Source organism: Bacteroides sp. 1_1_14, assembly GCF_000162515.1.
Classification (GTDB): domain Bacteria; phylum Bacteroidota; class Bacteroidia; order Bacteroidales; family Bacteroidaceae; genus Bacteroides; species Bacteroides thetaiotaomicron.
Genome location: NZ_GG774707.1, coordinates 329,765 through 417,497, shown reverse-complemented (window position 1 = coordinate 417,497; position 87,733 = coordinate 329,765). Strand labels below are relative to the sequence as shown.

78 protein-coding genes, 2 tRNA genes and 7 pseudogenes are annotated in these 87,733 nt (G+C 42.8%); 19 read left to right on the top strand and 68 right to left on the bottom strand.

Annotation, left to right across the window (positions count from 1 at the left end; all coding sequences use genetic code 11):
* Positions 1 to 86: 86 nt before the first annotated feature.
* The 8 genes from HMPREF9007_RS08375 to dnaN form a co-directional block, all read right to left on the bottom strand.
* Positions 87 to 494, bottom strand: a complete 408-nt coding sequence (locus HMPREF9007_RS08375) for a UpxZ family transcription anti-terminator antagonist (RefSeq protein WP_032850541.1) — start codon at positions 492 to 494, stop codon at positions 87 to 89.
* Between the two features lie 45 nt (positions 495 to 539).
* Complete coding sequence (locus tag HMPREF9007_RS08380) at positions 540 to 1,112, bottom strand: UpxY family transcription antiterminator (RefSeq protein WP_008762418.1); 573 nt, start codon at positions 1,110 to 1,112, stop codon at positions 540 to 542.
* Positions 1,113 to 1,662: 550 nt separating this feature from the next.
* Positions 1,663 to 3,369 carry a serine protease gene (locus HMPREF9007_RS08385; protein ID WP_008762417.1) on the bottom strand — a complete coding sequence of 569 codons (1,707 nt, stop codon included), beginning with the start codon at positions 3,367 to 3,369 and terminating at the stop codon, positions 1,663 to 1,665.
* Between the two features lies 1 nt (position 3,370).
* Positions 3,371 to 4,114 carry a 23S rRNA (guanosine(2251)-2'-O)-methyltransferase RlmB gene (gene rlmB, locus HMPREF9007_RS08390; RefSeq protein WP_008762416.1) on the bottom strand — a complete coding sequence of 248 codons (744 nt, stop codon included), beginning with the start codon at positions 4,112 to 4,114 and terminating at the stop codon, positions 3,371 to 3,373.
* Positions 4,115 to 4,147: 33 nt separating this feature from the next.
* Positions 4,148 to 5,815, bottom strand: a complete 1,668-nt coding sequence (recN, locus tag HMPREF9007_RS08395; protein WP_008762415.1) for a DNA repair protein RecN — start codon at positions 5,813 to 5,815, stop codon at positions 4,148 to 4,150.
* 37 nt (positions 5,816 to 5,852) lie between these two features.
* Positions 5,853 to 7,055 carry a bifunctional phosphopantothenoylcysteine decarboxylase/phosphopantothenate--cysteine ligase CoaBC gene (coaBC, locus tag HMPREF9007_RS08400; RefSeq protein WP_008762414.1) on the bottom strand — a complete coding sequence of 401 codons (1,203 nt, stop codon included), beginning with the start codon at positions 7,053 to 7,055 and terminating at the stop codon, positions 5,853 to 5,855.
* Positions 7,055 to 7,834 (bottom strand): 3'-5' exonuclease, encoded by a 780-nt coding sequence (locus HMPREF9007_RS08405; protein WP_008762413.1) that lies wholly within the window; start codon positions 7,832 to 7,834, stop codon positions 7,055 to 7,057. Before HMPREF9007_RS08405 ends, coaBC begins: the two co-directional genes overlap by 1 nt.
* A 129-nt stretch (positions 7,835 to 7,963) precedes the next feature.
* Positions 7,964 to 9,088 carry a DNA polymerase III subunit beta gene (gene dnaN, locus HMPREF9007_RS08410; protein ID WP_008762412.1) on the bottom strand — a complete coding sequence of 375 codons (1,125 nt, stop codon included), beginning with the start codon at positions 9,086 to 9,088 and terminating at the stop codon, positions 7,964 to 7,966.
* A 152-nt stretch (positions 9,089 to 9,240) separates the two neighbouring features.
* Between dnaN and HMPREF9007_RS08415 the strand changes: the two genes are divergently transcribed.
* Positions 9,241 to 9,615: a DUF3127 domain-containing protein gene (locus HMPREF9007_RS08415; RefSeq protein WP_008762411.1), complete on the top strand. Its 375-nt coding sequence runs from the start codon at positions 9,241 to 9,243 to the stop codon at positions 9,613 to 9,615.
* 686 nt (positions 9,616 to 10,301) lie between these two features.
* On the opposite strand, the gene HMPREF9007_RS08420 is transcribed toward HMPREF9007_RS08415, so the two are convergent.
* The 5 genes and pseudogenes from HMPREF9007_RS08420 to HMPREF9007_RS08440 form a co-directional block, all read right to left on the bottom strand.
* Positions 10,302 to 11,879: a DUF3352 domain-containing protein gene (locus HMPREF9007_RS08420; protein ID WP_008762410.1), complete on the bottom strand. Its 1,578-nt coding sequence runs from the start codon at positions 11,877 to 11,879 to the stop codon at positions 10,302 to 10,304.
* Between the two features lie 83 nt (positions 11,880 to 11,962).
* A pseudogene (locus HMPREF9007_RS08425) lies at positions 11,963 to 12,722 on the bottom strand (MBL fold metallo-hydrolase).
* Positions 12,719 to 13,714: a UDP-N-acetylmuramate dehydrogenase gene (gene murB, locus HMPREF9007_RS08430; protein WP_008762408.1), complete on the bottom strand. Its 996-nt coding sequence runs from the start codon at positions 13,712 to 13,714 to the stop codon at positions 12,719 to 12,721. Before murB ends, HMPREF9007_RS08425 begins: the two are co-directional and overlap by 4 nt.
* A 19-nt stretch (positions 13,715 to 13,733) precedes the next feature.
* On the bottom strand, positions 13,734 to 14,582 hold the full coding sequence (locus HMPREF9007_RS08435; protein WP_008762407.1) for a DUF4348 domain-containing protein: 849 nt from the start codon (positions 14,580 to 14,582) through the stop codon (positions 13,734 to 13,736).
* A complete protein-coding gene (locus HMPREF9007_RS08440) occupies positions 14,579 to 15,535 on the bottom strand; it encodes an NAD-dependent epimerase/dehydratase family protein (protein ID WP_008762406.1) in 957 nt (318 codons plus the stop codon). The genes HMPREF9007_RS08435 and HMPREF9007_RS08440 overlap by 4 nt, the downstream gene beginning before the upstream one ends.
* 137 nt (positions 15,536 to 15,672) lie before the next feature.
* Between HMPREF9007_RS08440 and kbl the strand changes: the two genes are divergently transcribed.
* Both kbl and HMPREF9007_RS08450 read left to right on the top strand, forming a co-directional pair.
* Positions 15,673 to 16,860 carry a glycine C-acetyltransferase gene (kbl, locus tag HMPREF9007_RS08445; RefSeq protein WP_008762405.1) on the top strand — a complete coding sequence of 396 codons (1,188 nt, stop codon included), beginning with the start codon at positions 15,673 to 15,675 and terminating at the stop codon, positions 16,858 to 16,860.
* A 120-nt stretch (positions 16,861 to 16,980) separates the two neighbouring features.
* Positions 16,981 to 17,388: a DUF2721 domain-containing protein gene (locus HMPREF9007_RS08450; protein ID WP_008762404.1), complete on the top strand. Its 408-nt coding sequence runs from the start codon at positions 16,981 to 16,983 to the stop codon at positions 17,386 to 17,388.
* Positions 17,389 to 17,486: 98 nt separating this feature from the next.
* Here the strand turns inward: HMPREF9007_RS08450 and HMPREF9007_RS08455 are convergent, their stop codons facing one another.
* The 9 genes from HMPREF9007_RS08455 to purU form a co-directional block, all read right to left on the bottom strand.
* The gene (locus tag HMPREF9007_RS08455) at positions 17,487 to 17,966 is read right to left on the bottom strand and encodes a ferritin (protein ID WP_008762403.1); all 480 of its coding nucleotides are present in this window, start codon (positions 17,964 to 17,966) and stop codon (positions 17,487 to 17,489) included.
* A 121-nt stretch (positions 17,967 to 18,087) separates the two neighbouring features.
* Positions 18,088 to 19,248 (bottom strand): diaminopimelate decarboxylase, encoded by a 1,161-nt coding sequence (gene lysA / locus HMPREF9007_RS08460; protein ID WP_008762402.1) that lies wholly within the window; start codon positions 19,246 to 19,248, stop codon positions 18,088 to 18,090.
* 78 nt (positions 19,249 to 19,326) lie between these two features.
* Positions 19,327 to 20,646 carry an aspartate kinase gene (locus tag HMPREF9007_RS08465; RefSeq protein WP_008762401.1) on the bottom strand — a complete coding sequence of 440 codons (1,320 nt, stop codon included), beginning with the start codon at positions 20,644 to 20,646 and terminating at the stop codon, positions 19,327 to 19,329.
* Between the two features lie 13 nt (positions 20,647 to 20,659).
* Positions 20,660 to 21,385 (bottom strand): ATP-binding cassette domain-containing protein, encoded by a 726-nt coding sequence (locus tag HMPREF9007_RS08470; protein WP_008762400.1) that lies wholly within the window; start codon positions 21,383 to 21,385, stop codon positions 20,660 to 20,662.
* Entirely contained in the window at positions 21,370 to 21,981 is a 612-nt protein-coding gene (hisIE, locus tag HMPREF9007_RS08475) for a bifunctional phosphoribosyl-AMP cyclohydrolase/phosphoribosyl-ATP diphosphatase HisIE (RefSeq protein ID WP_008762399.1), read from the bottom strand. The genes HMPREF9007_RS08470 and hisIE overlap by 16 nt, the downstream gene beginning before the upstream one ends.
* A 62-nt stretch (positions 21,982 to 22,043) precedes the next feature.
* A complete protein-coding gene (gene hisF, locus HMPREF9007_RS08480; protein ID WP_008762398.1) occupies positions 22,044 to 22,799 on the bottom strand; it encodes an imidazole glycerol phosphate synthase subunit HisF in 756 nt (251 codons plus the stop codon).
* A 107-nt stretch (positions 22,800 to 22,906) separates the two neighbouring features.
* Entirely contained in the window at positions 22,907 to 23,626 is a 720-nt protein-coding gene (gene hisA / locus HMPREF9007_RS08485) for a 1-(5-phosphoribosyl)-5-[(5-phosphoribosylamino)methylideneamino]imidazole-4-carboxamide isomerase (RefSeq protein ID WP_008762397.1), read from the bottom strand.
* A gap of 171 nt (positions 23,627 to 23,797) precedes the next feature.
* The gene (gene hisH / locus HMPREF9007_RS08490) at positions 23,798 to 24,388 is read right to left on the bottom strand and encodes an imidazole glycerol phosphate synthase subunit HisH (protein WP_008762396.1); all 591 of its coding nucleotides are present in this window, start codon (positions 24,386 to 24,388) and stop codon (positions 23,798 to 23,800) included.
* Positions 24,388 to 25,245: a formyltetrahydrofolate deformylase gene (gene purU, locus HMPREF9007_RS08495; RefSeq protein WP_008762395.1), complete on the bottom strand. Its 858-nt coding sequence runs from the start codon at positions 25,243 to 25,245 to the stop codon at positions 24,388 to 24,390. The genes hisH and purU overlap by 1 nt, the downstream gene beginning before the upstream one ends.
* A 444-nt stretch (positions 25,246 to 25,689) precedes the next feature.
* Here purU and HMPREF9007_RS08500 point away from each other — a divergent pair.
* The 3 genes from HMPREF9007_RS08500 to HMPREF9007_RS08510 all read left to right on the top strand — a co-directional run bounded on the left by HMPREF9007_RS08500 (position 25,690) and on the right by HMPREF9007_RS08510 (position 26,738).
* A tRNA-Asp gene (locus tag HMPREF9007_RS08500) sits at positions 25,690 to 25,763 on the top strand.
* Positions 25,764 to 25,817: 54 nt separating this feature from the next.
* Positions 25,818 to 25,891: transfer RNA gene (locus HMPREF9007_RS08505), tRNA-Asp, on the top strand.
* A 253-nt stretch (positions 25,892 to 26,144) separates the two neighbouring features.
* Positions 26,145 to 26,738: a type 1 glutamine amidotransferase family protein gene (locus tag HMPREF9007_RS08510; RefSeq protein WP_008762394.1), complete on the top strand. Its 594-nt coding sequence runs from the start codon at positions 26,145 to 26,147 to the stop codon at positions 26,736 to 26,738.
* Between the two features lie 206 nt (positions 26,739 to 26,944).
* Here the strand turns inward: HMPREF9007_RS08510 and HMPREF9007_RS08515 are convergent.
* The 9 genes and pseudogenes from HMPREF9007_RS08515 to HMPREF9007_RS08555 all read right to left on the bottom strand — a co-directional run bounded on the left by HMPREF9007_RS08515 (position 26,945) and on the right by HMPREF9007_RS08555 (position 34,424).
* Positions 26,945 to 27,781 (bottom strand): annotated as a pseudogene (locus tag HMPREF9007_RS08515) (aldo/keto reductase).
* A gap of 151 nt (positions 27,782 to 27,932) precedes the next feature.
* Positions 27,933 to 28,352 (bottom strand): pyridoxamine 5'-phosphate oxidase family protein, encoded by a 420-nt coding sequence (locus HMPREF9007_RS08520; protein WP_008762393.1) that lies wholly within the window; start codon positions 28,350 to 28,352, stop codon positions 27,933 to 27,935.
* A 93-nt stretch (positions 28,353 to 28,445) separates the two neighbouring features.
* Positions 28,446 to 29,324, bottom strand: coding sequence for an AraC family transcriptional regulator (locus HMPREF9007_RS08525; RefSeq protein ID WP_008762392.1), 879 nt, complete (start codon positions 29,322 to 29,324; stop codon positions 28,446 to 28,448).
* Positions 29,325 to 29,447: 123 nt separating this feature from the next.
* Positions 29,448 to 29,996 (bottom strand): cyclic nucleotide-binding domain-containing protein, encoded by a 549-nt coding sequence (locus HMPREF9007_RS08530; RefSeq protein WP_008762391.1) that lies wholly within the window; start codon positions 29,994 to 29,996, stop codon positions 29,448 to 29,450.
* Positions 29,997 to 30,033: 37 nt separating this feature from the next.
* Positions 30,034 to 31,398 (bottom strand): MATE family efflux transporter, encoded by a 1,365-nt coding sequence (locus tag HMPREF9007_RS08535; protein ID WP_008762390.1) that lies wholly within the window; start codon positions 31,396 to 31,398, stop codon positions 30,034 to 30,036.
* Positions 31,399 to 31,628: 230 nt separating this feature from the next.
* Positions 31,629 to 31,956, bottom strand: a pseudogene (locus tag HMPREF9007_RS08540) (multidrug efflux SMR transporter).
* A 90-nt stretch (positions 31,957 to 32,046) separates the two neighbouring features.
* The gene (locus HMPREF9007_RS08545; protein ID WP_008762388.1) at positions 32,047 to 32,610 is read right to left on the bottom strand and encodes a Crp/Fnr family transcriptional regulator; all 564 of its coding nucleotides are present in this window, start codon (positions 32,608 to 32,610) and stop codon (positions 32,047 to 32,049) included.
* A gap of 8 nt (positions 32,611 to 32,618) precedes the next feature.
* Positions 32,619 to 33,079 (bottom strand): annotated as a pseudogene (locus HMPREF9007_RS08550) (DUF2867 domain-containing protein).
* Between the two features lie 211 nt (positions 33,080 to 33,290).
* Positions 33,291 to 34,424, bottom strand: a complete 1,134-nt coding sequence (locus HMPREF9007_RS08555) for an OmpA family protein (protein ID WP_170848625.1) — start codon at positions 34,422 to 34,424, stop codon at positions 33,291 to 33,293.
* 254 nt (positions 34,425 to 34,678) lie between these two features.
* On the opposite strand from HMPREF9007_RS08555, the gene HMPREF9007_RS08560 reads away from it, so the two are divergent.
* Positions 34,679 to 35,611 (top strand): YihY/virulence factor BrkB family protein, encoded by a 933-nt coding sequence (locus tag HMPREF9007_RS08560; RefSeq protein ID WP_008762385.1) that lies wholly within the window; start codon positions 34,679 to 34,681, stop codon positions 35,609 to 35,611.
* A 70-nt stretch (positions 35,612 to 35,681) separates the two neighbouring features.
* Here the strand turns inward: HMPREF9007_RS08560 and HMPREF9007_RS26395 are convergent, their stop codons facing one another.
* The 8 genes from HMPREF9007_RS26395 to HMPREF9007_RS08600 all read right to left on the bottom strand — a co-directional run bounded on the left by HMPREF9007_RS26395 (position 35,682) and on the right by HMPREF9007_RS08600 (position 43,388).
* A complete protein-coding gene (locus HMPREF9007_RS26395; RefSeq protein WP_008762384.1) occupies positions 35,682 to 35,870 on the bottom strand; it encodes a hypothetical protein in 189 nt (62 codons plus the stop codon).
* A gap of 90 nt (positions 35,871 to 35,960) precedes the next feature.
* Positions 35,961 to 36,296, bottom strand: coding sequence for a YtxH domain-containing protein (locus tag HMPREF9007_RS08565; protein ID WP_032850568.1), 336 nt, complete (start codon positions 36,294 to 36,296; stop codon positions 35,961 to 35,963).
* Between the two features lie 40 nt (positions 36,297 to 36,336).
* A complete protein-coding gene (locus tag HMPREF9007_RS08570; protein WP_008762382.1) occupies positions 36,337 to 36,591 on the bottom strand; it encodes a GlsB/YeaQ/YmgE family stress response membrane protein in 255 nt (84 codons plus the stop codon).
* An 886-nt stretch (positions 36,592 to 37,477) separates the two neighbouring features.
* The gene (locus HMPREF9007_RS08580; RefSeq protein ID WP_008762380.1) at positions 37,478 to 38,446 is read right to left on the bottom strand and encodes a manganese catalase family protein; all 969 of its coding nucleotides are present in this window, start codon (positions 38,444 to 38,446) and stop codon (positions 37,478 to 37,480) included.
* Positions 38,447 to 38,548: 102 nt separating this feature from the next.
* Positions 38,549 to 39,064: an outer membrane beta-barrel protein gene (locus tag HMPREF9007_RS08585; protein WP_008762379.1), complete on the bottom strand. Its 516-nt coding sequence runs from the start codon at positions 39,062 to 39,064 to the stop codon at positions 38,549 to 38,551.
* Positions 39,065 to 39,118: 54 nt separating this feature from the next.
* Positions 39,119 to 40,243 (bottom strand): OmpA family protein, encoded by a 1,125-nt coding sequence (locus HMPREF9007_RS08590; protein ID WP_008762378.1) that lies wholly within the window; start codon positions 40,241 to 40,243, stop codon positions 39,119 to 39,121.
* Between the two features lie 717 nt (positions 40,244 to 40,960).
* Positions 40,961 to 42,169, bottom strand: a complete 1,209-nt coding sequence (locus HMPREF9007_RS08595; RefSeq protein ID WP_008762377.1) for a carboxymuconolactone decarboxylase family protein — start codon at positions 42,167 to 42,169, stop codon at positions 40,961 to 40,963.
* Positions 42,170 to 42,341: 172 nt separating this feature from the next.
* Positions 42,342 to 43,388, bottom strand: a complete 1,047-nt coding sequence (locus HMPREF9007_RS08600; RefSeq protein ID WP_032850539.1) for a cyclophilin-like fold protein — start codon at positions 43,386 to 43,388, stop codon at positions 42,342 to 42,344.
* Between the two features lie 174 nt (positions 43,389 to 43,562).
* Here HMPREF9007_RS08600 and HMPREF9007_RS08605 point away from each other — a divergent pair, with 174 nt between their 5' ends.
* Positions 43,563 to 44,471: an AraC family transcriptional regulator gene (locus tag HMPREF9007_RS08605; protein WP_008762375.1), complete on the top strand. Its 909-nt coding sequence runs from the start codon at positions 43,563 to 43,565 to the stop codon at positions 44,469 to 44,471.
* A gap of 13 nt (positions 44,472 to 44,484) precedes the next feature.
* On the opposite strand, the gene HMPREF9007_RS08610 is transcribed toward HMPREF9007_RS08605, so the two are convergent.
* The 3 genes from HMPREF9007_RS08610 to HMPREF9007_RS08620 are packed head-to-tail and all read right to left on the bottom strand — an operon-like array spanning position 44,485 to position 47,613.
* Positions 44,485 to 45,663 (bottom strand): MalY/PatB family protein, encoded by a 1,179-nt coding sequence (locus HMPREF9007_RS08610; protein WP_008762374.1) that lies wholly within the window; start codon positions 45,661 to 45,663, stop codon positions 44,485 to 44,487.
* Positions 45,664 to 45,668: 5 nt separating this feature from the next.
* The gene (locus HMPREF9007_RS08615; RefSeq protein ID WP_008762373.1) at positions 45,669 to 46,532 is read right to left on the bottom strand and encodes a DUF3737 family protein; all 864 of its coding nucleotides are present in this window, start codon (positions 46,530 to 46,532) and stop codon (positions 45,669 to 45,671) included.
* A 49-nt stretch (positions 46,533 to 46,581) separates the two neighbouring features.
* A complete protein-coding gene (locus tag HMPREF9007_RS08620) occupies positions 46,582 to 47,613 on the bottom strand; it encodes an alpha/beta hydrolase (RefSeq protein ID WP_008762372.1) in 1,032 nt (343 codons plus the stop codon).
* Positions 47,614 to 48,019: 406 nt separating this feature from the next.
* Between HMPREF9007_RS08620 and HMPREF9007_RS08630 the strand changes: the two are divergent.
* Positions 48,020 to 49,778, top strand: a pseudogene (locus HMPREF9007_RS08630) (1-deoxy-D-xylulose-5-phosphate synthase).
* Between the two features lie 86 nt (positions 49,779 to 49,864).
* Here HMPREF9007_RS08630 and HMPREF9007_RS08635 read toward each other — a convergent pair.
* Positions 49,865 to 50,755, bottom strand: coding sequence for an AraC family transcriptional regulator (locus HMPREF9007_RS08635; RefSeq protein ID WP_008762368.1), 891 nt, complete (start codon positions 50,753 to 50,755; stop codon positions 49,865 to 49,867).
* A gap of 157 nt (positions 50,756 to 50,912) precedes the next feature.
* Here HMPREF9007_RS08635 and HMPREF9007_RS08640 point away from each other — a divergent pair, with 157 nt between their 5' ends.
* Positions 50,913 to 51,584, top strand: coding sequence for a DUF6198 family protein (locus HMPREF9007_RS08640; RefSeq protein ID WP_008762367.1), 672 nt, complete (start codon positions 50,913 to 50,915; stop codon positions 51,582 to 51,584).
* A gap of 525 nt (positions 51,585 to 52,109) precedes the next feature.
* On the opposite strand, the pseudogene HMPREF9007_RS28085 reads toward HMPREF9007_RS08640, so the two are convergent.
* Positions 52,110 to 55,416, bottom strand: a pseudogene (locus tag HMPREF9007_RS28085) (S41 family peptidase).
* Positions 55,417 to 55,440: 24 nt separating this feature from the next.
* Positions 55,441 to 56,256, bottom strand: a complete 816-nt coding sequence (locus HMPREF9007_RS08650) for an MBL fold metallo-hydrolase (RefSeq protein WP_008762366.1) — start codon at positions 56,254 to 56,256, stop codon at positions 55,441 to 55,443.
* 213 nt (positions 56,257 to 56,469) lie between these two features.
* On the opposite strand from HMPREF9007_RS08650, the gene HMPREF9007_RS08655 reads away from it, so the two are divergent.
* Positions 56,470 to 57,015: a methylated-DNA--[protein]-cysteine S-methyltransferase gene (locus tag HMPREF9007_RS08655; protein WP_008762365.1), complete on the top strand. Its 546-nt coding sequence runs from the start codon at positions 56,470 to 56,472 to the stop codon at positions 57,013 to 57,015.
* 195 nt (positions 57,016 to 57,210) lie between these two features.
* Here the strand turns inward: HMPREF9007_RS08655 and HMPREF9007_RS08660 are convergent, their stop codons facing one another.
* The gene (locus tag HMPREF9007_RS08660; protein ID WP_008762364.1) at positions 57,211 to 57,750 is read right to left on the bottom strand and encodes a flavodoxin family protein; all 540 of its coding nucleotides are present in this window, start codon (positions 57,748 to 57,750) and stop codon (positions 57,211 to 57,213) included.
* Positions 57,751 to 58,016: 266 nt separating this feature from the next.
* Here HMPREF9007_RS08660 and HMPREF9007_RS08665 point away from each other — a divergent pair, with 266 nt between their 5' ends.
* Positions 58,017 to 58,706 (top strand): Crp/Fnr family transcriptional regulator, encoded by a 690-nt coding sequence (locus tag HMPREF9007_RS08665; RefSeq protein ID WP_008762363.1) that lies wholly within the window; start codon positions 58,017 to 58,019, stop codon positions 58,704 to 58,706.
* An 89-nt stretch (positions 58,707 to 58,795) separates the two neighbouring features.
* Here the strand turns inward: HMPREF9007_RS08665 and HMPREF9007_RS08670 are convergent, their stop codons facing one another.
* The 8 genes from HMPREF9007_RS08670 to HMPREF9007_RS08705 form a co-directional block, all read right to left on the bottom strand.
* On the bottom strand, positions 58,796 to 60,082 hold the full coding sequence (locus HMPREF9007_RS08670; protein WP_008762362.1) for an alginate export family protein: 1,287 nt from the start codon (positions 60,080 to 60,082) through the stop codon (positions 58,796 to 58,798).
* 7 nt (positions 60,083 to 60,089) lie between these two features.
* Positions 60,090 to 60,827: a cytochrome c biogenesis protein CcsA gene (gene ccsA, locus HMPREF9007_RS08675; protein WP_008762361.1), complete on the bottom strand. Its 738-nt coding sequence runs from the start codon at positions 60,825 to 60,827 to the stop codon at positions 60,090 to 60,092.
* Between the two features lie 51 nt (positions 60,828 to 60,878).
* Complete coding sequence (locus tag HMPREF9007_RS08680) at positions 60,879 to 62,114, bottom strand: cytochrome c biogenesis protein ResB (protein ID WP_008762360.1); 1,236 nt, start codon at positions 62,112 to 62,114, stop codon at positions 60,879 to 60,881.
* An 11-nt stretch (positions 62,115 to 62,125) separates the two neighbouring features.
* Complete coding sequence (gene nrfA / locus HMPREF9007_RS08685; protein WP_008762359.1) at positions 62,126 to 63,607, bottom strand: ammonia-forming cytochrome c nitrite reductase; 1,482 nt, start codon at positions 63,605 to 63,607, stop codon at positions 62,126 to 62,128.
* 43 nt (positions 63,608 to 63,650) lie between these two features.
* On the bottom strand, positions 63,651 to 64,247 hold the full coding sequence (gene nrfH / locus HMPREF9007_RS08690) for a cytochrome c nitrite reductase small subunit (RefSeq protein WP_008762358.1): 597 nt from the start codon (positions 64,245 to 64,247) through the stop codon (positions 63,651 to 63,653).
* A 156-nt stretch (positions 64,248 to 64,403) separates the two neighbouring features.
* The gene (locus HMPREF9007_RS08695) at positions 64,404 to 64,898 is read right to left on the bottom strand and encodes a DUF4625 domain-containing protein (RefSeq protein ID WP_008762357.1); all 495 of its coding nucleotides are present in this window, start codon (positions 64,896 to 64,898) and stop codon (positions 64,404 to 64,406) included.
* Entirely contained in the window at positions 64,898 to 67,054 is a 2,157-nt protein-coding gene (locus HMPREF9007_RS08700; protein ID WP_008762356.1) for a TonB-dependent receptor, read from the bottom strand. The genes HMPREF9007_RS08695 and HMPREF9007_RS08700 overlap by 1 nt, the downstream gene beginning before the upstream one ends.
* Positions 67,055 to 67,140: 86 nt before the next feature.
* Positions 67,141 to 67,455: a hypothetical protein gene (locus HMPREF9007_RS08705; RefSeq protein WP_008762355.1), complete on the bottom strand. Its 315-nt coding sequence runs from the start codon at positions 67,453 to 67,455 to the stop codon at positions 67,141 to 67,143.
* Between the two features lie 196 nt (positions 67,456 to 67,651).
* Between HMPREF9007_RS08705 and HMPREF9007_RS08710 the strand changes: the two genes are divergently transcribed.
* The gene (locus HMPREF9007_RS08710) at positions 67,652 to 67,996 is read left to right on the top strand and encodes a DsrE family protein (RefSeq protein WP_008762354.1); all 345 of its coding nucleotides are present in this window, start codon (positions 67,652 to 67,654) and stop codon (positions 67,994 to 67,996) included.
* Positions 67,997 to 67,998: 2 nt separating this feature from the next.
* Positions 67,999 to 68,385 (top strand): ASCH domain-containing protein, encoded by a 387-nt coding sequence (locus HMPREF9007_RS08715; RefSeq protein ID WP_008762353.1) that lies wholly within the window; start codon positions 67,999 to 68,001, stop codon positions 68,383 to 68,385.
* A gap of 25 nt (positions 68,386 to 68,410) precedes the next feature.
* On the opposite strand, the gene HMPREF9007_RS08720 is transcribed toward HMPREF9007_RS08715, so the two are convergent.
* From HMPREF9007_RS08720 to HMPREF9007_RS08735, 4 genes are all read right to left on the bottom strand, one after another.
* Entirely contained in the window at positions 68,411 to 69,028 is a 618-nt protein-coding gene (locus HMPREF9007_RS08720) for an HU family DNA-binding protein (protein ID WP_008762352.1), read from the bottom strand.
* Positions 69,029 to 69,281: 253 nt separating this feature from the next.
* On the bottom strand, positions 69,282 to 69,980 hold the full coding sequence (locus HMPREF9007_RS08725) for an SIMPL domain-containing protein (protein ID WP_008762351.1): 699 nt from the start codon (positions 69,978 to 69,980) through the stop codon (positions 69,282 to 69,284).
* Between the two features lie 72 nt (positions 69,981 to 70,052).
* Positions 70,053 to 70,691, bottom strand: coding sequence for a DUF1062 domain-containing protein (locus HMPREF9007_RS08730; protein ID WP_032850537.1), 639 nt, complete (start codon positions 70,689 to 70,691; stop codon positions 70,053 to 70,055).
* Positions 70,692 to 70,753: 62 nt separating this feature from the next.
* A complete protein-coding gene (locus HMPREF9007_RS08735; protein ID WP_008762349.1) occupies positions 70,754 to 71,593 on the bottom strand; it encodes an RteC domain-containing protein in 840 nt (279 codons plus the stop codon).
* A 395-nt stretch (positions 71,594 to 71,988) separates the two neighbouring features.
* Between HMPREF9007_RS08735 and HMPREF9007_RS08740 the strand changes: the two genes are divergently transcribed.
* Positions 71,989 to 72,264, top strand: a complete 276-nt coding sequence (locus HMPREF9007_RS08740; protein WP_008762348.1) for an antibiotic biosynthesis monooxygenase — start codon at positions 71,989 to 71,991, stop codon at positions 72,262 to 72,264.
* A 142-nt stretch (positions 72,265 to 72,406) separates the two neighbouring features.
* Here the strand turns inward: HMPREF9007_RS08740 and HMPREF9007_RS08745 are convergent, their stop codons facing one another.
* The gene (locus tag HMPREF9007_RS08745) at positions 72,407 to 72,823 is read right to left on the bottom strand and encodes a pyridoxamine 5'-phosphate oxidase family protein (protein WP_008762347.1); all 417 of its coding nucleotides are present in this window, start codon (positions 72,821 to 72,823) and stop codon (positions 72,407 to 72,409) included.
* 90 nt (positions 72,824 to 72,913) lie between these two features.
* Complete coding sequence (locus HMPREF9007_RS08750) at positions 72,914 to 73,732, bottom strand: DUF6597 domain-containing transcriptional factor (protein WP_008762346.1); 819 nt, start codon at positions 73,730 to 73,732, stop codon at positions 72,914 to 72,916.
* Between the two features lie 99 nt (positions 73,733 to 73,831).
* Between HMPREF9007_RS08750 and HMPREF9007_RS08755 the strand changes: the two genes are divergently transcribed.
* Positions 73,832 to 74,374 carry an exonuclease domain-containing protein gene (locus HMPREF9007_RS08755; RefSeq protein ID WP_008762345.1) on the top strand — a complete coding sequence of 181 codons (543 nt, stop codon included), beginning with the start codon at positions 73,832 to 73,834 and terminating at the stop codon, positions 74,372 to 74,374.
* Between the two features lie 104 nt (positions 74,375 to 74,478).
* On the opposite strand, the gene uxuA is transcribed toward HMPREF9007_RS08755, so the two are convergent.
* The 6 genes from uxuA to HMPREF9007_RS08785 all read right to left on the bottom strand — a co-directional run bounded on the left by uxuA (position 74,479) and on the right by HMPREF9007_RS08785 (position 79,826).
* The gene (uxuA, locus tag HMPREF9007_RS08760) at positions 74,479 to 75,648 is read right to left on the bottom strand and encodes a mannonate dehydratase (protein WP_008762344.1); all 1,170 of its coding nucleotides are present in this window, start codon (positions 75,646 to 75,648) and stop codon (positions 74,479 to 74,481) included.
* Positions 75,649 to 75,689: 41 nt separating this feature from the next.
* Positions 75,690 to 76,502, bottom strand: coding sequence for an SDR family oxidoreductase (locus HMPREF9007_RS08765; RefSeq protein WP_008762343.1), 813 nt, complete (start codon positions 76,500 to 76,502; stop codon positions 75,690 to 75,692).
* 22 nt (positions 76,503 to 76,524) lie between these two features.
* Positions 76,525 to 77,595, bottom strand: coding sequence for a substrate-binding domain-containing protein (locus HMPREF9007_RS08770; RefSeq protein WP_008762342.1), 1,071 nt, complete (start codon positions 77,593 to 77,595; stop codon positions 76,525 to 76,527).
* A 427-nt stretch (positions 77,596 to 78,022) separates the two neighbouring features.
* Positions 78,023 to 78,310 carry a YtxH domain-containing protein gene (locus HMPREF9007_RS08775; protein WP_008762341.1) on the bottom strand — a complete coding sequence of 96 codons (288 nt, stop codon included), beginning with the start codon at positions 78,308 to 78,310 and terminating at the stop codon, positions 78,023 to 78,025.
* A 44-nt stretch (positions 78,311 to 78,354) separates the two neighbouring features.
* Positions 78,355 to 78,600, bottom strand: a complete 246-nt coding sequence (locus HMPREF9007_RS08780) for a GlsB/YeaQ/YmgE family stress response membrane protein (RefSeq protein WP_008764857.1) — start codon at positions 78,598 to 78,600, stop codon at positions 78,355 to 78,357.
* 92 nt (positions 78,601 to 78,692) lie between these two features.
* Positions 78,693 to 79,826 (bottom strand): glycerate kinase, encoded by a 1,134-nt coding sequence (locus HMPREF9007_RS08785; protein WP_008762339.1) that lies wholly within the window; start codon positions 79,824 to 79,826, stop codon positions 78,693 to 78,695.
* Positions 79,827 to 79,923: 97 nt separating this feature from the next.
* On the opposite strand from HMPREF9007_RS08785, the gene HMPREF9007_RS08790 reads away from it, so the two are divergent.
* Positions 79,924 to 81,132: an MFS transporter gene (locus HMPREF9007_RS08790; protein ID WP_008762338.1), complete on the top strand. Its 1,209-nt coding sequence runs from the start codon at positions 79,924 to 79,926 to the stop codon at positions 81,130 to 81,132.
* Between the two features lie 84 nt (positions 81,133 to 81,216).
* Here HMPREF9007_RS08790 and HMPREF9007_RS08795 read toward each other — a convergent pair whose 3' ends face one another.
* Positions 81,217 to 82,698 carry a RagB/SusD family nutrient uptake outer membrane protein gene (locus tag HMPREF9007_RS08795; protein ID WP_008762337.1) on the bottom strand — a complete coding sequence of 494 codons (1,482 nt, stop codon included), beginning with the start codon at positions 82,696 to 82,698 and terminating at the stop codon, positions 81,217 to 81,219.
* Positions 82,699 to 82,711: 13 nt separating this feature from the next.
* The gene (locus HMPREF9007_RS08800; RefSeq protein ID WP_008762336.1) at positions 82,712 to 85,840 is read right to left on the bottom strand and encodes a TonB-dependent receptor; all 3,129 of its coding nucleotides are present in this window, start codon (positions 85,838 to 85,840) and stop codon (positions 82,712 to 82,714) included.
* 163 nt (positions 85,841 to 86,003) lie between these two features.
* On the opposite strand from HMPREF9007_RS08800, the gene HMPREF9007_RS08805 reads away from it, so the two are divergent.
* Complete coding sequence (locus HMPREF9007_RS08805; protein ID WP_011107781.1) at positions 86,004 to 87,116, top strand: DUF4421 domain-containing protein; 1,113 nt, start codon at positions 86,004 to 86,006, stop codon at positions 87,114 to 87,116.
* A gap of 121 nt (positions 87,117 to 87,237) precedes the next feature.
* A pseudogene (locus HMPREF9007_RS0125245) lies at positions 87,238 to 87,733 on the top strand (biotin biosynthesis bifunctional protein BioAB); the annotation flags it as partial.

The window sequence follows — 87,733 nt, the reverse complement described above, 5'->3', positions numbered from 1 at the left end:
CCTTTACATATTCCAGTACCTGTGAGTCACTCATGGACTGGGCCATAAGCGAGCCACTTCCCAGCATAGAACAAAAAAGTAGAATGCTAAAAAGTCGTTGTATTTTCATTGACAAATAAAAAAGTTAAGTTGGTTTCACACAGTTCCTGCATACCGTGACAGACGGCAGACAACTGTTGTTTAAGAAGAGAAGGGGGAAGAGCATCAAGAAGGGTCAGAGAACGCTGCAAGACAGACCGTTTTCTATCCTCGTCTTCCGGATTGGCGTACATCGACACATTATATCCCTGAAGGATGGCCAAACACAGGGTAGCATCCTGTTCCGGTGTCTTCCCCCGTTGTGAATATAAATCGTTTATCTTTTCGTGGATTGATTGTTGTAATGCAGAAAGGTCATCGGCGTATACATACCCATTTTTATCACCGATGTGAAGTAAATGATCTGCCAGATGTTGCAGTTCATCAATATTTTCTTGTAGTAAAAAACTCACCATACCCCTTTTATTCACTTAATGCTTGTTTCACTTATATTTAAACCCTTATTTCTCCAGAGGCTCTACACACCCTACTGGTATATCTACAAAAGCACATCCCAACATAGTTAGCCGGACTGCTACTTTCGATTTTCCATTTACTGTAACCAATTCTCCCTGAAGTCCGGATAATGGCCCTTTGATAACCTTAATCTTGGTTCCTGGTGACAAGGGAGTCGTACTCATATTAATCGCCTCGTCCGAATAGTCTAGCATAAATTTAAAGCGGTGCATCTGTTCATCCGGAATGACAGCAGGAGTACTTTCTCCACGCAATACCATATATCGGCTGATAGAGCCCAATGTCAAAACTTCTTTCTGCTCATAAATATCGACATGGACAAATATCATCATCGGAAGAAGAACACGCTCGACTACCTTTCGACGATCACTCCATTGATGCACTTCTTGCTGAACAGGAAGGAAGTTTTCAATCCCCATTTTAGATAGTCGCTCACTCGTTTTCTTCTCATGAGAAATACGTACTAAAGCCACTAACCAACGTTTATGGTGCGCTACGCTCCTGCCAGTCACATCTGCCGGCAGAACTTCTTGTATGCTTTTTTTGCTATAAATCATCTATTTTACCCCACACTTATTCGTCATTCTTTAACAAACAGAAACGAATAACGGTGCAAAGATGACCATATTTACCAATATACGCAAATAAAAAACAATAATATTTTCGTTAAACGACCATAATAAGAGAGAAATATCTGCTTATTTCATTTTCCACACCTATTATTATATCATTTACGAACAATGAAATATTCGATATTTTCATTAACCAGCTCCTAAAAAAGAATTAAAAGCCCCACCTCAAACAGAAGATTTTACCAGGAAAAGAAAAAAAGTAACTATTCTGAGAAAAAAATAAAGAACAGATGCAGTATTCCATAAACTGCTGCATTTAACTTATAAACGGAACAAAAAAGAATCAAACCTATATATCATATTAAGACCTGAAACCTGAACTTGACAAGTGGGGAGAAATTAGAGAGAGAGAGTATTTTACAAACGTCCCCAAAAACGAGAACCCCTGCCGACTGTAGAAGCCGGCAGGGGTTCATTTTTACTACTAAGGAGTCCGAAAAGAAAGTAAGACGTAATTCTTTCCGAGTGCCTCCGCTTATTTACAATATTTCTTTATAAGTTCATCCACATTCGGATCACCCAGTTCTTTCGCTTTATTGAAGTTTCCGCAAGCTTCGTCCGTCTTCTTCAACTGTATCTGACAAAGGCCCAACAACCGGTATGCTTCCCCATATTTCGGCTCGTCTTTCAGAATTTCATTCAGTATCTTCATGGATTCTTCGTAACGTCCTACACGCAGATTAACCACTGCATGTTCTGCCCGATAAGTCAAATCTTTGGGGCTCAATTCAACCGCTTTCACGATATCATCCAATGCACGCTGATATTGACGGGCTTTCAGCGCAGCCTGCTCACGATAATAATAGAAAAGGTCATTGACCTGTCCGTTCACAGCCTTATAATAAGCATCATAATCGAGCATTGCATTTCTTGCCTGATCGTTGTTCATATATATCTGTGCACGTTCCAGCAGATAAGGAGCAAAATTTGCCGTGACAGGCTGCGGACAACGAGCAATGCAACTGTCCATCAATGCCAACACTTCTTTGGCATCTGCCTTCAGCAATTCTTTCGTCTTGGCGGCACTAAAGAATGAGGCTGCTGAAGCCAGATTGCTGGCATTCACCTTCTCATAAGCGGCCAAAGCGCCTGCATAGTCCTGCTGTGCAAAAAGTATATCTCCTTCCAACTGCGTATAAACGGGCAAAGGATCGATAGCCATCGCCTGACGGAGATTTTTCAAAGCCGTATCATACGTCCAGTCTTTATAAGTCGTTTCCGGTTTTGAAAGCTGATAACCGTATATCAGCTTGGCGATATTATAATACACATCATCCTTTTTAGCCGCCACCTTCAAGGCTTGATTAAAGTCGGCTACAGCCTTGTCAAAATAAGACTGGTCATCCTTACCTTTTGCTACGTAATAGTTGGCACGACGGATATATCCATCGGTACTGCTGGGGAACTGGCGAATGAAATCGTCCAGCAATTTCTCATATTCATCAGCCGACATCTGCGTGGAAGCCATAAACAGATACACCAATGCCTGATCCTCCGCTTCGGGCAATCCTTTCCGGATACCGATATTCTTCAGAGCAACGTCTCCCAAAGACAGAGCACTAATCTTCTGCGACATTGCAAAAGCTGCCCCTGCCGCATAACAAGTCGTTACCGTATCCGCACCGGAGGACTTCTGTGAAATACCGAACACCTGGCCTTCCGCATTCATCACCGGACAACTCACCATCTTGTCTTTCATCTGCATACTCAAGGTATAGTAATGGTATTCTCCAGCAATCTTCGATACATCCTTCACTTTACCCGAAACGCAGGCAATGCTCTTCTGCGTAGAATAAGGAAGCATCCATGCGTCAGCGCCTGTAGCCGGAGCAGTAGTCGCCACTACCAGTGACGGCACTTTCTTTTCGGTGATGGCCACACGGAACTTGATCACATCGTACATATCATTTGCTCCCAAAATCAGGCTGACCGGCATTTGCTTGCCTTCGGCTGTAATAACCACCGCACGCTCAGCCCCTTTGAAAAGACTGTAGTCGGACAGAGCCAGTCCGTCTTCGGATACGAAAAATCCGTTTCCGGTATTCAGCATCTTGTCATTCTTGTCATAAGTCACTACTGAGAAAACAGCACGTTTCGCCTTCTCCACCCATTTCGGGGTTTGCGCCAGACCGCTCTGTACCAAGAGGAAAAGCGCTAAAGGTAAGATTAAAAGTTTCTTCATATCAGTCGTTGTTTCTTTGTTTCACAGCTTCATAAATCAAAATACCGGCAGCTACGGAAACATTCAGAGATTCGATAGTTCCCAGCATCGGTATCTTCACCCATTCGTCACAGAGAGCCAGATGATCATATGATACACCGGTGTCCTCCGCTCCCATGATGATACACATCGGTCCCGTATAATCGGCTTTCGTATAGTCATAATCTCCTTTCTCGGTAGCGGCAACGATACGGAAACCGCTGTCCTTGAGATACTGCAAAGTCGCACGCAGATTCTGTTCGCGGCAGACAGGCAATGTATGCAACGCACCTGCGGAAGTCTTCATGGCATCGGCATTCACCGATACGCTGCCACGCGCAGGAATAATCACCGCATCCACCGCGGCACATTCGCAGGTACGGGCTATCGCACCAAAGTTACGCACATCCGTTATGCCATCCAGCATCACAAAAAACGGATTCTTGCCTTGCTCGAATAAGAAAGGAACGAGGTCTTCCGTCTTCTGATAGGTCACAGAGGAAATGAAGGCAACCACACCCTGATGATTCTTCCGTGTGATGCGGTTGATACGTTCCACCGGCACACGCTGAACAGGAATCAGCAATCCTTTCAATGCTGCGAAAAGCTCTTTGGAAAGATCACTTTGAATGTCTTTCTTAACGAGGATCTTATCAATTTCTTTTCCAGCCTGAATGGCCTCTATGACGGCACGGACGCCGAAAATCATTTCACTTTTATCGGTCATTGTAATTTTGAATTATAAATTTTGAATTATGGATTATGAAGTACGGGCCAACAGGGCCTTCGCATTGCTGAGGGCAGCCTCGGTCAATGTGGCTCCGCTCAGCATGTGAGCGATCTCCTCTACCCGTTCTTCATCGGTGAGACGGCGGATATGGCTGTTCGTTTCCGTATCGCTGTCCTTCTTATATACCTTATAATGAGCGCGCCCGCGAGCTGCGATCTGAGGCAGATGTGTGATACTGATCACCTGACGGTTGCAGTCACCCATTTCCTGCATCATATCCGCCATACGGTCGGCTATTTCACCGGAAACTCCGGTATCGATCTCATCAAATACAATCGTAGGCAGTTTCACCGCACCGGCGATCATCGCTTTGATAGAAAGCATCACACGCGCAATTTCACCTCCGGAAGCAACGGAAGATATGCTTTGCAACGTTCCGTTCTTGTTGGCGGAGAACAGGAAGTTGACAGTATCCTCCCCCTGTATGCCCGGTTCTTTCTTCAACCCCATTTCCACTTGGAAGCGGACGTTGGGCATACCCAGCGGGACCAGCCGTTCAGCCAGTTGTTTCTCCACTTCACGGGCGGCTGCCGCACGGGCTTTTGTCAGCACGGCAGCTTGCTTCTTCACCCGTTCATACTGGGCTTCCTTGCGGGCAGTCAGTTCGGCTATGCGATCATCATAAGAGGTGATCTCGGACAACTTAGTGCGATATTGGTCTGCCAAAGCCATCAATTCTTCAAGCGTCTGCACCCGATGCTTCTGTTGCAGGGAGTAAATCAGATTCAGACGATCGTTCACTTCGTCCAGACGGGTAGGATTAAACTCGATGGATTCTCCCTGCGCTGAGACTTCCTGCGAAATATCTTTCAGTTCGATGTAGGCACTTTCCATGCGGTCGCTCAGTTCTCCGGCAGGCTGATACACCTTTTTCAGATTATTCAGCGTATTCAGATTATCTTTCAGGAAAGAAAGCAGTCCGCCTTCGTCCGAGAAAAAAGACTGTTCGATGCGGTAAAGCCCTGCTTTGATCTCCTCAGCATGACTCAGAGTTTCCGCCTCTTGCTCCAGTTCACTCTGCTCCCCTTCCACCAGATGAGCTTCCTCCAGTTGTTCCAGCTGGAAACGAAGATAGTCCTCATCCGTCCGGCTTTGCTCGGCAAGTGCCGTCAGCTCGGACAATTCACGGTCGAGCAGCTTCCATTCATTATACAGTAAATGATACTTCTCCAGCGCATCATCGTTATGAGCCAGAATATCGAGTACATTCAGCTGGAAACCTTCTTTATTGAGCAAAAGATTCTGATGCTGCGAATGTACATCGATCAGTTGTTCGCCCAATTCCTTCACCTGTGCCAGCGAAGCAGGCGTATCATTAATGAATGCGCGGCTTTTGCCGGACGCCTGCACTTCGCGCCGCAGGATACATTCCTCGTCGTCGTATTCCAGTTCGTTCTCTTCAAAAAACGGGCGCATACCGTAAGCCGAGATATCAAAACGTGCTTCGATAATACATTTAGAAGCTCCACGACGAATCGCTTTCACATCGGCACGCTGTCCGAGCAGCAGACCGATGGCTCCCAGAATAATCGATTTTCCAGCCCCCGTCTCGCCTGTGATGACCGAGAAGCCTGTTTCAAAACCGATATCCAGTTTTTCTATCAATGCGTAATTCTGAATATAAAGTGAACGTAACACCTTCTGTAAATTAAAAATTAAACCTAAAAAATAAAGATCAGTGAGTCAAGACGGCAACCAGATGGTTGATGATGTCTTGCGCTACTTCCTGTTTGGGCTTCAGAGGATAATCCTCGCGACCTTTGCGATCAATAATGCTAATCTTGTTTGTATCGTGACGGAAGCCGGCTCCCGCATCATTCAGAGAGTTGAGGACGATAAAGTCAAAGTTTTTACGTTCGAGCTTTCCTTCGGCATTCTGCTGTTCGTTATTTGTTTCGAGGGCAAACCCCACTAACAGTTGATTGTCTTCTTTGATCTTTCCCAGACTTGCAGCAATGTCCTGCGTAGCCTGAAGATGCAAGGTCAGTTCTTCTTCCTTCTCCCGTTTGATCTTTTTGCCGGCCACCGTTTCCGGGCGGAAATCGGCGACTGCCGCACAAAGAATCCCCACGTCGGAAGTCGAGAAACAGGTTTGCGCTGCCTCATACATTTCCTGAGCAGATTCCACATCTATCCGGTGGATACGCGAATGCTGCGTTTTCAGTTGCACCGGTCCGGCGATCAACGTCACCTCTGCCCCACGACGGGCACATTCTTCCGCCAAAGCAAATCCCATCTTACCGGAAGAATAATTGCCGATAAAACGGACCGGATCGATCTTTTCGTAAGTCGGTCCGGCAGTTATCATAATTTTCCTTCCCTGAAGTTCGGCACTCGCAGAGAAAAACTCGTCCAGCACTCGGATAATGTTTTCTGGTTCTTCCATACGTCCTTTGCCGACCAGATGGCTGGCAAGTTCACCCGTTGCGGGCTCAATGATGCGGTTGCCATAGGAACGCAATATATCCAGATTCTTCTGTGTAGAAGGATGTGCATACATATCGAGGTCCATAGCCGGTGCAATGAATACCGGAGCTTTGGCCGAAAGATAAGTGGTTATCAGCATATTGTCTGCTATCCCGTTCGCCATCTTTCCGATGGTGGAGGCGGTAGCGGGTGCGATCAGCATGGCATCCGCCCACAGACCCAAGTCCACATGGCTGTTCCACGTACCGTCCCGTTGGGCAAAAAACTCGCTGATGACCGGCTTACTGGTCAAAGCCGAAAGAGTGATGGGAGTAATAAATTCTTTTCCCGCCGGAGTAATGACCACCTGCACTTCCGCTCCCTGCTTTATCAGTCCGCGGATAATGTAACAAGCCTTATAAGCAGCGATGCTACCGGTTATTCCAAGAATTATCTTTTTTCCTTTTAGCATTATTTTGTAATCAAATTACTCATTTCACGCAGACGGATTTTAGTCAGCACCGCCTTGGTATTCAACGTGAAATCACTGTTTAAAATCCAGCTGTAGTATCCGGGGTCTTTCTTCAGTACCTCGGCTACAGACATTCCTTTATATTTTCCGAAATTAAATACTTCCACACCATTGTCGTCATACACCATCCGTCCGGCAAAGTCCACATTCTTAGTGAAACTTGAATATTCTGCCAGGAAGGCGATGTCGTTCTGAAGATCCGGATAGCGGTCGAGCTGTGCTTTCAGCACCTCATAAGTGGCACGTGTATCGGCCTCGGCCGTATGGGCGTCTTCCAGACTCTTTTCGCAATAGAACTTATAGGCAGCCGAAAGGGTACGTTGCTCCATCTTGTGGAAAATCACCTGTACATCGACAAACTTGCGCTTCGTCATATCGATATCTACACCGGCACGAAGAAATTCCTCTGCCAATACCGGAATATCGAAGCGATTAGAGTTGAATCCAGCCAAATCGCAGCCTTCAATGTCACGGGCCACATTCTTTGCCACCTCCTTGAAAGTCGGACAGTCCGCTACATCGGCATCATAAATGCCATGTACGGCAGAAGAAGCTTCAGGAATATGCATTTCGGGATTGATACGCATTGTTTTCGTTTCCTCATTCCCGTTAGGATATACTTTCAGATAGCAAATTTCAACGATCCGGTCTGTGTTGATATTGGTTCCCGTTGTCTCCAGATCGAAGAACACAATCGGGTTTTTCAAATTTAATTTCATTTCTTTCTTTAATGGATAATGGATTATGGAGAATTGATAATGGATTGGAAACATAAAAAATGGATAACTCCTGAACACTGACAGCGCAGCTCATTATCCATTATCCATTTTCAATTTTCCATTAAATAACTAATCGTTCAGCATCATCGGCATCAGCAGCATCAGCAAGTCTTCATTTTCTTCCTGTTCTACCGGCACAATGACTCCGGCACGCGACGGATCGGCAAGTTCGATTACCACTTCATCGGCCGAAATATTGTTCAGGATATCGATGAGGAAAGTAGATTTGAATCCGATGCTCATAGCGGCACCCGAATATTGGCAAACTTGTGTTTCTTCGGCAGAAGTGGAGAAATCGATGTCCTGTGCGGAAATCACAATCTGATTCTCCTGCATACGCAGCTTGATCAAACTGCTTGCCTGTGAAGAAAAGATAGACACGCGGCGCAAAGCTCCGATCAGTTGCTGACGGTCTACAGTCACTTTATGAGGGTTGTTCTGCGGAATTACCGAGTTGTAGTTCGGATAGCGTCCTTCGATCAGACGGCAGACCATGCGGTAGCTTTCCAGCATAAACACAGCGTTGCGTTCGTCAAATTCGATGGTTACTGTTCCCTGTTCTTTCGGAAGCAGGTTTTTCAGCAATGTAGCGGGCTTCTTCGGAAGGATGAACGCGGCACGTTCGTTTCCTTTGGCAGCCAGCGTTTTGCAACGTACCAGCTTATGACCGTCCGATGCCACCATCGTGATGTCTTCTGTTGTAATATCGAAATATATACCGTTCATTACCGGACGGAGTTCGTCGTCGGCAGTTGCGAATACCGAACGGTTGATGCCACCCAGCAGTACACCTGCTTCCATCTCCACGCGGACTGCATTTTCGCCCAGCACAGCCGACTGCGGAAATTCGTCAGCATTCTGTCCCATCAGACTATATTTTCCGTTCTGATACTGCACGGTGATTTCATAATTGTCCGTGTTGACGTAGAATGTCAACGGTTGTTCCGGAATTTCTTTCAGTGCATCAAGCAATGTTTTCGCTACTACGGCAAAACGCCCGTTTGTATCGCTTTCATTTACCTCAACGGTTGTCACCATAGTCGTTTCACTGTCAGAAACAGTCACAGACAATGTTCCGTCTTCCAATTCGAAGAGAAAACAATCGAGAATAGGCAGCGCATTCTTTGAGTTAATTACACGACTGATAGCCTGTAAATGGCTGGAAAGAGCAGTACTTGAAACGATAAATTTCATATATTTTCGAGTATTTAAGTTTTGAATTATATATCGCACAAAGTTACGAAAAAAGATTCGTGCTGCCCAAGAAAACGAAAGAAAAAACAAGCTTTGTGTGAGGGATATTCCTAAAAAATTGTAACTTCGCCGCAGAATTAAAAATTATCGCAATGGAATTTACAGGAAAAATCATCGCTATCCTCCCTCCGAGAGGTGGAGTCTCAAAGACTAGCGGCAACGAGTGGAAATCACAAGAGTTCGTAATCGAAAACCATGACCAATATCCGCGCAAAATGTGTTTCGACGTATTTGGCGCCGACAAAATCGAACAGTTCAACATTCAGATGGGCGAAGAACTGACCGTATCATTCGACGTTGACGCCCGTCAATGGAACGACCGTTGGTTCAACAGTATCCGTGCATGGAAAGTTGAACGTGTAGGCGCAGGTGCTCCTATGACTCCGGGTGCCCCCGTTCCTCCCCCGGCTCCGTCTGCTACTCCGGATTTCACTATGGGTGACGCAAAAGACGACCTGCCGTTCTAAGAATTAAAAACAATCTGCATAAAAAACTCCCGATGGAACTATTTCTGTCGGGAGTTTTTTTATGACTGTCCCATGTAGTAACCAGACACCGGACTGAAGTGAATTCACCTCGGGGCCAACGCAGATTCAGCAGCGAGCTGAAAAGGACTGAGCAGCGAGGCGAAAGGAATTGAGCAGCGAGCTGAAGGAGATTGGACAGCGAGACGGAAAAGCCCCCATGAAGGTATGCCAAAAGTCAATAGTAACTAAACTCTCCTCCTTCAGGAAGGAGGAGTACCCGTAGGGGGAGGTGGTAGGTGAATACATAATCCTATCATTTACAAAGAAATAGAAATAAACATTATTTCTCCTACCACCTCGGTCTGCGACCATTCCTCCTTCCCGAAGGAGGAGAATAGAGATAGAATCGATTTTTTAGCCCCCACTTTAGCTCTTTTGACACCCCTTCATGAATTCTCTTAAAGGTATCTTACGGAATGGAATAAAAAGTGAATCAGCGGCGGCAAAATTCTCTATCTTTTTTCTTATTAATTCTATTTCTTTAGAATAGAATTATATACTCTTCTCTACTCTACTGGTTTCCATTCGGTTTTCGCGCCCTGCCAGAAGGCGTTTCAGAGCTTTTAGTTTCGCAAATTAAGCGCTATTTTTCCCCTCTATTTTTCGCCAGTTTTTTTCTTCGAATTCTATTCGGATTTATACTTCAAAACAATGTTGGGATAGACCATCCCGTCCGCACAAGTAAACTGCGCAAAAAGAATGAAATTACGGAAAAATTCGGAGTTGCGGAGAAAGAATTCCGGCACGTAATGAACCTGATGTCCGGACTGTTCGAGCACGTGCCCAAAGTCCGCCATCAACATGAAATGATACGAATCGGACAATCCGTCCGTCCCCGCCCGATAAGCCAAAGCGCCGTCAAGCACTTCGCCATTATCCAGCTGGCGGATATATCGTGACAAACTATCTTCATCGGGGGCAAGCAGCAAACGCCCGCCATAAAATGTAGCGAAAACATGCAAGGACGGCTCTACAAAACTGGTTAGTTGCGTAAACAACGTTGTTTGAGGCAACCTGTACACAGGATACGCTTTAGCAGGGGTATAACAAAAAGTTATACGTGAATTTCGGTCTGTTCCTTCCTCTGCCGGAGCCGTCTTTACCAAAGAGCGCAACATCCTTTCCGCCTCGGTCACATCCATCACCGAGAGGCTTAAAACAGCCGCAGGCCCCATCAGAGAGTCTTCCCGCTGGAAAAGACAAGCCACCAAATCCTGCCCCGTATTCTCTGCCAGATAACGTGACAATTCCCGATCCCGATTCAGCACTTCACTCGTTCTGCCTGCCGTTGCATATTCCTGCGTATCGCCATAGGAAAGCAGGGATGCCCAGTCCGTAATGCCCTGTTTACTGAAATAAAATGCAGTGGAGGGCAGTGTTTCGCCCGGAAATCCTTTGACAGATTCCTGCTGGCGGATTACATTTATAAAGTTAAAACAAGTATCTACATAATGGCTGACTCCGGAGAAATAAATGAAATCATCCTTTAGCTTCATATCAAACTCCGTCCATCCCATCATCCCTGCCAAACGAGTGTAGACGGTAGCAACAGTCGGACTTTTCTTCGGCGCCCGCACTTCTTTAAAAACAGGGTCGGTAGCCAGCGACTTGCCGGTTTTGCGGATATCTATCACCTCCTCTATCAGCTTTTTCTGACAACTGAGCACCAGAAAGTCTTCCGTCAGATAGCAGGCGAGAAAATCACCGTCCGCCATCGGATAAATAATGATATCTTCACCCTTATAATCGAATGTTTTCGGAGGATAGCCCGACGAAACATATTTCTGCACAAAACGGTCGATCAGCGCACGGTCTCCATTCCCCAACCGGCAGTAAAGCACCTGATTACGATCATTGTCCGGCTCATGAAAACTGATCAGCATCTGATTCATTTGCCTACTCAGACCGTGAGGAGCATCTTCGAGAAGAGAATAAAGATATTGTTTCAGATAAGAAAAGAGTTTGGAAACATAAAGATACTGGTGATCCCGACTACAGGTCAGCTCATCCACTTCCATTACAAATTCGGCTACATCTTCCGTCGCAAACACTGCTGAAACAGAGGACGGAACCAAGGTATAGAGATCAAAATCCTTCTGATCTTCGGCAGCCGACAACCTAAAAAAAGAGTACAACGCAAAACCTGAGCACAAAAGTACAACAGAAGAAGTGATCGCTATTTTCACTATCGTACGAAGTTTCATAATATTTGCTGTTTATCGGCTAGGGGCAAAAATAATAATTTCTACAAAGAAAACAAAACTTTTGCTAAAAAAATCACCAATAATCAGAAAATGATTTCCATTCCGTCATATGTAAGGTGAATATTTTCAGGAAGCTCCTTCTCTACCTTCTTGTGCAGCCCCATATCATGACTCATGTGGATGAAGTATGTCTCCTTTGCCCGAATACGTTCTGCCACCTTCAATGCCTCCTCCAGATTCTGGTGGGTGGGATGAGGAGCGATACGAAGCGCATTCATTATCAGAACATCTATCCCTTCTAATTGTTCATACGATTCTTCGGGCATGGTGAGCATATCCGTGATATACCCCAGCCTGCCGATACGGTAGCCCAGAATCGGCAGCCGACCGTGCATCACCCGCAAAGGCACCACTTCCGTATGGTGGATGGAAAAGGCGTGCCCGACCTCAATTTCCTGCAAGGGAATATCAGGAACACCGGGATAACGGTGATCGACAAAACAATAAGGCATCCGCAAACGCAATGCGCGTGCCACATATTCTTCGGCATAGATAGGAACCGCCCCGAAACGGCAGAACGGACGCAAATCATCCAATCCACCCACGTGATCATAATGTTCGTGCGTAATGAGCACACCGTCTATCTTCTCAAAAGGAAGGTGCAACACCTGCGCCCGAAAATCGGGTCCGCAGTCTATAAGTATCCGCGCATCTTCCGTCTCAACGATTGCAGACGCACGCAGACGATTATCCTTCGGATCGGCAGAAGTGCAGACCGGACAGGGTGCATCCAATCTGAGGAACTCCCGTCGATGTTCCGCTTCCAAGTATTCTTACTTTCATTTCCCAACCAAATTTACTTCCGGATGAATGTCTATGCCGAATTTCGCACGAACAGAAGCCCGTACCGCATCCGAAAGCGCAAGGATGTCACTGCCTTTCGCTCCGCCCCGATTGACGAGCACCAAGGCCTGCTTGTCATGCACTGCCGCCGGACCTAATGCTTTTCCTTTCCAGCCACACTGATCAATCATCCATCCTGCCGGAATCTTCACTCGTCCGTCATTCAGTTCGTAGAAGGGGATTCGGGGAAATTCCTGCTGCAAGGCTTCCAGTTTTTCGCGCGGAACGATGGGATTCATAAAGAAACTGCCGGCATTTCCCATCACTTTCGGGTCGGGCAATTTGCTTTCACGGATATCGATAATCACTTTCCGGAGTACCGGCAAGGTCAGTTCGGGATACTGTTCGAGTTCCTGACGGATGGTGCCGTAATCTAATGTATAACGTTCTTCCTTGCTGAGCCGGAAGCAGACATAGGTCACAAATACGGATTTATTCTCCGGACGTTTGAAAATGCTGTCGCGGTAGGCATAGCCACATTCATCTACAGCATAAACACGCTCCTCACCGTGAATGTTCACTGTTTCGACAGAGGTGATCAGGTCTTTCACTTCCACACCATAGGCACCGATATTCTGCACGGCACTCGCTCCCACTTCACCGGGAATAAGGGAGAGATTTTCCGTTCCATACCAGCCATGCTCTACACAATATCCTACAAAATCATCCCAGACCACGCCTGCTCCTACCCGCACGGCTACACTCCGTTCATCCTCTTCCGTCACCTCGATCCCTTCGATGCGGGAATGTAAGACCAGCCCTTCATAGTCTTTGACAAAAAGCAGGTTGCTTCCGCCGCCTATATGCAAAAAAGGTGTCGTAAGGGCACCTTGAGCTATCAATGTCTTCAGTTCTTCTACCGAAGCATATTCCTGAAACCGTTCGGCATAGACATCAATGCCGAACGTATTGTGTGATAAAAGAGAATACATATCTTCCGTTTTTTCGTTGCTAAATACTGGTATCTTCAAACTTATACAGTTGCCATTCGCCTGCTTTCCGCCTGAAATATAGAATATTAGAGAAGCCGTTTCCGATTCCCTTCAAGGCGAGAATCTTTGTCGGTGAGTTATCATCATTCCGCTGTCCGTAATTGATATTCGAAAGGCGGTCTGTAGGCAATGCCGGCTTGAAAGCAAACCACTGGTTCAAATCAAGAGAAGTCTCCAGAATAGAGAAGTCATCGTCCGGATCTGAGGTGACAAAAGCCAGAGGCTCCTGCACACGCCGGCTTTGAAAAAGGCTGTCGGCAGCAAAATGACTGAAAAACTCCACAAAGTCTTCATTTTCATTCCGCTCAACAGGGCGCAGATTGATAGCCTCCAGTATCCATGCCCCTTTGATACGCTCAAAATAATACTTTTTCACCATTCGGGTTTTCACGAATATCCATTCCACCTGAACGGAGGTCAGTGAGGTGTCCCCCACCAAATCCATGTCTTCTTCTTTATCAAACAGGAGCGTATAATAATGCTGTTTGGTAAATAAGTCATCATGCTTCCAGTTGCGTTCTTCGATATTGGTTTTCTCATCTCCCTTGTAATAGGGCAACGGAAACTTGACACGCTGACGCTGCAAGGCATCATCGGAAGCAAAATTATAGATAAAATCGTCGAAAGATTCGTCCGCTTCTGTCGGTTTGGGCTCTTCCGGCAATTCCTCCTGATGGATCGAATCGGCTTTGTGCCGGATAGAATCCACCTCTTGAGTGATAGATGCAAAGGGGTCGATGTTCGTTTTCTTGTTTCCACAGGAACCAAGGATAGTGAGCACCAGAACCCCCGCAATTAGTTTTTTCATTTTTTCAGTTTCTCTCTTAGCTTTTCAAGCATATCCACCGTCATGCTTTCCAGATCGTAAGCCGGCTTCCACCCCCACTCCTCGCGGGCGCAAGTGTCATCCAGACTATCGGGCCAGCTGTCGGCTATGCGCTGCTTCAAAGGATCTACATCATAGATCATCTCGAACGCGGGCACATGCTTCTTGATGGCATGGAAAATCGTCTCAGGGTCGAAACTCATAGAGGCGATATTGAAAGCGTTGCGGTGTATCAGCTTGGTCGGATCTGCTTCCATCAGCATGATTGCTGCGTTCAGCGCGTCCGGCATATACATCATATCCATTAAAGTGCCTTCTTTGATAGGGCACACAAATTTTTCTCCTCTTACTGCCGAATAATAAATATCGACAGCATAATCGGTGGTTCCTCCTCCCGGAGGGGTCACGTTCGAAATGATGCCCGGGAAACGGACAGCACGTGTGTCAACACCGTATTTGTTAAAATAGTAGTCACTCAGCAACTCTGTCGTTACCTTGGTGACTCCATACATAGTACGGGGACGCTGGATAGTATCCTGTGGTGTCTGTGTATGAGGCGTGCTTGCACCGAACGATCCGATAGAACTGGGGGTAAATACCGCACATCCCTGCTCACGCGCCACTTCCAAAACATTCCACAGTCCGTCAATACCAATTTTCCAGGCTAGCTTCGGCTTGGACTCAGCCACCACCGATAGCAGTGCAGCCAAATTATATATGGTATCAATGTGGTATTCCTTCACCACCGATTCAATCATTTCACCATTCGTTACATCGACAACTGCCGACGGTCCCGACTCTTTTAACTCTCCTTTGGGCTCTGCACCCTGGATGTAACCTGCTACTACGTTTGTGTTTCCATAACGCCTGCGTAACTCCATCGTCAACTCGGATCCTATTTGTCCGGTGGCTCCAATAATCAAAATGTGTTTCATTTTTCCTTTTAAATAAAAGTGTTAAGCTAAATAGTGCGCAAAGTAAGCACTTTTTTTTCAGATTTAAATCAAAAAGATATTGTTTATTCCAAGAAAAATCGTGTCCTTTGCACCATTAACTTAATCACTCAAACATTATGTACGGTAAAATGAAAGAACACCTCAGCCAGACACTGGCTGAAATTAAGGAAGCCGGACTTTACAAAGAAGAACGACTGATCGAAAGTGCGCAGCAAGCTGCCATCACTGTAAAAGGAAAAGAAGTGCTGAATTTCTGCGCCAACAACTATCTGGGACTGTCCAATCACCCCCGTCTGATTAAAGCTTCTCAAGAAATGATGGAGCGCCGTGGATTTGGTATGTCATCTGTCCGCTTCATCTGCGGAACGCAAGATATACATAAGGAACTGGAAGCTGCTATCTCGGATTATTTCCAGACAGAAGACACCATTCTGTATGCAGCCTGTTTCGATGCCAACGGAGGTGTGTTCGAACCGCTTTTCAGCGAAGAAGACGCCATCATCTCGGACTCTCTGAACCATGCTTCTATCATCGACGGCGTACGTCTTTGCAAAGCGAAACGCTATCGCTATGCCAACGCGGATATGAAGGATCTGGAAAGATGCTTGCAAGAAGCTCAGGCACAACGTTTCCGTATCGTTGTTACCGACGGTGTATTCTCTATGGACGGAAATGTAGCACCTATGGATCAGATCTGTGACCTGGCCGAGAAATATGATGCACTCGTAATGGTGGACGAATCGCACTCTGCAGGTGTGGTTGGCGCTACGGGCCACGGCGTCAGCGAACTGTACAAGACTTACGGACGCGTAGACATCTATACGGGAACACTGGGCAAGGCTTTCGGAGGCGCATTGGGAGGATTTACCACCGGCCGCAAGGAGATCATCGACTTACTGCGTCAGCGCAGCCGTCCTTATCTGTTCTCCAACTCGTTGGCTCCGGGTATCATCGGTGCAAGTCTCGAAGTATTCAAGATGCTGAAAGAAAGCAATGCGCTGCATGACAAGCTGGTAGAGAATGTAAACTATTTCCGTGACCAAATGACAGCTGCCGGATTTGACATCAAACCGACACAAAGTGCCATCTGCGCCGTTATGTTGTATGATGCCAAACTCTCTCAGATTTATGCCGCACGCATGCAGGAAGAAGGCATTTATGTGACGGGATTCTATTATCCGGTCGTTCCGAAAGAACAGGCACGTATCCGTGTACAAATCTCTGCCGGACACGAGAAAGCACACCTCGACAAATGTATCGCTGCTTTTATTAAGGTTGGCAAAGAACTGGGAACCTTGAAATAAGTAATAAGTAATAGGTAATAGGTAATAATCGTAGCTGCCGGTAGCTTTACCCGCATGACCTATTACTTATTACCTATTACTTATTACCTATTATTTATTACCTATTACCTATTTTTCAAGATGGAAGAACTTACGCTCACTACTCCTGCTTTGCTTTTTTCGGCTGTTTCGCTGATTTTGCTGGCTTATACCAATCGTTTTTTATCGTATGCGCAGCTGGTGCGACAGTTGCGGGACCGCTATATGGAAAATCCTACGGATATCACGGTAGCACAAATCGAGAATTTGAGGAAACGGTTGAATCTGACACGCACGATGCAGGGACTGGGGATAGCAAGCCTCTTTTTCTGTGTAGTCAGTATGTTTCTTATTTACATCGGACTGCAGTTGTTATCGGTTTATGTATTCGGACTGGCATTGATACTGTTAATCGCTTCTTTGGGTGTATCCTTCCGCGAAATACAGATTTCTACCCGCTCGCTGGAGATTTATCTGGGGGCTATGGAAAAAGGAAAGATAAAGAAATAGCCCGGCAGGGAAGTTGATAAGTAAGATAAAAAAAGAAGCTGTCTGAATATAAACCCAAACAGCTTCTCTTATATAATTTTCTATTTTTCAGATCATTATCAGCGTTGTCCCAGTTGTGAATCAACAAAGAAAATACCGGTATCACCAGCTTTCTTGATTTTATCCACAATTCCCTGTGCAGTAGCTTCTTCTTCTACCTGTTCGCGGACAAATCCCCACAAGAAATCCTGAGTAGCTTTATCTTTTTCAGCAGCAGCCACATCTACCAGCTTGTCTACCAATGCAGATACATGGCATTCGTGTTTGTAAACGTGTTCAAACACTTCCAGCGGAGTACCCCAGCCATTGGGAACCACATCAATCTTGTCAACTATAGCAGTTCCGCCACGTTTGATGATGTAATCGGCCATTGCATAAGCATGTCCCATTTCTTCCTGAGATTGTTTCTTCATCCAATGTGCAAAGCCACTGAAACCTTCTTTCTCAAAGTAGAAAGACATTGCCAGATACAGGTTAGAAGACCACATTTCAGCAGTGATCTGCTCATTGATTGCTTTCTGTAATTTTTCTGAAATCATAATCGTATATTTTTATTAAGTTGTTAATGTAGTTTTCTTTTGAACTCATTACAAAAATAACAAGATTTCAGTTAAAATTGTTCCAAGCTCCCTGCATTTTTAAACTACATTCACATTTTATTTACACCAGCTCGTCCGAAGTGTATCCTTTCGGCAGTTCACGACAGTTGTATCCGGATGCCATAATCTCACCATAGGCACCTGCGGAACGAAGTGCAATCAGGTCTCCCCGCTTCACTTTGTTCAGGTCAATCGCTTTACCGAAAACGTCTGATGATTCACAGATCGGACCTACTACGTCATAAGCCTCTACAGGTTCTTCTGAAGTGATGTTTTCCATCTTGTGGTAAGCCTGATACAAAGCCGGACGAATCAAGTCTGTCATACCTGCATCGAGGATGGCAAATTTCTTCTTCGTTCCCTGCTTTACATACAGCACTTTCGATATCAGAGAGCCGCACTGTCCTACCACCGCACGTCCCAATTCAAAGTGCAATGTCTGATAAGGACGCAGTTTCAGCTGTCCGGCATAGGTAGCAAAATAGCTTTTGAAGTCCGGAACGGACTGGCGGTTAGGATGACCGTAGTCAATGCCCAGACCACCACCGACATTGATATGCTCTACCAGAATACGGCGGGCTTCGAGCTTGTCCTGCAATTCATTCACCCGGTTACAAAGAGCGATGAAATCGCCCATATCCAATATCTGCGAACCGATATGGAAGTGCAGACCGATGAATTTTACATTCTTCATTTCCAAAGCCACATCGATCACCCTGTCCATGTCCTGCATACTGATACCGAATTTGTTTTCAGCCAGACCGGTGGTGATATTGGCGTGCGTATGCGCCCCGACATCCGGATTGATACGGAAAGCGACATTAGCGATCTTATTTTGAGCGGCAGCCAGTTCGTTGATGACTTCCAGTTCGGGGATAGACTCTACATTGAAACAGAAGATGCCATATTCCAGTCCGAGGTTGATCTCCCAATCCGCTTTCCCGACTCCGGCAAAAACGATTTTATTGGCAGGGAATCCGGCACGGACAGCGGCACGGATTTCTCCGCCACTCACGCAGTCTGCTCCCATTCCGCTTTCACGGATAATGGTAAGTACTTTCGGATTGGCATTCGCCTTCACGGCATAATGTACGGAATAGCTAGGATATTTGGCAACCTCTTGGTTAATAGCCGACAATGTATCACGCAGCACTTTCGTATCATAATAATAGAAAGGTGTCTGCAAAGTACGGAATTTATCGATTGGAAATATTCCTTTCATAATTCAAGAAACTTGTTTAGTTAGTTAAAAAGAGCGCTTTTATCAGTATCAATAAAAGCGCTCGTATTATTTGTGGAATTATTTGTTGTTGAAAAGCATATCGCTCAGCGACTGCAACGCCGTCTTCTTATCGCAATCCCGGATAAGGAAGGAAATGTTGTAGTTACTTCCTCCGAAGGAAATCATTCGCACAGGTATATCCCGCATCGCATCAAGCGCTTTAGCTTCGAAACCGACATTCTCCCATTCCAGATCACCTACTACACAGATAATACACATATCCTTGTCAACAGTGACAGTACCGTATTTTTTCAGGTCGTCCAGAATCTCGTTCAGATGCTTGGTGTTGTCTATTGTAACAGATACACCGACCTCTGAGGTACAGATCATGTCAATAGAAGTCTGATAGCTTTCAAAGATCTCGAATACTTTACGCAGGAAACCATGAGCAAGCAACATACGGCTTGATTTGATCTTGATAGCTGTAATATTGTTTTTGGCAGCTACGGCTTTAATCTTACCTTTCTCCGTGTCATTAGAAATCAGTGTTCCGGGAGCATCCGGGTCCATTGTATTCAGCAGACGTACAGGTATATTGGCATATTTAGCAGGCTGGATGCAAGTCGGGTGCAGGATTTTTGCACCGAAGTAAGCCAGCTCGGCTGCTTCTTCGAAATGCAGCTGACGAACCGGCGCTGTCTTGTCCACAATGCGCGGGTCGTTATTGTGCATACCGTCGATGTCCGTCCATATCTGGATTTCGGAAGCCTTTACGGCAGCACCGATCAGGGATGCGGTGTAATCGCTGCCACCACGCTGCAGGTTGTCTATCTCACCGTAAGCATTGCGGCAGATGAAACCTTGTGTGATGTAAATCTCCATATCCGGATACAGTTCCAGCTGTGCCTGCAGTTTCTCCTTAATATATACAGGGTCCGGTTCCGCGTTCTTGTCAGTACGCATGAATTCCAAAGCCGGAAGCAATACGGACTTCACACCGCATTCCTGCAGGTAGAAGTTGACCATAGCCGTAGAAATAAGCTCTCCCTGTGCCAAAACCACTTTCTCTTCGAACAAAGTGAAAAGGTCTTTAGTATAGGAGCGGATGTAGTCGAAGTGAGACTTGATGACTTCCAGACCTTTCTGTTTATATTCCTGAGTTGCAAAAAGCTCATCAACGTGCTGTTTATATTTTGATTCCAGCTTATTGATAATCTCGTTGGCACCCTCCGGATTCTTCTTATACAGATAGTCCGAAATTTCCACCAATGTATTTGTTGTTCCTGACATTGCAGAAAGGACAACAATCTTCTGTTCACCATCGGTAATCAATTTGGCTACTTCCTTCATCCGCTGAGCAGAACCCACGGAAGTTCCTCCAAACTTTAAAACTTTCATTTTCGTTACTGTTTTAGTTATCTATATTTAAATCTATTTCTATTGTTCTCTGTCTGGGCATGTATTCGTCTGTCACATCCGTTATACGATGTTCGGAACAGCGGTATACACTGCCGGGATATTCTTTCAGCAATTGCAGATTGTGCGTTGTCATCACTACCGACGAACCGGATTCGCAGATGTTGTGCAACAATTCAACGATGGACTTGCCTGTTTCCACATCCAGATTTCCGGTCGGCTCGTCTGCCAGGATAATAGCCGGAGAATTGAGCACGGCACGTGCGATCACGATGCGTTGCTGTTCGCCGCCGGAAAGCTCGTTGGGGAGTTTATAGCCTTTGTTGGACATTCCCACGAGGTCGAGCACTTCCTCTATTCTTTCCTGAATTTCCCGTTTGTTCTTCCAGCCGGTGGCACGAAGCACAAATTCCAGATTGTTGTAAACGGTACGGTCCGTCAGCAGCTGAAAGTCCTGAAACACAATTCCCAGCTTTCTTCTCAACTGAGGGATATGCTTGCGTTTGATTGAACGCATATTATAACCCAGCACTTCCGCTTCGCCGTCGATTACGTCCAGTTCGCCGTAAAAGGTTTTGAGCAGGCTCGTTTTTCCCGAACCTACCTTCCCGATCAGATAGACGAACTCTCCTTTGTGCAATTCCAGATTGACATCGCTCAGCACACAGAGTTCCTGTTGATGGATTTCTACGTTTTTATATTGAATTAATGCTTCTTCCATGTACTGCTATGTCTTTCCTGCAATTCGCGTGCAAGGTCTTCGATCCGATAGCCTTTTGAAGTTAATAATACAATCATGTGATAAATCAGGTCGGCTCCTTCATAGATCAGACGTTCGTTTGTTCCATTCGTAGCTTCGATCACTGTTTCGACAGCTTCCTCACCTACTTTCTGAGCGATCTTGTTGATTCCGGATTCGAACAGGCTGGTGGTGTAAGAGCCCTGGGGCATTTCTTCGTGACGTTTGTCAATGAAATCCTGCAATGCTTTCAGGAACATAACCGGTTCTTCGTTTTTCTCACCCCAGCAAGTATCTGTGCCTGTATGACAAACAGGACCTGCCGGATCTGCCTGGATCAACAGGGTATCGTTGTCACAATCCGCTTTGATAGATACCACATGAAGGAAGTTGCCGCTTTCTTCTCCTTTCGTCCAAAGACGATTTTTGGTACGGCTGAAGAAAGTTACTTTTCCGGTTTCCACCGTTTTATCATAGGCTTCCTTATTCATAAAGCCCAGCATCAAGACTTTGCGTGTCTCGTTGTCCTGTATGATAGCCGGAACAAGTCCGTTCATCTTATCGAAATCCAATTCCATCTTATATTAAGTTCTAATTACTATTTCAATTTACTATACCGTTTGTGTGAGCCCATGCCGCCTCACCCTCTGATGGTTATTCCTTCGCCGCAAAGATACGATTTTAATTCGGGAATTTTAATTTCTCCGAAATGAAAAACGCTGGCAGCCAACGCCGCATCTGCTTTTCCTACTAAAAAAGCATCACGGAAGTGTTCTTTCAGCCCTGCCCCACCCGAAGCGATCACGGGAATAGAGAGTTGATCGGCCAAGGAAGCAAGCGCTTCGTTCGCATAACCGGTCTTCACCCCATCATGGTTCATGCTCGTAAACAGGATTTCGCCTGCTCCACGCTCCTGAGCCTCTTTGGTCCATGCCAGTAATTCTTTATCGGTTTCGATACGCCCGCCGTTCAGATAACACTTCCAGCCGTTTTCTGTTTGCTTGGCATCTACTGCCAGAACACAAACCTGAGAACCGAAGTTCTTGGCAATGTCATCAATCAGCTGAGGGTTGCGAATGGCGGAAGAATTGATCGAGATCTTATCCGCTCCGGCATTCAGCAGGCGATCTACATCGCTCAATTCATTGATGCCACCGCCCACGGTAAACGGGATATTGATATTGGCAGCAATCCGCTTTACCAATTCCGTGAAAGTCTTACGTCCTTCATGACTTGCGGTAATATCCAGAAACACAAGTTCATCTGCTCCTTGTTCGCTGTAAGCCCGCCCCAGCTCTACCGGATCACCGGCCTGGCGCAAATTGACAAAGTTCGTTCCTTTTACGGTCTGTCCGTCTTTTATATCCAGACAGGGTATGATTCTTTTTGCTAACACAATTCTATCTTATTTACTATTTGACAATTTAGATTCTACTAATCCGAGAACCTGCTTCCTTATTTTTCATTATAACAGGGTGCTTCCTTCCATTTTAGCACTCCTGATTATAAAAATATACGCAAATCTTTCAATGTTATATGCCCTTCGTACAATGCTTTACCGAAGATGACTCCGGGAACTCCGGCTTCATTCAAGGCGATTATGTCATCCACATTGCTCACTCCGCCACTAGCCATCAGGTAGAGATTCGGAAACTTCTCCAGCATTTCTTTATACAAATCGATAGAAGGACCTTTCAGCATTCCATCACAACTAATATCAGTGCAAATGACTTTCTGAATACCTTTATTTATATAGTCTTCGAGAAATGGGAAAAGCTCGCAGGCGCTTTCGTCTTTCCAGCCGTTTACGGCAATCCTATGTTCCTTGACGTCTGCTCCGAGGATTATTTTCTCACTGCCATATACTTCCAACCAATGGCAGAACAGCTCCGGATCTTTCACGGCAACGCTTCCGCCTGTCACCATCTGAGCACCGCTTTCAAAAGCTATTTTCAAATCTTCGTCACTCTTTACTCCACCACCGAAATCTACTATTAAAGAGGTACACGTAGCAATCTGCTCCAATACCCGATGATTGACTACGTGGTGAGAAGCGGCTCCGTCCAGATCTACCACATGAAGCCTGCGAACCCCGTTCGCTTCAAACTCCCTGGCTACTTCCACCGGATTTTCGTTATAGACCTTCTTACTATCGTAATCTCCCTGAGAAAGGCGTACACATTTCCCGTCAATAATATCAATGGCTGGAATAATTTCTATCATCTGTTTATATACAATTTGATCATTTACGATTTACTATTTTAGCTGTTCACTCCATCTTCTTATACCTGTCCTTTTCTTCTTCTCCGAAAAGCCGGAAATAGTTTATTATAAACGATGACCGAGTTTATTATAAACTATAGCGGAGTTTATTATAAACTGTTGCAACGTTTATTAGAGATCCAGAAAGTTCCTCAGAATCCTTTCACCTGTCTTCCCGCTTTTCTCCGGATGGAACTGGGTGGCATAAAAGTTATCTTTATGCAATGCCGCGCTGAACGGATGGATATAATCGGTTTCAGCAGCAGTAAAGTCACAAACCGGCACATAGAAACTGTGTACAAAGTAGACAAACTCTTCTTCGGTGAATCCTTCGAACAGTTTGCTGTTTGTCTTACCAATCGTATTCCAGCCCATATGCGGCACTTTATCTTCATGCTTCTGCGGAACAAAACGTTTCACGTCTACATCAAAGATATTCAGGCAGTCCACCCCACCTTCTTCAGAATGCCGGCACATCAGCTGCATACCGAGGCAAATTCCGAACACAGGCTGACGCAGATTCTTGATCAGCTCGTCGAGCCCTGTTGCTTTCAGGTGATTCATGGTAGTTCCCGCCTCTCCTACTCCGGGGAAAATCACTTTATCGGCAGATTGAAGTATTTCTTTATCGGCAGTAATCACTGCTTCTACTCCCAACCGCTTCAGAGCATAGTCCACAGAACGGATATTCCCGGCATTGTATTTTACAACTGCTACTTTCATCAGCTAAATATTACTGTTTTATTTTTATAAGCCAAAATCTTACGTTCGATATGCTTTTGTACCGCACGCGAAAGAACAATTTTTTCCAGGTCCTTTCCTTTATTTACAAGATCTTCTATAGAGTCCTTATGTGTAATGCGTACTACATCCTGCTCGATGATCGGACCTGCATCCAGCTCAGTCGTTACATAATGGCTGGTCGCACCGATAATTTTCACTCCACGCTGGAATGCGGCATGATAAGGTTTTGCCCCCACAAATGCCGGTAGGAAGGAATGATGGATATTGATAATCTTATTTGGATACGCATTGATCATCTGTTCGGAAATCACTTGCATATAACGTGCCAACACGATGAATGTAATTTTATGTTTGGCAAGCAATTCCATTTCTTTGCGTTCCTGTTCTTCTTTGGTCTCCTTGGTGATGGGGAACAAATAGAAAGGAATACCGAAACGCTCTGCCACGTGCTGCAAGTCCGGATGGTTGCTTATAATAAGAGGTATCTCCACATTCCACTCTCCTGCCGTGTAGCGAGCCAACATATCGAACAGGCAATGAGACATTTTAGAAACGAATATAGCCATACGCGGTTTCACATCCGAGAAATAAAGACGGAAATCCATTTCATACTTCTGCCCATATAGCGTTCTGAAATAATCTTCAATCTTTTCCTGCGGAACCAGAAAATCTTTCAATTCCCATTCTATACGCATGAAGAAGATGTTCTCCACATGGTCTACATACTGATCCAGATAGATAATATTTCCTTTGTTTACCGTAATAAAGTCTGTCACTTCCGCGAGGATTCCCGGTTTGTCGGGACAGTGCAATAACAGTTTGGCTGTAGTCATCATTCTTTTTACTAATTTACTATTCCGGGCGGAAATTCTTCCACCTATCTAATTTTAGTGCGCAAAAATAACGATTTATTGCAAAACTACGAATTATTCAAGCAGAAAGTTGATATAAAAACGGTGATTTCTTACAGATAGAAAGATATCCAAGACTATTTCCAAAGAAGAAGATGACAAACTTCAGGATAGTGACACTATCGCCTCCGGATAATGACACTATCCCATCGTGATAGTGTCACTATGACGACCGGATAGTGTCACCATCCTGACTGAAGAAAAAACTAATATTTTTTTTTCATTATAAAAGTACTCAAAATGAGACACTAAGCTTTTTTCTTGCTTTTTATTGGAAAAAAGTTTCATCAAAACATTTGCAGATTTACAAAAAACAACTACCTTTGCACCCGCAATCGAGAGAGATGCAGATTAACAAAATGAAATTCTGGTTCGGTAGTTCAGTTGGTTAGAATACATGCCTGTCACGCATGGGGTCGCGGGTTCGAGTCCCGTCCGGACCGCTTCTTTTAAGTAAGAAGCAAAGAGAAATAAAATGAATTAGTCTATTAATATTTGGTGCGTTAGTTCAGTTGGTTAGAATACATGCCTGTCACGCATGGGGTCACGGGTTCGAGTCCCGTACGCACCGCTTCTTAAGAAAGTAAAAAAGTCTTTGATTACATTGATAATCAAAGACTTTTTTTTATGCATTACACGAAACCAAGATCGCTAACAGCTACAGTCTACGACTAAGACTGACGGATATCTTAAACATTCTGTTACCCGCCATCGGACATCAGACCTATAAAGTCATATATAAAAAAGATAATAATTCACTGCATCATCTGGGTTATTCAATTTTAAATAGCACCTTTGCATACATAAAGAAAATAGAATGATATATGAAAGAAGTAATTTTTGTATTATTAAATGAGTTCGCCGACTGGGAAGGCGCATTTATAGCTGCCTGCCTGAATCAGGGTGTTATGCCCGGAAGTCCTGTTCCTTATAAAGTGAAAACCTTGTCTATAACCAAAGAGCCTGTCTCTTCAATAGGGGGATTCAGAGTATTGCCTGATTATGATTTGAAAGATATACCGGAAGATTATGCAGGTCTGATATTAATTGGCGGCATGAGCTGGTTTTCACCAGAAGCTGAATTAATAGTCCCGCTAATAGAAAAAGCTATCAAAGATAAGAAAGTGGTTGGCGGAATATGCAATGCTTCCGTTTTCCTTGCTATGCATGGATTTCTCAATAACGTAAAGCATACGAGTAATACAATCGATTATCTGAAACAACATGTCGGAGAGAGATATACAGGTGATTCGAACTACGTTGATCAGCAAGCTGTAAGAGATGGAAAGATCATAACCGCTAACGGAACCGGACAACTGGAATTTTGCAGGGAAATACTATATGCATTAGAAGCTGATACAGCCGAAGCAATAGAAAAAAGTTATCTGTTTTATAAAAACGGATTCTGTCCGGAGTAATAAAAGCAAGGTTAAGTTTAACAATTACCGGATAACTAACATTAGATATAAAAATAGCCTCATACCCAAATAGACAAAACATACGGAGAACATTGGGATAATAAAGTTCCATTTTTCGCTACGTTCCAATATTCCGAATCGTCAGAAGAGATCAATCTTTCCTGACGATTCTTTTCTAAACATCTTCCGCCTACATATTCCCTCTATTATAAATTAATCAGAAAGTTAACCATTTCAGGGTCATAATGGGAGAAGAACAGACTTTCTTTTTTATCGAGTCCGGCAATCTCTTCCATATCCTTTGCAGACAAGGTGAAGTCAAATACATCGAAGTTTTCTATCATGCGTTCCTTGCGAGTCGATTTCGGGATAACGATGATATCACGCTGAATAAGAAAGCGCAGAGCTACCTGTGCAACCGATTTTCCATACCGTTCTCCAATTGCTTTCAATACTTCATTAGAGAAAAAATTATTGCGTCCTTCCGCAAATGGTCCCCATGACATGACCTTCGTACCATATTTCTTCATAATCTCCTGCGGTTTCACTTGCTGGTTGAAGACGTGTGTTTCAACTTAATTCACCGCCGGTTTAATCTCACAAAATTCCGCCAGGTCGATAAAACGGTCCGGATAGAAATTGCTGACGCCAATGGCACGAGCTTTTCCGTCCTTGTAAGCCTCTTCCATGGCACGGTATGTACCATAGTAATCATTGAAAGGCTGATGAATAAGCAGCAAATCAACATAATCACTTTGGAGCTTACGCAAGGATTCGTCAATAGAAACTTTTGCTTTTTCGTATCCACCGTTCGAAATCCATACTTTCGTGGTGATAAACAGTTCTTCACGTGGTACCCCGCATTTCCTGACTGCATTCCCCACTCCTTCTTCATTATAATATGCCTGTGCTGTATCAATAGAACGATAACCAACACTAATAGCATCCAGCACACAGCGCTCACACTCTTCAGGAGTCACCTGATATACACCATAGCCTAAAATCGGCATTTCAACACTGTTGTTCAATCTTATTGTTTCCATAAATGTACTTTTAGTTATTATATTCAATACCTATATACCTATCAATAACAAGATCGATAGTCGAATTGATCTTATTGCAGTACAAAATTAAGGAAGAAACATACATCTGACAGTAGATAAATTACGGGTTGTTCAACCATTATTACTGATTCTATTCAACAGTGAAACTTTCCGACTTAAAGTTACTGTAAAACCTTCCGGAAATCGCTGTAAATTTTAAAACACAATAATCGGGGTCTGTCACTCCTTCGGGATAATACATCGTATCCCCTTCCTGCCATATCATCTCCTTACTGGCAGGATCAGTCAGCACTTCCATAGTACCGCGCAGCATCACCCCTCTAAAGAACCGCGTATCACAAAAATAAATACAGGCATGATTGTTCTCACGATATTGGACCACACGCATTGACGAAGTATTTGTAGTCAGATAAATCGTCTTTATCCCTTCCCTCTTTCGGGGTTGTAACATAGCTTTCATATTAGGAAATCCTTCACTGTCTATGGAACCGATAAAGGCCGTTTTCAGCTTATCAATCATGTTCCCTACTGTTTTTTCCGCATCTCTCATCGTTCAATAATTTTAATTGGTTATTATCTGATGCGAAAGTAGGGATATAGAAGACAATCAGTGCAACAGAAAGAAAGGGAGAAATATCACTTTTTACGGTTTATGCGTTCTTCGATAAAGTAATGGCGTTGTTCCAGTATATTGCCGGAAGCTACGGATAAAATAAGAGACGGTTGAGAAATGAAGTTCAAACGCAATATCCGATATAGGGAAATCTGTATAAGTAAGCAGTCTCTGAGCCTCATCCATTACTTTATTCCGGATATATTGCTTCGCACTAATCCCTTTTGTTGAGGTTACAATCTCATTCAGATAATTCGGGGTAATACAAAGTTTATCCGCATAATATTGAACAGAATGCTGCTCTTTCAGATGGCTCTCAACCAACTTCATAAATTTGTCAATATGGATATTACCAACCTCTTTGGATGTAGTTTCTTCTTCCATATTCACTTTCTTATATTCCCGGTCCAACAACATCAAGACTTCATAAAGTAATGCCCTTAATACATACACATCATTCTGTCTGTACGAATCAATCTCCGTTTTAATATTGTGCAATATCTGAAGGATACGCATATAAAGTTCATCCGGCAACTGTAATTTGGATGATGTCTTTCCCGACTGAAAGAATGAAAGATGCTGCACAAAGAGAGAATCCTTAAAAAGAGAAGATAAAAACTCATCTTCAAAGATCAAAGCATAACCATTGACTATGTGGCGGGTATCCCAGTTCCGAATCTCTCCCGGTTTAGAGAAAAACACATCACGGGAAGCCGCCTCGTTAGTCTGATTATCTATCGAAAACTTGCCCTCCCCTTCTGTGACAAACGTGATATCATAGTAAGTCAGCGTGTGGACAGAACTCTGAGAGAGGAACTTCTTTACGTATTTCAGTTCGACGACATCTATCAAAAGTTCACTTCCATACTTATTCTTATAGAAAGTATATCGGGGAATCAGATTTTTCATTTCAATTACAAAAATAATATTCCTTATCAAATAATACAAAGACTTTCCGGTTTTGAGAAGCACCGGGGTAAGAATAGACTATTTAATAAGGAATATCTTCAAATATAGAGAATGAGACATTTCTTATTTACAGCTTCCGGCCAGATATCCCAGACTTGTCACATCGGCCCCTAAATAATAAGTAATGTACTTCAAAGGGACTCTGTACAGAATATCGGGAATTTCTGATAATAAAGAAAGGTATCTTTCCCTGATCGTCAGTTTACGTGCATTCACACTCATTTCCTCTTTAAGGTAAAACTGATATTCCATCATCTGACGAATCAGATTGGAAAACGTGATGGACGTTGCACACAATTCCTCGATCTCATCTTCGCTGATGTAATAGGCCACACACCTTGTCAGTGTTTTGACAGAATGCTTACTTGTATTGTAGCACAAGATAGCGTCACCTTCGGACAGGAATCTGACGGTTTTGTCCTCTCCCTGCCGGGTAGTAAATGTATGCAGGATACCGGAAACGATAATGTACAAGCTCTGCTCGGGCATTGTAGCAGAAGCAATCGTTTCTCCTTTATCCAGATACACTCTTTCCATGCGAGCCAACAGCTCTTTCACTTCCTTTTCTTCAACCTGATACTCAAAACAGAGTTTCTTCAAATAAGCTTCCATACAAATTGATTTTAGTTAATATATCCACTTAAAACACCTAATTCGACATAGCAGGCATCATGGTGCCTTTCAAATAAACTTTCTTCCGGGTATATCTTAAATACCAGATACAGATCAACAATGAAACCACTGTTGAAAGAGGCGGTGCAAAGCCCATGATAAACAGGGAAGAACTGTCTATCTGACTAAACCAGTACGACAACGGAATCCGGAACAGGAAAGTCGCTATCAGACTGTGAATCATCGGGAACAATGAATTTCCCTGTCCGCTGAAGTAAGAGTTTATGCAGAACACAAAACTTACAACGATACAGTCGATACTATATCCCCGCAGATACTCCGCCGCCATTGATACCACCGCCGCATCTTTGGTAAAGAACGCGGTAAGCGTTTCCGGCAGGAATTGTGAATACACACAAACCGATACACCGAAAACAAGTGCAATTCCTATCCCCGAAGCCAGACAGCGGTTCATCCGTTGTATAAGTCCGGCTCCGTAGTTCTGTGCCGTCATCGTCGCTACTGCCGATGAGATTGCCATCGGAGGCAGCATGGCAAACACTATAATTTTCTCTACGACACCCAAAGAAGCCGATGCGATCACTCCCATCTGATTGACTATAACGGTGATGATCAGAAACGAGATATTGATCAGCGCATCCTGCAACGCAATAGGCGCTCCCAATGTCATGACTTTCTTGGCCAGGTTCCGGTTCAGCCGGATATCTTTCCGGGTAAACTCAAAATGAAATCCGTGCCGATATAAGAACCAAAGAGAGATCATGAAGCTGACTCCCTGCGCCGTTATGGTGGCAACTGCCGCTCCTGTGGCTCCCAAATGGAAATATCCTACCAATATAAAATCGAGCACAATATTAATCACACACGCCAGCGCTACAAAATAAAGCGGCGTCCTGGAGTCTCCCAACCCGCGCAAAATACCGCATACGACGTTATATCCTACTATAAACGATATCCCGGCCGAACATACAAGGATGTAACTTTTCGTATCCGCCATCGCCTCTATCGGCGTATGCATTAACTCTGCTATCCGACCATGAAAAACCACCATGACCAAAGTAAGCAGCACCCCGATTATTGAAAACAACCATACGGACGAACCGATGGTGAAAGCTACTTTCTTGTCATCCTTTGCTCCGGTAGCGATGGCAATCAAAACGGTTGTTCCTGTCGTAATGCCAAGAATAATCCCCGTGATTGTCTGCATCACCTGACTGCCGATGGCTACAGCCGCCACACTTGCAGAATCATCGTATTGTCCTACCACAAAAAGGTCGGCCCCACCATAAAGTGCCTGAAGCACATTGGCAATCAGAAAAGGAACCGCAAATTGCAGTAATACTTTCGGAACACTCCCTTGTGTCAAATTTAACTCTTTCATAGTTTTTCAATACTTACTCCTCTTATCTTACTTGTTACAAAATAAAAAAGTGCCGGACAAGCTGAATGATTCACACCATTCATCTTATCCAGCACTATAATTATCTATTATAGCACCCTCCGATGAGGATTTTCTATGCCTGTCCCTATTTTTGGGGTGCAAATATGGGCTTTGTTTTCATAACTACCAAATTATAATCGATAATTATTTTTTTATGATACCATAAGGTATCAATGTGATACCAATTTCAGACCGACAATGGAGCAAATCAATGTGAAGATGAAGAAAATTCTGCCCCAACTTGCCGGCTCTTTAAAGAAAAAGATACCGATCAGCACCGTACCGGCGGCACCGATACCGGTCCATATAGCATAAGCCGTACCAACGGGCAATGCTTTGGTAACCCTTATCAGAAGGAGCATACTGACACACAGGGATATCAGCAGCCCTAATGACCACATATATTTCTCTGCTCCTACTACTCTGTTTATTTTTCCCAGACAGAAAGTAAAGACCAATTCAAGGCATCCTGCCAAAAATCAAAAGAATCCAATTCATAACACTTCCTTTTTTGATTGCAAAGGTCATGAATTTCCGGCACCCTTCATTTTACATTTGTAAAAAAGGGATTTTACAAAGTTTAAAAAATCATCTTATCTTCGCACGAATTCTGCTTAGATTGACCTGTGAGATGCCTAAATAGGAAGCTATAATACCCAATGGCACACGTTGAAGTATATCAGAATATTCGGATATCAGTTCCTGATACCTCTCCAATGAAGTTTTGAATTGCCTTGATATAAACAGCTTTTCCGATTTGATGTATTCTCTCTCGGCAAACTTCCGTCCCCAGTTGGCTATATGTATATCTTCCAGATAGAGATTGTGCAGTTTATCGACACTGAGTTCATACAGGACACTATCTTCCAAAAGTTCAATATTCTCATATCCTGCCCGATTATCATAAAGAGTTTGCAAAGGGAAGATTGCATCCCCTTCTTTCCCGAACCAGAAGGTAACCTTCTTATCCGACTGATGAGTATAGGCATGCAGCATCCCTTTCTTCATCAGATAGAACTTAGAGCTTTTATGGTTTGCCCGGAACAGATGGAAGCCTTTAGGATAGGCTACTTCGGGAGCATCGCTCAGTAAAGCCTCCTTTGAAGCATCCGGCAACTTGTAAATCGAGTCTATGATATCATTTATATCCATAAGCTGTTTTATTTCAATCGTTTTGCTACCCTTTTCAGCATAGAACGGATGATGACTTTATGAAAAGGACGAATAAAGAAGAAGTACAACCGGCCCAGTCGGTTATTGAACTTTACAACGGTCGTGATTGTAAACGTCTGCCCACCGGACTCCTTCTCTCCACACCATAAGGCAGCATGAAACGTCAGGTGTTTATCGGGCATACCGAAAACAATCTCCTGTGCATTCTGCTCACATATCGTATCGGCAAAGCGCATACCAACTTCCAGACCTAACGGTTTGACTAGCGTATTCCTTAACTTCATCAGCCCATTCACCCACGCCGGAGAGTGGTTAAAAGCCATATCAAAGAACTCGTCGGAAGTGATTGCTTTTTCACTGACCACATTCCTTGAAAAGAATCGCAATAATCTGCCGGAAGATAGCCGGCTATCAAACTGTCCTGGGGTATATTCTGCTCTTTCATCATCTTCAGCCATACCTTAATAGTATGGTTTGCCAAAAGTAGTCACTTTAGATAGACAAACAATGACTTTGCCCGATTTTCTGCTATCATCTCCTGCCCGTCCGACAGATATTACTATTACTTATTCACAAACTGAAGGTCATAAATGAATATATACAGCAAGGGCTGCCCTTTCACGGAGCAGCCCTCACCATTCTATTTACATCTCTTGTTTTTAGTCTTCAATCGTACATATACTTACACGGTTCCAATCCGGTTCGGTAAACATGTCACCTACGCCCTGACCTTCGGCAGTGATACGAGAAGCATTGATTTTGTATTTATTGACCAAGATAGTCTTTACGGCTTCCGCACGCGCAGCAGCAATTCTTGCATTAACTTCGACGCTGCCTTCCGGAGAAGCATACCCCTTGATCACTACTTTTGCATCAGCATATTTCTTCAGATAAGAAGCTACGCGTTCCACATTCGGCAACTGTGAAGCGTCAACCGATGATTTACCCTGTCTGAAAGTAATGATAGATTCAGGAACACGGGCAGTTTTCACTACAGTCTCCACCGGAACGACCTTGGTACGGCATTCTTCCAGTTCTTGCTGCAATCCGCTGATTCTCTGATTAGCACTGTTGAGTTCACCGTCCTTATTGTTCACCTGTCCGCGGAGGGCATTGATAGAAGCATTCAGATCGTCGATTTCTCCCTGGTTGTAAACTCTTACTTTAGTGAAGTAACGGTTTCCTGTACTACTCTTGAAGTGGTAAGTCAGTCCGGCAGTCAGTTCAAATGCTGCATTATTAGCATTGAAACGGCTTTTTGCCTGGTTGAAATCCCCTTGCATATCATATACGATGGCAGGTTTCAGTCCCAACGTCCAGGCCTTGCTTTCGCCTAGATTAAAGTTCAGATTCAATCCGAAACGAGTGGACCATGAGTTTTGGTCGCCATCACCATTCACATAATAATGTAGCCAGCCTGCTCCAGCTACAGCTTCTACCTCAAACAAACGAGGAGTGCCATTATAACCTGCAAATAAGTTCATCAAGTTTACTTTACCCAACAGACTAATGTCTGAAGCATCAAAAGCCGTTTTACTTGAAGTAGTATTAATATATCCCATTCCCTGCAATCCTAAACCAAAAATAGGAGTCAATTGTTTTGAAACCCCAATTCCAAATCCGGGGCGTGCATTCTTAAAGAAAGCGCTGTGAGTAAGAGGAGTGATTGCACCGGCATTTACTTCTACAGACCAATTATCTGTAAGTTTTGTACCTTCTACAACGGATTGAGCATTTGCTGTAAATGCACCCAATACCATAGCTAATAAAATAATAGATTTCTTCATAATCATACGTTTTAAATTGTAATGTTCCATTTGCTAAATCATTAGAAATGTTTTATCTGCTCATGCCTAATTTTTTAGTTTATAATTTATTTTGTTATTCACTTTAAACAACATACTATATCAAATATTAGTTCACGACCATCTATCTGAATTAACAACTATTTGATATTTAAAAGTCTCATAGAACCTATGATCAACAACAGCATCTCCATTCGAACAAATAATTAAATCCATTCGTTAAGACAATAAAAACAAGAAAAATGAATACCTTATCTACAAGTAAACAAAAACTATCCTTAGCCTTTAAAATAATAAAAGATACGGTTCAAGGATTTGTTGATGACAATGTAATGAGACTGAGTGCATCTTTGGCATACGCTACCCTATTTTCTATCATTCCATTATTTTCTCTATTAATTACTATTGGAGTCTTTCTTCAGATTGATCTAACTGATCAATTATATACCCAGATAGAACCAGTCGTAGGTCCAAAAGTTGTCGAGGCGCTCCGATCCATCATCGAGAACGCGACAGAAGCAGACGTATCTTCTTTTGCAACAATTATTAGCGTTGGAGTTACTATATTTAGTGCAACTACTGTCTTTGCAGAAATTCAGAGTTCACTGAATACTATTTGGGGCATAAAGGCAGTCCCCCGGAAAAGTTGGCTTAAATATATTAAAAACCGATTACTCTCTTTTTCTGTTATCCTCGTATTTGCTTTCATTTTATTGATCACATTTACCATTACTAACCTTATCACAGATTTGAGTAACAGATATATTGCCAACAATCCGGATGTAGCCGAATCATTAGTAAAAGTTATAGGCATATTTGTTAACATAGTAGTAACAACTATCATATTCACACTAATCTTTAAAATACTACCCGATGCAAAGATTAAAAGTAAAGACGTATTTATCGGAGCACTCGTAACTACTGTACTATTATTGGCAGGTCAGTGGGGAATATCGTTCTATATAGCTATTGCAAACATTGAAACAGTTTACGGAGCTGCGGCATTCATGGCTATTTTCATCATATGGATTTACTACTCTGCCATTATCATATATACAGGTGCAGAATTTACCAAGGCTTGGGCAAATGAGCTGGGAGGAAAGATTTTCCCTGACGAATATGCGGTGGCAACTAAAATAATAGAGATACACGAAGAAAAGAAATCGCTTACATAGGGTGGGTAGTGTCACTAAGTTCCGGCAACCGAATACAGCCGGACTTAGTGACAAACGATTAATCAGCTACTTACCTCCGGGCATCGGCAGAAAGTGTATAGATTTCACTTTTTATATCATTTTCTCTTCTATGCTGTTTAGCACGCACCATTTTCCGTAATTTCTTTGTTTTAGATTCTGGCGAGAGATGATAAATAAGAGCTCCTATTGCTGAACCTAGTGTCAGCCTGATCCATAAATTAAAACTACCGGTTTTCATAATTAATTGTGTTAACGGTTAAACATATAAAATAATGTCGTTTCCACTCTCTCTGATTGTTTATGACAAAAAGGGGAGAACAGCTATCATTTACACCGTCCTCCCACTTTTGAACAACAAACACCTAGCTATTTTTTTTGCTTTATCCGAGAAAGTATGAACTTTGTTTCTTACATCATCTGCTTTTTCTGCTATATGAAAGGTTCCGTCCGCTACCTTATCGGCCATTTCAACCCCAGCATCCAATACTTTATCATTCACCGTATCAATCATGTTTATGCCTTCACCAGTTACTTTCTGAAAGGCATGATTTACTTTTTCTTTCATCTTCTTGCCCTTAGGAGAACACCAAAAATGATAAACAAGCGCTCCAACTACCGAGCCTACTCCCAGCCCAATAATTAAATTAGATTTTCCTCTTTCCATAATCAAGTTTTAGTTTAAATTATTAATAAATCAAAGTTCTTCACCCTTCGTTCGGATGCCTTCTGAATAAAGATACAATCCATAAAAGCAATACTGCACCTACAACCGAAGTAATAAGACTACCCAAAATGCCACCAGTAGCAATACCCAGCAGTCCGAATACCCAGCCTCCCAAGAGACCACCAATGATACCTACAAGAAGGTTAATCAGGAGACCGAAACCTCCTCCTCTCATAATCTTCCCGGCTATAAAACCGGAAACGATTCCAATAATAATGTACCAAATTACACTCATAATGTTTAAAATTTAGGTTTATATTTACATTTCAAAAAAGGTTCATATTTTTCTCAAACCAAAACTGCATTTTCTATTTAGTTTATAAACCAAAGAATAAGCTATCCAAACATCTCGCTAATTTAGATCCTGTTTTTCATTCAACTATTAATAATGTCATTCATTAAAAAATAAACACCATTCAGTATCATTTAGTTCTATTTTAGCACTTGCGTTTAACACATATTTCGTTTTATATCACACTTTCATAACTTTCAGAATATGATCCAACTAAATTATTACGATTTTAAGAATGATTATATTCTTCTGACAAACTTCTATCATAAGCAAGATGTTTTACTAAATATAAGACTTTTAAAATATATAAATATGGAAAATAATGACAATCTATTTCTTCTTAATCATCCTGACTATGATGATATACACAGAATGTGTTCGGATGCATATACTAAAGGGCGTATGGTAGAAAGGTCACTCGCTATTGAAGCATACAGATTACGTTGTAGTAATCTGTTTGGCAACAGATGTATGAGTCGGACAATCTTCGGAGCCCTTTCCAAAAAAACATGTGATGGGAATTGCTGGTATTTAAACCAATTCAAGTTGGAGCTATACAAACTGGAAACCTAAATAAAAAGAGTTCTCTCTGTATCTTTTTTCACATTCTCGATACGGATGTTAACCTTGTCTTGAGTATTTTTATCCCCGCAAGATGTCATTACCAAGGTAATAGCACATGCCATCACCCATGCTATAAATAATAATTATCTTATATATTCCCGATTAAATTGTTATATTTAGGTAAGAACTTAAATTCCCGGTAAAAGATATCTTCGAATTCTTCGACCGGGAATAATATAAAAGATTCATTTAAGAAATGGTAATCTTATTTCTTATCCGACTTTTTACCAAAAGATGTAGATTTCTGGTAGTCACACCATGTCAAATCCTTATCAGGAGTTGCCGACAGAACCTGGCTGCTACGTTCTTTCGCTAGCTTTTGGTCCATTGCACGTACTTGCTTTTCGGTACGCTCGGTACCTTCCGGCTTTCTGTCCACCAATCCATTCGTATTTCTTACTTCTTGCAATGGATCATCAATATATTGCCATTCTTCTTTCAGTCTCGTACTCTCACCTTCGTTCCAAGGACCACGGGAATCTCCACCCTTTGACAAGTTAAAATAAAGATTACTATATTTAGGTGAAGTTTGTAAAGTACCAGGAGGGAAGTTGGGCTGGATAGTTGACAGTGCAGCTTCAAACTGTTGAAAATGAGTAATCTCACGAGTCATAAGGAATGTAAGGGTTTCTTTGACAAATGGATCCTCTGTAAACGAAAGCAGATTTTCATATCCTATTTTGGCACGACACTCATTAGCCATATTAGACTGAAGGTCCACCGTCAATTCCGCATTGGCAGATACATATGTAGCACACCAAGGATTCCCGTTACTATCTGTCAGCATAGGACTGCCGGGAGCAACAACTACACATTGGGGATTGGTAAATGCCTGATGGATATATTCCTCTTTTGCAGATTTACCTTCCATTAATTTGCTAATCTCCATCGTTTCAACAGCATCCTTCATTTTACCGTTTACCGGACCGAGAAGCATTTGTATGGTAGCTCCTACTATTTCGAGATGCGTCAATTCTTCCGTAGCGATATCCATAAGCATATCATACTTATCAGGAAACGGATTATGACAACTAAAAGCCTGTACAAAATACTGCATGGCTGAGGTTAATTCACCGTTAGCACCGCCGAATGCTTCGAGCAATATACGGGCAAAACGCGGGTCCGGTTTGGATACGCGGGCATTGAATTGCAAATCTTTTACATGATAAAACATAATTGATTCATTTTAAAGTTAATAATTCAGGTTGGTTGAGATGTACATCTATATTTTAATAGGCCGGACAGCACCAAAAAGCTGTCCGGCACACATCAAGAATCAAAATTTATAACCATACCCCAACATGATGACGACATTATCATCGTTGGCAAACATGAATTTCGCCTCTGCATTTAAATAACTACGTTCTGATAAAGGTAACGTAATACCGCCTCCGAGATTGAAAGCAAACTTTGTAGTATTGCTTCTATCTAATTCGGTAGTCACACCGTCAACTTCCACTTTCTGTTTTCCATAGAAATTATTCTGCATGCCTATTCCCGCAAGCGGATAGACAGAGAATCCTTGCCCGTCTTTACTGAAATTGAAGACATAATGAAAGTTTACATTTACATCCAATCCCGTCACTTTATCTTTCGGAAAGAAAAATGTGAGATCAGGCGCAATCCGAAGATTGTCAGCTATCACATAACGTCCCTGTGCCTGCAAACCGAACCTTTCATAATTGGTTTGATATCCAAGACTTCCCATCAACGAACCTTCTCCCTTTTTTGTCTGGGCATTCATTCCTAAAGCTGCAAGTGCAACCATTACTGATAATAATAACTTTTTCATAATTCAGGTATTAAGTTAATAATCTATTTAATTGAAAAGAGAACTTCTAAGTCATTAATCTTCGATAGTACAGATACTTACACGATTCCAATCCGGTTCAGTGAACATATCGCCTACTCCTTGGCCTTCGGCCGTTATGCGGTCTATATTAATCTTATATTTCTTGACTAAAATATTCTTCACAGCCTCGGCACGCGCTTTTGCTATTCTATCATTTACTTCTATACTACCTTCTGGAGAAGCATATCCTTTGATAACGACTCTTGTATCAGGATGTTTCTTCATATAAGAAGCTACACGTTCCACATTCGGAAGTTGCGAAGCATCTACCACCGAGCGGCCTTGTCTAAAGGTAATGATAGATTCCGGAACCCTGCTTGTCTTTACCACAGCAGCGGGAACAGTCTTTGTGCGGCAATCTTCCAGATCACGCTGCAATCCACTGATTCTTTGGACAGCATTATTCAGTTCACTGTTTTTATTATTCACTTCACCGCGTAGGGCATTGATAGAAGAATTCAGATCATCAATTTCTGCCTGATTATAAACTTTCACTTTGGTGAAGTAATGGTTTCCGTTACTTGTTTTGAAATGATAAGTCAGCCCGGCTGTTATTTCAAAAGCCGCACTATTGATATTAAAACGGCTTTTTGCTCTATTAAAATCACCTTGCATATCGTACACGATAGCTGGTTGAAGTCCAAGGGTCCAGGCCTTACTTTCTCCAAGGTTAAAATTAAAATTCATTCCAAAACGGGTGGACCAAGAATTCTGGTCTCCATCGCCGCTTGCATAATAATGTAACCAACCCATTCCGGCCACAGCTTCTATTTCAAAGACACGCGGAGTACCCAAATAGCTTCCAAACAAATTCATCAGATTGACCTTTCCCAATAAACTTACATCAGAAACATCAAAAGCTGTCTTACTCCGGGTAGTATTAACATACCCCATACCTTGAAATCCCAAACCGAAATTAGGTGTTAACTGTTTAGAGAACCCTACTCCAAAAGCAGGGCGCATACTCTTGAAAAAAGCACTGTGAGTGAGAGGTGTAATCGCACCAGCATTGATTCCTACAGACCAGTTATCTGTAAATTTAGTACTTTCTACCACCGATTGAGCATTTGCAGTAAATATACCTAATGCACAAGCTAATAAAATAATAGTTCTTTTCATAATTAAAAATATTTATGTGAAGTTTTGTTTGCTATTCACTCAAAAAAAACATATCCTATAAAAAAATAGTTCGTAGTTTTAGTTTTGCATTAACATCTATTTTACAGTCTTAAAATCTAAAAAACAGCACATATATGAAATAACGACCATCTAACTTGTTTCTTATGCAAAATATGCAAGAAAGCCTAATGATAGATACAGAAAACGGCAGGATTTTTATTTTAGAAGTATTCAAAGAATAGTTATATTAAGCTTTATCCTTCAATAGGAAACAATTTTAGTTCAAATTCATTTAGAATGGTTACAAAAAGGAATATAATCTATTCAAATTAACAGTTCCTTTCCTTTCATAAAATAAAGTAAACCAGGGAATCTATACAGACAAAATAGAAATTCATTCACTCCTTTTAAAGATTTAGTAGCTTCCTCACCGACCAACATTCCGTTTCTTTTAAAGGAACGAAGTGTTCCTTTAAAAGAAACAGACACAAACACTGCTAGTTATTATGCATAAATAATCAATTTCTTTGCACTAGCAGAGCTTTAAACTAGATATTTATTCATAATTTTATGTAGTACTCTCTCTATCTGACTTTAAAAGATATCTGATTCGCCCAATAAAAATCTTAAAAACAGAACATAGTTAATATATATAAATCCCCCCATCCAACAGTTCGGTCAGTATATATATCACGCATGTATTTCCTTATTTTAAATTCATTTATCTTCCGGAATCACTTCATTCAAACAAGCTATGGCATTGAGAGTGCGCGGATAGCCGATGTAAGGCAAGAGCTGCGTCACGACAGCCAGCAAGGTATCTTTACTATTACCTACATTGACGTTTCCCTGTATATGCCCTTTCACCTGTGATTCACAGCCTCCCAAGGAAACAAGGATGGAGAACGTCAGCAGTTCCCGTGTCTTCACGTCCAGTCCACCGCGTGTCTGGTAGTCTCCGAAGCAGTTGGCGGAGAGATAACGCTGGATATGCTTTTGGTTTTCGGGAGCGTTTTTATGCATTTGGTCTATCCGTTCGCCGAAAATGGATTTCTGCAACGCCAGTCCTTTGTCGAAACGGGTTTCGGCAGAAACGACCGCTTGTCCCTCTAAAGGAAGACGTACACCGTGGGCAAGCAGCACCTCATTAGTGATGCCGACAAAGTCCATCACTTTAGCCATGCCTGCATAGGCTACTGCCTGGTAAAGGATTTCCTTTATTTCTATCGGAGTGATACCTGCATTGAGAGCGCTTTCAAGCATCATCCGGTATTCGGTCTGTGCCTGTGAAGCAATATTGGATGCCAATGTTATCATAAGGCGGGTTTTAGTATCCAGGTTGCCGTATTGCTGCACCTCCTTTGTGAAATTGCCGAATATTGCATCCAGTTCGGGGTCGGTGGCGCTTAATCCGGTTCCTCCGTTATCTTTCGTAGCTTCGGCATACTGCCGGTCGTCTACCCGTTCCAGCCAAATATTCTTGTTGGTCTGCGGATTGCAGCCGATAGCCAGATGCGAAAACCAACTATCGGGGGCAGCACCATGCCAATGTTCTATGTCCGGTGCTATTTCAACCACATCACCGGGGAGCAGTCGACGTGCCGCTTTGCCACGTTCCTGATAATATCCCACACCTCCGACAGCAATGAGGATTTGTCCGCCCGTATGGCTGTGCCAGTTATTTCGGCAGCCGGGTTCAAAAGTAACGTTGGACATGGGTACATTCAAGTCTTTGTTACCGGTCAGCGGTGCCAGCCAGGATTCTCCTGTAAAATATTGCTTGAATCCCGTATTTTCCTTTCCTAACGGAAATGCGCTGATGTTCTGAGGTACTTCTTCTTTTTTCATACTCTGTGCATTTATAGATTGCATCGGGATTTGCAGAAATCCGATGACTGTTACAAAAATAAAATATAATTCTCTCATACTGTGACGTCTATGGTTTACTATTTAAGAACTCTCCGATAATGCAAAGTTAGCTGTTCTGATCCAACTCTTTATAATACAAATTACGGATATAAAAAACAAAATTACGGATTTATAGTACTGCCTGTCATTTACTTCATCTTTAGTTCGGGAATGAGTGGCGTAGCATCAATCATGATTGTCGTTCGAATTTCACTGCCACATTGCCCGGAACGTTCAATGCATCTATTCCGTCACCGTCAATGCGGCCAATCTTTATCAAGTCATTGCTTTGTGACCCGCTTTTACAGAAGATCGCCACATTATTCCACGGCACATAGATTGTAATATCACCGGGCACAGGCGCACAGCCACGGGTCACCCCTGTCGTAGTCAGTGCAGGCGACGGATAGAAAATTTTCTCTGTGATATTATTATAATCATTCAGCGGCACTTCAAGCGGCAGACGCGAAAGAAAGTCCTGCGCTGCGGCATTGTCTTCCATCGTAGCAGTAATGGTACGGTTACCGACTGTAATCTTCACATGCATAGAAGTGGACGGATGATTGTTTTCTCGACTCGCACCGAGTGTTTCGAGCCATGTCCGTATCCGGTTTCCCATCTGCGAAAGTGTCGAAGAAGTCAGAAGCAATGTTTCGGTGAAAGTGGCACCGGAGCAAAGTGTCCGCGCCTCGTCAACTGATGCAGAGATGCCGCTGCTGCCACTGCTGGCAAAAAGAGCGATACGCTTACCTGCAAGTTTCGAGGCATGATTATGCAGGAATGTCTGCATCGGTGTGCCCATGCTACCGTACCAAATCGGATAGCCGACAAACACGATATCATAGTTGCCGAAATCTTCAACCGAAGTTTTAATCGCCGGATAATTCCCCTGACGGATAGCAGCCAGTTCTTCCTGTGCACGGTTGAGCATCCCATTATAATCGCTTTCATAAGGTGTTTGCGGTTCCACTTCCAGGATATCGCAATCGAGTGTTTGCTGAATCTGTTGCGCCATACGCTCCGTGCTGCCGGTGCGCGAACAGTAAAGTACCAGATATCGCCCGTTACCGCCCGGAATGGGGTTTGTCGGGTCTGTAGAATCATCCTCGTCTCCACCATCGGAATTTCCCGGTTGTCCCGGCTGTTCCGGAAGAATCGGATCAGCGTTTGAGCCGTCGCAAGCCGCCATCGGCATCATCGTCAGCATCATCAATGGAATTAATAGAATCTTTTTCATATTACTATCTCTTTTCAATGTTAAATTACCGGTTACAAAGTTACGGGGAATGGACCAGCCCGGATGTAGACGATTTACGGATATTTATACCCCAATCATGGATTTTGATGGGAGAGTAAAAATTTTAAAGAGAAAAGAATTATATTTGTAACGCATTAAAAAACAGATTGTGATATGGAAGAGAATACTAAAGAAATGATTGTAATAGACAACGTTGACCGTTACAACAAAATCTTCGGGCTTGAAACCAGACATCCGTTAGTCAGCATCATCGATCTGGCCAAATCCACTACGTGGCCCACACGTGCGTGGTTTCGTTACGAAGTGTATGCACTATACTTGAAAAATGTAAAATGTGGTGATATTAAATACGGACGACAATATTACGACTACCAAGACGGAACCATCGTCTGTTTTGCTCCCGGACAAATCACCGACCTGGAAATGCTGCCAAATATCCAGCCCAACGCGCATGGTATTCTTTTTCATCCCGACCTTATACGTGGCACTGCGCTCGGACAAGAAATAAAAAAATACTCCTTCTTCTCCTACGAAACCAACGAAGCACTCCACATTTCCGAAGAAGAACGGCAAACTGTGATGGACTGCCTGCAAAAAATCACCATCGAACTGGAACATTCCATCGACAAGCACAGCCGCCGACTGATCTGCGCCAACATAGGATTACTGCTCGACTATTGTATGCGCTTTTACGAACGCCAGTTCGACACACGAAACGGAGTAAACAAAGACATCATTGTCCGCTTCGAACATCTGCTCAACGAATATTTCGAAGGAGATGCCCCGCAAAATCAAGGGTTGCCATCGGTCAAGTACTTCGCTGATAAAGTATTCCTTTCCGTTAACTATTTCAGTGACATGGTACGTAAACAGACCGGTAAAACCGTCTCTGAATATATTCAGGATAAAATGATCGGATTAGTGAAGGAGCAGCTATTGTCTACGGACAAGACTACCAGCCAGATTGCTTACGAAATCGGATTCCAATATCCACAGCACCTTAGCCGGATGTTCAAACGGGTTGTCGGGATGACTCCCAATAAATTTCGTCTGCAATTCTGAAACGCTATCTTGGTTAGGTGAATGAGGTAATAGGCGATGATAACGCCCGCCTCATTCTGTTCAGTCCTTCTATCAGCCGTTGCCGCGGACAAGCGATATTGATGCGGACGAATCCTTCACCAGCTTCTCCATACAGATTGCCTTCGTTCACCCAAAGTTTTTCCTTCTCCAGCAGAGTTTTCACTATATTCTCCGACGATTGTTTCAAAGCCGAGCAATCTACCCATACCAAGTAGGTGCCTTCTAATGGCATCACCGGAAATTCGGGAAGATATTTATCAAAGTAAGCCCTTAAACAATGGTAGTTGGCAAACAGGTATTGGTTAAGTTCTTCCAGCCATTCCGCACCGTCATTGTAGGCAGCTATCAAGGCTTCTACACCAAACGGGTTTACATCACAGACTTCATTTATATTGATTGCTTTGTTTATTTTCATACGGATATCAGCGTCGGCAGAAACAATATTGGCTATCTGAAGCCCCGCCAGATTAAAGGCTTTACTAGGCGAGGTGCAAGTAACGGAATGCATCAGAAACTCTTCTGAGACAGATGCAAAAGGGATATAAGTATGTCCCGGAAAGACAAGTTCGCAATGAATCTCGTCCGCTACTACCCATACATTATTCCGAAGGCAGATTTCCCCCAAGCGAGTCAGTTCCTGCTTTGTCCAGACTCTTCCGGCAGGATTGTGCGGATTGCATAATAGCAGGACTTTTACACTCGGGTCAGCCGCCTTTCGTTCCAAATCGATAAAGTCTATCTGATACGTTCCGTTCATGTAAATCAATGGATTTGCAACAACCTCGCATCCGTTATTGCGGATGGAGGAGAAAAAGCAGTTATAGACAGGTGTCTGCACGATTACTTTATCACCGGGAATTGTCAGCACCTTGATGACAGCTGACAGGGCCGGTACTACTCCGGTCGTATAAATAATCCATTCTTTTTCAATCTGCCAGCCATGACGTCCGGCAAACCATCCTGTTATCGCCTCATAGTAAGCATCGGGCACACGCACATATCCGAAGATACCATGTTCCACCCGCCTTTTCAACGCTTCCACCACAGAGGGAGCTGTACGGAAATCCATATCAGCTACCCACATTGGTAATACATCCGCATCTCCGGCAGAATCCCATTTATAGGAATTTGTACCTCTGCGCGGAACAATTTCATCGAAGTTGTACTTCATATATTTCAATCAAAACAAGTCAGTCCGTCCCAAAGTTTCAATTCGCAGTTTCCCGGAGCTTTGAGGTTCTCGTCCAGGATGATTGTCCCGAAACTTTCGGCAACAATGTTTCCCGTACGGGGATTCTTCACGCTGTGAACCGGGCCTTTAATCGTTGCCTTCACACTACTGTGTTCGAAAGCAAGATCGGCATCATCCGCCATCGTGCAATTTTCCATTATCAGGTCGTGTGCGTAGCAAAACGGTTGTGTACCCGAAATTTTGCAGTTCACCAAACGTAAGTTTTTAGAATGCCATCCCAAATATTCTCCGTCCAGCACAGAATCGTAGACTGTCACATTCTCCGTATTCCAAAATGCATCCTTCGAATGGAGTTCAGCATGACGGATTTCTACGTTCTTGCAATATTGGAAGGAGTAATTGCCATTCAATACAAAATTCTTGATGCGGATGTCTTCTCCGTGTATAAAGAGATAGTCTCCTTTATCTATCTTCACATTGTTCAGTTCCACATTCCGGCAATACCAGAGTGTTTCCAAAGCATTGGGCAACTGTACATTTTCGAGTTCGACTCCGTCCATTTCGCGAAACATCTTCGGTGCTTCCACTAATGTATCCTTCATCTTCAGATTTCTGGAGTACCAGAGTGCGGCACGTGCTCCTTCGGTAAAAAGGCAATTTTTAACTACAAAACCATCATTATGCCAAAACGGATATTTTCCCTCGAAACGACAGTTTACCGCTTCTATATCACTGCACTCTTTCAATGCCGATTCGCCGGCATGAATGGTTACTTCTTCCAGATAAAGCCCGTGGGATGCGAACAAAGGACGTTCGCCTTCGTAATGTGTATTTTTAATTTGTTTCATGATTCGATTGTCTTTTATTTAAATAGTTATCTGTTTTTCCTGTTCATGCTTATTTTTTCAGATATTCCTTAAAAAAGAATTCCAATTTATCGAATGGTATAAGACCCACACGGTCGTAAAGGTCTACATGACCTGCACCGGGCACAATATACAGTTCTTTGGGCTCAGCAGCCAGTCGGTAGGCATCTTCACTAAATTCACGTGAGTGGGCATTTTCTCCGGTTATGAAAAGCATAGGACGGGGCGAAATAGTCTCAATATCTGCGAAAGGATAGAAATTCATGAATTTCACATTGCTCGAAAGCGTAGGATGTGTGGTAGTCATCGGGGTTGCTCCTTCGGGAGTAAACTCTCCCCTCTGAGTGCGGTAGAACTCATAAAATTCGCGTTCTATCGGACCGGAGTTTTCTGTCACTTCGTGTACAGTGCCACCGGTATATTTAGTTTCTCCGCCCAAAAACTCTGCATAGCGCTGTTCTGCTGCCTCAGCCATGATTTGTTTCCGTTGTTCCAGAGTCAGCGCATGTTTCAGTCCGTTACGACTGGCTGTACCCATATTGTACATGCTGATGGTTGCAATCGCTTTCAGACGAGGGTCTATCTTGACCGCACTGATAGCGAAACTTCCGCTGCCACAAATTCCGATTACACCTATATTATTCCGGTCGATGAACGGACGTGTACCCAGAAAATCTACTGCGGCACTGAAATCCTCCGCATATACCTCCGGCAAAACAGCATTGCGCGGCTCACCTTCACTTGCACCCCAAAAAGACAAGTCGATGGACAGCGTTACAAAACCACGCTCCGCCATTTTGGTAGCGTACAGGTTCGCACTCTGTTCCTTGACCGCTCCCATCGGGTGTCCGACAATAATGGCAGGATATTTCTCTCCCTCTTTCATGGTCTTCGGCAAAAACAGATTGCCGGCTACTTTCATTTTATACTGGTTAGAAAAAGAAACCTTTTCTACCTTTACCCAATCACTTTTATAAAAATTATCCGCATCAGCCTGTGCGAAAGAAAAACTGGTTCCAAGCATCATAATAAATACAGCGGTTAATAATAATATTCGTTTCATATCTCTTACATTTAATTATTAATGAATTGATTGTCTACTTTCTACATTGCAAAAATACGGTGAAATAAAGAGAGTGTTTGTAGATGAATTACTGACATTATTACCCCAATTACGGATTATCGGTTTTATCTTTTTGCCGCATATAAGAGTATATACTATTATATATAATGATTACGCGTGCGTGATACCTTATCCAAAGTATATTCAGGAGAAAAGAATCAAGCTTGCAAAAGAGCACATGGTTGATATAGAGGAAGTCATATTTTATGTTTTATCAAGCCCATTTTTAGCGGAACTGTAATATAGGTAAAAGAATCCGTAATTCATATACAAACAGATTTCAAATCCGGCAGTATCTTTGCAGTGAAATAAAAATATAGGTATAAACATAAAAAAACAATTTGATATGTATTTAGAAAATATTTACTCTCCCGCAGACGTAAAGAAGTTATCGTTTCAGGAACTGAATGATTTAAGTCACGAAATCCGTGCATCCCTCTTACAAAAACTGAGTGAACATGGCGGGCACTTCGGCCCTAACTTCGGAATGGTAGAAGCGACCATTGCCCTGCACTATGTTTTCAATTCACCGAAAGATAAAAATTGTATATGATGTATCACATCAGAGTTACGTACATAAGATGCTGACCGGACGTAAAGATGCTTTTCTCCATCCTGCTGAATATGACCATGTATCCGGCTACTCAGAACCACAGGAAAGTGAACATGATTTCTTTGTGATCGGTCATACTTCTACTTCGATCAGCTTGGCAAGCGGACTGGCAAAAGGACGTGACCTGACAGGTGGCAACGAAAATATCATCGCTGTAATAGGCGACGGTTCACTAAGCGGAGGCGAAGCCTTCGAGGGACTGGACTACGTAGCAGAACTCGGAACTAACATGATTATTATTGTCAATGACAATCAGATGTCCATTGCCGAAAATCACGGAGGTTTATACAAGAATCTGAAAGATTTGCGCGACAGTAACGGTCAATGTGAATGCAACTTCTTCAAAGCGATGGGGCTGGACTATATGTACGTGAATGACGGTAACCATGTGGAAGCACTGATCGAGGCTTTCTCCAAAGTTAAAGATATACAGCATCCGATAGTAGTCCACATCAATACATTAAAAGGCAAAGGTTACGAGCCTGCAGAACAGGACAAGGAGACCTATCATTGGCGTACTCCGTTTGATCTAGAAACCGGAGAATCAAAAATGAACGACGACGCAGAAGATTATAGTGAAGTAACCGCTCAATATCTGCTAAAAAAGATGAAAGAAGACAAGCGTGTAGTTACTATTACTTCGGGCACCCCCGCTGTTCTAGGCTTCACTCCCGACCGTCGTCAGGAAGCAGGCAAGCAGTTTGTAGATGTCGGTATTGCCGAAGAGCATGCAGTGGCACTTGCTTCCGGTATCGCAGCCAATGGCGGAAAACCGGTTTACGGAGTATACAGCACCTTTATACAACGCTCTTACGACCAGCTATCGCAAGATCTCTGTATCAATAATAATCCGGCAATTCTGTTGGTATTCTGGGGGACGTTATCCGGTATGAATGATGTAACCCACCTCTGTTTCTTCGATATTCCACTTATCAGCAATATCCCCAATATGGTCTATCTGGCACCTACCTGTAAAGAGGAATATCTAGCCATGCTGGAATGGAGCATCCGCCAAAATGAGCATCCGGTGGCTATCCGTGTACCTGCCACAGATGTAATCAGTTGCGGTGAACCGGTGGAATCCGACTATAGCAATCTCAATCGTTATAAAGTCGCCCACCGCGGCTCCAAAGTAGCAATTCTTGCATTAGGCTCCTTCTTCGGATTAGGGCAATCGGTTCTGTCACTGCTGAAAGATAAAGCCAACATTGATGCCACCCTTATCAATCCCCGCTACATCACAGGTGTAGACAGCGAACTGATGGACGAACTGAAAGCCGACCACGAATTAGTGATTACACTGGAAGACGGAGTTCTGGATGGTGGTTTCGGTGAAAAGATTGCCCGTTACTATGGCGCTACAGATATAAAAGTGCTCAACTATGGAGCTAAAAAAGAATTTGTAGACCGTTATGATATACAGGAACTGCTTCGTGCCAACCATCTGACGGATGAACAGATCGTAGAAGATATCCTATCACTCATTGGCTGATAAGTCAAAACCAGTTCATTATATATTTCATGTAGGTTGATGTATCCGTTCGTTATGGGATCACATCAACCTGCATTCATTTTCACTTAAATCCATAATCCCTTCCGATAATTGAGAGGAGTCTGCCCCATATTTCTCTTGAAAAACTTACAGAAACCGGCAGCATCGCTAAAGCCCAACTGAGAAGCAATATCCCCTAGCGTAGATTTAGTGGAACTCAGCAAGGTTCGGGCTTCCATGATCAATAACTCATTAATAATCGTATTCACACTTTTTCCCGTTCCGGCACGAACGATACGCGCAAGGTACTGCTCACTGATGGCCAGCTTATCCGCATAGAAACTAACGAAATGCTCTTCTCTGAAGTTTCGGGTAACAAGCGCATGAAATTCCTGTAAAACATGGTCTTTACGACTGACCTCCTTTTTTATGATGGTCTTTCGGGAAAGAAAATCGGCTATATCCAAAAATAAGGCGTTGCAAGCCGCCTGTATTCGCCGGAAAAGAAACTGATGTTTTATATTCAGCAAATGCATCAACACTTCCAGTTCATTACGAATGATTTGAGCTTCGTATGCTGTCAGCTGTATGGTATATTGCTTATTCTGCCTCATCGTTGCCAACAGAATAGCCGTTATCTGGGTAAGATAAGAGTCATCTGTCCGCATGGACTCGGAAATGGAGAGGGTGATAAACTTAATATCCGGACTCGAATAAAGATGGTCGGTGAGATAATTCGCTCCATGAACAAGCAACATATCAGGCTCTATCACAATAAATTCCCCATTCAACAAAATCTCGGAACGACCTTCAAGAACGAGTATCATATAAAGTTCACGATTAAAGTAACGTTCGTTTTCCGGATAGCTCCTGTCCTTATATTCACTCATAAAGCAGACTACCTCCTCTTTATAATGAGGAATTTCCGGATGTTCCTTTAATAACTGCCTATTATCAAAAATACGAGATTTTACCATTTATACCTCCTTCTTTTCGACGTAAAAGTACAATTTGTTTCGGATATGACAAAAACTGTGTGGAATCGGATAACTTATATCAGACAAAAAAACGGGACCTTTGCATATTCTTCTTTATAGAATGAAGAACAATACGATTATATAAGATAGATAAGATATGGGAATGAAAGACGTTTTTAAAAGGTATTTGGTATTTGTTATCGGATTGTATTTTCTGGCTGCCGGAATAGTGTTGATTGTACGTTCCGCATTAGGAACCACACCTATATCCAGCATCAATTATGTGTTAAGCCTGAACAGCCCTTTATCATTAGGAACTTGTACGTTTCTGATCAATATGCTGCTTATTCTGGGACAGTTCTGGATCATCAGAAAAAATAAGACCCGACAGGACACCATTGAAATACTTCTTCAATTGCCGTTCTCTTTTATCTTTTCGGCATTCATTGATTTTAATATGGCACTCACCAGTAATCTGCATCCCGACAATTACGGGATATCAATAGCCTTATTACTCACAGGATGCATGATACAATCCATAGGAGTCGTACTCGAACTCAAACCCAAAGTAGCAATGATGAGCGCAGAGGCTTTCGTAAAATACGCCTCCCGCCGTTATAACAAAGAGTTCGGAAAGTTCAAAGTCTGTTTTGATGTTACGCTGGTCACTCTGGCAGTCATACTCTCTCTCCTGCTTTCGCAATGCATCGAAGGTGTTCGCGAGGGGTCTCTTATCGCCGCCTGCATCACCGGATATATCGTCAGCTTCCTGAATCAGAAAATAATGACAAGGAAGACTCTCTACAAATTATTACCTGTATTGAAATAAGTTTTCTCCAGCTCACTACCAGCAACGTTTCCATCTGCCTGACTATATAGTAATGCTTAAAAATAAGTTGGTACTTCGAGGGATGTTTGGATACATCACAGTGAGTACATTAGATGTAGTTCGCTATATCTGTTTAAAGCCATCTGTTGTTTGTATGTTAAGTCACTGTATCCCATACGTTATCCTATATACATCATTGCGTTTTCCCTGCGGTGAAATAAAACACGAACACCTATTGTTAAACACACTAAGTCAGAGTATGTGACAGGCAAAGAAGCAGTAAATCGCATCTCATGGAAGGTACTTTGTCACGAGAAGGACGGGCATTGAGGAAAAAAGTGAGAGACAACTCAAAAAACAATGTAGGTATGTCAAAAGTCAAAAGTAACTAAACTCTCCTCCTTCGGGAAGGAGGAGAGTTTAGTTACTTTTGACACACCTTCATTCGGTATGCCACTGATTGCAAGAAGTTTAAATAGAGCAGAGTGAGACTAAAATTATTTTTTCTAAAGGAGGAAAGGATGTCTATTTCTTCCGGCTATCTATTTCTTTAAGCAATTCATCCACAGCCATTTTGAGTTGCGTGTCCTCTCCTTTCACTACAGTTTCCGGGCTGTTGGCAACCTTGATATCAGGTTCCAACTGAGTATTTTCCAGATAACTGCCATCCGGTAGACGATAACCGATGATAGGAATCCCAAATACCAATGAAGGATCCTGCAAAGTTTCCCAAGACACACTTGTCATAGTTCCCGGGACAGGCATACCTACCAGTTTTCCAATATTCTGATGCTTGTACACCCACGGGGTGCCATGAGCATTCGAATAATTGGCTTCACACTGCAACATAATAGAAGGCTTGTTCCAACGACGACTTGGCATATCACAGGCTTCACGTCCGCGTACCACCTGAGTGAAATATTTCTGACCGCTGAAAAGTATTTCAATATCTTCATGCAGACGACCGCCTCCGTTAAAACGGGTATCGATCACAATTCCGTCACAGTTATTGTATTTTCCCAGAATATCCGAGTAAACAGTACGGAAACTTCCATCTCCCATAGATTGAATATGAACGTATCCCAAACGACCGCCGGACCATTTCTCCACATCCTCAGCACGTTGTTTTACCCAACGTTTATATAATAAGCCATTAAGTTGTCCGCTTGTGACAGGTTTTACCACTTCTTCCCAACGTTCCTTATTCTGCGGGTTGTACAGCGAAACCAGTGTTTTCTTCCCTGCCTTATTATTCAAAAGATCAGTGATGTCCTTATCCGGAGTTATTTCTTCCCCGTTGATTTTTTCTATAATACACCCTGCCTTTACTTTGGTACGGGAATGATCGAACGGGCCTTTTTCTACAATTTCAGCAATCTGCATACCCTTTCCCTGATAATTCCAGTCAAACAATAAGCCCAGATTAGAGGTTACATCTCCATTGCCCCTCGGAGAATAGCGTCCTCCGGTATGCGAAACATTCAGTTCACCTAACCATTCGCTCAGTAATTCTGCAAAGTCATAGTTATTATCAATATGTGGCAGGAATTTACGATAGGCAGCTGTCATGGCATTCCAGTCCACTCCGTGCATATTAAGATTATAGAAGCGTTTTTGATGCTGTTTATATACATGATCGAACATCGCCTCACGTTCGGCTGCCAAATCCATTTTCATTTCAGCCTGATAACTGATAGGTTTCAGAGCATCCGACTTCGCGTCCATTTTCTGCATATTTCTGCTTCCCAGCAAGAAGATATCTCCTTTTTTATCCAGCATCAGTGATGACCAGCCGGAATTAAGTTTATGGAGACGCTTCGTGCCTTTTTCACGAAGATTCATTTTCCAAAGGTCATACCCCTCTTCGAAAGCTGAAAAGTAATACAGATTTTCTCCATCTTTGGAAAGAATAGCACTACCTAAATCAGAAGAGTTAGGAGTCAGGCGTACAATACGGTCTTCAATACCGCTGAGTTCTACAACAATATCTTTCTTGTCTGCCTTGTCCTTTTCGGTATCCTCCTTATCTCCTTCTTTGTCTGCCTTATCTTTTCTTTGTCTGCCTTGTCCTTTTTAGACTGACTTCCGTCCTTTTCTTATCACCGTCTTTCTCCTTTGCTTTTTTCTGCTCCTTTTCAAATTCTTTGAGCAGTTCGAAGTCCTCTTTACTCAAACGGTAACGGTCGTAAGCATCCTGATTCAAGAATACCAGCATCACATCCTGTTGTGATCCCCAGGAAGCATGGGCACGCATACCATAACGCTCGGTCTGGAACAGAATGGCATTTCCATCCAGTACCCAACGTGGAGAGCCGCTAATATAACCGCTGTTAGTCAGATTAGTGATAGTACCTCCCTGTGCACTGACAATACCGATATCCGAATAGGGATCATGACGATTGCCGATAAACTCAAGCGTAAACCACTTGCCATCGGGCGACCATTCGTAATCGAATCCGCCTCCTGTATTGTACCATGTAGAACCGTCTGTCACCTGACGTACTTTTTTGGTTTTCAGGTCGAGTACCATCAACCGGTTACGGTCTTCGATAAAAGCCAGTTCCTTACCATCCGGAGAGTATTGCGGGTAAGCACGTTCTACGGTTTTGGAGGGGAGCAATACTTCCTCTTCAATAAGAGTGGCGTTAGGGAAATTCGCCTCTTCTTTACGAGCTATCTTAGCGGTATAAAGTTGCCAGTTACCGGTCCGCTCGCTGGCGTAAACCAGTGTACGGTTGTCGGGAGCAAAAGATACACCGGATTCCTTTGCCGGAGTATTTGTTATTTGCTTGGTCGTAGCATAATCGGTTGAAGTCACAAAAACATCACCTCGCACAATAAAAGCCACCTGCTTACCATCCGGAGACACAGAAGCGGAAGTCGCACCCTGAGAAAATCTGAGAGTAGCAATCTCTTTTTCATCATCACGCACAAGATCAACATTTACTTTCTTCGGGCGGGCATTGGGCTCTTGTGTATAAAGTTCTCCGTCATACGTATAGCATAAAGTTCCTTTATCGCTGATTGACAAGAAACGTACCGGATGCGTGCGGAAAGTGGTGATAGCTTTCACTTCCTGCGGAGTGTTCAGGGTAAAGTTATATACATTAAATGAACCGCCATTGCGCTCACTTAGAAAATAGACCGAATTACCATCCGGTGCATATACCGGATTACGGTCTTCTCCTTCCCGATTGGTCAGATTGGCATGTTTCCCGGTCGAAACATCGTATAGCCAAATGTCTCTTGTTATAGATGAGGTATGGTGTTTTCTCCATTCATCTTCAAAACCTTTACGGTCCTGATAAAGGAAGTTTTTTCCCGATTTATCAAAGCAAACCCATTCGGCAGGAGTAGCCAGCACTTGTTCGGTACGTCCTCCGGTAACCGGAACTTTATATAATTCCGTCATGGCTCCGGTAGGAAAAAGGGCACTTTCCGCAGGGTCCTGAATGGAGGCGGAGAAAAGTACAAATTTACCATCCGGAGTGAAAGCCGAAGGAATCTCCGAGGCAGAATGATAAGTCAACCGACGTGCAGTTCCTCCATCGGCAGACATGATAAAGAGATCGAAGTTCCCATTCCGGTCGCTGGCAAACGCGATTTGTTTACCATCTGGCGACCAAACAGGATTAGCCTCATAAGAAGCTTGTGTTGTTAATTGGGTAGCGTTTCCCCCTTGAACGGGGACTCTGTAAATGTCGCCTTTATAACAAAAGACGATTTCCTTTCCATCCGGTGAGATACGTGCATCACGTATCCACAAAGGGGTAATAGCATAGCTGGATAATGCAGTCAGTACCAGCGCTAAAGAAGTTATAAGTTTCTTCATATCAAATTATTATATATTTTGTTCTTAAATACTTGTCTCTATTTGTTTTCCTGTATAGTTATAGAATATCCTGTCGCCAAAATCTTTATAAAAAGAAGCATATTTATCTACTCCCGTACAATGGCAGACACCTATCTCTTGAGGTAAATATTCATGCAAATAATCAGCAATAACCTGATATTTGGATTCTTCTGCATTATGAATATGAAAGCCTCCTAAAAGCAGATTGCAGGGAAGTTTTGAAAATGCCGTTCGTACTGTCCGCAATATATTTGTAATACCCCGGTGGGAACAGGCACTTAAAATGGAAAGTCCTTCAGGCTCAACCAGTACCATAGCTAACTCGTCCGGAAAGGTATCGGGGACTCTAGAACCATCTTCCTTTTGAATCCAAAATCGTTCAAAATGTGTATCCTTCGGGTCTATAATATCCACAGAGGGAAAAAGAAATACTCCGGGAACCAGTTCAGTCAACTCATCAATAAAACGAAAACGAGAAAGATCAAGCGAGCGTGTATATTTCATTCCATTCTCACGTTCATCCTTGAATTTAGGAAAAAACACTTCGCGTTTGCAGACAACCGTTGCTTCGGCATTTAGTTCAAGAAAATGGCGTAGTCCACCCGTATGGTCACTGTGACCATGAGATAATACTAAATAATCTACTTTTTGCAAGTCAATATTCAATAACCGGGCATTACGGATAAATAAATCGGAAGCTCCCGTATCAAAAAGTAATCTGTTTTCCGGTGTCTCAATATAGAGGGAAAGCCCATGTTCTGCCTGCAATTTACGTCCATAGACACAATTTTCTACAAGAGTCGTTATTTTATAGTTCATGTGGTTTGGTTCTTAATCAAATAATACGAAATAAAAAGTTCTGCTACAAAATTATAATAATTCTACGGCAGAACAAGTAATCAATCAATTTAAATCGACTGTAAGGGTAAAAGATTTTGTTTCAGGCTTCTATTGCCGAATTATTCATTTTGTAGTTTGAATACAAATAATTACTTTTACATCCATATCAAACCCTTTAAATAAAGAATCAAAATGGAGAAAGAAGCAAAAGGTAAAGTAAATACAGTTCAGATACAGTACTATCAATCTCCATGCGGGAAATTGATACTCGGTTCTTTCGAGAACAAGCTCTGTATGTGTGACTGGGTGGTGAGTGAAGAACGCAGAACAACAATCGATAAACGAATACAAAAAGCGCTAAATGCTCAGTACGCAATAGAAAACTCTGAAGTGATAACGCAAACGATCAGCCAGCTAGATGAGTATTTTTCCCGTCAAAGGACTACGTTTGATATTCCTCTGCTTCTTGTCGGGACAGAGTTTCAAAAGAGTGTATGGAATGAATTATTAAACATTCCCTACGGAACAACGATATCTTATGCTCAATTATCACAGAGACTGAATAATCCTAAAGCTATCCGTGCGGTAGCCTCTTCGAATGGAGCAAATTCGATTTCAATACTTATTCCTTGTCACAGGGTGATCGGCAGTGATCATAAACTGACCGGATATGCCGGTGGTCTTGTAGCTAAAAAGACTTTATTGGAGCTGGAATCGAACGAAAGAAGATTATTGTAACAGAATCATTAAACTAAACTTCTCTCATTAAATCCAGACTAAAATATGGTGTCACTATCCCATTACTATAGTGTCACTATCATACTGCTTTAGTGTCACTATCCTACAGGTATAGCGTCACTATATACTCAGCATAGTGACACCATCCTGAAAGGTTGTTATATATGACGGGAAATGTTTACCTAAAGCGAACGTTTACACCATTTTTCCCATCTCATAGGCTTCCTGCATGTAGGGAGTATCTTTTATTTCTCCTACCTTCCAGGCACCTATTCCATAAATCACTCCTTTTTCCTGCGGATTTTCCAGACAATCAAGGAAGCCACGGAAACCATCAATCGTACGTTCCATCATCCCCTTATCATTCTCCGCCGCTGCAATAATGAAATAAAATTCCTTATTCGTTATTTCCGTATAACGCGCACAACAACGGTCAATCATAATCTTCATCTGTCCGCACATCGTATAGAAATAAACAGGTGTTGCCATTACGATGACATCAGCAGCAATCATTTTCTCCACAATTCCTGCGGCATCATCTTTCTGGGGGCAGGGTTTGCCATACATGCTGCAAACACTACATCCCGTACAAGGATGAATTGCTTTCTCTTTCAGAAAAATCTTTTCTACTTCATTGCCTGTTTCGAGGACACCTTTCATAAATTCGTCACAAAGCATATCAGAATTACCGCCCTTTCGCGGACTGGACGAAATAATCAGAACTTTTTTAGCCATAACTATATTACTTTTATTTTTTGAATTTCATTAATCAGCTTTTTCACTCTGCAAAAATAGACAATTTATCATATAGCAAATGTAGATAAATTACAGAGATGTGTACCCTAATTACTGATTCAAACATTTTCTGCCATTTTTACTTTTTATCAATATCCTTTTCATCTCATCCATAATCGGTCTTTCGGCGGCACAAACATAAAAAAAGATTTTCTCTGCCCATATATAATTCATATCTTTGCCCATGATACGAACAACATAATGCAATGAAAAAAATACAACTGACCAACGCACATAAAGAAAAATTATTTCAAATCCCTTTATTTCGGGATTTACCTCTGAACATTAAGGAATCTCTGTTGGATAAACTGGATTTCGTTATCTATGCAGCGGATAAAAAAGAAATAGTTGTTACGCAAGGTACACCTTGCAACAAACTATATGTGTTATTGGAAGGAAAACTACGCACGGATATCATTGACGGATTGGGGAACGAAGTGATGATTGAGTATATCATCGCACCACGTACCTTTGCCACCCCTCACCTTTTCAATTCAAACAATACGTTGCCAGCTACTTTTACTGCTTTGGAAGACAGCGTGGTACTCATGGCAACCAAAGATTCCACTTTTAAAGTCATCAGTCAGGACCCGCAGGTGTTGCACAATTTTCTTTGCATCGCCGGAAATTGCAATATATGTACCGTATCACGTTTGAAACCTCTGTCGCGCAAGACTGTACGCGAAAGGTTTATTGTTTACTTATTCGAACATAAGAAAAAAGATTCTCTGACTGTAGAGATCATGCATACCCAGTCACAGCTTGCCGAGTACCTGAATGTATCACGTCCTGCTTTATCCAAAGAAATCAATAAGATAATCAAGGAAGGGCTGATCACAATGGAAGGAAAAAAGATCGAGATTCTGAATAAAATGGCGCTGGAGAAATACTTATAATAAAAAGAAAGTGGCACAGCCTAAATTTAATGCTGTGCCACTTTTTATATTCTATCAACGGTTTAATCTGAATCCTAGCTAGGTTTCAATTACCATTTTGTAAAAAACACTTTCGGGTTGATATTGACAGATACCCATCCCCAGTCTTGCCAACTCTTATGATTTCCGCCTTTCACAGCATCCATCGTCTTCGTTCCAAGCATAAAAGAATAACCGGCAGAGAGTTTCACATCTTTCATTACAGACCAATTGATCTGATAGTCAACTTCCGAACCGAGTGACTTCTTCAAATCTTCTTTAAAATCTACTTCAGTAGCAGTAGCAAAATAATGATAATTGAGTTCCATATCTACCTTGGCAGATGCACGAAAACGAGCCCCAAGACGACCATCTATTAATCCGGGAGCAAATCCTTTGTTGAATGCAGAAGCGTAGAAATAATCCATGCTGCCATAGAATTTATGATGCGTCCCATAAAGAGGGTCAAAAGCCTTAAATTTACTACTACCTTCTTCATTTCCGCTCAAATAATCAAAGCTTACAACCATTCCCCATGTTTTATTGAACGCATAAGCTGCCGTAGCACTTGCCATGAAAGCAGAAACACTCTCGGCATCCTTGTTCTTACCTGTTTGGTAGTAGAAAGCGCCATCCAAGTTCCATCCGCTATTTTTATATGTAAGATAAGTTCCCATCGTTTGCAAGTAGCGGGTATGAGAATCTTGAGTGAGCTGATTCCCTGTCTCTAACCCTAAATTCATAAACAGTAAAGAAGCCCCGAACGGAATCTTATCTGCTTTATAGTGATACCACACAGTCTGCATATTCTTGTAAGGCTGACCAATAGAAGAATTGTAATAAGTACCACCTGCCGTTTTTTCATCATTCTGGTTGAAAGCCAGAATAGCATGTATTTCATTATTCTTATTGGCATATCCCAGTTTCAACGCATCATGATAACGGCCTGCCACATTCCAGTCCAGTCCGCCCAAAATACGTTCATCATCATAAACTAACGTCTGACGACCTAACTGTGCAAAGAAGCCTTTTCCAAAATCCAGCTTTGCCCATGCCTCATTCAAGACAAAGCGACCATTCTTGTCAATCTGCGGATCTTGCCCCCATACTCCAACATGCTGTGCCGACATCTTGATTTCAAGGTCCGAGCGCTTGTAGTCCAGTGACAAACGGGCACGGTTATTAATGAATGATGCAGCCTTCTGCCCTTCATTGCGAGGGATTAAAGCACCGTTTCGATACTCCGCACGAGGTCTGATTTGCATAGACATCGAAAATTCATTTTCCTTCTCCGTAGTTTGTGTGTATGCCATGCTTGACAATAGCATAAGAACGAATGACCAATAAAATGTTTTCATTGATATTTCAATTTAAGTTATAAGTATGTACACTAACTCCTTGTGCCGATGGAAGGTAATTGATTCCATACCAACACATTTGTAATAAGACAAATGATACTAACAGAATGACTAATGCCGGACGACTCTTCAACGGTCTGCCCAGCCTGAAATGGATATATACCAGATAGGAGAACCAAGTAGCTGCCGCCCATGTCTCTTTCGGGTCCCAAGCCCAGTAGTGCCCCCACGCTTCTTTCGCCCAGATAGCTCCCGTCAGCATTCCCAATGTCATAAATGCCAAGCCCACATAAGTCAGGTTATCGCATAAGTCCATCTCTTTCCGTTCAATATCCTTCTTTTTGAACCAAAGCAGATAGACAGCCATGACCACCGCAGCTCCCAACATCGCATAAGCAAACATATACACTATGACATGAGGGGCAAACCACGGACTTTGCAAAGCAGGCATCAGCGTTTTATTGTGAATCTCCGGTTTAAAGATATTGATACAGATAAATACCAGTGAGAGAATGCAACTGAAACTAAGAATCCATTTATATTTCCAACGCACGTACGTTATCAAACCCGCCAACGGAAGGAAGAAAGAGTACCACAGACGTGTCTCTCCCATCGTCCGCATCGGAGGACGTTCCAGAGAAATCCACATACCGAGGATAAAACTGAAAAAGATGACCAGCCCCAACAAGGTAAATCCATAAGTCCATACCGGCTTCTTTCCTTTCCAGGCAGCAAACGCGCCCAAGCTCCAGCAAATCAATGCGGCTATCGCAAACCATATAAAAATGTTCCCAACTCATTCCCTGTCCTCCTCTTTCCTCTTTTGTGCATTGACAAACAGACAAATTGCTCCGAGCATCATCATGATGATCCCTGCATATACTACAGGCAACCACGGGTCGCGAACCAGCTCAAAGACACTGATATCGCTCCAGCGACCTTTCGACTCATCATAACTAAGCTGATAAATTTTCCATCCTGCTATCTCCATCGGACGATTTACTTCAATCGTACTCTCCGTTATCGTTCCTTCCTGTGTGTAGACTTTTACTTCCGAAGCAAAACGTTGCGGTTCCCGTTCCGGCATCACCAGACTCGTCAGAGAGTCGAGACGCAACGCCTTATAAGGAAAGAGAAAACTACCACAGCTCACCCAGCCTTCTTTCGTCTGTTTGTTCTTTCGGTTGACGGCCTTCAGATGCACTGCATATGTCGCTCCCATCGAATGGAAATCTGTAAATTTCAGTGTGTCTTCTGTAGCTACGGAGGCAGCCATCGGAATAGACTGTTCGACAAACAAGTCCCAATCCAGCAGACTGCCCTCGGAAACTCCGTCTTCAAGCAGTAAATGCACAGGAGACTTTTCGGGGAGTACTCCCCCCGTTTCATTGTCAATCAGCATCAGTTTCGGAGGATATTCATCAATCGTAAAATCCTTCAGTTCGATAGCCAACGGAAGTTCTATCAATTTTCCTTTATCATCGGTAGCCCTCCATTCTGCGTTTCCCATTCGGGTAGTCATCTTCAAGCGTTGCATATCGGCATTTCCCAAAGTAGCCGTAATCAATGCCACGAACAATCCTACGTGATTGAGAAGAAAGGATAGTCTGCCAATCCTGAATGGAAAGCTGGCACGGAGTATGGTCAAACCCAATGCAGTGACCATCCAAAAGTAAAGCAGGACGAAAGGCCAGGACGAAATCATCTGTGAAAATCCCAGTATATCATTGGAAGCATGACCGGAAGGAGCCTGCCGGATAAGCCCCATGATCACCGTCATGCCGACTACCCATACCAGGGAAGAAACGGCAGCGGAATAATGGCTCAACCATCCAAACAGATACACACGTTTACGAAGAAGGTGCATGGCTACCAGCGCAATGATATAAACCACTAACACAATCACATTGACCGGACAGGCAAACAGGCTCCAGTTGATGGCTCCCACTGCCATTTGCAGCAAAATACCTATCACCAGTAATCCCGCACCAATCACCAGCCCTTCTTTATAACTCCACGGTTTGCTCCACATATATCCCTATTTTACTTTTGTGCCAGACGTCCGTTTGCCTTTGCCTTCTCCAGCCATGCCGGAACGGTCGTTTTCAGGAATTTCTCCTTAGCAGCTCTTTCAGCATCCATATCAAGACCGATATATTTCTGCGCTTTGGCCTTCGTTGAAATGTCCGGCATCGGAACGTCTTCCGTATACCCATGCTTCGCTAAAACTTTGGATACAGCCAGACGAGCCTGCATAGCACGGTCCAGACCATGAGAAAGAATTCTCTGAATCTCCTGCGGTGCATGGAAAGAACCTCCATGTGATGCCACACCGAAGTCCCAACGCCATTGTGCCTGACGAATCAATGCAAGCACATCTTTCATCTGATCTTCTGTAGCACCCTTATCCCAGGCAAATTTTGCTTCGATATGCGCCTTTGCCAGTTCCTGTTCCAGACGGTTACGGATTTCATTTGCCTTGCGCTGACGCTCGTACACATTGTTACGTAATGTTTCTTCACTCTCACGATGACAAGTCTGACAGGTGCGGTCAATCATTGCCAATGGGCTCTGAATGTGATGGTCACTGAATTTCACGCCCCCTTCACTCTTATAAGGCATATGACAATCGGCACAAGAAACGCCTCTTTGCCCGTGAATACCCATCTGAGCTATTTCATAGTCGGGATGCTGGGCTTTCAAGATCGGAGTACGGCTTAACTTATGAATGTAATCATAGAAACCTGCCTCATCATAATATGCTTCCATGTCTTCTACAGTGAAACCTTTATCCCACGGGAAAGTCAAATATTTACCGTCACCCTTAAAGTAATATTCTACGTGGCACTGCGCACAGACCAATGAACGCATTTCCTGTGGAGTAGCTTTTGTGATATCTTTTCCCTGACGCTGGAAAGCTTCAATCAATGCCGGACGGCTGATATGAAGATTCATTGTTTCCGGATCGTGGCAGTCGGAACAGCCGATCGGATTCACGATTTCATCACCAAAGGCAGCCCATTTGTTATTATAGAAAGAATCGACTCCCAATGCTTCCATCATGCGGGGAACATCCGGACTCTTACAAGTCCAGCAAGTAGAAGGCTGAGGGCCATCGTGCGGACCTGCAGGAGAACCGGTACGAAGTGACGCCGTAATATCCTCGATAGCATGCATATGTCCGCGCGGAGTGGAATAGTCTTTTGAAAATGCATATCCTGCCCACAGAATAACCAATTCCGGACGTTTTTCCAAAGCATCAACAGCGACATTGCCATTAAACTCGCTTTCAAAATCAGTCTTTGCCGTTTCCGTCCAAGTCTGATATTCGCGGGGAAAATCATCTTTAAACAGTTCGTTGCGTGCTTCAATACCTTTAATGACAGTTTTGCGGTTATTAAAGATACTGGCGACTTCCGCCCTCCTCTCCATCAACGCAGAAACACATAATCCTAAAACAAAAACAACGACCATTGAACCTCCGAACAACAGCCATCCTTGCCATGATTTTAATTTCTTTTCCATTGTATATCGGTTTTATTATTTTATTACGTAGTTATGTATATGCTTATTCCTTATTATTAACCATCTTCCGGAGCCATTCCGGTACAGGCGATTCGGGAAGAGAGACGATAGCTGCCGGAGTAGCGGACAGCGAATTCTTACCACTATGAGGTACATCCCGATGACAGTCCCAGCAAGCCTTTCCTTCTCCCACCATAGACATCATATAATCTATCTTTCCTGTTTTTACAAACTCCGTATTCAGTTGTGTATGGCAACGAATACAATTGTTCATAATCACCTGCGAACTGGGCTCGTGGGCCTGTATCACTTGTGGCTCACTTTTGGTAAGGAAAGCCGCGACGTGCTTCATACCATCCATTCCTTTGAATGTCCATTTCTTTACAATGTTCTCGTGAGGAACATGACAATCGTTACAGGTGGCATCCCGTGCATGTGAACTGTGAAACCATGTGGCATAATAAGGAGACATGATGTGACAATTCACACACGCTGCCGGATCATCGCCCAGATACGTATGTGCCCGAAGCATGTACATAAATAAAGCTCCTCCGCCTACAATAATACCGCCAATGATAACGGCTATTATCTTCGATCTGTACGAAGGAAAAATTCGGTTTATAAATGGTAACTTCATCATAGTGAAAAAGTATTTTTCACAAAAGTAAAGCTTTGGAAACACAAAAGGTGTAATAACTATTACACCTTTTAAAGAAAATTATACGAACACTGATTAATAAGAGAAAAAAGATACTCCATCCCGCCCCCGTTTTGCATGGCAGGCTGGCTATTTTATTTATTCATCGTGATGATGATCGTCCCCTTCGGCGGTAGTGCTCAGTACAATATTGCGCGCAATGTAGGTTTCGTTTCCTGCGGCATCCGTGCAATAAACCATCAGATGATAATCGCCCGGAGTAGCATTGGCCGGAATTACAATATCGTGGTGATGGATATGCGCCGTTTTCTTTCCGGAGATATCATAAGACCTGTTGAAACTGAAATCGACAGTGGCTTCGCCCGTAGCAGCAGCCCTGCTCTTTCCATGCGAATGGTGGTCGAAATTACTATGTATTTCAATCATATATGACTTTAACATGACGTCGTCCGACAGATCCATTTCAAAATGTACTCCGTGCTCGTCGCCAATTTTCAGTTCTTGCCCTTCTTCCGGTTCACTTAGTTCAATCACCGGTTTGGTGGTATCGCTATCCGAATCGTCACAAGAAATAAATGCAAATACAGACATTGCCAGAAGGCTGATGATCGGGAGGTAAAGTTTTGTTTTCATTACAGTAATTTTTTAAATGGAATTTTGATTAATAATTGGAAGTTTCGTCCCGGTTCCGGAATTTCTACTTTCCTGTAAAAACTAAGATGATTGTAATATCTGGTATTGAAGATATTACGGGCGGTCAGGGTTATTTCTATCTCGTTAGTCCTACCAACCGGAATATTCAGCGAGCCACCCAAATGAAACAGGTTAGCCCCCGGTGTACGGTCCTCATTACGGTCTACACGGTTCTGACGGGCAATAAGTTGCCACTCCGCATAAAGCATATAGTGTTTTCTTTGCCATGTCAACGTATTCCGCATACCGAACGGCGGAGAAAAACTTAACGGAATATGCTCGTCACAGTTGTAGGTGTAGACGTATTCTCCGGAGATACGGTAATTGAAGTGACGCAGAAAGTTAATGTCTATCGTAGCCTCCGTTCCGGCAAACAGTGCTTCGGCTCCCGTGTAGCGGTAAATCTGTCCGGCATGCGGCAGAACTGACCATTCGCCTGTGGGACGCAGAAAGATGTAGTTACTGAACCAACTGACAAAAGGAGACACGGAAACGGAAAATCCGTGATATCGCAGGTTGTAGGAAGCATCCATCTGCCATCCTTGCTCGGATTTCAGAGAAGCATCTCCCTGCTCGTGACGGAAAGTGCCGTGATGTACACCGTTAGCAGCCAGTTCATTGGCTCCGGGGAGGCGGAAGCTACGTCCGATGTTCACTTTCACCATGTGCTGAACGGAGGGTGTCCATACCAGTCCCAAAGAAAAGGAATAGTCACCGAAATGCTTTCGGACGGCATGACTGTTCCATTTATAGGACTCTACTTGTTCATCATCATATCCTTGCCTCCGAAGGTAATCCGCCAGATAAACGTCCTCGTGCGGAGAGATGCCAATATAACCATAATCATATCGCACGCCTCCACTGACAGAGAGAATGTTATTAGGCTTATACGTCGTAAGCCAGAGCAATCCGGTAGTAGAACGATGGTATTCCGGCAACAAGAATGAATAGCCGGAAATGTCGTTCTGCTGATGTTGCCCATCCCACCCCAACGTATGCTCCCATGAAGAAGAGCCAATAAAGCGGGCTTTTACCGAAGCACTGTATGTGTTCAGATCGAAAGCCAGTTCTTTATCCGGGTCCTTCTCCGGCGCAGGCTGGGAGCCGTAATGAGTATGAAAAGCACTCCATTCCTCCCGATGGTTATTCTGAAATCCCAAATCACCGGACAGGATCAGTTTCTCCCAAGCATATTGCTGATGTGTGGTTACTTTCAGATGATTTACCTTGCTGTAAGGCAGTTCGATATTCCGGCTGTCTCCGTCATCTTCTACGCGCGATGCGTCGGGGACACCGTGTGCGCCCGGAAAGAACCCCGTCTTCTGATAGACATTACTGATGGAATAGTCTGCTTTATAGCCTTTTCGCTGATATTGGGTGAAAAGGCCGATATTGCGTTCCACTCCTGCCGTATTTTTCAGTTTACGCCCATAGACGGGCATTTTCTGAGTCAGGTAGACAATGGTATCCGTAGGGATGCGGTAATCACCGAAGTGCTGTTCGGAATAACGGATTTGCGCATACCAGGCATTCTTTTTAAGTCCCAGCATCAGCGAACCTGCCAGTGTTCCGTTGACGGATTTGCCCAATAGGGTGACATCGCCGAAGAGCATATTCGCAGAAGGTATGGGAGGAGAGGCTATATCAATCACTCCGCCCATGGCATCACTGCCGTAAAGCAGTGAGGAAGGACCTTTCAATACATTGACTGTCTCGATATTAAAGGCATCCAGTTCCAGTCCGTGGTCGGCTCCCCATTGCTGGCCTTCCTGCTTGATTCCGTTTTCCAATACGGCTATCCGGTTGAATCCCATCCCCCGAATCATCGGTTTGGAGAAGCCGGAGCCTATGTCCATAGCTTGTACTCCGGGAATGTTCTCCATTGCCTGCATGAAGTTTCCCGTAAAATGTTTGCGCAGAAAATCCTGTTCTATCACTTCAACCGTAAGTGCAGACTTCTTGGCTTGACGCTGTTGGTACGACTCGGTCACAACAACATCAGGCAAAAGCATACTCTTGATTGAATCGGACTTCTGTGCGTGGACGGGTAAGGTTACAAACAACCCTATTACGCCCGAAATAATTCCGATACGCATCAATTACAATCTTTTATATAATGTGTAAAATGAATGTGAGGACAAGTTACAATGAACCTGTCTTCCTAGAAAATATGAATATGTAATTATGCGGCAGGAGGCGCGCGTAGGTGATGCGAATAAGTTCGTTTGCAGACAACCTTATCCTGATAAGTAATCGGCTCGTAAGGAACGAGCGTCAATATACAGTGAAATTCTACCGACTGAGGTTCTGTAAAGAGAGAAAGGGAGTATTTACATATGGCACAATCCTCGGCATGACTCCGGGAATGTTCGGCATGAGAGCATGACGTTTCATCTTCACTTCCATGATAGTGAAAGGTTTTCACTACAAAGAAGGGAATGAATGTCATGAATAACATCCATGCTATGTATGCTCTTATTTTTCTCTTGTGATACATTCTCCCCTATCGTTTTAACAGAATAGTGAGGCAAAGATACTCGTATGAAACAAAAGGTGCAAATTATCTGACTTAATATGTGTTATTAAAAGAATAGTAATAACCGACATTCAATTTTTATTCATTACTTTTGTTTCATAGCATAGTGACACAATATGTCTATAGAAAATAAAGAATCATCAAAAGATAACAGATTATGAGCGCAAATGACAAATTAACCATTCTTTGGACGACTGACAACAAAGATACCGTTTTTAATATGTTGGCAATGTATGCCTTAAACTCTAAAAACAGAGGTTGGTGGAAACATATAAATATTATTCTTTGGGGAGCATCTGTGAAATTAGTAGCCAACGATACGCAAGTACAGACTGAAATATTAGAGATGTTACAATCAGGAATTACGATTGAGGCATGCCAAGATTGCTGTGAGAATTTCGGGGTAGCCTCTATCATCACAAATCTAGGTATAACTGTTAGATATATGGGAATCCCGCTAACCGAATATCTGAAAAACGGGGAAAAGATATTATCTATCTAAGCATGATGGAAATAAAACATAGAATACAGTTCGGATGCGATACAGACGAATTGGCAGACAAGGTCTTATCAGGAGAAAAAACAGCAACTTCTTCTTTATATGATTATTCTCTTATGAATCAAGAAGAAATTAAAGTCAATGAATACGCTTCTATACTAGACTCACAGGGCAAAGAAAAATGTATTGTGAAAATTGAAAGAATAGAGATTGTAGATTTTCAAGATATAACAGAAGAATTTGCTGTCAACGAAGGAGACGGATGTTTGGATAACTGGATAAAAATACATACAGAATATTATTCTTCATTATTGGAAAAGATAGATAAGAAACTGACAGGTAGAACAAAATTAGTGTGCGAGTGGTTTTCTGTAGTATCCTCTAATAATTAATCCATATATATTTTAATTCATTGTTTCATTCCTTCTGTTTCCACACATAAAAGACAGTTCGTCCTGCTCCCCTCTTGCGAAGAGTTCCCTCCTTGATGAAAGTATTCAAATCATCAATTGCTTTCAATCGGGGGAGTCCGGTCAGTCTGCTATATTCTATACGCGTGATTCCTCCGTTTTTCTTCAGAAATTCCTGCAACATTTGGAGACGGTCTTCAATGGATATTTTAGCATTGTGAGTTTTTACTTTGGAGTTCTCAACTCGTTCAAGTTCTATCTCCCGCTTTATTTTCTTTTTAAATTCTTTGGAAGTACGTAAATGAACATTGTCAAAACGGATAGACTCGGCGCGAATTTCTTTCTTAGTCATCACTTTATGGGTACACTTCAACGAAATGCTGAAATGTCCAAGTTCGCCCAATTCCACGATGTATCCATCCGCCAAGGCTTCGGCCAGTTCATCAACTACAGCGCCAAGTACTCCTTCAATTATATTGTGCGGGAAAGGTTGGTGACGGGATACGCGTTCTATAAAATCTTTTTTCGAATAAGTTCCACTCGGAACAATGCGGGCATGAAGGGGTTGTTTCTCCCCTGTATCATTAGGGTCCGGAGTCTCATACAAATCATAAAATGCACTCATTAGTATATTTTTTATTAGTTGTTTATGTGTCTATCAGTTTATTCGCTAACATTTCAGTCCTCTTATACTAAACCTTAACTTTAGTTTAGCATAAAAATAATCGTCTGACAACTGTTTCTTTTTCGTCTGACAGTTGTTAGACGAAAAGATAACAGTTGTCAGACGAAAGTTCAACAGCTGTCAGACGAATAGCTCATCGCATACAAAGGTACAGTTTTATGTAATGCGAACTGTAATTCTTAGCAAGAAAAAATTATTCAATAGCAAAACGCGCCGTCATCTCATACCGCAATTTAATAACGCGATATTGCTCAGTGGCAGCTGTCCCCATACTGACATTACTCTGTGCCTGATAAAGAGAATAAGGACTTACATAGCTCGAAGCCGGTTCGACAATACGAATGACCTCACCCAGTTTTTGTCCCATAGCTTCCACAAGATAAGATGCCTTTTCACGTGCTGCTTTCAATGCTTCTATCTTACCTTGTTTCCGATAGTTCGGCAAATCCTTGTGCTTCAGCTCCCCGATACGCATGGACTCGATGCCTTTCGTATCAATCTTCTTAATAACAGCATTTATCTTTTCGAAGTCAGTAAACCGGATGTCCAGTTGCTTACCTATCAGAAATTCTTTTCCTTTCTGACGCCAATAGTCTCCAATTTCCTGCACACGAATAGCCTCATCCGAAATTCCTGCCCTACTTAGCACCCGACGCAAATCTTTTTCAATCCATTCCAACGGAACTTTCGTTTTATAATCTTCCGGCTTGGAATTCGGCACAAATTCCTCTTTCCAATATTCCTTTATCTGAATCAAAAGATGAATCTCATCCGGCACAACTTCTATTTCAGAAGAACCGGTTACCTCAATATATCTTCTCTCACTCTCCTGAGCATCGGCAACAACACTCCATACACATAAAACAATAGCTAATAAAAACAACTTTCTCATATCTCTGAATTTATAATAGTACTTAGTTTCTGAATTCCCTGTCCCATATCAGACAAATGTAGTAATAAAAAATCAATCAATGCCTGTTTTTACCATAAAGCTATCCACAAAGTCCATCATAACAAGCAAATGTTCTTTATCCATCAACAGGATATCTCCATCCTTTACTTTATATTTCTGCGGCTCTTTACCGGAAAGAAGCGAAATCACTCCCTGTTCAAACAGACGCCTTAGCTGAGTGCTGGAAAGAAGAAAATTCCTTTTTAATAAAGACGACAATTTCAGATTAAATTCAAACTCATATTTGATTTGAATCTTTATGGTTGCATCGGGCACACGGATTATATCTTCTTTCGAGAAGTTATCCGTAACCTCATATTCTACACTATCATAATCCGTTTTCAAATGATTCCTGCCGGCAAGTTCGGCAGAAAAAGCATATTTCCAGGCTGCTTTCCGATCGTTCATGGAAAAGCTATGAAACAGGACTTTATCTATCAAATCCGGTTTGGTACGTGACAGCAAAGTAATGTTGCATGTATTATCGCATTTCACACACCGATATATCAGCCAGACATCGATGTTCTTTTTCTGCGCATTCATTCTAAACTTATCACTACAGTAAAACCGGTCACTATCGCAATGACTGCATTTCTTAATTAATAAAGGAGAATTCTTTGCCTTTATCTCCCATGTAAATGTTGTATCCATAAAGCAAAGTTGGATATAAGCCATTTATAAAATTCACAAGATGTCACAAGATGGCGTGAAATTTATCCGTCGAGCTCCTCCATCATCTTCTGTATTTTATCCTTCAACTTATCAAGAAATTGTGTCCTGCTCTTCTTCCGATTCCTAATTTCCAAGAAGATACGATAAAAGTCCCCAATCTCGATATTGAAAAGTATCTCGCAACAAAAAGCGATGTCTTTCAGACTGGTATTTCCATTATTAAAGCATTTGCCCGCATAGATCGCATAGATGAATTCAACCAAGGCGACTTTACTATCCGTCCATTGCAGCAACTTACTGTCTACTATGGAGGTGAATTTAAGATGCAGTTTGTCTGACAGCGAATCGATCTCGTCTGATACATATTCTATCAAATGACTATTCGCCAGAATCATTGCAACGCTTGAATCGTGTAAGGTGGTAAAAGAAGAATCCCTGTCCAGCAAATGACAATGAACATCGGAAAGAATATCATAATTCTCACGGATAAAATATTGGTTATCAAGTTCGGTCTGACCGGCACGATAATAATCATAGAAGCTATTATTCAAAAATGACTTCTGTATATTTTCCAGCTCCATCTTTAAATATTTACATTGAGCCGACAGGGATTTGCCGACACGGTTCTTTTCAATCTGATATAAACGGATATAAAACATCAGCAAGCCGGAAATCTGCGGTTTCCAGACTTTAAAGAACTGAATTTCTTCTTCAGGATTCTGAAATTGATATTCGGCAACTGCCCTTTTCAGCAAAGTAAGTGATGTCTGTATGACATCTATTATCTGCTTTATCCGCTCGAGAAGGGCAATCGGCTGTTGCTCAATCCTTTTAATTTCTTTTTCTATGTTCAGCTTACTATTTCTTACGAAATTTTCCATTCATTCTCAATGTACCCACAGCTTTCGAACCGTCAAAAGGAGTCTGACTAAAAGCCTGAATACCAAATTGCACTCGTCTTAAAAAAACGATGCAGTGAATAATAAAATTGATAAAATGAAAAACCGGTTCAAGTAGAAGTACTCAAACGAAAGAAATTAGCCTGTGGTTTATGAGGCTAATATTAAGCTATAACAAATTTAAGAATGGTGCCCAAAATAGTTGCTTTTAGAATTCAGATGCAAATATAACTGATTTTTTATGATTATGTGAAGTTTATATGAAAATTTGAAAACAGCCTGCGGGAAGCTACAGAAAAATACTATCTTTGCCTTCGGTTCTTCACAAACACAGTGATGAAACCATTCTTTTTAATCACATAAATAATAAAAGAACTATGATCAGATTAAATGTTTTTGTTCGTGTAAACGAAACAAACCGCGAAAAAGCGATTGAGGCAGCAAAAGAACTGACTGCCTGCTCTTTGAAAGAAGAAGGATGCATTGCTTACGATACTTTTGAAAGCAGTACCCGCCGTGATGTTTTCATGATTTGCGAAACATGGCAGAATGCTGAAGTATTGGCAGCACACGAAAAAACCGCTCATTTTGCACAATACGTAGGTATCATTCAGGAATTAGCTGAAATGAAACTGGAAAAGTTTGAATTCTAAATGAATGCCAAATAGACGAAAAACACGTCTTCCAGCCTAAACATAAAAGAGAAAAACAGTCCTTACTTTGGGAATGTCTTTCTCTTTTTTCGTACACAAATGTACCGTTACCTGTCAATTTTATAATCGCTCCAAATCAAGATTAGTCAAGCTTTTTATGAATAAAGGTACCTTCAATCCAGTAGGTTGCGTGATTGGCGGTGAACTTTAGCAATACATAGCCCGGATCTGTAGGACCACCGGGAAAGTGTTCGATAAACCAGTCCTGCCAAAGTTCCTGCTTCAGTTTCTCGTCTGTCACGACTTCCACTTCTCCCATCAATGCCACACTGTCCCCCTTCTCCTGAAAACATAATCCTGCTTTCGGATTCGATAAAAAATCAATAGTCTTTAATGAATCCGCTCCGGTGGACATCCAGATAGTGGAAATTCCTTCTGCTGCAATTTTACTCATTGGCACAGGACGGGGATAGCCTTCCTTGTTCACAGAAGCAAGGGTGACAACTTCGCATTTCTGCAATAACTCCGCCGCTTTCTCTTTCATAGTTTTTGTTGACATAATCTTATTGTATTTATTTTATTTCACCACAAAGATAACGGCACAGATATCCGTTCTATTGTAAAAAATCGACTTTTACTAACTTGGGGGCTACGGTTCGATATAGGTCAGCGTTATATCCTCCGGAAGTGTGAGTGAAAGAAATGATGTAGGAGTATTGCCCGACAATGTTTTGATTTCTTTTGAAAAATGTGCCAGGTCATAATATCCTGCGTCGATGGCAGTAGTCAGCAGGTTGACAGAGGTCGTGTTTCTCAGTAATTCTACTGCATTCTTGAATTTAACAATGCGGCTATATTCTTTAGGGGTGAATCCGGTGTTATATTTAAACTTCCGTTCAAAATGACGCTGGCACAGGCATACCTCATCCATCAGACTACGAACAGAACGCTTCCCTGCGGACTGATTGATTATATTCACCGCTGCGGCAACTTGGGTATCAACAGGCTGATAGTTATGTGCAAGATACGCCAGGAGATATTCTTCAACGACCTGAATCCGTCCCCGGACATCATTCTGCTCACATAACCTCTCGATAAAGGTACTGTCAAAAACCGCCTGCATTTCATTCGTACTGACTCTGTAATTCGCAAACTCATGCAAAGGCAACTTTGTAAATCCGGATAACCCACAAGGCAGAAAACGAACGCCAAACTGATGAACGAATTCGGCATAAGTGACAAGCTCCGAATATTTCGTCATCGGACCCACAAAGTAAGAACGATAAGGCTGCATGACCAGCGTTTCTTCTTTTACCTTACTCACTGCTTCTCCCAACGTAAAAATAAAATCGGTACAACCATCCGGCAAAATATGGATACGCATGCCATATTCCGGAGTTCCCTTAAATTCCCAATAATTATCGATATAGGGAGCGAGTAGACGAGAGGGCTGATATTCTGTGTACATTGGTCTATTTTATACGCAAATATAAAGAGAATAAATGCTAATTCATGTATTTTGCAAAAAATATCATGTACATTTGTGTTTCAAAAAACAGCAAAACGCATGAAGGACTTTGCAGCTATCGACTTTGAAACAGCCAACGGAAAGCGCACCAGCGTATGCAGCGTAGGGGTTGTCATCGTGAGGAACGGAAAAATCGTTAAGAAAATCTATCGTCTGATCCGTCCTTGCCCCAACTATTATACGCAATGGACAACAGCTGTTCACGGACTGACTTACGCAGATACGGAAGAAGCGGAAGATTTTCCTGATGTATGGGCAGAAATAAAACCGCTTATAGACGGTCTTCCGCTTGTTGCCCACAACAGTCCTTTTGATGAGGGCTGTCTGAAAGCTGTTCACGAGCTATACGAAATGACTTATCCCAATTATAAGTTTTATTGTACTTGCCGCACTTCACGGAAAGTGTTTGGAAAAGAGTTGCCCAATCATCAGCTACATACGGTGGCAGCCCGATGCGGATATGATTTAACCAATCATCACCATGCTCTCGCCGATGCTGAGGCTTGTGCACAAATAGCCTTGCTCATCATCCCCGAGCCTAAAAAGCCAAAAGTTGATTTGCACACCGGAAGCTTATTTTAATACGAAAGCTCCGTAAATGAGCAATATAAAAAACACTACCACTATTATTACTGTCAATAATAGCCGTAGTGTCTTTAAAATAGATTGCTAATTATGAATTCTGCTTATAGAATAGACTTTGCAATACCCATTTCCAAACCGCGAAGTTCTGCCAATCCACGAAGGCGGCCTAAGCAGGAATATCCCGGATTTGTCTTCTTCTTCAGATCATCAATCATCTGATGACCGTGGTCCGGACGCATAGCGATAGAACATTTACGACGTTGTTGCAGAAGAATCAGGCTCTTCATTACGTTGTACATATCTACATTTCCTTCCAAGTGGTTAGCTTCATAGAAGTTTCCTTCTTCGTCACGCTGTGTACTACGCAAGTGTACAAAGTTGACACGATCGCCAAAACGCTCCATCATACCTGCAAGGTCATTGTCAGCACGTACACCGAAAGAACCTGTACACAAGCAAAGACCGTTAGATTCGTTAGGAACGGCTTCAATCAGTTTTTTAAAGTCTTCTTCCGTACTTAGAATACGCGGTAAACCTAAAATTGTATAAGGAGGATCGTCCGGATGAATCACCAGCTTCACTCCTACCTCATCAGCCACAGGCGCAATTTCTTTCAGGAAGAAGATCAAGTTAGCACGAAGTTTCTCAGCATCGATATCATTATAACGATCCAATGCTTCCTGGAACTGTTCTACAGTGAAACTTTCTTCCGATCCCGGAAGTCCGGCAATCATATTACGAACCAATAATTTCTTATCGTCTTCACTCATTTGTTCGAAACGGGCTTTTGCTTTAGCTATTTCTTCCGGAGTATAGTCTTTTTCAGCATTCGGACGTTTCAGAATAAAGAAGTCGAAAGCAAGGAAGGCCGCCCTCTCAAAGCGAAGAGCCTTAGAACCGTCAGGCATTGTATAGGCAAGGTCCGTACGTGTCCAGTCCAATACAGGCATAAAGTTATAGGTAACTACCATTACACCACATTTAGCCAGATTACGGATGCTTTCCTTATAGTTTTCAATATATTTCAAGAAATCACCGGTCTGTGTCTTGATATGTTCGTGCACAGGTACACTTTCTACAACAGACCAAGTCAGGCCCACTTCTTCAATCATTTGCTTACGCTTCATGATTTCTTCTACTGTCCACACTTCGCCGTTCGGAATGTGATGAAGTGCGTTTACTATACCGGTAGCGCCTGCCTGTTTGATATCCCACAAGCTTACTGGGTCATTCGGACCATACCAGCGCCAAGTTTGTTCACATAGATACATAATATGATAAGTATTAAGTAATAGGTAATAAGTAATAGGTATTAAATGGAGAATGCGTCGAAACCTCCGTCGATAACAGCTACTGTACCTGTTACGAAGTTAGAAGCATCACTGATCAGATAATGAATAGTTCCGTAAAGATCTTCCGGTTCACCGAAACGATTGAACGGAGTATGAGCAAGAATTGTCTTGGAACGGTCAGTCAGAGAACCATCAGGATTTGTCAACAGCGCACGGTTCTGGTCAGTCAGGAAGAATCCCGGAGCGATAGCATTTACACGCAGACCGTTACCGAATTTCAAAGCCAGTTCGCCAGCCATATATTTAGTGAAGTTAGCAATAGCAGCTTTTGCAGCTCCGTAACCAACCACACGTGTCAACGGACGAAGAGCTGATTCGGAACAGAAGTTTACGATAGAACCTTTCTTCTGTTCTACCATGATTTCAGCAAATACCATTGTAGGCAATACCGTACCAAACAGATTCAGATCCACCACTTTCTTAAAAGCATCAATCTGCAAGTCAAAGAAAGTTTTGTCCGGAGCAATTGTTGCGCCTGCCATATTACCTCCGGCAGCGTTCAGTAATACGTCAATACGGCCATAGGCTTTCATGATCTCCACTTTGTTACCTTCCAGCACTTCTTTGTCCATTACGTCCGTATACAGGAACATAGCTTCATTTCCTTCAGCCTTGATACTTTCTACCAACGCCTTACCTGCTTCTTCGCTTCTATCGAGTACAACTACTTTGGCTCCTTCTTTAGCTAAGTATGCAGCGATACCCTTACCTAAGATTCCGGCTCCACCGGTGATAACAACAACTTTGTCCTTTACGTTAAATAATTCGTTCATGGTTCTTTTTTATTTATATGGTTTATAACTTATTGTTCAGATAATATTTCAGATTTTCTTTTAGAAGAATATCAATCGGCATCAGGTTCACCTTTTCGGGGTTCTGCTTGAACAGCAGATGATTGCATAATGATTTGATACCATCATATCCTTGTCGTTCGGGACGCTGTGCTACTAATGCAGTGATAACGCCATCGGAGAGCAGTTGAGTATTCCTTTCAATAAGATCGTAGCCAACCAATTTTACTTTTTGCATTCCTCTTGCTTTCAGGTAGTTTCCTAAGATGTAGCAAGTTGAATTAAAGATAATTCCTCCTTCTATAGTTGCATTCGCTTCAAAGATTTCGTCCAGCTTGATAAAATTGTAAACAGAATCATTGATTTTCAATTCTACTTCATGCAAATTTCCGGTAAATCCTGTTTCTTTCAGATAGTGACAAAAGCCTTCTCTCCGGTTCTTACCTTGATTTGAGTCGTTTTTTCCACTATGAATAATTCGTGCCATCAGGATATCCGAAGTCGAAGAAATCTTGTCTGTCAATAATCGCGCAGCAATCACTCCGGCATCATAAGACTCCGTCCCGAAATATGCCAACTGATGTTGCCCTTCAATATTGGAGTCAACATAAACATAGGGAATTTCATTCCTGTCGAGTTCTTGCGAAAGCCGTATAACAGAGTCGGTAAACAGTGTTGCAATCAATACCCCATCTACTTTTTCATCCAACAGATTGCGGACAATATCATCAAAAGTTTTGTTATTGTATTGATCGAAAAAGAGTTTAGTGATCGTTATATTATAAGATTCCATCTCTGAAGCCGCCTTATCAATACCCTCAGAAATAGCTTCCCAATATTCTCCGTGCGTAAAAGAAGGAGTAATTGCCACAAAATGATATTGTTTTTTAGACGCCAACGAACGCGCCATCAGATTCGGCTGATAATGAACCATCTCCAGAATAGTCTGGACTTTCTTCCTGTTCTCTTCAGATACCCGTCCACGATTATGAATCACCCGGTCTACCGTACCGACAGAGACTCCCGCCATCTTGGCGATGTCTACAATACGAATATTTGAGAATTCTTTGTCCATATACTGATAAGTATCTTGTTTTTCGACGACAAATGTAAAATGAATTATTGAATTAAGCAAAAGTGTGTGCGCACACACGCTCTACTATAAAAAAATGCTATAAATATGATATTCAAATATTTAATAAAGAAAGGAAAGTAATACGTATGTTGTTAAACATAAGAAAAAGAGTGGAAAAAGCCATCAAATATTCGTTTGGGAGGTAATAAACACCATGACAGAAAATCTTTTTATCTGTAAAAAGAACAAAAAAGAGGGATATAAAAGGTAAAATGTGTACGGACACACACTGATTATTCTATGCAAAAGCAGATATGAAGGATAGTGACAGTATCCGGTTAAGGTAGATTTTCAAGAAGGAAGCTATAAGTACAAAAGAAAAGTGATAACCAGTTATTTTAAACCTGATTACCACTTTCAAGGATGATTATTTCTCCCATTTTTCTTTTGCTTTTCCAACTGCTTTATCAGCCTCTTCAGCTACTTTATCTGCGACCTTAGCTCCTGTTTCAACAGCTTTTAAGCCAAGATTCATTGCTTTTCTTTCAGCTTCGGCTGCTGCTATTTCAGCATCACGACCGATACGGTGAATAGCGTTATAAATATCACTTTCCAACTGTCTGGCTTTTGCTGTACGTGAAAGACGATAAGCTACTGCACCAAGGATTGAACCAATTCCAAGTCCAATCCAGAAATTTCCATGTCTACATTCCATAATTAAGTTCTGTTTTTAGATTAAAAATAAATTATATAAAATCTTTATTTAGATTTCGAGAATAAAGAAGCAATCCATAATACCAGAATAGCTCCTACGGTAGAAGTTATCAAACTTCCAATCAATCCCGAAGCCGCAAGTCCGAAAAGGGCAAATACCCAACCACCCAGCACTCCTCCGAGAATACCAAGTAACAAATTTATAATAAGGCCAAAACCTCCGCCACGCATTATCTTACCTGCAAGAAAGCCGGCTATAATACCAATAATAATATACCAAATAAAGCCCATTTTATCCTCCTTTTTATTTAACAACATCAAGTACCACGAATAGTTCAGTAAGTCAAAAAATGAATTAACGACAATTTACACTCCAAACGCCACTATAAATTCACTAAAGAGATAATTTGGGCAACAGTCCGGCAAATGTTTTTCTTAGCGACTTCCGGCTTCATGGCTGTTTCTAAAGACATGGGCGAAGGAATGATAGAAAAGAGACCTTGAAAACCTGCCTGATTCAGAATTTCCGTATCCTCTATGCTGCCTGCCACAACAATGACCGGTATCCCTTGTCGTTTCGCCTCTTCTAATATTCCGGAAGGTACTTTTCCCATTAAAGATTGACGGTCTGTTCTCCCCTCACCGGTTATGATCAGATCAGCACCTTTTATTTTCTCACTAAATTTCAATGTTTGGAGCAGTAAATCAATGCCGGGCTTTAGTTCAGCATTCAGAAAAGCAAGAAAAGCACCTCCCAAGCCTCCGGCAGCTCCTGCTCCGGGAACGTGAGTGATTTCTCTTCCGGTAGTTGAATGGATCAATCGGGAAAAAGACTGCATACCCGCATCTAATTTCTCTATCATTGCATCATCCGCCCCCTTCTGCCGGGCAAAAACATGCGCAGCGCCTTCCGGACCACAAAAGGGATTTCGTACATCACAGGCTATCGTGAAACGAGTATCTTCAAGTGCAGGGTGAACGGAAGAAAAATCAATAGCGGCAATTCGATGCAGGATTTCGCCTCCTTCTCCCAAGACTGCTCCATCCTTATTGAGAAATCGGGCTCCTAATGCTTGTAACATACCTACTCCGGCATCATTCGTAGCACTTCCTCCGATACCAATGACAAATTCCCGATATCCCTGTTCAATAGCGTGCAATATCAATTCACCGGTTCCATAAGTAGTGGTCAGCATTGGATTTCGTTCAGTTTCTGATAATAGCGGCAGACCATTCACGGTGGCCATCTCAATAAAAGCAACGCGTTTATCACCCGAAACTCCATAAGTGGTTTCTATCGGGCGCATCAAAGGATCATTCGCTATGATCTTCTGATAAGTGCCTCGTGTTGCTTCTACCAAGACAGTCAATATTCCCTCACCTCCGTCGGCTATCGGAAAACGAATGACTTCACAATCCGGACAAACCAGCTTTATGCCTTCTTCCACCGCCTTTTCCGCCTCTGATGAGGAAAAACACCCTTTGAAAGAATCCATCGCTACTACTACTTTCTTCATTACTTATAGATTTAATAGTGACAAATATATTGAGAAACGGGAAGTTTACGTACCTTTGCAGCCATTTTTTCAGGAACATTTCAAAAGAATAGGTATTATGGTACAGAATCAGGAACAACCCGTAGGAAGAATTACGTTTTCTATCCTCATTGCATTAAGCCTTTCGCATTGTCTCAATGATCTTTTGCAGTCCGTTATATCGGCAGCCTATCCATTATTCAAAGACGATTTGGGACTCAACTTTGCACAGATCGGCCTTATCACACTGGTTTATCAACTCTCGGCTTCGGTATTCCAGCCAATCACCGGAATCATCTTCGATAAACATCCCGTTGCCTGGTCACTACCTATCGGAATGAGCTTTACAATGATAGGAATGATCAATCTGGCATTCTCCAACAATCTTTATTGGATGCTGATCTCTGTTTTTCTGATCGGAATCGGTTCTTCCGTCTTGCATCCGGAGGCATCGCGTATTACTTTTCTTGCTTCGGGTGGAAAACGGGGACTGGCACAATCGTTATTTCAGGTAGGAGGCAATTTAGGAGGTTCACTAGGCCCTTTATTGGTGGCTTTGCTGGTGGCCCCTTATGGCAGAGAGCATCTGGCCGTTTTCACACTTTTTGCTTTGGCTGCTATCGGTGTCATGTATCCGATCTGCAAATGGTACAAATCTTATCTCAACCGAATAAAAGAGCAAAAGGCTACAGTAAAAAAGGCTGTACATTTGCCTTTACCGATGGATAAGACTGCTTTATCTATCGGAATCCTACTGATATTAATCTTCTCAAAGTATATCTATATGGCAAGCCTTACCAGTTATTATACATTCTATTTGATTCATAAATTCAATGTAACTGTACAGGAATCTCAATTATACTTATTTATTTTTCTGGTAGCTACTGCTATCGGAACATTGCTCGGTGGTCCTATCGGCGACCGTGTAGGACGTAAATATGTGATTTGGGCTTCTATCTTAGGAGCTGCACCTTTTAGCTTACTGATGCCGCATGCCACTTTAGCATGGACCATCATTTTAAGTTTTTGTGTAGGGCTGATGCTTTCGTCTGCTTTTCCGGCTATCCTGCTTTATGCGCAAGAGCTGCTCCCTACCAAGTTAGGGTTGATTTCCGGTCTTTTCTTTGGTTTTGCCTTTGGAGTAGCAGGTATCGCTTCGGCTGTACTTGGCAATATGGCTGATAAATTTGGAATTGAGTCGGTTTATAACGTTTGCGCTTATATGCCGTTATTGGGATTAGTCACGTTCTTTTTGCCCAATTTAAAGAAACAGAAGATACAGGTATAAAAAAACGACCGGTATGCATCGTCACGACGTATACCGGTCTACAAGTTAAGGTTAAGGTCAAAGTCAAAAAATTAAGAGAGCTATTTATAAGTTAGGGTTTGCATTAATCTCTTTTTCAGGGATAGCATACAGATAATAAGAACTGTTCGCTGAGAACGCTTTACCATCCGGAAAATTAAGGAACCAATGTCCTAACGGATTTCTTTTCGCAAAACTGCCGCCTTCCTGCCAGCAATCCACTTCCGTTTTCTGCATATCCTCAGATAAAGCCATGCGTTCTACCGCCTTCTGATTACGGAGTACATCCGTTATACCGAATCCTTCTCCCCAAAGTTCGCGTCGGCGCTCCATCAGAATTTCGTCAATCACCTGCTCTTTTGTTTTCCCTGTCACATCATAATTACCTACGCCACGGGCAGTACGTAATGTATTCAATGGGGCAACAGCCTGATCCAGTGCTACTCCATCTCTGACCTTGGCTTCCGCTTCTATCAGATACATTTCTGCCGAACGCATCAGTACCAGATCTGCAGTATCATCCGAACGCATATGGAATTTCTTATAACCCAGATATCCTTCACGCATCCATTGGAAAAGAGGCAGACGGATGTCACCTTTAACAAAAGTATCCATCAAGTGCGGGTCGGCCATAAAGCTACTGTAAGCTCCGACATACGTTGCATCCAGATAGTAGAAATTATAACTTGCATCCGATTGCGAAAGTGTTTGAGGAGATCCCCAAATCCATTCCTTATTGGAAATATTATTAAAACCTTCGTACTCGGCAGTGGTAGTCATTAATGAATATCCTTTGCGTGCAGCTTCGGCAGCTTTGGCGGCCTCTCCCCATTGTCCTGTCAATAAGTAAGCACGTGCCATAAGACCGTTGACAACATCCGTATTCGGTTTGAATTTCTGCCCGTCTCCCTTGCGGACGTAGTTTGTCAGATAATCCTGTGCAAGATTCAAATCATCAAAGATCTGCTGATAAACTTGCGCCACTGTCGATTTGCCTTTCGGCTTGGTACCGCTTGTAGTCGGTTCCGTATATATAGGCACACAGGGAGCATCTTTATCTTTCAAATATGTAAACTGATAATGCTGTACCAAATGCAGATAACAAAAGGCACGCAAAGCCAATGCCTGTCCCTGTGCCTGCCGAAGTTCCTCGGAGTCACCCTTAATCGAAATGGCAGTGTTGCAGTTATCAATTGTCTTATAGATCAGATACCAGGCAAACGAAGTTCTTCCATCGGAAGGAATCGCCACATCATTAAACTGATAGGAAGAATTGAACCCATATTTCGGACGGGAGACAACATCGCTTGCCATCATATCATCCTGACATTGAAGTGCCCGATAACCAATATTGGCATACGTCGTGCCGTATTCAAACAGGTTATACCAAGCTCCGTTGAAGAGACGTTCTGCATTTCCGGCTACTGCTACCTGATCAGAGCTTACCGCATCCGTAGGTTCCGTATCCAGAAAGCTACTGCTACAACTTGTCGCCAGAAACAGTCCGGCAACAGCAGTAAGTATAGATTGAATTTTTATCTTTTTCATATATCGTGTAATTTTAGAAAGATAGATTGATACCTCCGGAAATAGTTCGCATAGCCGGATAACGGTAATAAGTGATACCCGTGATTCCCTGTTCAGGGTCAAGTCCCTGATTCCGGTGAATAGTGAACAGGTTATCGCCCTGCACAAACACCTGAACACTGCTCAATGCCAGTTTGCTGATCCACTGTTTCGGCAGATCGTAAGATAGCGTCAGGTTTTTCAGTCTCATATATGAATTGTTCTGCAAGAAACGGGTGGAAGCTGAGTTCCAGTTATTGGAAGTAGTGCTCAAAGCAGGCACGTCTGTATAACGGTTTTCCGGTGTCCATCTCTTCAATATCTCCGTAGACCAGTCACGGCCTTCCAAACTTCCGTTGTGCAGAATCATAGTAATATCACGGTTGTAGATATATCCGCCGATGCTATAAGCAAAGATGGCGGACAGATCGAACCCTTTCCATGAAAGCGATGTATTAAAACCGCCATAAACTTTCGGGAGGGAAGATTTATTGACGTAATAATAATTTGCCGAAGCATAGTCGCTTGTTGTGACACGTTTTCCGGTCAACTTATCATTGGCATCTTTCTCATCCATATACCACAGCGGATTACCGTTGCCAGGGTCTACTCCCGCCCATTCTTTCATATAGAAGTCATAGACTGACCGTCCTACCTGCAATTTATTTACGCCACTTTGCGGCATATCCTTCAGCGGAAGTTCCGTCACCTTATTCTTATAATGCGTCAGGTTCATTCCGAGTTTCCATACCCATCCATTCTGATTGATAATCGTTCCGTTCAGCACCATCTCGATACCCGTATTCTTCAATGCGCCTACATTCTCATCAATAGAACCATATCCTAAGGAAGGAGCGATCGGACGGGAATAAAGTAAGTCTTTGGAACGACGCGTAAAGAAGTCGAACGAACCGGAAAAACGGTTGTTAAACAGTGAGAAATCAACGCCGACGTTAAAGTTCAGGTTCGTCTCCCATTTCAGGTTCGGAGTAGCCATACGGTCGGAAACCAAGGCATTCTCTCCGAGATTGGAAACGATGGTATAAAGTCCCTTGCTTGCATAATAAGTACCCAGATTATCATTTCCCTGCGCACCATAGCTCATCTTTAATGTCAGAGCAGAAAGCCAGTTGGTAGTGGAAGCCATAAAACTTTCACGGTCGATACGCCATGAAGTTCCCAAAGACCAGAAGTTACCCCAGCGAGTCTCCGGTGCAAAACGGGAAGAACCGTCACGACGAAAGGAAGCGGAGAAAAAGTATTTATTCTGATAGTCATAAAGCGCCTGGGTGAGATATCCCACCAAAGCATAATCGATACGATAACCGGAACCGCCTGTCAACTGTGAGCCGACTACCAGTTCGGGCATATCGGGCTGTGCCATCTTCGTACGTGAAGCAGTCAGTTCATCATAACGGTACGAATAGGCTTCCATTCCGGCAAGCACATTGAAGTGATGATCACCGATGGTTTTATCATATGACGCGATGTTGTTCCATGTCCATGAAAAAGTACGTGAGTTCAAGCGGCTGGAACCACCTCCGTTTTCCAGAGCCGGACCGATTTTCGGATTCGTATAATCCAGCGTATTATAGTTGATCAGGTCGAAGTTGAAACTTGTCTTGAATTTCAGCCCTTCGATGATCGTAGCTTCGAGATAAGTACGACCGGAAAATTCATCTTTCATCCGTTCCGATTTATCCAAAGGCAAGGTAGCCGGCAAATTCCAGTTAGCCATAGAACCGGAAGGACGGTATGAGCCGAAATCGTAGATACGATCCCCATTATCATCCAGCTTGTAGCTGCCGTCCGTATTCATTTCATAAATAGGATAGAATCCGGGCATAGTACGTCCTGCCGTAATCACGTTGCTTGTTTTGGAATCCGAAGAAACCGGATAATTCTGCATGGAATGGGCAAAACTCAGGTTGATGCTTCCTTTCAGCCAGGAAGTCATTTCACTGGTCACGTTCGAACGAAGGTTGAAACGTTGGTAGCCGGATTCGAGTGCAATACCTTTATCGTTCAGGTAGCCGGCAGAAAAGAAGTATTGATTAGCCTTTCCACCACCGGAAACACTCAGATTCAGTTCGGTACGAAGCGCTTGCTGCTCCATCGCGTCACTCCAGTCGGAGTTCCATAACGGACGAGCACCTGCTGCCAGCTTTCCGTCTGTCCCCACAGGTTGCGGATATTGTGTGCCGTAAGGATTCGGACCGCCTCCCATCAATTTTGTAACCAAGTCTTTGGAAGCCTGCGCAGCTGCGGTGGCAGGGGTATAATCGGAGCTCTTGGCATACTGGTTGCGAAGCGCTTCCCAGTAAAGTTCGAAATACTGATTAGTATTGACGCGGTCATAATCACGTACCGCACGACTGGAACCACCCAGTGTAGCTTTCACCTTGACAGTAGCTTTCGAGTCCTGCTGTCCCTGCTTTGTGGTAATGATAATCACACCGTTCGCACCACGTGAACCGTACAAAGCAGCAGATGCAGCATCTTTCAGTACAGTCATGGAAGCAATGTCGTCAGGATTGATTGAGTTGACGCTGCCATCAAAAGGTACGCCATCAACCACATACAACGGGGCACTGGAAGCATTGATCGAACCGATACCACGAATACGGATTTCGGCATCCGTACCGGGTTGACCGCTGGAGGCACTGGCTTGCACACCGGATACCGTACCTTCAAGTACACGAGATACGCTGGAAGTCTGTAACTTCTCGATCTCTCCCGCCTTCATAGTCGAGGCAGCTCCGGTAAAACTATATTTCTTGGCAGTAGCATAAGCTACAACCATCACTTCTTCCAGTTCTTTGCTCTCCGATTCCATTGTGACATTGATCACATTCCGGTTGTTCACCGCTTGTTCCACTGTCCGCAATCCTACAAAGCGGAACACGATAGTCCCATTGGCAGAGACTTCAATTGAATAGTTTCCATCGATATCGGTAATGGTGCCGGAAGAGGCCCCTTTCACTTGTACGGAAACACCGGGTAAAGGCTCTCCTTCAGAAGTCACAGTACCCGTTACGCGTTTCTCTTGTTGTGCTTCTGCATACACTACATTGCCGGCAGAAAGCAATAGAAACGCCACTAATAAACGTAAATAGATTCTCATAATTTTGTGGCTTAGGATTTATTTGCTTGTTCTAACTAACAGAATACATATCTCATTTGTTTAGGAAACGAAACATTTTTTAGACGATTATTAGTATAAATCAACGAAAGGTAGTACATTCGTGAAACGAACAGCATCAATCATAACAACGAAAAATCACAGGATGAAGCAAATTGTTCTATCTCTTTTTCTGTTTCTGTCACTCTCCTTACAGGCCCAGGCTGAAAGGAGAGATACCCTTATGAGCGATAGTCTGCAAACTGATTCTGTGATACCGGCCAAACCAAGCGCTTTTAAGAGAGCGATCAGGAAGTTCATGAATTTCAGTGACTTCGACACCCTTTACATCAGTCCCAACCGGTATAATTACGCATTGATGACTACCCATTTCAGCAACTTTGAATATTATTCCGTTACCAGCAATCTGCCCCAACCGCAGAAGCTGAGTTTCTCTCCCAATCCGCATAACAAGATAGGATTGTACTTCGGCTGGCGATGGATCTTCCTGGGATGGTCTGTAGACGTGGACGACATTTACCGGAAGACCAACCGAAGGAACAAGGGAACAGAGTTCGATTTAAGTCTATACAGTTCCAAGCTGGGAGTGGACATCTTCTACCGTCGCACAGGTAACAACTATAAGATTCATAAGATCAACGGTTTCCCGGAAGATGTCCCCGCCAATTACTCCGAAAAGTTCAATGGAATAAAAGTAGATATCAAGGGATTGAACCTATACTATATCTTCAACAACCGCAAATTCTCCTACCCTGCCGCTTTCAGCCAGTCAACCAATCAGCGCAGGAATGCAGGTTCGTTTATCGCAGGCTTTTCCATTTCAAAACATAATCTTGAGTTCGACTATGCAGAACTTCCGGCTTTCATACTGGAAGCGATGAATCCTGCCATGAAAGTCAACAATATAAAATACACCAATGCCAATATCAGTTTCGGTTATGCCTATAACTGGGTATTTGCCCGCAACTGTCTGGCATGCCTGTCTCTCACTCCCGCCATAGCCTACAAAGCCTCCGATGTAGATGCAGAAACCCATGAAGGGAAGACATGGTACGGCAATTTTAACCTAGACTTTCTGATCCGTGCGGGAGTTGTCTATAATAACGGAAAATATTTCGTCGGCACTTCATTTGTCGGAAAGAACTATAATTACCACCGGAATAATTTTTCACTGGACAACGGGTTCGGAACGCTTCAGATATATGTCGGATTCAATTTCAATTTACGCAAGGAATATAGAAGAAAGAATACAAGATAAAGGGTGTATATAAACGATGCAAGGTAAGGGTGTATATTTGCAGTATATTATTGTATCGCTTGCTTATCCAAAGAATCTTTGTACATTTGCCCCGTTCTTAACTTCAAAAAACAAGAACCTGATGAAGAAACAACGCTACATACAGACCACACGTTCCCTTCTTTCCCGCTTCCGCTACTGGGGCAGGAAGAACTATGCCGCCTTTGCGAGTATGGGACGTGAATTTCAGATCGGTCATCTGCATACCAATGTGGTAGATGTGGCTCTTCGCAAGCAGAATGCTAAAGTAACTATCCCTTATCATACATTTATGACACTTCAAGAAATCAAAGACCAAGTACTGGCAGGCTTCGACATATCGTCCGCCCAAGCCACTTGGCTGGCCAACATGGCCGACAGCGAGGCGCTTTATGCCGCCGCGCATGAGATTACCGTCACCTGTGCTTCGCACGAGTTCGATATGTGTTCCATCATCAACGCCAAGTCCGGCCGGTGTCCGGAGAACTGCAAATGGTGCGCACAATCCTCTCACTACAAGACTCAAGCCGAGATTTACGATCTCCTGCCCGCTGAAGAATGTCTCCGACAGGCAAAATACAACGAAAGTCAAGACGTCA

What these genes read in the sequence shown, in the direction of transcription:
- rlmB (WP_008762416.1), bottom strand. Translation starts at nt 4,114, where the DNA reads ATGACCGATAAAAGTGAAATGATTTTCGGCGTCCGTGCCGTCATAGAG.
- HMPREF9007_RS08765 (WP_008762343.1), bottom strand. Translation starts at nt 76,502, where the DNA reads ATGAACGAATTATTTAACGTAAAGGACAAAGTTGTTGTTATCACCGGT.
- hisA (WP_008762397.1), bottom strand. Translation starts at nt 23,626, where the DNA reads ATGATAGAAATTATTCCAGCCATTGATATTATTGACGGGAAATGTGTA.
- HMPREF9007_RS08770 (WP_008762342.1), bottom strand. Translation starts at nt 77,595, where the DNA reads ATGGACAAAGAATTCTCAAATATTCGTATTGTAGACATCGCCAAGATG.
- HMPREF9007_RS08735 (WP_008762349.1), bottom strand. Translation starts at nt 71,593, where the DNA reads ATGGAAAATTTCGTAAGAAATAGTAAGCTGAACATAGAAAAAGAAATT.
- HMPREF9007_RS08470 (WP_008762400.1), bottom strand. Translation starts at nt 21,385, where the DNA reads ATGGAAGAAGCATTAATTCAATATAAAAACGTAGAAATCCATCAACAG.
- HMPREF9007_RS08750 (WP_008762346.1), bottom strand. Translation starts at nt 73,732, where the DNA reads ATGTACACAGAATATCAGCCCTCTCGTCTACTCGCTCCCTATATCGAT.
- HMPREF9007_RS08415 (WP_008762411.1), top strand. Translation starts at nt 9,241, where the DNA reads ATGGAATTTACAGGAAAAATCATCGCTATCCTCCCTCCGAGAGGTGGA.
- HMPREF9007_RS08420 (WP_008762410.1), bottom strand. Translation starts at nt 11,879, where the DNA reads ATGAAACTTCGTACGATAGTGAAAATAGCGATCACTTCTTCTGTTGTA.
- HMPREF9007_RS08755 (WP_008762345.1), top strand. Translation starts at nt 73,832, where the DNA reads ATGAAGGACTTTGCAGCTATCGACTTTGAAACAGCCAACGGAAAGCGC.
- HMPREF9007_RS08375 (WP_032850541.1), bottom strand. Translation starts at nt 494, where the DNA reads ATGGTGAGTTTTTTACTACAAGAAAATATTGATGAACTGCAACATCTG.
- HMPREF9007_RS08640 (WP_008762367.1), top strand. Translation starts at nt 50,913, where the DNA reads ATGGGAATGAAAGACGTTTTTAAAAGGTATTTGGTATTTGTTATCGGA.
- HMPREF9007_RS08595 (WP_008762377.1), bottom strand. Translation starts at nt 42,169, where the DNA reads ATGAGAGAATTATATTTTATTTTTGTAACAGTCATCGGATTTCTGCAA.
- HMPREF9007_RS08535 (WP_008762390.1), bottom strand. Translation starts at nt 31,398, where the DNA reads ATGAAAGAGTTAAATTTGACACAAGGGAGTGTTCCGAAAGTATTACTG.
- HMPREF9007_RS08510 (WP_008762394.1), top strand. Translation starts at nt 26,145, where the DNA reads ATGAAAGAAGTAATTTTTGTATTATTAAATGAGTTCGCCGACTGGGAA.
- murB (WP_008762408.1), bottom strand. Translation starts at nt 13,714, where the DNA reads ATGTATTCTCTTTTATCACACAATACGTTCGGCATTGATGTCTATGCC.
- HMPREF9007_RS08555 (WP_170848625.1), bottom strand. Translation starts at nt 34,424, where the DNA reads ATGATTATGAAGAAATCTATTATTTTATTAGCTATGGTATTGGGTGCA.
- HMPREF9007_RS08700 (WP_008762356.1), bottom strand. Translation starts at nt 67,054, where the DNA reads ATGCGTATCGGAATTATTTCGGGCGTAATAGGGTTGTTTGTAACCTTA.
- HMPREF9007_RS08740 (WP_008762348.1), top strand. Translation starts at nt 71,989, where the DNA reads ATGATCAGATTAAATGTTTTTGTTCGTGTAAACGAAACAAACCGCGAA.
- HMPREF9007_RS08440 (WP_008762406.1), bottom strand. Translation starts at nt 15,535, where the DNA reads ATGAAACACATTTTGATTATTGGAGCCACCGGACAAATAGGATCCGAG.
- nrfH (WP_008762358.1), bottom strand. Translation starts at nt 64,247, where the DNA reads ATGATGAAGTTACCATTTATAAACCGAATTTTTCCTTCGTACAGATCG.
- HMPREF9007_RS08560 (WP_008762385.1), top strand. Translation starts at nt 34,679, where the DNA reads ATGAATACCTTATCTACAAGTAAACAAAAACTATCCTTAGCCTTTAAA.
- HMPREF9007_RS08745 (WP_008762347.1), bottom strand. Translation starts at nt 72,823, where the DNA reads ATGTCAACAAAAACTATGAAAGAGAAAGCGGCGGAGTTATTGCAGAAA.
- HMPREF9007_RS08705 (WP_008762355.1), bottom strand. Translation starts at nt 67,455, where the DNA reads ATGTATCACAAGAGAAAAATAAGAGCATACATAGCATGGATGTTATTC.
- HMPREF9007_RS08530 (WP_008762391.1), bottom strand. Translation starts at nt 29,996, where the DNA reads ATGGAAGCTTATTTGAAGAAACTCTGTTTTGAGTATCAGGTTGAAGAA.
- HMPREF9007_RS08800 (WP_008762336.1), bottom strand. Translation starts at nt 85,840, where the DNA reads ATGAGAATCTATTTACGTTTATTAGTGGCGTTTCTATTGCTTTCTGCC.
- HMPREF9007_RS08790 (WP_008762338.1), top strand. Translation starts at nt 79,924, where the DNA reads ATGGTACAGAATCAGGAACAACCCGTAGGAAGAATTACGTTTTCTATC.
- HMPREF9007_RS08455 (WP_008762403.1), bottom strand. Translation starts at nt 17,966, where the DNA reads ATGATTTCAGAAAAATTACAGAAAGCAATCAATGAGCAGATCACTGCT.
- lysA (WP_008762402.1), bottom strand. Translation starts at nt 19,248, where the DNA reads ATGAAAGGAATATTTCCAATCGATAAATTCCGTACTTTGCAGACACCT.
- kbl (WP_008762405.1), top strand. Translation starts at nt 15,673, where the DNA reads ATGTACGGTAAAATGAAAGAACACCTCAGCCAGACACTGGCTGAAATT.
- HMPREF9007_RS08635 (WP_008762368.1), bottom strand. Translation starts at nt 50,755, where the DNA reads ATGGTAAAATCTCGTATTTTTGATAATAGGCAGTTATTAAAGGAACAT.
- dnaN (WP_008762412.1), bottom strand. Translation starts at nt 9,088, where the DNA reads ATGAAATTTATCGTTTCAAGTACTGCTCTTTCCAGCCATTTACAGGCT.
- hisH (WP_008762396.1), bottom strand. Translation starts at nt 24,388, where the DNA reads ATGAAAGTAGCAGTTGTAAAATACAATGCCGGGAATATCCGTTCTGTG.
- purU (WP_008762395.1), bottom strand. Translation starts at nt 25,245, where the DNA reads ATGATGACTACAGCCAAACTGTTATTGCACTGTCCCGACAAACCGGGA.
- nrfA (WP_008762359.1), bottom strand. Translation starts at nt 63,607, where the DNA reads ATGGAAAAGAAATTAAAATCATGGCAAGGATGGCTGTTGTTCGGAGGT.
- HMPREF9007_RS08650 (WP_008762366.1), bottom strand. Translation starts at nt 56,256, where the DNA reads ATGAACTATAAAATAACGACTCTTGTAGAAAATTGTGTCTATGGACGT.
- HMPREF9007_RS08695 (WP_008762357.1), bottom strand. Translation starts at nt 64,898, where the DNA reads ATGAAAACAAAACTTTACCTCCCGATCATCAGCCTTCTGGCAATGTCT.
- hisIE (WP_008762399.1), bottom strand. Translation starts at nt 21,981, where the DNA reads ATGGAATTGGATTTCGATAAGATGAACGGACTTGTTCCGGCTATCATA.
- HMPREF9007_RS08405 (WP_008762413.1), bottom strand. Translation starts at nt 7,834, where the DNA reads ATGAAATTAAATTTGAAAAACCCGATTGTGTTCTTCGATCTGGAGACA.
- HMPREF9007_RS08615 (WP_008762373.1), bottom strand. Translation starts at nt 46,532, where the DNA reads ATGAAACAAATTAAAAATACACATTACGAAGGCGAACGTCCTTTGTTC.
- HMPREF9007_RS08725 (WP_008762351.1), bottom strand. Translation starts at nt 69,980, where the DNA reads ATGAGAAAGTTGTTTTTATTAGCTATTGTTTTATGTGTATGGAGTGTT.
- HMPREF9007_RS08795 (WP_008762337.1), bottom strand. Translation starts at nt 82,698, where the DNA reads ATGAAAAAGATAAAAATTCAATCTATACTTACTGCTGTTGCCGGACTG.
- HMPREF9007_RS08660 (WP_008762364.1), bottom strand. Translation starts at nt 57,750, where the DNA reads ATGGCTAAAAAAGTTCTGATTATTTCGTCCAGTCCGCGAAAGGGCGGT.
- HMPREF9007_RS08585 (WP_008762379.1), bottom strand. Translation starts at nt 39,064, where the DNA reads ATGAAAAAGTTATTATTATCAGTAATGGTTGCACTTGCAGCTTTAGGA.
- HMPREF9007_RS26395 (WP_008762384.1), bottom strand. Translation starts at nt 35,870, where the DNA reads ATGAAAACCGGTAGTTTTAATTTATGGATCAGGCTGACACTAGGTTCA.
- HMPREF9007_RS08680 (WP_008762360.1), bottom strand. Translation starts at nt 62,114, where the DNA reads ATGTGGAGCAAACCGTGGAGTTATAAAGAAGGGCTGGTGATTGGTGCG.
- HMPREF9007_RS08780 (WP_008764857.1), bottom strand. Translation starts at nt 78,600, where the DNA reads ATGGGCTTTATTTGGTATATTATTATTGGTATTATAGCCGGCTTTCTT.
- HMPREF9007_RS08450 (WP_008762404.1), top strand. Translation starts at nt 16,981, where the DNA reads ATGGAAGAACTTACGCTCACTACTCCTGCTTTGCTTTTTTCGGCTGTT.
- HMPREF9007_RS08715 (WP_008762353.1), top strand. Translation starts at nt 67,999, where the DNA reads ATGATGGAAATAAAACATAGAATACAGTTCGGATGCGATACAGACGAA.
- HMPREF9007_RS08670 (WP_008762362.1), bottom strand. Translation starts at nt 60,082, where the DNA reads ATGAAAACATTTTATTGGTCATTCGTTCTTATGCTATTGTCAAGCATG.
- HMPREF9007_RS08385 (WP_008762417.1), bottom strand. Translation starts at nt 3,369, where the DNA reads ATGAAGAAACTTTTAATCTTACCTTTAGCGCTTTTCCTCTTGGTACAG.
- HMPREF9007_RS08565 (WP_032850568.1), bottom strand. Translation starts at nt 36,296, where the DNA reads ATGGAAAGAGGAAAATCTAATTTAATTATTGGGCTGGGAGTAGGCTCG.
- HMPREF9007_RS08610 (WP_008762374.1), bottom strand. Translation starts at nt 45,663, where the DNA reads ATGAAGTACAACTTCGATGAAATTGTTCCGCGCAGAGGTACAAATTCC.
- HMPREF9007_RS08525 (WP_008762392.1), bottom strand. Translation starts at nt 29,324, where the DNA reads ATGAAAAATCTGATTCCCCGATATACTTTCTATAAGAATAAGTATGGA.
- HMPREF9007_RS08605 (WP_008762375.1), top strand. Translation starts at nt 43,563, where the DNA reads ATGGAAGAGAATACTAAAGAAATGATTGTAATAGACAACGTTGACCGT.
- HMPREF9007_RS08775 (WP_008762341.1), bottom strand. Translation starts at nt 78,310, where the DNA reads ATGGAATGTAGACATGGAAATTTCTGGATTGGACTTGGAATTGGTTCA.
- HMPREF9007_RS08785 (WP_008762339.1), bottom strand. Translation starts at nt 79,826, where the DNA reads ATGAAGAAAGTAGTAGTAGCGATGGATTCTTTCAAAGGGTGTTTTTCC.
- HMPREF9007_RS08655 (WP_008762365.1), top strand. Translation starts at nt 56,470, where the DNA reads ATGGAGAAAGAAGCAAAAGGTAAAGTAAATACAGTTCAGATACAGTAC.
- uxuA (WP_008762344.1), bottom strand. Translation starts at nt 75,648, where the DNA reads ATGTATCTATGTGAACAAACTTGGCGCTGGTATGGTCCGAATGACCCA.
- HMPREF9007_RS08730 (WP_032850537.1), bottom strand. Translation starts at nt 70,691, where the DNA reads ATGGATACAACATTTACATGGGAGATAAAGGCAAAGAATTCTCCTTTA.
- HMPREF9007_RS08580 (WP_008762380.1), bottom strand. Translation starts at nt 38,446, where the DNA reads ATGTTTTATCATGTAAAAGATTTGCAATTCAATGCCCGCGTATCCAAA.
- HMPREF9007_RS08545 (WP_008762388.1), bottom strand. Translation starts at nt 32,610, where the DNA reads ATGGATATAAATGATATCATAGACTCGATTTACAAGTTGCCGGATGCT.
- HMPREF9007_RS08380 (WP_008762418.1), bottom strand. Translation starts at nt 1,112, where the DNA reads ATGATTTATAGCAAAAAAAGCATACAAGAAGTTCTGCCGGCAGATGTG.
- coaBC (WP_008762414.1), bottom strand. Translation starts at nt 7,055, where the DNA reads ATGCTAAAAGGAAAAAAGATAATTCTTGGAATAACCGGTAGCATCGCT.
- HMPREF9007_RS08710 (WP_008762354.1), top strand. Translation starts at nt 67,652, where the DNA reads ATGAGCGCAAATGACAAATTAACCATTCTTTGGACGACTGACAACAAA.
- HMPREF9007_RS08805 (WP_011107781.1), top strand. Translation starts at nt 86,004, where the DNA reads ATGAAGCAAATTGTTCTATCTCTTTTTCTGTTTCTGTCACTCTCCTTA.
- HMPREF9007_RS08720 (WP_008762352.1), bottom strand. Translation starts at nt 69,028, where the DNA reads ATGAGTGCATTTTATGATTTGTATGAGACTCCGGACCCTAATGATACA.
- HMPREF9007_RS08465 (WP_008762401.1), bottom strand. Translation starts at nt 20,646, where the DNA reads ATGAAAGTTTTAAAGTTTGGAGGAACTTCCGTGGGTTCTGCTCAGCGG.
- HMPREF9007_RS08620 (WP_008762372.1), bottom strand. Translation starts at nt 47,613, where the DNA reads ATGAAACGAATATTATTATTAACCGCTGTATTTATTATGATGCTTGGA.
- HMPREF9007_RS08520 (WP_008762393.1), bottom strand. Translation starts at nt 28,352, where the DNA reads ATGAGAGATGCGGAAAAAACAGTAGGGAACATGATTGATAAGCTGAAA.
- HMPREF9007_RS08435 (WP_008762407.1), bottom strand. Translation starts at nt 14,582, where the DNA reads ATGAAAAAACTAATTGCGGGGGTTCTGGTGCTCACTATCCTTGGTTCC.
- HMPREF9007_RS08665 (WP_008762363.1), top strand. Translation starts at nt 58,017, where the DNA reads ATGAAAAAAATACAACTGACCAACGCACATAAAGAAAAATTATTTCAA.
- HMPREF9007_RS08590 (WP_008762378.1), bottom strand. Translation starts at nt 40,243, where the DNA reads ATGAAAAGAACTATTATTTTATTAGCTTGTGCATTAGGTATATTTACT.
- HMPREF9007_RS08600 (WP_032850539.1), bottom strand. Translation starts at nt 43,388, where the DNA reads ATGAAAAAGATTCTATTAATTCCATTGATGATGCTGACGATGATGCCG.
- HMPREF9007_RS08570 (WP_008762382.1), bottom strand. Translation starts at nt 36,591, where the DNA reads ATGAGTGTAATTTGGTACATTATTATTGGAATCGTTTCCGGTTTTATA.